Annotated in this window: 99 protein-coding genes and 3 pseudogenes (2 of these 102 cut by a window edge); 34 read left to right on the forward strand and 68 right to left on the reverse strand. The window is 46.9% G+C overall.

What is annotated here, in order from left to right; all coding sequences use genetic code 11:
• The 4 genes from queG to BAZ21_RS21610 all read right to left on the reverse strand — a co-directional run.
• Positions 1–1,122: the 5' portion of a tRNA epoxyqueuosine(34) reductase QueG gene (gene queG / locus BAZ21_RS21595; RefSeq protein ID WP_068504988.1), read on the reverse strand. 576 nt of this gene lie to the left of the window's left edge; only the first 1,122 of its 1,698 coding nucleotides appear in the window; the start codon lies at positions 1,120–1,122; the stop codon falls past the left edge of the window.
• Between the two features lie 98 nt (positions 1,123–1,220).
• Positions 1,221–1,658 (reverse strand): ribonuclease HI, encoded by a 438-nt coding sequence (gene rnhA, locus BAZ21_RS21600; RefSeq protein ID WP_007428768.1) that lies wholly within the window; start codon positions 1,656–1,658, stop codon positions 1,221–1,223.
• Between the two features lie 94 nt (positions 1,659–1,752).
• Positions 1,753–2,337, reverse strand: coding sequence for a signal peptidase I (lepB, locus tag BAZ21_RS21605; RefSeq protein ID WP_068504989.1), 585 nt, complete (start codon positions 2,335–2,337; stop codon positions 1,753–1,755).
• Between the two features lie 271 nt (positions 2,338–2,608).
• Complete coding sequence (locus BAZ21_RS21610; protein ID WP_068504990.1) at positions 2,609–3,034, reverse strand: GNAT family N-acetyltransferase; 426 nt, start codon at positions 3,032–3,034, stop codon at positions 2,609–2,611.
• Positions 3,035–3,555: 521 nt separating this feature from the next.
• On the opposite strand from BAZ21_RS21610, the gene BAZ21_RS21615 reads away from it, so the two are divergent.
• Together BAZ21_RS21615 and BAZ21_RS21620 are read left to right on the forward strand one after the other, a co-directional pair.
• Positions 3,556–4,170, forward strand: a complete 615-nt coding sequence (locus tag BAZ21_RS21615; protein WP_068504991.1) for a superoxide dismutase — start codon at positions 3,556–3,558, stop codon at positions 4,168–4,170.
• A gap of 198 nt (positions 4,171–4,368) precedes the next feature.
• Positions 4,369–4,866 carry a DinB family protein gene (locus BAZ21_RS21620; RefSeq protein ID WP_068504992.1) on the forward strand — a complete coding sequence of 166 codons (498 nt, stop codon included), beginning with the start codon at positions 4,369–4,371 and terminating at the stop codon, positions 4,864–4,866.
• 97 nt (positions 4,867–4,963) lie between these two features.
• On the opposite strand, the gene BAZ21_RS21625 is transcribed toward BAZ21_RS21620, so the two are convergent.
• Positions 4,964–5,842 carry a helix-turn-helix transcriptional regulator gene (locus tag BAZ21_RS21625; protein ID WP_068504993.1) on the reverse strand — a complete coding sequence of 293 codons (879 nt, stop codon included), beginning with the start codon at positions 5,840–5,842 and terminating at the stop codon, positions 4,964–4,966.
• A gap of 164 nt (positions 5,843–6,006) precedes the next feature.
• Between BAZ21_RS21625 and yiaY the strand changes: the two genes are divergently transcribed.
• Positions 6,007–7,161 (forward strand): L-threonine dehydrogenase, encoded by a 1,155-nt coding sequence (gene yiaY / locus BAZ21_RS21630; protein ID WP_068504994.1) that lies wholly within the window; start codon positions 6,007–6,009, stop codon positions 7,159–7,161.
• A gap of 165 nt (positions 7,162–7,326) precedes the next feature.
• On the opposite strand, the gene mutY is transcribed toward yiaY, so the two are convergent.
• Positions 7,327–8,565, reverse strand: a complete 1,239-nt coding sequence (gene mutY / locus BAZ21_RS21635) for an A/G-specific adenine glycosylase (protein ID WP_068504995.1) — start codon at positions 8,563–8,565, stop codon at positions 7,327–7,329.
• A 4-nt stretch (positions 8,566–8,569) separates the two neighbouring features.
• Positions 8,570–8,974: a holo-ACP synthase gene (gene acpS / locus BAZ21_RS21640; RefSeq protein ID WP_068504996.1), complete on the reverse strand. Its 405-nt coding sequence runs from the start codon at positions 8,972–8,974 to the stop codon at positions 8,570–8,572.
• A gap of 179 nt (positions 8,975–9,153) precedes the next feature.
• On the opposite strand from acpS, the gene BAZ21_RS21645 reads away from it, so the two are divergent.
• A complete protein-coding gene (locus BAZ21_RS21645) occupies positions 9,154–9,981 on the forward strand; it encodes an alpha/beta hydrolase family protein (RefSeq protein ID WP_068504997.1) in 828 nt (275 codons plus the stop codon).
• 91 nt (positions 9,982–10,072) lie between these two features.
• Here BAZ21_RS21645 and nadE read toward each other — a convergent pair whose 3' ends face one another.
• From nadE to BAZ21_RS21660, 3 genes are all read right to left on the reverse strand, one after another.
• Complete coding sequence (nadE, locus tag BAZ21_RS21650; RefSeq protein WP_068504998.1) at positions 10,073–10,882, reverse strand: ammonia-dependent NAD(+) synthetase; 810 nt, start codon at positions 10,880–10,882, stop codon at positions 10,073–10,075.
• A 128-nt stretch (positions 10,883–11,010) separates the two neighbouring features.
• Positions 11,011–11,445 (reverse strand): BrxA/BrxB family bacilliredoxin, encoded by a 435-nt coding sequence (locus BAZ21_RS21655; RefSeq protein ID WP_068504999.1) that lies wholly within the window; start codon positions 11,443–11,445, stop codon positions 11,011–11,013.
• Positions 11,446–11,587: 142 nt separating this feature from the next.
• The gene (locus BAZ21_RS21660; protein WP_068505000.1) at positions 11,588–13,327 is read right to left on the reverse strand and encodes a two-component system sensor histidine kinase NtrB; all 1,740 of its coding nucleotides are present in this window, start codon (positions 13,325–13,327) and stop codon (positions 11,588–11,590) included.
• A gap of 291 nt (positions 13,328–13,618) precedes the next feature.
• Between BAZ21_RS21660 and BAZ21_RS21665 the strand changes: the two genes are divergently transcribed.
• Positions 13,619–14,884, forward strand: a complete 1,266-nt coding sequence (locus tag BAZ21_RS21665) for an NAD(P)/FAD-dependent oxidoreductase (protein ID WP_068505001.1) — start codon at positions 13,619–13,621, stop codon at positions 14,882–14,884.
• Between the two features lie 361 nt (positions 14,885–15,245).
• Here the strand turns inward: BAZ21_RS21665 and BAZ21_RS21670 are convergent, their stop codons facing one another.
• Together BAZ21_RS21670 and BAZ21_RS21675 are read right to left on the reverse strand one after the other, a co-directional pair.
• Positions 15,246–16,916, reverse strand: a complete 1,671-nt coding sequence (locus BAZ21_RS21670) for a ribonuclease J (protein WP_068505002.1) — start codon at positions 16,914–16,916, stop codon at positions 15,246–15,248.
• Positions 16,917–17,155: 239 nt separating this feature from the next.
• Positions 17,156–17,590 (reverse strand): hypothetical protein, encoded by a 435-nt coding sequence (locus tag BAZ21_RS21675; RefSeq protein WP_068505003.1) that lies wholly within the window; start codon positions 17,588–17,590, stop codon positions 17,156–17,158.
• A 286-nt stretch (positions 17,591–17,876) separates the two neighbouring features.
• Here BAZ21_RS21675 and BAZ21_RS21680 point away from each other — a divergent pair, with 286 nt between their 5' ends.
• The gene (locus BAZ21_RS21680; protein WP_010348429.1) at positions 17,877–18,341 is read left to right on the forward strand and encodes a MarR family winged helix-turn-helix transcriptional regulator; all 465 of its coding nucleotides are present in this window, start codon (positions 17,877–17,879) and stop codon (positions 18,339–18,341) included.
• A 180-nt stretch (positions 18,342–18,521) separates the two neighbouring features.
• On the opposite strand, the gene BAZ21_RS21685 is transcribed toward BAZ21_RS21680, so the two are convergent.
• From BAZ21_RS21685 to BAZ21_RS21725, 9 genes are all read right to left on the reverse strand, one after another.
• Positions 18,522–20,372: an ABC transporter ATP-binding protein gene (locus BAZ21_RS21685; RefSeq protein ID WP_068505004.1), complete on the reverse strand. Its 1,851-nt coding sequence runs from the start codon at positions 20,370–20,372 to the stop codon at positions 18,522–18,524.
• On the reverse strand, positions 20,365–22,128 hold the full coding sequence (locus BAZ21_RS21690; protein WP_068505005.1) for an ABC transporter ATP-binding protein: 1,764 nt from the start codon (positions 22,126–22,128) through the stop codon (positions 20,365–20,367). Before BAZ21_RS21690 ends, BAZ21_RS21685 begins: the two co-directional genes overlap by 8 nt.
• An 81-nt stretch (positions 22,129–22,209) precedes the next feature.
• A complete protein-coding gene (locus tag BAZ21_RS21695; protein WP_068505006.1) occupies positions 22,210–22,617 on the reverse strand; it encodes a MarR family winged helix-turn-helix transcriptional regulator in 408 nt (135 codons plus the stop codon).
• Positions 22,618–22,789: 172 nt separating this feature from the next.
• A complete protein-coding gene (locus tag BAZ21_RS21700; RefSeq protein WP_068505007.1) occupies positions 22,790–22,981 on the reverse strand; it encodes a hypothetical protein in 192 nt (63 codons plus the stop codon).
• Positions 22,974–24,488: an MDR family MFS transporter gene (locus BAZ21_RS21705; protein ID WP_068505084.1), complete on the reverse strand. Its 1,515-nt coding sequence runs from the start codon at positions 24,486–24,488 to the stop codon at positions 22,974–22,976. The genes BAZ21_RS21700 and BAZ21_RS21705 overlap by 8 nt, the downstream gene beginning before the upstream one ends.
• A gap of 168 nt (positions 24,489–24,656) precedes the next feature.
• Entirely contained in the window at positions 24,657–26,207 is a 1,551-nt protein-coding gene (locus BAZ21_RS30135; RefSeq protein ID WP_068505008.1) for an ABC transporter ATP-binding protein, read from the reverse strand.
• The gene (locus BAZ21_RS21715) at positions 26,200–26,787 is read right to left on the reverse strand and encodes an ECF transporter S component (protein ID WP_068505085.1); all 588 of its coding nucleotides are present in this window, start codon (positions 26,785–26,787) and stop codon (positions 26,200–26,202) included. Before BAZ21_RS21715 ends, BAZ21_RS30135 begins: the two co-directional genes overlap by 8 nt.
• A gap of 158 nt (positions 26,788–26,945) precedes the next feature.
• Positions 26,946–27,704, reverse strand: coding sequence for an energy-coupling factor transporter transmembrane component T family protein (locus tag BAZ21_RS21720; RefSeq protein WP_068505009.1), 759 nt, complete (start codon positions 27,702–27,704; stop codon positions 26,946–26,948).
• A complete protein-coding gene (locus BAZ21_RS21725; RefSeq protein ID WP_068505010.1) occupies positions 27,688–28,284 on the reverse strand; it encodes a GNAT family N-acetyltransferase in 597 nt (198 codons plus the stop codon). The genes BAZ21_RS21720 and BAZ21_RS21725 overlap by 17 nt, the downstream gene beginning before the upstream one ends.
• 319 nt (positions 28,285–28,603) lie before the next feature.
• Here BAZ21_RS21725 and BAZ21_RS21730 point away from each other — a divergent pair, with 319 nt between their 5' ends.
• Both BAZ21_RS21730 and BAZ21_RS21735 read left to right on the forward strand, forming a co-directional pair.
• Positions 28,604–29,083 (forward strand): GAF domain-containing protein, encoded by a 480-nt coding sequence (locus BAZ21_RS21730; RefSeq protein ID WP_007428736.1) that lies wholly within the window; start codon positions 28,604–28,606, stop codon positions 29,081–29,083.
• Between the two features lie 90 nt (positions 29,084–29,173).
• Positions 29,174–29,647, forward strand: coding sequence for a hypothetical protein (locus BAZ21_RS21735; RefSeq protein ID WP_068505011.1), 474 nt, complete (start codon positions 29,174–29,176; stop codon positions 29,645–29,647).
• Between the two features lie 158 nt (positions 29,648–29,805).
• Here the strand turns inward: BAZ21_RS21735 and BAZ21_RS21740 are convergent, their stop codons facing one another.
• Positions 29,806–30,708, reverse strand: coding sequence for a transcriptional regulator (locus BAZ21_RS21740; RefSeq protein ID WP_068505012.1), 903 nt, complete (start codon positions 30,706–30,708; stop codon positions 29,806–29,808).
• Positions 30,709–30,870: 162 nt separating this feature from the next.
• Between BAZ21_RS21740 and BAZ21_RS21745 the strand changes: the two genes are divergently transcribed.
• Positions 30,871–31,335 carry an AbrB/MazE/SpoVT family DNA-binding domain-containing protein gene (locus BAZ21_RS21745; protein ID WP_068505013.1) on the forward strand — a complete coding sequence of 155 codons (465 nt, stop codon included), beginning with the start codon at positions 30,871–30,873 and terminating at the stop codon, positions 31,333–31,335.
• A gap of 254 nt (positions 31,336–31,589) precedes the next feature.
• Positions 31,590–32,460 (forward strand): annotated as a pseudogene (locus BAZ21_RS28150) (aldehyde dehydrogenase family protein).
• A 78-nt stretch (positions 32,461–32,538) separates the two neighbouring features.
• Here the strand turns inward: BAZ21_RS28150 and BAZ21_RS21760 are convergent.
• The 6 genes and pseudogenes from BAZ21_RS21760 to BAZ21_RS21780 all read right to left on the reverse strand — a co-directional run bounded on the left by BAZ21_RS21760 (position 32,539) and on the right by BAZ21_RS21780 (position 37,198).
• Positions 32,539–33,104 (reverse strand): annotated as a pseudogene (locus BAZ21_RS21760) (NAD(P)H-dependent oxidoreductase).
• Positions 33,105–33,509: 405 nt separating this feature from the next.
• On the reverse strand, positions 33,510–34,739 hold the full coding sequence (locus tag BAZ21_RS21765) for an MFS transporter (protein WP_068505016.1): 1,230 nt from the start codon (positions 34,737–34,739) through the stop codon (positions 33,510–33,512).
• Between the two features lie 40 nt (positions 34,740–34,779).
• The gene (locus BAZ21_RS21770; RefSeq protein WP_068505017.1) at positions 34,780–35,235 is read right to left on the reverse strand and encodes a MerR family transcriptional regulator; all 456 of its coding nucleotides are present in this window, start codon (positions 35,233–35,235) and stop codon (positions 34,780–34,782) included.
• A 357-nt stretch (positions 35,236–35,592) separates the two neighbouring features.
• Entirely contained in the window at positions 35,593–35,694 is a 102-nt protein-coding gene (locus BAZ21_RS29410) for a YjcZ family sporulation protein (protein WP_218061433.1), read from the reverse strand.
• Between the two features lie 112 nt (positions 35,695–35,806).
• Positions 35,807–36,391, reverse strand: a complete 585-nt coding sequence (locus BAZ21_RS21775; protein WP_068505018.1) for a TetR/AcrR family transcriptional regulator — start codon at positions 36,389–36,391, stop codon at positions 35,807–35,809.
• Between the two features lie 195 nt (positions 36,392–36,586).
• Positions 36,587–37,198, reverse strand: a complete 612-nt coding sequence (locus BAZ21_RS21780; protein ID WP_068505019.1) for a pyridoxamine 5'-phosphate oxidase family protein — start codon at positions 37,196–37,198, stop codon at positions 36,587–36,589.
• Positions 37,199–37,312: 114 nt separating this feature from the next.
• On the opposite strand from BAZ21_RS21780, the gene pdxR reads away from it, so the two are divergent.
• On the forward strand, positions 37,313–38,851 hold the full coding sequence (pdxR, locus tag BAZ21_RS21785) for a MocR-like pyridoxine biosynthesis transcription factor PdxR (RefSeq protein ID WP_068505020.1): 1,539 nt from the start codon (positions 37,313–37,315) through the stop codon (positions 38,849–38,851).
• 209 nt (positions 38,852–39,060) lie between these two features.
• The gene (locus BAZ21_RS21790; RefSeq protein WP_068505021.1) at positions 39,061–39,552 is read left to right on the forward strand and encodes a hypothetical protein; all 492 of its coding nucleotides are present in this window, start codon (positions 39,061–39,063) and stop codon (positions 39,550–39,552) included.
• 114 nt (positions 39,553–39,666) lie between these two features.
• On the opposite strand, the gene BAZ21_RS21795 is transcribed toward BAZ21_RS21790, so the two are convergent.
• A complete protein-coding gene (locus tag BAZ21_RS21795) occupies positions 39,667–40,305 on the reverse strand; it encodes a pentapeptide repeat-containing protein (protein ID WP_068505022.1) in 639 nt (212 codons plus the stop codon).
• A 373-nt stretch (positions 40,306–40,678) separates the two neighbouring features.
• Here BAZ21_RS21795 and BAZ21_RS21800 point away from each other — a divergent pair, with 373 nt between their 5' ends.
• Complete coding sequence (locus BAZ21_RS21800; RefSeq protein WP_068505023.1) at positions 40,679–43,978, forward strand: DUF5695 domain-containing protein; 3,300 nt, start codon at positions 40,679–40,681, stop codon at positions 43,976–43,978.
• 18 nt (positions 43,979–43,996) lie between these two features.
• On the opposite strand, the gene BAZ21_RS29415 is transcribed toward BAZ21_RS21800, so the two are convergent.
• On the reverse strand, positions 43,997–44,254 hold the full coding sequence (locus tag BAZ21_RS29415) for a hypothetical protein (protein WP_218061434.1): 258 nt from the start codon (positions 44,252–44,254) through the stop codon (positions 43,997–43,999).
• Between the two features lie 99 nt (positions 44,255–44,353).
• On the opposite strand from BAZ21_RS29415, the gene BAZ21_RS21805 reads away from it, so the two are divergent.
• Positions 44,354–45,907 carry an Ig domain-containing protein gene (locus BAZ21_RS21805; RefSeq protein ID WP_068505024.1) on the forward strand — a complete coding sequence of 518 codons (1,554 nt, stop codon included), beginning with the start codon at positions 44,354–44,356 and terminating at the stop codon, positions 45,905–45,907.
• Between the two features lie 28 nt (positions 45,908–45,935).
• Here BAZ21_RS21805 and BAZ21_RS21810 read toward each other — a convergent pair whose 3' ends face one another.
• From BAZ21_RS21810 to BAZ21_RS21845, 8 genes are all read right to left on the reverse strand, one after another.
• A complete protein-coding gene (locus tag BAZ21_RS21810) occupies positions 45,936–46,982 on the reverse strand; it encodes a hypothetical protein (RefSeq protein WP_068505025.1) in 1,047 nt (348 codons plus the stop codon).
• Between the two features lie 650 nt (positions 46,983–47,632).
• Complete coding sequence (locus tag BAZ21_RS21815; RefSeq protein WP_068505026.1) at positions 47,633–48,460, reverse strand: carbohydrate ABC transporter permease; 828 nt, start codon at positions 48,458–48,460, stop codon at positions 47,633–47,635.
• Positions 48,457–49,341: a carbohydrate ABC transporter permease gene (locus tag BAZ21_RS21820; protein ID WP_068505027.1), complete on the reverse strand. Its 885-nt coding sequence runs from the start codon at positions 49,339–49,341 to the stop codon at positions 48,457–48,459. The genes BAZ21_RS21815 and BAZ21_RS21820 overlap by 4 nt, the downstream gene beginning before the upstream one ends.
• A gap of 39 nt (positions 49,342–49,380) precedes the next feature.
• The gene (locus BAZ21_RS21825) at positions 49,381–50,661 is read right to left on the reverse strand and encodes an ABC transporter substrate-binding protein (RefSeq protein WP_068505028.1); all 1,281 of its coding nucleotides are present in this window, start codon (positions 50,659–50,661) and stop codon (positions 49,381–49,383) included.
• A 219-nt stretch (positions 50,662–50,880) separates the two neighbouring features.
• A complete protein-coding gene (locus BAZ21_RS21830; RefSeq protein ID WP_068505029.1) occupies positions 50,881–51,948 on the reverse strand; it encodes a response regulator transcription factor in 1,068 nt (355 codons plus the stop codon).
• Positions 51,945–53,744: a sensor histidine kinase gene (locus BAZ21_RS21835; RefSeq protein WP_068505030.1), complete on the reverse strand. Its 1,800-nt coding sequence runs from the start codon at positions 53,742–53,744 to the stop codon at positions 51,945–51,947. Before BAZ21_RS21835 ends, BAZ21_RS21830 begins: the two co-directional genes overlap by 4 nt.
• A 135-nt stretch (positions 53,745–53,879) precedes the next feature.
• A complete protein-coding gene (locus BAZ21_RS21840; protein WP_068505031.1) occupies positions 53,880–55,886 on the reverse strand; it encodes a beta-galactosidase in 2,007 nt (668 codons plus the stop codon).
• Between the two features lie 205 nt (positions 55,887–56,091).
• Complete coding sequence (locus BAZ21_RS21845; protein ID WP_068505032.1) at positions 56,092–57,486, reverse strand: MFS transporter; 1,395 nt, start codon at positions 57,484–57,486, stop codon at positions 56,092–56,094.
• Positions 57,487–57,661: 175 nt separating this feature from the next.
• On the opposite strand from BAZ21_RS21845, the gene BAZ21_RS21850 reads away from it, so the two are divergent.
• Positions 57,662–58,570: an AraC family transcriptional regulator gene (locus BAZ21_RS21850; RefSeq protein WP_068505033.1), complete on the forward strand. Its 909-nt coding sequence runs from the start codon at positions 57,662–57,664 to the stop codon at positions 58,568–58,570.
• Positions 58,571–58,640: 70 nt separating this feature from the next.
• On the opposite strand, the gene BAZ21_RS21855 is transcribed toward BAZ21_RS21850, so the two are convergent.
• A complete protein-coding gene (locus tag BAZ21_RS21855) occupies positions 58,641–59,732 on the reverse strand; it encodes a site-2 protease family protein (protein ID WP_068505034.1) in 1,092 nt (363 codons plus the stop codon).
• 193 nt (positions 59,733–59,925) lie between these two features.
• On the opposite strand from BAZ21_RS21855, the gene BAZ21_RS21860 reads away from it, so the two are divergent.
• Positions 59,926–63,258: a DEAD/DEAH box helicase gene (locus BAZ21_RS21860; RefSeq protein ID WP_068505035.1), complete on the forward strand. Its 3,333-nt coding sequence runs from the start codon at positions 59,926–59,928 to the stop codon at positions 63,256–63,258.
• 110 nt (positions 63,259–63,368) lie between these two features.
• Here BAZ21_RS21860 and BAZ21_RS21865 read toward each other — a convergent pair whose 3' ends face one another.
• The 3 genes from BAZ21_RS21865 to BAZ21_RS21875 form a co-directional block, all read right to left on the reverse strand.
• The gene (locus BAZ21_RS21865; RefSeq protein WP_068505036.1) at positions 63,369–64,319 is read right to left on the reverse strand and encodes a VOC family protein; all 951 of its coding nucleotides are present in this window, start codon (positions 64,317–64,319) and stop codon (positions 63,369–63,371) included.
• A gap of 37 nt (positions 64,320–64,356) precedes the next feature.
• On the reverse strand, positions 64,357–64,983 hold the full coding sequence (locus BAZ21_RS21870; RefSeq protein ID WP_068505037.1) for a nitroreductase family protein: 627 nt from the start codon (positions 64,981–64,983) through the stop codon (positions 64,357–64,359).
• Positions 64,984–65,145: 162 nt separating this feature from the next.
• On the reverse strand, positions 65,146–65,517 hold the full coding sequence (locus tag BAZ21_RS21875) for an MmcQ/YjbR family DNA-binding protein (protein WP_068505038.1): 372 nt from the start codon (positions 65,515–65,517) through the stop codon (positions 65,146–65,148).
• Between the two features lie 355 nt (positions 65,518–65,872).
• On the opposite strand from BAZ21_RS21875, the pseudogene BAZ21_RS29880 reads away from it, so the two are divergent.
• A pseudogene (locus BAZ21_RS29880) lies at positions 65,873–65,980 on the forward strand (3-methyl-2-oxobutanoate hydroxymethyltransferase); the annotation flags it as partial.
• Positions 65,981–66,123: 143 nt separating this feature from the next.
• Positions 66,124–67,047, forward strand: coding sequence for a ketopantoate reductase family protein (locus tag BAZ21_RS21885; RefSeq protein WP_068505040.1), 924 nt, complete (start codon positions 66,124–66,126; stop codon positions 67,045–67,047).
• 130 nt (positions 67,048–67,177) lie between these two features.
• Here the strand turns inward: BAZ21_RS21885 and BAZ21_RS21890 are convergent, their stop codons facing one another.
• The 5 genes from BAZ21_RS21890 to BAZ21_RS21910 form a co-directional block, all read right to left on the reverse strand.
• Positions 67,178–67,738, reverse strand: coding sequence for an NADPH-dependent FMN reductase (locus BAZ21_RS21890; RefSeq protein WP_068505086.1), 561 nt, complete (start codon positions 67,736–67,738; stop codon positions 67,178–67,180).
• Positions 67,739–68,350: 612 nt separating this feature from the next.
• Positions 68,351–69,193 (reverse strand): enoyl-CoA hydratase/isomerase family protein, encoded by an 843-nt coding sequence (locus tag BAZ21_RS21895; protein ID WP_068505041.1) that lies wholly within the window; start codon positions 69,191–69,193, stop codon positions 68,351–68,353.
• Positions 69,194–69,293: 100 nt separating this feature from the next.
• Entirely contained in the window at positions 69,294–70,004 is a 711-nt protein-coding gene (locus tag BAZ21_RS21900; protein ID WP_068505042.1) for an ABC transporter permease, read from the reverse strand.
• A 1-nt stretch (position 70,005) separates the two neighbouring features.
• Positions 70,006–70,932, reverse strand: coding sequence for an ABC transporter ATP-binding protein (locus BAZ21_RS21905; protein ID WP_068505043.1), 927 nt, complete (start codon positions 70,930–70,932; stop codon positions 70,006–70,008).
• A 75-nt stretch (positions 70,933–71,007) separates the two neighbouring features.
• Positions 71,008–71,637: a TetR/AcrR family transcriptional regulator gene (locus BAZ21_RS21910; RefSeq protein WP_068505044.1), complete on the reverse strand. Its 630-nt coding sequence runs from the start codon at positions 71,635–71,637 to the stop codon at positions 71,008–71,010.
• A gap of 207 nt (positions 71,638–71,844) precedes the next feature.
• On the opposite strand from BAZ21_RS21910, the gene BAZ21_RS29125 reads away from it, so the two are divergent.
• Positions 71,845–71,982, forward strand: a complete 138-nt coding sequence (locus BAZ21_RS29125; RefSeq protein ID WP_176718194.1) for a hypothetical protein — start codon at positions 71,845–71,847, stop codon at positions 71,980–71,982.
• Between the two features lie 57 nt (positions 71,983–72,039).
• Here the strand turns inward: BAZ21_RS29125 and BAZ21_RS21915 are convergent, their stop codons facing one another.
• From BAZ21_RS21915 to BAZ21_RS21940, 6 genes are all read right to left on the reverse strand, one after another.
• Entirely contained in the window at positions 72,040–73,047 is a 1,008-nt protein-coding gene (locus BAZ21_RS21915; RefSeq protein WP_068505045.1) for an AI-2E family transporter, read from the reverse strand.
• Positions 73,048–73,102: 55 nt separating this feature from the next.
• Positions 73,103–73,519 (reverse strand): phosphate-starvation-inducible protein PsiE, encoded by a 417-nt coding sequence (gene psiE, locus BAZ21_RS21920; protein ID WP_084011817.1) that lies wholly within the window; start codon positions 73,517–73,519, stop codon positions 73,103–73,105.
• A gap of 87 nt (positions 73,520–73,606) precedes the next feature.
• Positions 73,607–74,101: a DedA family protein gene (locus BAZ21_RS21925; RefSeq protein WP_007428692.1), complete on the reverse strand. Its 495-nt coding sequence runs from the start codon at positions 74,099–74,101 to the stop codon at positions 73,607–73,609.
• Positions 74,102–74,108: 7 nt separating this feature from the next.
• Positions 74,109–74,633 carry a CDP-diacylglycerol--serine O-phosphatidyltransferase gene (gene pssA / locus BAZ21_RS21930; protein ID WP_068505046.1) on the reverse strand — a complete coding sequence of 175 codons (525 nt, stop codon included), beginning with the start codon at positions 74,631–74,633 and terminating at the stop codon, positions 74,109–74,111.
• Positions 74,634–74,657: 24 nt separating this feature from the next.
• Positions 74,658–76,427: a sensor histidine kinase gene (locus tag BAZ21_RS21935; RefSeq protein ID WP_068505047.1), complete on the reverse strand. Its 1,770-nt coding sequence runs from the start codon at positions 76,425–76,427 to the stop codon at positions 74,658–74,660.
• Complete coding sequence (locus BAZ21_RS21940) at positions 76,424–77,104, reverse strand: response regulator transcription factor (protein ID WP_068505048.1); 681 nt, start codon at positions 77,102–77,104, stop codon at positions 76,424–76,426. The genes BAZ21_RS21935 and BAZ21_RS21940 overlap by 4 nt, the downstream gene beginning before the upstream one ends.
• 207 nt (positions 77,105–77,311) lie before the next feature.
• Here BAZ21_RS21940 and BAZ21_RS21945 point away from each other — a divergent pair, with 207 nt between their 5' ends.
• On the forward strand, positions 77,312–78,655 hold the full coding sequence (locus tag BAZ21_RS21945) for a glycoside hydrolase family 30 protein (RefSeq protein ID WP_068505049.1): 1,344 nt from the start codon (positions 77,312–77,314) through the stop codon (positions 78,653–78,655).
• Between the two features lie 150 nt (positions 78,656–78,805).
• Positions 78,806–79,195 (forward strand): winged helix-turn-helix transcriptional regulator, encoded by a 390-nt coding sequence (locus BAZ21_RS21950; RefSeq protein WP_068505050.1) that lies wholly within the window; start codon positions 78,806–78,808, stop codon positions 79,193–79,195.
• A 509-nt stretch (positions 79,196–79,704) separates the two neighbouring features.
• Here the strand turns inward: BAZ21_RS21950 and BAZ21_RS29130 are convergent.
• Together BAZ21_RS29130 and BAZ21_RS21960 are read right to left on the reverse strand one after the other, a co-directional pair.
• Positions 79,705–81,123, reverse strand: a complete 1,419-nt coding sequence (locus BAZ21_RS29130) for a helix-turn-helix domain-containing protein (RefSeq protein WP_068505051.1) — start codon at positions 81,121–81,123, stop codon at positions 79,705–79,707.
• Between the two features lie 243 nt (positions 81,124–81,366).
• The gene (locus BAZ21_RS21960) at positions 81,367–81,858 is read right to left on the reverse strand and encodes a phenolic acid decarboxylase (protein ID WP_068505052.1); all 492 of its coding nucleotides are present in this window, start codon (positions 81,856–81,858) and stop codon (positions 81,367–81,369) included.
• Positions 81,859–82,017: 159 nt separating this feature from the next.
• On the opposite strand from BAZ21_RS21960, the gene BAZ21_RS21965 reads away from it, so the two are divergent.
• Positions 82,018–82,566, forward strand: coding sequence for a PadR family transcriptional regulator (locus BAZ21_RS21965; RefSeq protein WP_084011819.1), 549 nt, complete (start codon positions 82,018–82,020; stop codon positions 82,564–82,566).
• An 89-nt stretch (positions 82,567–82,655) separates the two neighbouring features.
• Here the strand turns inward: BAZ21_RS21965 and BAZ21_RS21970 are convergent, their stop codons facing one another.
• Genes BAZ21_RS21970 through BAZ21_RS21980 form a run of 3 tightly spaced genes read right to left on the reverse strand, consistent with a single transcriptional unit; the run spans position 82,656 to position 86,667 of the window.
• Positions 82,656–83,855: a Ger(x)C family spore germination protein gene (locus BAZ21_RS21970; protein WP_068505053.1), complete on the reverse strand. Its 1,200-nt coding sequence runs from the start codon at positions 83,853–83,855 to the stop codon at positions 82,656–82,658.
• Complete coding sequence (locus BAZ21_RS21975; RefSeq protein WP_084011821.1) at positions 83,852–84,943, reverse strand: GerAB/ArcD/ProY family transporter; 1,092 nt, start codon at positions 84,941–84,943, stop codon at positions 83,852–83,854. Before BAZ21_RS21975 ends, BAZ21_RS21970 begins: the two co-directional genes overlap by 4 nt.
• A 29-nt stretch (positions 84,944–84,972) precedes the next feature.
• On the reverse strand, positions 84,973–86,667 hold the full coding sequence (locus tag BAZ21_RS21980) for a spore germination protein (RefSeq protein WP_068505054.1): 1,695 nt from the start codon (positions 86,665–86,667) through the stop codon (positions 84,973–84,975).
• Between the two features lie 311 nt (positions 86,668–86,978).
• Between BAZ21_RS21980 and BAZ21_RS21985 the strand changes: the two genes are divergently transcribed.
• Both BAZ21_RS21985 and BAZ21_RS21990 read left to right on the forward strand, forming a co-directional pair.
• Positions 86,979–87,320 carry a phage tail protein gene (locus BAZ21_RS21985; RefSeq protein ID WP_068505055.1) on the forward strand — a complete coding sequence of 114 codons (342 nt, stop codon included), beginning with the start codon at positions 86,979–86,981 and terminating at the stop codon, positions 87,318–87,320.
• A 45-nt stretch (positions 87,321–87,365) separates the two neighbouring features.
• A complete protein-coding gene (locus BAZ21_RS21990; RefSeq protein ID WP_068505056.1) occupies positions 87,366–91,253 on the forward strand; it encodes an immunoglobulin-like domain-containing protein in 3,888 nt (1,295 codons plus the stop codon).
• A 94-nt stretch (positions 91,254–91,347) separates the two neighbouring features.
• On the opposite strand, the gene nirD is transcribed toward BAZ21_RS21990, so the two are convergent.
• Positions 91,348–91,668: a nitrite reductase small subunit NirD gene (gene nirD, locus BAZ21_RS21995; RefSeq protein ID WP_068505057.1), complete on the reverse strand. Its 321-nt coding sequence runs from the start codon at positions 91,666–91,668 to the stop codon at positions 91,348–91,350.
• A 49-nt stretch (positions 91,669–91,717) separates the two neighbouring features.
• Entirely contained in the window at positions 91,718–94,138 is a 2,421-nt protein-coding gene (gene nirB / locus BAZ21_RS22000; RefSeq protein WP_068505058.1) for a nitrite reductase large subunit NirB, read from the reverse strand.
• Positions 94,139–94,459: 321 nt separating this feature from the next.
• Between nirB and BAZ21_RS22005 the strand changes: the two genes are divergently transcribed.
• Positions 94,460–95,470 carry a Gfo/Idh/MocA family oxidoreductase gene (locus BAZ21_RS22005; protein WP_068505059.1) on the forward strand — a complete coding sequence of 337 codons (1,011 nt, stop codon included), beginning with the start codon at positions 94,460–94,462 and terminating at the stop codon, positions 95,468–95,470.
• A 20-nt stretch (positions 95,471–95,490) separates the two neighbouring features.
• The gene (locus BAZ21_RS22010; RefSeq protein WP_068505060.1) at positions 95,491–96,474 is read left to right on the forward strand and encodes a Gfo/Idh/MocA family protein; all 984 of its coding nucleotides are present in this window, start codon (positions 95,491–95,493) and stop codon (positions 96,472–96,474) included.
• 8 nt (positions 96,475–96,482) lie between these two features.
• Here BAZ21_RS22010 and BAZ21_RS22015 read toward each other — a convergent pair whose 3' ends face one another.
• The 7 genes from BAZ21_RS22015 to BAZ21_RS22045 all read right to left on the reverse strand — a co-directional run bounded on the left by BAZ21_RS22015 (position 96,483) and on the right by BAZ21_RS22045 (position 103,644).
• Positions 96,483–97,268, reverse strand: coding sequence for a MurR/RpiR family transcriptional regulator (locus tag BAZ21_RS22015; protein WP_068505089.1), 786 nt, complete (start codon positions 97,266–97,268; stop codon positions 96,483–96,485).
• 165 nt (positions 97,269–97,433) lie between these two features.
• Complete coding sequence (locus BAZ21_RS22020) at positions 97,434–98,105, reverse strand: DUF4867 family protein (RefSeq protein ID WP_068505061.1); 672 nt, start codon at positions 98,103–98,105, stop codon at positions 97,434–97,436.
• On the reverse strand, positions 98,102–99,961 hold the full coding sequence (locus tag BAZ21_RS22025; protein WP_068505062.1) for a beta-glucoside-specific PTS transporter subunit IIABC: 1,860 nt from the start codon (positions 99,959–99,961) through the stop codon (positions 98,102–98,104). The genes BAZ21_RS22020 and BAZ21_RS22025 overlap by 4 nt, the downstream gene beginning before the upstream one ends.
• A gap of 140 nt (positions 99,962–100,101) precedes the next feature.
• The gene (locus tag BAZ21_RS22030) at positions 100,102–101,061 is read right to left on the reverse strand and encodes a DUF7916 family protein (RefSeq protein ID WP_084011823.1); all 960 of its coding nucleotides are present in this window, start codon (positions 101,059–101,061) and stop codon (positions 100,102–100,104) included.
• A 45-nt stretch (positions 101,062–101,106) separates the two neighbouring features.
• Entirely contained in the window at positions 101,107–101,556 is a 450-nt protein-coding gene (gene rpiB / locus BAZ21_RS22035) for a ribose 5-phosphate isomerase B (RefSeq protein WP_068505064.1), read from the reverse strand.
• Positions 101,557–101,560: 4 nt separating this feature from the next.
• The gene (gene rpe / locus BAZ21_RS22040; protein ID WP_068505065.1) at positions 101,561–102,232 is read right to left on the reverse strand and encodes a ribulose-phosphate 3-epimerase; all 672 of its coding nucleotides are present in this window, start codon (positions 102,230–102,232) and stop codon (positions 101,561–101,563) included.
• Positions 102,233–102,648: 416 nt separating this feature from the next.
• Positions 102,649–103,644 carry a LacI family DNA-binding transcriptional regulator gene (locus BAZ21_RS22045; protein WP_256022318.1) on the reverse strand — a complete coding sequence of 332 codons (996 nt, stop codon included), beginning with the start codon at positions 103,642–103,644 and terminating at the stop codon, positions 102,649–102,651.
• Positions 103,645–103,893: 249 nt separating this feature from the next.
• Here BAZ21_RS22045 and BAZ21_RS22050 point away from each other — a divergent pair, with 249 nt between their 5' ends.
• The 8 genes from BAZ21_RS22050 (at position 103,894) to BAZ21_RS22085 (ending at position 113,759) form a co-directional block, all read left to right on the forward strand.
• The gene (locus tag BAZ21_RS22050; RefSeq protein WP_068505067.1) at positions 103,894–105,573 is read left to right on the forward strand and encodes a spore germination protein; all 1,680 of its coding nucleotides are present in this window, start codon (positions 103,894–103,896) and stop codon (positions 105,571–105,573) included.
• Between the two features lie 24 nt (positions 105,574–105,597).
• Positions 105,598–106,701, forward strand: coding sequence for a GerAB/ArcD/ProY family transporter (locus BAZ21_RS22055; RefSeq protein WP_068505090.1), 1,104 nt, complete (start codon positions 105,598–105,600; stop codon positions 106,699–106,701).
• Positions 106,694–107,890 (forward strand): Ger(x)C family spore germination protein, encoded by a 1,197-nt coding sequence (locus tag BAZ21_RS22060; RefSeq protein WP_068505068.1) that lies wholly within the window; start codon positions 106,694–106,696, stop codon positions 107,888–107,890. Before BAZ21_RS22055 ends, BAZ21_RS22060 begins: the two co-directional genes overlap by 8 nt.
• Positions 107,891–107,982: 92 nt before the next feature.
• Positions 107,983–109,908, forward strand: coding sequence for a BglG family transcription antiterminator (locus tag BAZ21_RS22065; protein ID WP_068505069.1), 1,926 nt, complete (start codon positions 107,983–107,985; stop codon positions 109,906–109,908).
• A gap of 207 nt (positions 109,909–110,115) precedes the next feature.
• Complete coding sequence (locus tag BAZ21_RS22070) at positions 110,116–110,484, forward strand: PTS lactose/cellobiose transporter subunit IIA (RefSeq protein ID WP_068505070.1); 369 nt, start codon at positions 110,116–110,118, stop codon at positions 110,482–110,484.
• A gap of 13 nt (positions 110,485–110,497) precedes the next feature.
• Complete coding sequence (locus BAZ21_RS22075) at positions 110,498–111,793, forward strand: PTS sugar transporter subunit IIC (RefSeq protein ID WP_068505071.1); 1,296 nt, start codon at positions 110,498–110,500, stop codon at positions 111,791–111,793.
• 31 nt (positions 111,794–111,824) lie between these two features.
• Positions 111,825–113,261 (forward strand): glycoside hydrolase family 1 protein, encoded by a 1,437-nt coding sequence (locus tag BAZ21_RS22080; RefSeq protein WP_068505072.1) that lies wholly within the window; start codon positions 111,825–111,827, stop codon positions 113,259–113,261.
• A 177-nt stretch (positions 113,262–113,438) separates the two neighbouring features.
• Positions 113,439–113,759: a PTS sugar transporter subunit IIB gene (locus BAZ21_RS22085; protein WP_068505091.1), complete on the forward strand. Its 321-nt coding sequence runs from the start codon at positions 113,439–113,441 to the stop codon at positions 113,757–113,759.
• A gap of 82 nt (positions 113,760–113,841) precedes the next feature.
• Here BAZ21_RS22085 and BAZ21_RS22090 read toward each other — a convergent pair whose 3' ends face one another.
• A protein-coding gene (locus BAZ21_RS22090; RefSeq protein WP_068505073.1) for a serine hydrolase domain-containing protein crosses the window boundary here: on the reverse strand, positions 113,842–115,343 show its 3' portion. It continues 538 nt past the right edge of the window; 1,502 of the gene's 2,040 nt are visible here — the last part of the coding sequence; its start codon lies beyond the right edge, outside the window; it ends in the stop codon at positions 113,842–113,844.

A 115,343-nucleotide genomic window follows, 5' to 3' on the forward strand; every position in this document is an offset into this window, starting at 1 on the left:
ATGTTGTTCATTCTCAGATGCTTGCTTGATCGCTGTCATAGCGTCTTCTCCTCCTATTCGGCTCAAAGCCCAAGCCGCCGTACCCCGAAGCTCGGGACGTGGATCATCCAGCAGAACCTCCGTCAGCTTGGGTACGGCACTGATATCCTTGAAATTGCCCAGCCCGATAATCGCATTACGCTGAATCGGCTTTTTCCCCCGCCAGGCTGCCGCGCTTTGGCCAAACCGTTCCTTGAATTCACGATTGCTCAAATCCAGCAACGGCAGCAGCAGCGGCTTCACAATTTCGGGATCAGGTGTAAGCTCAGGATGATGATCCCAGTTGAGGCCCCGATTTTTGGGACATACCATTTGGCAGGTATCACATCCATACAGCCGATTCCCTATTTTTAGCATAAATTCTTCATCCAGAAAGCCTTTCGTTTGTGTCAAAAAGGACACACACCGCTGGGCATTCAGCTGCCCCGGTCCCACAAGCGCGCCCGTAGGACACGCATCCAGACATTTGGTGCATTCCCCGCAGCCATCCGTGACGGGTTCATCTGGTTGAAAAGGAATGTTCGTCAGCAATTCACCCAGATAAATCCACGATCCCAGTGTCGGTGAGATCATCATTGTGTTTTTACCGCTAAAGCCAATACCTGCGCGTTCCGCTACAGCTCGGTCTGACAGTTCCCCGGTGTCCACCATGTTTTTCAACACCGCATCAGGCACCCGCTCACTTATAAAAGCCTCAAGCTTTTCCATCGCCTCGCGCAGCACCAGATGATAATCCTTCCCCCAGGCTGATCGCGCCAAAATACCACGGTACTTGCCCTTGTCCGACTTCGGCGGATTCTTCATTTTGGAAGGATACGCCACCGCAATGGCAATCAGGGATGCAGGCTGTGAGCCATACAGCTCCGGATAAATCCGCTTGTCAATATCCGGCTCCTCAAAGCCGGATTCATAGCCTTTGGCCCGATGCTCTTCCAATATAGCTTTCAGAGACAGAAAGGGGTCGGCGGATGCGAACCCGATGGAGTCGATACCCAGCCCCGGAGCCGCCTCAATGATTTCCTGCTTGAGTGATGCCCAGGTCGAAGCGGTTCCGTCAGCCGCCCGAGTCAGTCCGCGTTGCATCCGATACTCACCTCTCTTTCATTCCTTCATAATCGCTCGTATGAGGAGTTTGCAATAATCCTCATATCTCAAATTTCAACAGAAAATAGCAGCAGATGCTACCGTAAATTTTTAACAGCGCTGGTCGCCAGGAAATCACAGTGATTGTTCAACTCGTTGTCACTGTGCCCCTTCACCTTTACATATTCAACCTCATGCTTGCCCATCAGTGCCCACAGTTCTTCCCACAGCTCTTTATTTTCAACAGGCTGATTTTTACTGTTGCGCCAGCCGTTACGGAGCCAATTCTTAATCCAGCCCTGCTTGAAGCAATTGACGACATAGGCAGAGTCACTGTGTACTTTGACATGGCAAGGCTCCTTGAGCATTTTCAGCGCTTCGATCACAGACCTGATCTCCATGCGGTTATTTGTTGTCATTTTCTCGGCTCCCGACAGTTCCTTGCGATGCTCTCCATACAGTAAAACGACACCCCAACCCCCAGGGCCCGGATTTCCCGAACAAGCGCCGTCAGTATATACCATCACTTCTTTCACATTCCTCTTCCTTTCCTGATTCGTAACCGTCTGCTCCATCATGATCCTGATCGATTCACACGCGCTTACGCATTGATTTCAAACTATCGTTCCTCTATAGCCACTTCCACTCGGATATCGGCCAAAATATAAACTCTGCGCGCCCTAGCAAATCCTGAGCTTTAATGCTGCCAAAATACCGGCTGTCCTTGCTTGCAGCAGTGTGACGATTATCTCCCATGACAAAAAAGTGACCCGGCTCCACCGTAAAAGGGCCGTAATCACCATCCTCCACCCTGGAGCTGGTGTAAGGCTCATTTAGCAGCTCACCGTTCACATACAAAAGATTATGTTCAACCCGGATCACATCCCCGGGAGTGCCTATCACTCTTTTCACTAAAAACCTCGGGCTGGTCGGCTTGGAGTCGGGATCTTTTAAAATCACGATGTCTCCTCTGCCCGGATCATGAAAATTGTAAACCAGCTTGTTAACGAGCAGATGCTGGCTTTCCATGAGCGTCGGCTGCATCGAGTGTCCCCTGACCGTGGACAGATTAAACACAAACAGGTTCAGAAGCAGCAAGACAATCATCGCAATCAGAAGAGTGACCAACCAATCGCGTATGTAACCAGAGCGACCTGCTTGTTTGGATGTTCCCGGTGAAGGAACTGGACCTGACGAAGGAGCCAAAGCGTCCATAATAATCCTCCTTAACCCTGTTATATATGCTGAATCGAAAAAAATGTTAACGAAGCAGACGGAATGGTGCTGGACAAGCGTAAGTGTTCGTCTTTGCCCAGCGATGGGAAGCACCATCCGTCTGCGTAGTGGCGCAACATGTACTTTTCAGCCCAGCATATATATAAATAGAAAAGCATATCCCGTACCCGATTGCAACGGTTACTCAGATATGCTCTAAATGGAAGTATTAACCTCAAAGATATTCAATTCTCTTTATATCGATTGCCTATTAATGCGGAGCCAAAATACTGAGTTTCTGAAAAGTTTGTAAAATCTGGCTCGCTCCGTAGCCCATCGCTTCATACAAAGGCATGGCCGCGCTGTTATGCTTGTCCCCGGCTACCAAAATACGGCTAACCTTACGCTGCTGAAAACGCTGCTCCATGGATCCCACAAGCGACTTGCCAATTCCTATCCGACGATGATCCGGGTGAACAGCAATACGATAATAACAACCATGATTCTGATCAATCGTGCCAATCAGGGCGCCAACGATCTCTCCCTCTTCTTCCGCAACGACGATCAAACCGGAATCCCACGAAAGCTGACGTGCAAAAGCGCCCACCGTCTCCTTGTAGCACTCCTCTGACAAGGCAATTTGCATGAGCTCCGTTACTGGATTCACATCACTTAATTGAAAGGAACGAACGTGCATAAGTTATATCTCCCTTTTCGTAAGCATAATTAAAAAATGAGACAGCACCGTCATTTTTACATAAATCCTTAAAGTTCTTAGCATGGCGTTAATCACGAGGCATTATGATAAAAATGCATACGATCTGCTATATAAGAAATGAAGAACAGGAAAAGAGTATGTACCCTCAAATCATCAGGTCCAAAGACATGACAAGATATAGCAGACGACAAAAAAGCCGAAATTTCTGCTTCCTTGAACATTAAACCATACTTTTAATAGGAATACATCCCTTTTTCTCATGTAAGCGCTGTATATGAAACGTTTACATTTTTTCGTCTCATAATTTTCCTCTTCTTGCCTATATTTTGTGTATTCCAGACCGTTTTTTGGATATGCTAGCTACCAGGTCGTACTACCCAGTTTGCTATTTTACAAACAAAAATGTTGATAAAATAGCCTGAATGCGGTTTAATATAACTGTAGAGGGTATTATTACATAGGAATACCTTACCCAACCATATAACCAGGAGGGATTTACTATGGCATTTCAATTACCAGAACTTCCTTACGCGAAAGACGCACTGGAGCCGCACATTGATGCGCTGACAGTAGAAATTCACCATGATCGTCACCATAACACATATGTAACAAACCTGAACGCAGCTTTGGAAAGCGCTCCTGAACTGCAAAGCAAAAGCCTGGAGGACCTGATCTCCAATCTGGACAGCGTTCCTGAAAGCATCCGCACTGCGGTTCGCAATAACGGTGGCGGACACCACAACCACAGCCTGTTCTGGGAAGTTATCGGTCCTAATGGCGGCGGACAACCAACGGGTGCCATTGCTGATGCAATCAACAACGAGCTGGGCGGCTATGACAAATTCAAAGAAGACTTCACTAAAGCAGCTACAACACGCTTTGGCAGCGGCTGGGCTTGGCTGGTTGTCGGCAAAGACGGCAAACTGGCGATCACTAGCACTCCTAACCAAGACAGCCCACTGTCCGAAGGTCTGACTCCGGTACTTGGACTGGACGTTTGGGAGCATGCTTACTACCTGAAATATCAAAACAAACGCCCAGATTACATTGCAGCATTTTACAATGTTATCAACTGGGATGAAGTGAACAAACGTTACGCGGCTGCAAAGAAATAAGCCAGTAACAAACATCACTACCCTATAATCATGGCTGTCTCCAAAGTAGAGTTTCTACGAGCGAGACAGCCTTTTCGATTTAAATGGACCCGTCCATTAGAGCCTGAACATGAATCCCCAGAATGAAGCTGAAAAAGATTGGGCATTCCACGGTAAACTGGTGGAGGCAATTCTTAAATACAATGCTGGAGGTTATGGATGCAGACTTTTTTTCGTTACAACTGGATGGTGCGAGAACAATGGTACCGCTGGTGTGAAGAGGTGCCGCAGGAGGAACTGCTGAAAAAACGGGTTGGCGGTGTCGGCGGTATTTTGAAGACGCTCTTTCATATCGTCGATGTGGAGTGGAGCTGGATTCAAACGATTCAGGGCAAGCCTGATTTTCAGGAGGACTTCTCTCGCTATGCTACGCTGGATAAAGTCCGTGAGCTGGATGCGAGGTTTCGACTTGATGTCGAGCCGTTCGTGCTCGCCTGGCATGAAGGGCTGGAAAGAAAAGCGTATGAAGATCACCTCCCTGATGGCAGGATTGTGATCGATGCCTGGGGTGAGGTGATGCGCCACACCATCGCCCACCAAATTCATCATATCGGGCAGTTGTCCGTATCGTCCCGTGAGCTTGGGAAGCCTCCGGTTTCGGCCAATGTGATCGGCAAAGGGCTGATCGGGATCGAGGATCGTGCCAATTCACTTTAAAGATCGAAAGTGGAGAAAATGTATATCTATATGAAGGCAGGACCGTCCCGCAGTCGCTTTTAACGCTGAAGGACGGCCCTGCCTTTATATTTTCACATTATGAAAGGACTGCTTGCCGTTGTAGACTCATCTGGTATTGTTTGGGTGTAATTCCGTATTTCTTCTTAAAAAGACCAATAAAGTAGGAAACGCTCTCATAATTCAAATCAAAGGCGACCTCCGTTACGTTTCTGTGCTGGAGCCATTGCTTGGCAAGCTGCATTTTTTGATTCGTAATATAGTCAAGTGGAGTCAAGCCTGTTATTTTCTTAAACTGATTTGTAAAATTTGCATGTGACATGTTGTAGTTATCCGCCAAATCCTTCACATGCCTGATACCGGGCAATTGCTCCTGAATGTCGCGAATCGCACGGAACACCGGATGCCGGTCGTTCGTGAGCAAATTCTGTTCAAGCACCTGCATCTGTAGCAAATGATAGGCCATTTCCTGAGCGCTCAGATCAATCAGGAATTTTTTTCTCTCGGCAGGTTGTTCCATATACTGCTTGATCCGTTCCATGGAGGCTGTAAGTAAATTCGTCTTTTCGTTCAACTCACAGCGAACCACCGAATGGGCAGGAGCACTTTCCGAAACCTGAAATTCCTCCTCTACCACATCCCTCAACCGTTCCATTAACTGATCGCTTAATTCAAACACCAGTGCCTTGGTATGTTCTTTGATTTTCATTTCAACGCTGGACTGTGGAGGAAGCAGAATGATTTCATGAGCATCGTATTCAAAATGCTCCGTTTCATTAATTTTGACCTCTTTTCTTCCCTCCAGAATGGTACACAGCTTCGGGTATTCATAAGAAGCATACTTTTCGTAATAGTTTTCCGGAAGATCATAATATAATATCCGGATCAGATCGGTTTCATATCCATACTGCAACTCGCTATAACGATTAAAATCACCTAAAGTCTTGGCATGCTCCATCCATCTCACCCTTTTGAAAATCACGATATTTTATAATAAAATGCGTTAGTTCCCCCCTAATATGAGGCTGTAATATAAGGATATAAGGGTGGTAATAAGATCCTTTCAACTCCATCATTATACCTCGATTTAACTCAAAATAATAATAAAGGTGGATGCATCCGATGACAGGAACTTCGAAATTCATGATGCCGGGTATGAGTCTTATGGGCTCAGGCGCACTGGCGGACGCAGGTACAGAAATTGGGAAGCTGGGCTATACAAATGCATTGATCGTAACTGATAAGCCTTTAGTTGATATCGGTATTGTGAAAAAAGTAACAAGCGTGTTGGAAAGTATAAATGTAAAATCCGTCGTATACAGTGGTACACAGCCGAATCCTACCGTTGCCAATGTGAACGAGGGCTTGGAGCTGCTGAACCAATCCAAATGCGATTTCATTATTTCGCTCGGAGGCGGGTCACCGCATGACTGTGCCAAGGGCATCGCACTTTTGGCTTCCAATGGCGGTCAAATTGGCGACTACGAAGGCGTGGATAAATCCGCGAAGCCTTCCTTCCCTCTGATTGCCATTAACACAACGGCAGGAACAGCTAGCGAAATGACCATGTTTTGTATTATTACGGACGAAGAGCGCCATATCAAAATGGCGATTGTCGACAAGCACACAACACCGCTCATTGCTGTCAACGATCCTGATCTGATGATGGCTATGCCCAAATCATTAACTGCTGCAACAGGAATGGATGCGCTCACCCACTCTATTGAGGCTTATGTTTCCACCAATGCTACACCCATTACAGATGCGTGTGCGATCAAAGCAATTGAGCTGATTCGAGACAATTTGGCCAGAGCCGTCGATGACGGTAACGACGTAGAGGCTCGCAGCCAAATGGCCTACGCCGAATTTCTGGCAGGCATGGCGTTCAATAACGCCGGTTTGGGCTTTGTTCACGCGATGGCACATCAGCTTGGCGGCTTCTATAATCTGCCACACGGCGTGTGCAACGCCATTTTGCTGCCGCATGTAGAGCGCTACAATGCCAAAGTATCCGCCGAACGGCTCACCGATATCGCCCGTGCTCTTGGCGAGAATACAGACGGTGTTACGCCGGAACAAGGTGCCAACCTCGCTCTGCAGGCTATCGAGAAGCTGGCTAAACGGGTCAACATCCCGTCCGGGCTGGAAGAACTCGGTGTCAAACGCGAAGATTTCACCGTACTTGCAGCGAACGCGCTTAAAGATGCCTGTGGCGTAACCAATCCGGTTCAGCCTACGCAGCAAGAAGTCATGGACATTTTTGAACAAGCCATGTAGTTAAGAGCATGTAATCAAGGATATGTAATCATGAATGTACGAAAACCTCAATTACGAACGATGAATAGCGATGGTCTATACGTATCGTTATTTTTATGAGATGTCAAGTGTAACGAAAAAAGAACAAAAAAAGCTGCCGAGACCTCTCACGGCAGCTTTGGGGACCTATACCAAGGTCCCTTTTTGCTTTGCATAATATTCGTTGATCAGATCGAGGAACACCTTGGGAAACGCCATGGTGTCCATATCCGCCTCGCTGATCCAGCGATACCCGGCAGGCAGCCCAGGGCGGAGCTGCTCCTCCAGCTCTGCCAGCGCAATCAACGCATCCGGCTTCGCTCCGGTGCTGTAGTCTGCCCGCTGCTCGGCAGCCAGCGGTTGTCCGCCCGCCTCCCCGGCAGGGCTGGCGACCTCTTCACACTGGAACACACGCAGGTTCCAGTGGATATGGCTGAACGTGTGCTCCGCCTCACGTACAAACCGCACCGGGCGCGCCAGCACGCCCTCTGCCAGCAAATGAGCCGCCAGATGGTCCATGGCCGGCTCATCCGGCACCGGGCCGTTGTAGCCCTCCGGCCCGGCTAGCTCGTGCGGCAGCTCCCACATGCGGGCCAGCAGGCCCTTGGCCGGACGCTGCCGGACGAGCAGGCGGCCTGCGTTCGCGCCGCTGCCCTCGACGAGGGCGACGGAACGCGGCTCCAGCCGCGGCGGCTTCGCCTTCGTCTTCACCGGCAGCGTTTCCTCGCGACCTGCCAGTCGCCCTGAGCAATGCTCCATAACCGGGCAGGTCAGGCACTGGGGCGACTTAGGCGTGCACACCAGCGCCCCCAGCTCCATCAGCGCCTGATTGAAATCGGAGGCCCTCCCTTCGGGGATCAGCTCCCGCACCAGACTTTCCATATGCGCCCGCGTGCTGCCCTTCATAATATCCTCTTCAATGAGGAAATAGCGCGACAGCACCCGCATCACATTGCCATCCACAGCAGGCTCCGGCCGATTGAAGGCGATACTCATAATCGCACCTGTCGTATACGGACCTACTCCTTTCAGCGCAGCGACCGCCTGTGTATCATCCGGCACCTGTCCGCCGTGAAGCTCGACCACTTGCTTGGCCGCAGCTTGCAAATTCCGGGCCCGTGAATAATAACCCAGCCCTTCCCACAGCTTGAGCACATCCTCCTCGGGTGCTTCCGCCAGCGCTTCAATCGTCGGAAAACGTGCAATAAAGCGATTAAAATAAGGGATCACCGTATCGACACGCGTCTGCTGCAGCATAATTTCCGAAATCCAGATGTAAAAAGGATTCCGATGGCGGCGCCACGGCAAATCCCGCTTGTTTCGTGTATACCAGTTCAACAGCTCAAAGCTGAAATAACGTTTTTGTTCCAGTGTATTGGCAGTCATCACATCACGTCTCCTTATATTCAACAATTACAAAAGCAGAGGCAATGTTGGGCTGGTGTGTAATACTCAGATGAATACTGTAATCCGAGTCCCCTGTACCCGGAAATCCCAGTCTATCCCACGCAGACGAAGACAAATACACTACGGGCTTCCCACCCGGCTCCGGTAAAATGTCCATATCACCGAACCCGATGATTTGCCCGATTCCGCAACCGAAGGCTTTCGTGATCGCTTCCTTTGCGGCAAAACGCCCTGCGACGAACTCCGTTAGCCTGCCCTTGCGTTCCACAGCAAGCTCGCGTTCAGCCGGGGTCAACACCCGATTCAAAAACACATCTGCATATTTACCTGCCAAAATGTCAGCCATACGGCTTATTTCCAGCACATCATGTCCAATTCCGTAGATCATTTGGGTATTCCCCGTCCTTTTTATCTTTACTGCACCTATTGTAACAGCGCGTCCACACCATGGCGAGTCACAAAGGCGTAAAAGCAGCACCAAAATATGTTAAAATAAGAGAGGCTATCGATGAATGCTTGAATTAGCTTATACGTCGATTCAAAATTCCCGCAGAAAGGAAGGATAGGATGTCAGAAACCATTGTGGTTGATGCAAGTACCCATGCAGGAACAGATGCGGTGATCCGGGCCTCCTGGTTCCCCGCCAAAAACACAGCCAAAAGCCTGCTCATCATCGCTCATGGCTACAAGGGATTTAAAGATTGGGGCATGTTCCCCTTCATAGCAGAAGCATTAAGTGCGGATAATCATGTCATAACCTTCAACTTTTCACATAATGGCGTAGGTGAGGATTTAGAGAATTTTACCGAGCTGGAAAAGTTCGCACGCAACACCTATAGCCGCGAACAAGAGGATCTGGATATACTGCTGGCCAATCTGAGAGCACGCCACGAATTCAGAGAATTGCCGTTGTTTTTGTTAGGACACAGCCGGGGCGCGGGAAGCTGCTTCGTATACGCGCTCGATCACCCCGGGGAGATATCCGGCGTCATTTCATGGAATGGCGTGACAGATTTGGATTTGTTCACTTTGCCGCAAAAAGAAGAAATGCGCACCAAGGGGCGCAGCTATGTTCAAAACGCCAGAACCGGGCAGCAGCTTCCGCTGGATGCTATCATTCTGGACGATCTGGAGCAAAATCGCTCGCGTTTTGCGATCGTGGACAGGCTTGCAGACAGCCAGCTGCCAGCCGTACTTATTCAGGGAACCGAAGACTCCAAACGCCTGCGCGAAGGCTCTGCCCTGCTCGCCTCTGTTCGTCCTGATATTGAATGGGTACAAATTCAAGGTGGCAATCATACCTTCAATACTGTTCATCCATTCCAGGGAAGCAGTCTTCAACTGGATCAGGCGATTACCGAAACCCGCCGCTTCATTGAATGGATCACCAAGTAAGCTATAGCCCCTTCAATACAAACGGCGATCCGCCGGACGGATCGCCGCATATATTGATTTGAGCATTTCACATCATCACAAGATTACGCACTTAAACTCCCGGAATGCTTGTCCGCTTATGCGCTGTACGCAGGAAGAAGCTTTCCAGCTTTTCGCGTGCCGCCGGGTCAATTTCCTTGCCTTCCAGGTAATCGCTGTTAGCTTCATAGGAGATACCCAGTTCTTTTTCATCCGTCTGGCCTTCCCACAATCCTGCTGTAGGCGCTTTGTCCAAAATGGCCTGCGGAACTCCAAGATAGCTGGCTAGCAAACGCACCTGACGCTTGTTCAACGTGCTAAGCGGTGTAATATCGACTGCGCCATCGCCCCATTTCGTATAAAAGCCTGTAATGGCTTCTGAGGCATGATCTGTACCGACGACGAGCAGATTCAGCTCATTTGCGAGTGCGTACTGAACCACCATACGCGTTCTTGCCTTTACATTCCCTCTCACTTGAGGAGTAATGGAACGTTCAAGACCGATGTCCTTCAGCGTATGCTCCACTTCCACGGCAACCTTGTCCACCGCTTCCTTGATGTTCGTTTCTCCGGCATATTTCAGGTCGAACGCTTTGGCAACCGCGTAGCTGTGCTCGATATCTTCCTGCTTGCCATACGGCTGGAACACCCCCAGCGTTTTGTACTCTTCCCCTTGCTCCTTCGTCAGCTCATCAGTAGCCTGCTTGCACAAGGCAGTCGCTACAGCACTGTCAATTCCGCCACTGATGGCGATCAGCAGTCCTTTGCTTCCGGTTTTCGTTACATACGATTTGAGGAAATCTACACGCTTGCGGACCTCCGCCTCTACGTTAATCGTAGGCTGTACTCCCAATTCAGCAATAATCTGTTCCTGCAAACTCATCAGATAAGCACCTCTTTTTAGGAATTTACTCTACAAGCTAATATGACAAGCTAACATGACATGCCAACATGCAAAAGCCCCGGCAAGTTTCGCAGGCGAAAAATGCGGGGGCATTAACTTGAGCAGTCTTAACGGCAAAAACGGTCAAATGCACTGGTCAGATCAGCGGCGATTTGATCAGCCGAACGATCCTCCACCTGATTACGCTCGATGAAATGAACCAGCTCGCCGTCTTTCAACAGTGCAATGGAAGGAGAGGATGGCGGATACGGCGCGAAAAATTCGCGAGCCTTCGCCGTTGCTTCCTTGTCCTGTCCGGCAAAAACCGTATACAGGTGATCCGGTGTAATATCATGCTTCAGCGCTTCGCCTACACCCGGACGGCATTGACCTGCAGCACACCCGCATACCGAGTTCACAACAATCAGCGTTGTTCCCTTGGCATTAGGCAGCTTGGCCTCCACTTCTTCCGAAGTACGCAGCTCCTGAAATCCAAGATTGGTCAGCTCATCACGCATGGGCTGAACAGAATCTCTCATATATTGGTCAAAAGACATAGACATATTCTTTCACTCCTTTTCCAAAAATCATGTATACTACGTTGCTCATTTTATCCTCTGACGTGTTAAGGGTACGGATACCTAATCTTCATTATACAATCTTTTTCACGTATTTTGCAAAAAAAACAGCTATATATGTGTACAATTATTTTTGTATGGAATTCATGACAGACGCCTCCGAATGATCCCTGTAATCCGGAATGGTTCTGCGCAATCGAACTCTAAACTGCGTGCCCATCCCCTCCACGGAATCTACAGCGATCGTACCGTGGTGTCGCTCTACGATACTTTGACATAAGGCCAGACCCAAACCCGTACCTTTCGTTTTGGTTGTGTAAAAAGGCTGGAACAGCTTTTCAAGCTGATTTTGCGGAATTCCGGGACCTGTATCCTTCACTTCCATCTCCACAAAATCCCCTTCCTCATGAGTGGAGATGGTCAGTACACCCTTTTCACCCATAGCCTCCATCGCATTACGCGATAAGTTAAGCAGCAATTGCTTCATTTCCTTAGGGTTCAAATGCAGCATTGTCACATGATCCTCCAGATTTAGCTCAATCGTCTGCCCCCTCAGGTTTGCATCTGCCCACAATAAAGGCGTGAGCTCGCGAATAATATCATGGAGATGGCATTGCTCCTTCTCAACAATCCGGTTCTGGGCAAGTGAAAGAAAATCGTTAATAATTCCGTTCGCCCGATCCAGTTCCTCCATCACAATACGGTAGTAATGGCCGAGGGAATCCGGGCTTTTCTCACGCATAAGCTGTAAAAATCCACGCACAACCGCCATGGGATTGCGTATTTCATGAGTGATGCCTGCTGCCATCTGTCCGACCAGACTGAGCCTCTCGAAATTGCCCAGCTCACTGCGCAGCGTCTCCAGCTCTGTAATATCCTGCAAGGCAATAACGGCACCTGTCGTTTTGTTAGCCTGTTTATCCCGCATGGGAAGAAAGCTGCAGAAGAATACTTTGGGAGGTGCATTAATAAAATCAGCACTCGCCTCTCCTTGCAACGCTTTTGCAACCCGTTCGCTGATCACCGACGAAGTGTTAAAATCGTATAACGAGGTCCATGGACGACCCACTACCTCAGGCAGCGTAATGAAGGGATCGAAGTCCCGATAGAGTTCCAGCATCGTTTTGTTCATATGTATAACTCGTTCTTCGCTGTCCAGAGTAACAAGGGATAATGGCATCAAATCCATCACCTGACGCAGCTTATCCGCTTCAATTAAGTATTTGCTCGTAAATTCGCTTACATCACGTCGCAACGCCAGTTTTTCGAAGGCATTGTGCATCAGACTCACAACCGTAAAACTTGCCAGCACACCTGCAGCAATATTCCATAGCGTTGTAAGCAAATCGGGAATGTATACCCATACATCCTGTTTGCCCCAAAGCAGTGGAAAAAGCGCCTTGAACAGCATATCAACCACAACATATGCGGAAATCAGAAGCTTTTTGTCCGACAATGCTCCTCTTTGAAAGAACTTGACATGCAGCAGCATAAAAGGAAAAAGGATAAAACCCGTGCCAACATACATCGCCGACATTTGTGTCAATTGGGCTATGATCAGAACCCCCATGAGTGCGGAAGCGGCGAGCGCAAAGGCGGTACGACGTCTGCCATACATAACACCCACAGCGAGGGGAATAATGCCGAGATTGGAAGGCAGACCATATGGAGACTGATATTGAAAGAGAGAACATAGCAATATGGCCGGCAAGCAACACAAATAAAGTATCCCTTGATTAGGACCGGGAAGCAGTTTGCCGCCCCAAGCCTTTTTCTTATCCCCATAATCCGTTAATATAGAGAAAAAACCCGCCGATATAACGGCAAGGAGAACCTGGAGCACACTTTCCTTCAACTCAATTAACAAGGACTTCTCCTCCTCCTCATCTTTCCTTGACGCCGTTAGTTGAATTAAAGCACAGGCTACAATATATTACAATATATGTGTTAAAATTCCGGTGTAGAACGACAAAATCCGCAAACTACCAGATAAACAGAAGAAAAACGTCTTTACGTGTTTTGCAATTCGGCAAAATGAAAGATTCACGTGCTTATCAGGATAAAGATAAATTAAAGCGACGCTATTACGATATAATGAAAGAACGGTTACACCATTCTGAATTTTTTTGAAAATTGTCGACGAAAAGGAAGATATTTCATGGTATACGACGTTATTGTGATCGGAGGCGGCTCGGCCGGATTAATGGCCGCTGCGGCAGCCAGCGCTGGGGACGCCAAAGTGCTTTTACTGGAAAAAGGGAATAAACTCGGGCGCAAGCTTGGTATTTCCGGTGGAGGACGCTGCAATGTCACCAATGCAAAAGAGCTGGACGAGCTAATCCGGCACATCCCCGGAAATGGCCGTTTTCTGCACAGTGCACTGGCGGCTTTCGGGAATCGGGATATCATCGCCTTTTTTGAGGAGATGGGTATTGCCTTAAAGGAAGAAGACAACGGGCGTATGTTCCCAGTGACGGACAAAGCGAAAACGGTTGTCGATGCTTTGGTCAACAAGGTACGTTCTCAAGGGGTCGACATTCGTACAAGCTGTCCCGTACAAGAGGTTATTTACAAAGAAGGCCATACGGCTGGCGTACGGCTGCGTTCCGGGGAAACCCTGCGCAGCCGTAGCGTCATTGTAGCCGTAGGAGGCAAGTCTGTCCCGCATACAGGCTCGGAAGGTGATGGCTATGCTTGGGCCGAGCAAGCCGGGCATACGATTACGGAGCTCTATCCAACGGAGGTTCCGTTGACGTCAGGCGAGACGTTCATCCAGACGAAGGAGCTTCAGGGACTATCCTTGCGCGATATCAGCCTGACCGTATGGAATGCGAAGCAAAAGAAGGTTGTCGTCCACGAAGGAGATATGATTTTCACCCATTTTGGTCTGTCCGGCCCAACCGCTTTGCGGTGTAGTCAATTTGTCGTAAAGGGAATGAAAAAGGATAAGACCAGCACGGTGCTGCTGACGCTTGATTTGCAGCCTCACAAGCATGCTGATGAAGTCTACCGTGAAACGCTGGAGCTGGCAGCAGCCGATGCTAAAAAGGCGATCAAAAATGTGCTTAAGCCTTATGTACCGGAACGCTTGATTCCATTATTGCTCCAGCAAGCCGGGCTGCGTGAGGATTTAACATATGATCATATTCCCAAGCAACAATGGCAGGATCTCGCTCATCGTATCAAGGCGTTTCCCATCCGAGTGAACGGTACACTCTCTTTGAAGGAAGCATTTGTTACCGGGGGCGGTGTGAATTTGAAGGAAATCAATCCGAAAACAATGGAGTCCAAGCTGATGCCCGGATTGTTTTTCTGCGGTGAGATTTTGGACATTCATGGATATACTGGTGGCTATAATATTACAGCGGCGTTTACAACGGGGCATACAGCAGGAACGCAAGCGGCTTTAAACGAGATTCTGTAGGAGTGTGGAGACACTACGCGTAGGCTTTGATCTTACGATCGCTGTTGCCACGGGATTCTCTTGATTATATAAAACATTTAAGGGTAAGAATTCCGTGAGCCTATGCTTCCGAAGCCAGCTTTCCTTTGGAAAGCTTTCAGGCGAACGCTTCGCTTCTCCAGATTCAAATCCTCCGCTACGCTACAAACCGCCATTACAACCGCTTTTTTAGGAAAAGCAAGAAGAAAAAAAGACTTAAATCAGTCACATTGCTGATTTAAGTCTTTTTTGATTATAGCGTGATGAACAGAATCCCATGCTGTTTTGACGTTTGCCGACACCATGATTGGGTCGGCTTAAACTTGAAGACGCCTGTCCTTTCCTAAACCTCAATAATGATAGGTAAAATCATGGGTCTTCTCTTGGTCTGACTGTAAATAAACCCACCTACATCATCCTTTAGCATTTGCTTAATCAGACCCCACTGACTCATTTCGGTTTCTGTTAATTCGTTCACTGTCGACATGATCGTTTCATGGATTTGTTTCATGAGATCTTCGGAATCCCTAACATATACAAATCCCCTTGAAATGACCTCTGGCGTTGCGAGGATTTGCTTCTCGTTTTTGCTCAAGGTCATCACAATAATCAGCATTCCGTCTGAAGAAAGCTTTTTGCGATCCCGCAGTACAATATTGCCTACGTCACCTGTCACCAGCCCATCGACCAGACTATTTCCGGCTGGTACTTTGGGACCCAGAGATGCCCTTCCTTCTTCGACTTGAATGGTCTCACCATTACGAACGATGAATACATTCTCCATGGGAATGCCCACAGACTCTGCTAGCTGACGATGCCGATACAGCATTCTAAATTCACCATGTATAGGGATCAAATACTGTGGTTTCATCAAAGTCATCATTAATTTCAGCTCTTCCTGGCTACCATGACCGGATACATGCATCCCAGTGGAGCTGCCTGATCCATAAATAACCTGGGCACCCAGCACATACAGGTTGTCAATCACCTGGGAAAGATTTCGCTCATTCCCGGGTATGGCTCCCGCGGCAATGATGACAGTATCACCAGGCAAAACTTCGATTTTGGGATGCAAGGAATTGGCTAAACGGGACAATGCGGCCATAGGCTCGCCCTGGCTTCCTGTACATAAAACTGCGATTTCTTCTGCGGGGAACCGCTCTGTTTCTCCCGGCTCGATCAACAAGTCCTCCGGCATTTTCAAGAAGCCCAGCTCCTTCGCCACCGACACCACATTTATCATGCTGCGTCCGAGCAAAACCAGTTTGCGGCCTGTTTCCACAGCCGCATCAATGACTTGTTGGACACGATTCACATTGGAAGCGAACGTAGAGATAAATACCTGCTGCTTGGCTCTGGCGAATGCATCCAGAATATGCCCGCCAACCAAACGTTCTGAAGGGGTAAATCCCGGCCTTTCTGCATTTGTGCTTTCGGAGAGAAGCACTTTAACCCCCTTTTTTCCAATTTCGGCCATTCGATGAAGATCCGGAAAGGGTCCGCTTACGGGAGACATATCGAATTTGAAGTCGCCAGTATGGACCACATTTCCTTCCGGTGTCTGAAAAAAGACGCCCAGGCAATCCGGGATGCTGTGGACGGTGGTGAAAAAGGATGCCTGGATCGTGCCTATATCGATGGTTGAATTCGCATCTATAAGATGAAGCTCAGCATCACGTAAAAGACCGTGCTCTTTTAACTTAATCTTTAACAATTCTATGGTGAGCTTTGTTCCAAATACGGGAATATTGATTTGCTTCAGCAAATAAGGAATACCTCCAATGTGATCCTCATGCCCATGAGTCACGATGAGCGCTCTGACTTTGTCCTTATTTTCCAGAAAATAGGTGACATCCGGCACAATGAGGTCAATACCAGGCAAATTTTCGTCAGGAAACTTGGAGCCACAATCGATTACGACAATATCCTGATCGTATTGGATGAAGTACATGTTTTTCCCGATTTCATTCACACCGCCTAGAGCAGCAATGAGTAATCTGTTATCAGCAAGCATCAGTTTATTTCCTCCTTAGGAAAATGCTATCCATATTATTCATTTTCCACGTAAACTTATGCACTATACATGGGAAAGAAGTGAGCACCCCTCCAAGATAAAAGGACAGTTCTGGCCCATACACACAAAAAGAAACCCCTGTCTTTAAAAGACAAAGGCTCTCACTTGATTTATGAAATACCCACCGCAGCCAAAATAGCAGCAACCAGCCACAGGATCGGGAATAGTTTGATCAAAAGCTAAATATGGATGCTGCCTGAAAAACCATCCACTTCGTCCTCCGGTTGTTGATCTGAGCTGACGTTGTGCTCCTGTGCTGTGTTGGTGTACGTTTGAGAAGAACCGTTTTTATACGCTTCGCTCCAATCTTCATTGATAATGTGCGCCGGGATAATCCAATCCTCCGGGCTATAGCCCGGGTTTTGTACACCTGCATTTCCTTGCAAACTGGGGGATGCATCCGGTCTAGAGAAAAGAGTCCCTACCTCAATCATGCTTCCTTCATAGGCTTGGCAAATCTCCAGTGCAGACAGCACATCCTGGTTCTCAACATGAACACTGAGACCCGTGTCACCATTTGTGCTGGCAGCGTATCCGATTTCCTTTAATGTTTCACAGGCTTGTACGGCCTGCTGCGGATCACGAAATTGAAAACGGAAAGAACCCGTATCCATGTACCTCATCTCCTCTGAATAACTTATTTTGTTATTTGAGATTTATATCGTTAGGTTATTTTTTAATATAACCAACCGGAACGGGTTTCTTACATTCAAAACCTTTATTTTTCAAAAATTTACTTTAAAGCTTTGAAATTAAATAGTTAAAAACACAGCTACTGTGACAAATCGCATGTTTTCCCTACGTAAATCCCTTTATGCTAGTAACAAGGGTATGGTTGCCCGGTCATCCGAACCGAGCGGTCAAAGGATGCCCAAATCCATACATAAAGGCGGAATGAAGATGATAGATTACCGAACATTGGTGACACAGCAATCCATGCATTTGTATAGCGTGTTTGCCAAGTCATTCAAAAGTGTAAACGAGCATGCGGTTGCTGGCATCAAAACGGTGGGCTTCAACCCAACGGCCTTCGCCGTGATGGAAGTTTTATATCACAAGGGAGCGCAGCCAATCCAGCAGATCGGAGCCAAGCTGCTACTGCAAAGTGGAAATGTCACTTATGTTATCGACAAGCTGGAAAACCGCGGCTATTTGCACCGTCACCCGTGCGACCAGGATCGTCGGATTATATATGCAGAATTGACGGATGAGGGACAACGCGTCATGGACGAAATTTATCCTGACTATACACGTCAGATTGAACGTGCCTTTAGCGGTATCAGCGAAACTGAAAGAGATCAGCTTATCGGTTTGCTTAAAAAATTGGGGCGCAGCGCCGATAACCTGTCACCCTATCACAAGTAGTTTTGCCAGATCGACTCATTAACTAACAGTAAGTGGCATTTTTCACAAAGGTCCGCCCCACATGTAAAGTGGGGCGGACCTTTTTATCTTTGGCGATGAGCAGTAGCCTCGGACACCAAAGTGATATAGATCTTCCAGAGTGGCTACTATCCTATTTTTTTCAAATAGGGACTGTTATTTTTAGGATGCATGTTCAAACTGACTGTTGTATAGATCGGCATAGAAGCCGCCTTTAGCCAGCAATTCCTCATGGTTGCCCGTTTCGATAATGTTGCCGTCCTTCATGACCAGAATCAGATCGGCGTTCTTGATCGTCGAGAGGCGGTGGGCAATCACAAAGGAGGTTTTCCCTACAGTAAGCCGGTCCATCGCTTGTTGAATCAGCAATTCCGTACGTGTATCGACCGAGCTTGTGGCCTCGTCCAGAATGAGCATGGGTGCATCTTCAATCATGGCTCTTGCAATGGTAATCAATTGCTTTTGACCGGCAGAGAGATTGGCTTTGTCGTCCAGGACCGTATCATAGCCCTGCGGCAGGGTTTTAATGAAGCTGTGCAGCCCCACCGCTCTACATGCGGCTTCTACTTGTTCATCGGTAACATGCTCTTTGGAAAAGATGATATTCTCACGGATCGTTCCTTCAAACAGCCAGGTATCCTGCAGCACCATACAGAATAATTCATGAATATTCTCACGTGTTAATTGACTGATCGGGGTTCCGTCAATATAGATTTCCCCGCCGTTCAGCTCATAGAACCGCATGAGCAAATTCACGAGCGTCGTTTTACCGGAGCCTGTCGGACCCACAATGGCAATTTTCTGACCGGCTCCAGCTTTCATGGAGAAGTCTTTGATAATCATACGGTCTTCGTTATAACCGAAACGGACATGTTTGAATTCGACATCCCCTTTGGCGTTGTCCAGCTTCTTGGTCTTGTCGCTCTCATCCGCCAATTCTTCTTCACCCAGAAATTCGAATACACGTTCACTGGCGGCAGCTGCCGATTGCAGATTGGTTGCTGCCTGTGCCAACTGTGCCAAGGGCTGTGTAAACAGACGAATATACACCATAAAGGCCACAATAGTTCCGATCGTTATAGCATGTTGGTTCACCAGCAAAGCGCCCACGACACAGACCGCGACATAACCGAAATTCCCGATGAACATCATAACCGGCATCATCAGGCCAGACATAAACTGGGACTTCCATGCATTTGTATATAAGCGGCCGTTAATGCCATGGAATACTTCCTTGGCTGCTTTTTCTCCGTTATATACCTTGACTACGTTATGACCAGCATAGGTTTCTTCGATATGACCGTTGATCTGGCCAAGCTCCGCTTGCTGTGCTACAAAATATTTCTGTGAATGCTTCATAATTACGGTCATCAGTGAAAAACCGATCAGCGTAGCTACAATCCCGGTAATGGTCATGATCCAGTTCGTATACAGCATCATAATCAATGCGCCCACGAAGGTTGCCAGCGCGCTGACAAGCGTGCCGAGACTGTTGTTTAACGTTTGTCCGATAGTATCGACATCGTTGGTCACACGGCTGAGCACATTACCATAGCTCGTAGCATCAAAATACTTCAAAGGCATATAATTGATTTTTCGGGACAGCTCTGTCCGCATTTTCTTTGTAAGACGCTGTGACACGGTTGCCGTAATGAAACCTTGGAAATAACTAAAGATAAGACCCAGACCATACAAAAGCACCAATACAAGAACAATCTTCTGGACAGCACTCACATCAACCCCTGTTACGATTCCTTCCTGGATGAGGTTGGCAATATCGCTGAGCTTACCCGGACCAATCACGTTGAAGGCGGAACCGGCCAGGGCCAGCACCATAGAGAGTATAATCATGGGCACATAGGCTTTGCTGTAGGAAAAAAGCTGGCTGATCGTCTTTTTAAAATCATTCGCTTTTTCACCAGCACCCATGCCCCCCGCAGGACCTCCACCCATGGGACCTTGCTGTTTCATTTTCATATCCTTGCTGCCGACGGTGTGTTCATTCTTATCCATGTACGAGTTCCTCCTTCGAAAGCTGCGAATAAGCGATTTCCTGATAGGTGCTGCAGTTCGCCATCAGCTCTTCATGTGTGCCGTTCCCTACAACCTCACCCTGGTCCAGTACGATAATCCGGTCAGCGTCCTTAATCGTGCCTATGCGCTGAGCAACAATGAGTGTCGTCGCATGGCCGGTTTCTTTTTTGAGAGCAGAGCGCAGAATCCGGTCTGTTCTGTAGTCCAGTGCCGAGAAGGAATCATCGAAGATATAAATCTCCGGCTGACGGTAGATGGCACGCGCAATGGACAGACGCTGCTTTTGACCGCCGGACACGTTCGCTCCACCTTGTGAAATCCGTCCCTGGTACTGACCGTCCATTTTTTCGACAAACTCCGTGCTTTGGGCAATCCCTACGGCTGCTTTGACGAGTTTCTCCGAAGCTCCTGCTCTTCCGTTATCGCCATACGAAACGTTGGATGCCACCGTACCGCTGAAAAGCACGGCTCTCTGAGGGACATACCCGATTTTGTTATGGAGTGCCTGCTGCTTATAGTTTCTGACATTCACACCATCCACGAGCACCTCTCCCTCGGTCACATCGTAGAAACGGGAAATCAGATTGATCACGCTGGTTTTGCCACTGCCTGTTGCGCCAATAAAGGCAACCGTCTCGCCCCGTTTTGCCGTAAAGCTAATGTTGCGAAGCACGGGCTCCTCCGCATCCGGATATTTGAAGCTGACATTACGGAATTCAACTTGACCCATAACGCCCTTTTCTCCAGCCGTCTCATGCCCGTTAACGATGCTGGATTCGGTATTCAATACCTCCATGATCCGTTTCGCAGAAATCGAAGCTCGAGGCATCAGGAAGAAGATCATACTTACCATCATAAAGGCCATGACCACCTGCACCGCATAAGAGGAGAATACGACCATATTAGAGAACAACGTAATGCGGTCCGGCACGGCTGCTCCATTAATCAGGTAAGCGCCAATCCAATAGATAGAGACACTCAGACCCGACATAATAAAGGTCATACCCGGGCCAACCATTGCCATTAACCGGTTCGCAAACAGGTTGGTATTCGTCAATTCGACGTTGGCCTGCTCGAACTTCTCCTCCTGATACTGATCTGCATTATAAGCGCGCACCACCCGAAGTCCGGTCAGATGTTCACGTGTTACCCTGTTCAGATTATCGGTGAGACGCTGGATTCTCTGGAAACTGGGGAGAGCGAAAATAATAATGACACTCAGCATCAGGATCAGGACAGCCACAGCCCCCCCTGTAGAGGCGGTCCACTGCCAGTTTTTATCCGCAATCTTCACAATGGCCCACACGGCCAGAATCGGTGCCTTGATGATCACCTGCAGCCCCATCGCAACCACCGTCTGAATTTGAGTAACATCGTTCGTGGAGCGGGTGATGAGGCTTGCTGTCGAAAAGCTGTTCATCTCCTCCATCGAAAAAGATAAGGTCTTATCAAAGACCATCGCACGCAGACGCATGGCCAGCCCTGCCGCGACCTTTGCCGCGAAATAGCCAACAATAATAGATGCAATCATACTGCCGACGGCACACAACAGCATGTAACTGCCGGGAATCAGCAGTTCCGAAATAGGCGTTCCTGCTGTTTGCAGCTTGGTCGTAATTTCCGCCATATAATCAGGCAACTTCAGATCAAGCCCTACCTGTATAACAATGAAAGCCAGGCTGCAAAACACGAGCATCCATTCATTTTTCTTGAGATATTTGAAAATCTTCAGCATTCTGTTGTTCTCCTTTTACCTGAAAGTCATAGGTGTTTGGCGCAATTTAATGTATCCTGCATGCGACCTTTGCATAGGAATTCAGCTTTTAGAGACGATAAGCTTAATGAGCCGGATAAATTCTTTGGCATCCTGTTCGTCCAGCTTTCGAAGAATTTTCTCGCTCCATGCGATTCCTTCGTTATACCTGTCAATCATAAATTGCTTGCCTGAATCCGTAATAAATACAATCACCTTGCGTTTGTCGTTGACATCCGTACTTCGTACAACCAACCCTTTCTTTTCCAAACTTTTCAGCGCCGTTGCTACCCGTCCCGTACTGACGGACAAGTATTCGCTCAAATGGCCCGAAGTAACCCCGTCTTGATGACTCAAAGCGATGAGAATCCCCATTTCACCACGGGAGAAGTGTACTCGTTCCTCTAATACCGGTTTGCGCGATTTGACGATACACTCGAATAGTTCTGTTGCTGATGCTTTATAATCCATTGGCCACAACACCTTCTGGTTTTATCTTATACTGTAAGATAATAATGACATCCAGGTATAAAGTCAATTCGGGAAAATGTGGAATGGTGCATTGATAGACCAGAATTCATTAACTAACCTAGACGTTACTCAATATACATTGACGACTCATCAGGTAAGTGAGGGTTATTTTTCAAAAATAGGAAGTCATTTTCGAGGAAAACTTGGCACTGATATCAGGACTGAGTCCATGTGCGAGTTGAAAATCCCATGTGCTGGTCAGAATGAAGAAAGACGTTTCCGGGAAACCGGAAGCGTCTTTTTTAGCTTTGCTGGAGTTGGACAACAACATCATATTGTTCGTAGAGGATTCTCTCTTACGCATGTTCTCTCTGTGGTGACATTATGCGCCCATCCGCTCCTTCTTCTGTACCCGGTGGGCGGTTTCGCAGCCCAAGCACGACAAACCAGCTAATCACCGCAATGAAGACCATGATGATGAACAGGGAATGCAGACTGTTTTCCAGTACAGAACGGAGTATCCCCGCTGCCTGGTCACTCAGACTTTGTGAAGCATGAGGTGCAAGCAGACCATTAATATCCTCCTGTGTAATGCCTTGCTGTGTAAGCTGTCCATCCGCTGTCTGGGCAGCAATGCGATAATTCAGCCATGAACCGAAGGCTGCGACTCCTATCGTTTGCCCCAGCGTGCGCAGGAACGTATTCAAAGCGGTGGATGCACCGCGCAACTGGAACCCGACCGAAGACTGGGCAATAATCGTAAATACGGTCATTGAGAAGCCAAAGCCCAATCCGTACAATAATGTAGACAAAAAGAGCAGCCAGATTGGTGATGTTTGTCCCATCAAGGTCATGACGAAGGCTCCCAATACAATCAGGGTCAGTCCGATCAATGAGGTTCGACGCGAGCCCAGTGTCAGTAAAATGCGCCCTCCGATCATGGAGCCAAACAGCCAGCCGACCGACATCGGAGCAAGGGCCAGACCGGATGAAGCGGCATCCCCGCCGTGCACGCCTTGAATCCAGAGCGGAAGATAGCTGGTGAGTCCGATAAGCAGGGTGCTGACCAGCAGTGCTGCCGCACAGGAAAAGGCAATATCCCGTATACGGAATAGCTTCAGGGGCACCATCGGCTCCTGAGCGCGTTTTTCAATAACCAGGAACAGAATCAGGAACAAAATGGCTACGGCCGCCAAGGACAGCAATTCAGGCGAAGCCCAGCTGATATACTGCCCGCCCAGCGCCAATACGAGCAAAAGGGCCGTCATCCCGATGGTAAAGGTAATTGCTCCCGGCACGTCAACGCGTGCAACGCGCTTGCTCACCTGTTCCTGCAGGTAACGGGCGATAAAGAACATTGCCACCAGCCCAAAGGGAATATTAAAGCCGAAAATCCATTCCCAGCCAAAATAAGTAACCACATAACCGCCGAGGAGAGGCCCTATCAGGGAAGAAATCCCCCATACCGAGCTGATCATGCCCTGGACCTTGCCACGTTCCTCCATTTTGTATATATCTCCGATGATGGTAAAGGTAACGGGAATAACACCGCCCGCTCCAATTCCTTGAATAGCCCGGTACAAAATAAGCTGCTCCATACTGCCAGCCAGCATACACAGCAAAGATCCAAGCACAAACAACGAACAGCCGACCAGAAAAATCGGTTTGCGGCCAAATAAATCGCTAAGCTTCCCGAAAATAGGCGTGGTTACAGCCATTGTCAGCAAATAGGCCGTAAAAATCCAGCTAAGCAGATTCACACTGCCCAGTTCACTAACTATCGTCGGCCCCGCGGGGCCAATAACTGTTCCTTCAATCGCGGCCAGAAAGGTGGCTAGCAGAATACCTGTCAGCACAAGTCCACGCTTCATGGGTTTATCTTGTCCCAAGCAAATCACAAATCCTTTCCTTGTATGAACTGTGGTACCTGTGCGATTCGCCTGCACAGATCAATATTACCCACACTGCATAATGGTAAACAGGCGGCCTGTATAGGCCGCCTGTTGTATGCGATGTACATAATATTGTCTAACATACACTCAATTTTTGTCAACTGTAATCGTATGATAAATTTCATTATTTTCCATTTTAAGATGCCCCTCTTCCATGCGCAGAACATGGCTGGAAAAGCTTTGGGCTACCTGCATATCGTGGGTGATGATCAGAAAGGCTGCACCTTCGGCAGACTGTTCTGCACACATACGGAGCAAAATGTTCGCCCCTTCGTAATCTGTTCCGGCGGTGGGCTCATCCAAAATGTACAGTTTTTTCGGCAGGATAAACTGCGCCGCTACGCTCAAAAGCCTTTTTTCGCCTCCACTCAGCAGGTACGGGGAAGCATCCAGTCTGTGATCCAGCCTGGCGGCAGTCAGCAAGCGCTGGGCCCGTTCCTCATACGCGGCGGGAATCGGCTCTCCGGTCCGTAAACCGAGCTTGACGCGAACACTGTACAAGCATTCCTCCCACACCGTTGCTGCTGCAAACTGATGCTCCGGCTGCTGGAACACATAGCCGATCCCGGTAGCAAGCTGGTGAATGGGCAGCTTCGCCATATCCTGACCCTCCCACCACATGCACCCCATGGGGGCGGGCAGCAGACCCATGAGCAGCTTGCCAAGCGTGGTTTTGCCGGAGCCGTTCTCGCCCAGCAGAACGGCTCGTTCGCCGGGCGCAAGGGCAAGGCTCACGCCTGCCAGCGCTGCCCGCTGGCTGCCGGGATAGGTGAAGGTCAGCCCCTTCACCTCCAGCAACGGCTGCCCGGTGCGGCCAGCCGCCGAGCCGGGCTTCGCCCCCGGCTCACGGGGCACGTCTCCCCTCCCTGCGGGAGAGGGGAGCAGCCCCAAGGCGGCCAGCTGCGCACTATGTTCGCGCAGCAGCGTGTCCGGCGGACCTTGCAGCAGCACGGTCCCGCCCTTCAGGACGATGACGCGCTGCGCTGCCCGCGCGGCATCGTCCATACGGCCGGACGCGGTGACCACCGTCCGGCCTGCGGCATGGAGCCGCCGGCATAGCCCGACGAAGTCGCGTACAGCCGGCGGGTCCAGCTGCGCCGCTGCGTCGTCGAACACGACCAGCGGCGCTTCCAGCGCCAGCACCGCAGCAATGGCGGTGCGTTGGCGCTGGCCTCCCGAGAGGCGGCGCACGAAGGAGCCGCGCTCGGGAGCGAGGCCGACGGCCTCCAGCGCAGCAGTGAGACGCTGCGCAATTTCTGCCGGAGGCACGCGCAGGTTCTCCGGCCCGAAAGCAATCTCGTCTTCGACGATTCCCTGCACCAGTTGGGCATCCGGGTCCTGAAGCACGACGCCAACGGTGGAGGCGACAGCAGCCAGGTCGGCCGTGTCGGGGTCCATCCCGTACACGGTCAGCTCCCCAGTCCGTTCACCCTCGCCCGAACGGGACAATCCGCCATGAAGCAGCTGGCACAGCGTAGATTTTCCACTTCCGCTGGCTCCGACAATCGCTACATGCTCACCCACCATAATATCCAGCGTCAAGCCATGTAGCGCTGGCTCCGCCTGATCATCATAACGGTAGCCAAAATCCTTCAAGGACACGGCTATTTTATTTCCAGAATCATAATCGCTATGCACGCGAAGCGCGTCCCAGCTCAAACCGTTTTAACAGCCCCGTACGATTCAAGGCATCGCCCAACATTTTCGTGAGCAGACCACACAGGAGGATACCGCTGAGGATGCGCACGACCAGTGTGATCGTCAGCACCTTCCAGCCCCAATGCATATAGCCAAACATATTGGCTGCCACGATAAACCACAGTGGAACCATTGCTCCACCCGCCAGCATCAGCGAAGCCATATTCCAGCGTCGATAGCGCAACAAGGCAAATACCAGCTCAGCAACGATCATATAGCACACAGCCGCCGCGATTATAGAAGCGAATCCATAGGCAGAGCCTATGAAGGACTGTACCACTGCTCCAAATGAATAAGCAATAACCGCCGTACCCGGCTTGCGAATAATATAATAAGCCAGCAAACCGTATATCATGTACAGTCCGACAATAGTGGAAGTCGCGATAGGCCCCCCCAGACTGTTTAACGTTTTGTTAACCATTGACAAATAAACAGTCATGACGCCGTTCAACGTCGCCAGCATCGCCATCAGTACGATATCCAGCGTCGTAAACTTTGCGAAAATACGAGATTCCTTCATATGTATTTTCATAACTCCTCTCCATAATCCACATATTTAAGGTAACAGCCCCGGTTCCTGAACAAGCTGCTACTGTATAAATGTATTCACCCGCATTCATATTGTCAACCAAAATTTATTTCAAAAGTTGACAATATGGGCGAAAAAGAGGTTGTTGTTTATAAGCTCCACCATAAAACAGCCGTAGCTATTACAGCAATCACAGCACATATGTAGCCGAAGCGGTCATTGTTCAGTTCGCGAAGATAGGTGCGGTCCGCATAAGCCCCAAAACCTTTTCCCTCCATTGCCAGCGCAGTCTGCTGAACCCGTCTCACTGCATTCACCAACACTGCAGCCGCATATCCGCTCCAATAGGCTAATCGATTCCTCAGCCCTCGTGGTGGTTCCTGTCCACGTACCCGTCGTGCAGCCATAATGGTATGTCCTTCCTCTTCCAGCAAAGGCAAAAACGTCAGCGCCACCGAAATGCCGAACGCAAACCGATAAGGAACACGCAAACGCAGGTTCAAGGCCTGTACAAAATCTCTGGGGTCCGTTGTCGAGAGATAGATATAAGAAGTTAAAAACAGTACAAAAATCCGCAGCGTTAACGCCCCTGCGATATCCAGTCCTTCTGTTGTAATCACAATCGGTCCCCAGGATATCACTGTATGTCCTTCTCGAATCGCCAGAATCGACAGTATAAAATACGGAATACCCAAACCAATCAGGAACGACATAGCCCGAAGCTGGCGTACCAAGGTCAACCGTGCGCCTAGCCAGGCCACAGCGATCAGTACAGCCAATAGCGCCGCTTCATGCAAAGTCGAATCCCCTGCCATCGACAGCAGACTAAAGCACCCCACCCATATCAGCTTACTTAATGGCCCCAGCCTGTGCAACAGTGACGCCCCGCCGTTATACTGAAACAGCATTTCGTTTCGCCTCCAGTCTGAGCCACTCTTCATGCAGTAAAGAATACATGAGCATGTCCTTAAAGCCTGTAGATGTATGCTGCACCTGCCGCAACAGCCCTTCCTGTGTCCAGCCCATGGAGGACAGCAAGGCTTGCGAGCCTGTATTGCGCGGGTCCACCAATGCTTCCATCCGATTCAACCGTATCGTACCATACCCGAATGACAGCACCAACCACAGCGCCTCGGTCATGTAGCCCTGCCCCCAATAGGGCTTGGCCAGCTCATAGCCAATTTCAGCTTTATAAGCTCCCTCCGTCTGCCAATAATTAAAGCCGCAGCTTCCAATCAGCTTCCCGTTCTCCTTCAGTTCGATCCCCCAGCGCATTGCATCCTCCGTCTTCGCCAGTTCATTCAACAGCTCAATCATATCCTCTGCATCCTCACGTCCAGACATGCCGGAAAGGTTCAAATAACGGCGAACCTCCGGATCAGACCAGCACATGAACATCATAGCAGCATCCGTGGTTTCCATTCTTCGCAGGCGAAGACGCTGGCTTTCCAGCGGTGGTATATGCCCCTTACATGCATATGCGCACATGTTTAATCATCCTTCCAGCATCAAAATAACAACAAATATACGCTACATTTAAGCATACACCTCCAACAAATACAACCTTCTTGTTGAGAGGCTTTGTAGACAATTAGCCCTTCTGCTCCTAAAATCAATTCTTCACAATATCCTTGCACAATACGCACGGCGTCGACTGAATTTCCCGGATTCCCTCTTGACTGAATGGATACAATCGTTATATCTTAAATTAATTAACCAATGGTAAAAGTCGCTTGAATAATTACCTATTTTTAGTGGTATATACAACAGATCCTGTAAAAATCAATGTTAGGAGCGTGGACTCTACATGTTTCAAGCTATCCCTTACGAAGGCACTCGTCAGGAACAATTCGAATCCGTTCTCGGGCAACTCCGGGCACTTGTTCACGATGAATCCAATACCATTGCCAATCTAGCGAACGCTTCTGCGCTACTAGGTCATTTTCTGCCGGATGTTAACTGGAGCGGCTTCTATCTTTATGATGGCACCGAGCTTGTACTTGGTCCTTTCCAGGGCTTGCCTGCATGTATACGGATTCCACTGGGGCGCGGCGTATGCGGTACAGCCGCAGCAGAACGGAGAACGCTTGTCATTGACGATGTGCATGCATTTCCAGGACATATCGCCTGTGACGCTGCTTCCAATAGCGAAATCGTTATCCCTCTGATCAAGAACGAGAAACTGATTGGAGTGCTGGACGTTGACAGCCCGCTAAAAGGCCGCTTTGACCACGAAGATCGTGTATTCCTAGAGGAATTTACGTCTATTCTGGTGTCGAGCTTGTAGCCAAAATTGTGCATATATATTGTCTTCCTTCGCCACAATATATGAGGGTTCTAAAACCTAAAACTACCTGGCGAAGGAGATTAATGATCAATGTACAACACCATGGGTCCACAACAACAGCTTCATCAATGTGAACAAATTATGCAGCAATTGGTACAACAAACACAGCAAGGAACTGCCATGTATCAGCAGTTGCTGCAACAGGAGCAACAAAATGCGTCGAGTCTGGAAGACCTGGTGCAACGTGAACGTAATGCAGCTCAAATGATCCAAACCGCAATCCAGCACCACCAACAAGCTGTGCAGCAATGCCAGCAAGTTATTCAATTGTGTAATCAGTTGGAAAACACCATCCGTTCCAGCAGCCAAATGACTCAGCCCGGATTCGGCAATAACTACGCCTCCCGCAGTATGCAGCCATCCTCGTATGGTGCAGGCGGCCAAATGGGTCAAAGCTTTCCGCAACACATGGGTATGACTGGGCAGCATTATGCAGGCAGCGGTAATATGCAACAATACGGAAATAACAACCAGCAAGGCATGAGAGCGACACACAGCATGTAAAGCTGCTCTACGCACTAAAGGGATGAACAGCAGCCCATCGGATTGGCTTGCTGTACATCCCTTTTATACTTTTTCCCACAGCCCTTTCCAGTAGCTGCCGAATCCTCCTCATTCTTTTACTCTCTCTTAATGTCATCTTTAGCTATAAGTATATGTTTTCACTCCTGCCCACGCAATTTTTCAATAGAACTCCTAACATTCTCCTCCGGGTGATTCACTTCCCAATGATCAAGCAGCCGATTGACTTCTTCATCGTGAGGATTCAGCCAGTAATAAAATATTGCTGCCCGCAATTGGTGATGCTCTTCGACGGGCTCACCGTTGGGCCAGTGGTACTCTTGTTTGCCGTTCTTATCAATAGTCCCTATCGCTCCATCCAGTAGCGGAGAACGGCCATCCAGCCCATCGCCACGGGCAATTGCTTTAAGAAAATCGGAATGCTTCATGGCGGCATCCGGCGAACAGCGGTACAAATTCTCGAAGATGACAAAGGCATCAATCGGATCGTATTCCAGATTCTCAAGAAAATGTCTTTCCAGCAGCGAGGCAACCTTCTTATTCCCCGTCAATCCGGAGAGAAAATAGAATGTCGGCATCTGTGCCTCATAACGGAAATCGTCAACATGACTGATAATATCGTCCACGATCTGGTTGGTATCAAGCCCTTCACGGGCTAATCGGGTTAGTATCCGCACCGCCTTGTACTGCGTCCAATCATACACACCAAACGCCACCTCATACAACATGGGAATCGCTTTTTCCTTGTAATAGTAGATGATCTCAAAAATCGTATCCTGCTGAATATGCAGCCAGTCGCCTAAGCCTTCGTACATCCCCTTCAAGCTCTCCGGTTTTTGCAGCTCACTCCCGAAAAAATACCTTGGGAATAGAGGCAGCGCCCCCTCTCCCAGCACAGCAGCCGACTTTTCCGCCTCGGCGGTGAATTGCTCCGGCTGATTTATGAATCCGGCGACCCTTATAATGGCTGCGGGAACAGCCATATCCAAATCGATTGCGACGGCAGCATTTTTGTTTTTCTGCCAAAATTTAAATATTCTCATATGTAGTTAGCCCCTTATCCTTTATGAATTTATATCGGCAAAGTGCTATAATCCTTCAATAACTATAAATTTACTTAATATATGCGATTGCTCCTCTAAGCCTATTCTTTTTTATCCTCTCCATTTAGTATTATAAGGATATAAAAAAAAGGAGGTTATCATTTGAAAAGTACAGGTATGACACGTCCCCTAGATGCGTTAGGCCGTATCGTCATCCCCAAAGAAATGCGAATATCCATGGATTACAATGTGGGTGATCCTGTTGAGATTTTTGCAGATGAGGAAACCGGTATTCTCGCACTTCGAAAATATACCGGGGTGACGTGCAAAATGTGTGGTTCAACAGAGCAGCTGACTTATTTTAGGGACAGCTTTATTTGCGGGGAATGTATTGAAAGCTTAAAGAGCGGTACGAATTTGGGTCCTATGATAAGGCCAGCCAAATCAGGTTTTCCCACCAGAGATCGCTCTAACAGGGAGCCCAAGCGTCTGCGCCGATCGACACAACAGATGCTCGAAAGCCTGAAGGAATTAATGCACAAGCACCCCAATGCAGCACAGCACGAATATGCCAAAATACTTGAGGTTTCCCAAGCCCGTATATCCCAGCTCAAAAAAATGCTATAACTACAGCTTGCTACCCTACATAGTCTACATCAGAGATTCATCATGTACAGCTACTTTTGAACCGTGATACGCATCACCATAGCTAACCGACAAAACCATGGACGTCCATGGCGAGCATTTCACACTGGGCATAAAGAACCACCGGAGCTTTTTCAGGCGAGATCCTGTATCCGGTGGTTCTTTGTATCCTGAGGTAACCTTCCGTTGGAGCGGGCTTGTCTATAATAAAAGAAGGATCGGAGGATATTTAATTTATGGAGCATGTTACACCAGAGCAGGTCAGTCACATCTTACAGCAGCATCGTCAATTTTTTCACAGTGGTCATACCCGCAATGTTAAGTTTCGGTTGGAGCAGCTGCGCAAGCTGGCAGATGCCATCCGGCGTTATGAACGATTAATTATGAACGCCTTGCATCAGGATTTGCGCAAAAATGAATTTGAGGCCTATACAACACATGACAAAGCATCTCAAGCGGTGGATGAAGCCCAAAAAGGTGAAGCCCCCCCTTTACCATCCCTTCGCCAAAAGCTATACGTACAAGGAGCCTTATGGAACGGTTCTGATTGTCGGCCCCTTTAACTATCCCTTTCAATTGTTAATCGAGCCGCTCATTGGAGCCAAGCGTATTATTTGGGGAAAGCTGATGAATACAGGACAAACTTGTATTGCCCCTGACTATGTTCTTGTTCATACAGAGGTCGAGCCTACCCTCATGGAAACGCAATCGTGGTCTGACGCTGCCATGCAGGATGAAATATTCGGGCCGATCCTGCCGATTCTGGAATTTGGAGCATTAGATGAGGCCATTCAAACGGTGATTGATCGTCCAAAGCCGCTCGCGCTGTATTTATTTACAGAAAATAAACAGGTTGAGCATGAAGTGCTTACCCGCTTGTCCTTTGGTGGTGGCTGTGTGAACGATACGGTTTCTCATATTGCCAATCCTCATATGCCTTTTGGAGGCGTTGGGTCGGCTGGTATTGGCGGTTACCACGGGGAGTATAGCTTTGATCTCTTTTCCCACACCAAAAGCATTATGAAAAAAAGCACTAAACTGAACAATACATTGCTGTTTCCACCTTACGGCGATAAGCTCAAATGGGTTCGGAAAGTACTGCGTTAACCCCTGACTCTATACAAAAAAGATTAGCAGTATAAACCACTCTTGGAGTCTGGTCTACACTGCTAATCTATATTTTTATTACGCTTTGCTGGCCATGTCTGCAATTTGGCGAAGCCACGCCTTGCGTGTATCCTCATCCGATTGGGGTACTGATTCGAAGAATATTGATACATGACATCAAGTCCACAATATTCAAATATTCCTTTGTCTGAGGTCAAGCGAAGTGCTTGATCCATCCCAATACTGGCATATTCCGCATGTGATTTCCCTTGCGTGTTGAGAATAATCGCCTTTTTCCCCTTGAGCAGCCCCATTTGCACCCCGTTTATATATTTGTATGCAAATCCGTAAGAGAATACGCGGTCAATGTAGCCCTTCATGATGGCTGGCATCCCCGTCCACCAAATCGGATAAATAAAGGTGATGACCTCTGCCCATTGCAAATATTCCTGCTCCCGTACAATGTCTTCACCGATTTCCCCAATGATCTCACTGCTGCTGACCACAGCTTGAAAGTCAATCGCATAGAGATCACGAACGACCACATCATGTCCTTTTTGCTTTAGTCCCTCAACCGCTGTGGTCAAAATCGCATGATTAAGGCTTCCTTGGGATGGATGTGCATAAATAATAAGATGTTTCATGGTTTTCCCCTCCATTTTGGCAATAGCATACTAATTAGTGATTGATCAATTACATTATAATAAAAAAAATGGATTGCACTACGTTGTAGATTTATCGTTCTTTGAATATTCAGATAGATCCTGTTAGTGATTGATCAATCACTAATTGATTGGCCTCAGTATATTCTATTCTTTTTCACACTTTGCAAGTGCTTTGTTCAACTTTATATCAAAGCGATACAACCATATAGATTCCCATCAAAATGAAAAGCCTGTCTGGCTCCAGGATATGACGTCCCTCCTCCTCAATCCGCTCATCCACGTCTATCCCAACCGGGGGCTCATTCATGGATAAAGCCGGATTGACGTGTAATACGGTCAGATGCGATTCCCCCTGAAGCTGTTTGGATAACGTTTTGTTCAGTCTTAATGCGCATCGACCTGAATATTCTGCATATGTCGACGGCGTACGATCAGCACTGCTACGCCAATCAGTACCATCAATGCACCAAAATAAAACGGAGTTTCTGCTGTGTACCACTCTGACAGCTTCCCGGCAAGCCACGGCGAGATCGCACCGCCCAAAAAGCGCATAAAGCTGTATGCCGCAGATGCTGTCGAGCGCTCTACCGGAGCGGCCTGCATAACAGCGGTTGTAATCAATGTATTGTTGATCCCCAGAAAAATACCCGCCGCAATCACCGCGACAATGACCGTTGCTGGGGAACCTGCCACCGTCCCGACCGCCATAATGCCTAAATCAATGGCAAACAGCGTCAGCATGACACTAATGGAAGATACCACACTAAAGCGCGCTTGAATCTTTGGTGCTACAAACACCGAGGTGAAGGCCAGCATAATCCCCCAGCCAAAAAACACATAACCCAAACCATGCTCATCCAGATGCATGACATATGGAGAATAAGCCATCAACGTAAAAAATCCGAAATTATATAACAACGCCACAATACCAAGCGTGAACAAGGCCGGATAACTAAGCGCTTTGAACGGATCGGCAAGCGACCCGCGCTTTTTAGGCTTCGGAATCGAAGGCAGCATAAACGTAATGAACAAAAATCCCACAACCATCAGTGCAGCAACACCAAAAAACGGACCGCGCCAGGAAATGGAGCCTAACTCACCGCCGAGCAACGGGCCAACAGAAATCCCAAGCCCCAGTGCGGCCTCATATAAAATAATGGCTTTGGCTGTTCCCGAGGTGGACAGACCCACAATCGCAGACAGTGCTGTTGCAATAAACAGGGCGTTCCCCAGCCCCCAGCCTGCCCGGTAGCCCACAATTCCGCCAACCGTATTGGCGGTTCCGCCCAATCCGGCGAATACAATAATAAACAATATCCCGGTCAGCAGCGTCCATTTGACACCCAGTCGACTGGACACGACGCCCGTAATCAGCATCGCAACACCGGTCACGAGATTATAGCTGGTGAACAGCAGCGACACCTGGCTTTTAGTGGCATGAAGCTGATCGGCAATGGCCGGAAGAATCGGATCAACCAAGCCCAAACCCATAAAAGAAATAACACAGGCAAAAGCGACCGCCCAGACGGCTTTGGGCTGAGACAGCAAGCCTGACTGTTTTTTTAACTCATCAGGGACTTTTAACTCATCAGGTAAACGATGTTGAAAACTCATAAATGATGTGACCTCCAAATCTGATTGTACATATTCCTCGTTATGACGGGTCGCTGCCAAGCTCCTCATCAAGCAGAGCCTTCCGTTCACGAACCCTGACCCGCAGCTCCTCCAGCTCAGTCTGGAGCATGCGGATGCTGTTGATTTTCCCCTCCATCATCTCCAATTGTTCGTTCAGGGTGACCTCCATATCCACCAGCATGTCCCGGCGCTCAGCAGGCTGCAAATGGTCCGTACGCTCGCGATATTCCTCCCGTTGACCCTTGAGCATCTCCGCTGCGGACATGTAGCGCTGCAGCTCTAGCAAAGAGAACCCGAGCACTTCCTTGGCGCTCACTATTTTTTTAAGTAAATCCACATCCTCCTGCGTATACATTCTCATATTACCTTCGCTGCGCTGCGGGGAGGGCAACAAACCGATTTCCTCATAATAACGAATGGTTCGCTTCGTCAGACCACTTTGCTTGGCGACTTCATCAATTTTATACGTAACCATGACACCCACCTTATGAAAAAGTTTATATATAAATATTACGCCCATCTAACGTTAACGTCAACGTCAACATTTGAAAACAAAAAAACCGCCTCTGCTCAAGGCGGTTCTGTTCCGGCTTATATGGCTTTACATGGTCATAGACCCGAGGCATCGGCGCTCAAGCCCATGAATGTTGCACTAGATGAAGAAAGTACGAGTGATGATTACCAGCAAAATGAAGAGAACCAGAATAACACCAGTGGAAGTCCACATGCCGTAGCCGCCACCGCCATAACCTCTTTCTGCTTCACCCATCTCAAATTCCTCCTCCCTGTTGATTACAGCAAATCGCCCGAAATTAGCTTCTTGAGCTACGAATCAGATGACAAATGCTTTGGTGATAATAACAAGCAGAATAAAAAGTACCAGAATCGCTCCTGTAGATGTAAAATGTCCATAACCAGCGCCCATTCCAGACATGGTGATTCCTCCCTTCATGGTTTACAAGGCATCTTATGCGTGTGCCGTCATCCATGATAGGGACAAATGCCGCACCTATTGCCTAAATATAGATACTTATACTGTAGCCCCGCTATCCTTCGGATGCCAGCATACCGTGATACAGCAGGTCTCGTGCCTGTTTGGCAAGTACAGATGGACTCTCGCGTCCAGGCAGCAATTGGGTTAACGTCAACCGTTCAACCAAGCCGATGACGCATTCCGCTGTCAATTCAGGGTCCAGCTCCTCACGGCAAGAACCCCAGCGCTGTGCCGCCTGCAGATGCTTTTTGATATGCTCAGCCATCTCCGCTTTAATTCGCACCGAGTCAGCCGCCTGAAAAAAAACAACCCGGGTCATCGCAGGATTATTGGACAGCATACGAAAAATAGCTTCCAGAAATACCTGTCCCCGTTTCAAAATTTCAGCTTTACTCTGGTCCGGCTCCACCTTCATGCTTTGCGTCGTTTCGTTCACCAAAGCACGGAAGCTCTCGACAAGCTCCTCATAAATCTGTTCCTTGCTTTCAAAATGAATATAAAAATCCGGCTGCGTTAATCCTGCACGTGCCGCAATTGAACTTACCTTTGTCTGATAAAAACCCGTCTGAGCGAACTCTTCAGCCCCCGCTTCCAGTAACAACCGTCGACTTTCCCGACTTCTGACCCCCGCTCTCATCACGGTCTTACCCCCTTACTCCATAAATCTATCGTATTATAAGGTTCCTTTGCAGTAAGAACAACGGGCTTGAGAATGATATATACCTGTCCTTCAAAAGTCCTAACACAGAAGGACTGAAAGCTTTGGAATCAAGGACATCTCCCTTTAAGGTATAATTAACCCATTAGACGATGAGCGAGAGCGGGAATGTAGTTAGTGATAAGGACAATATTTGCGCATCATTTCAATCGTTGCCAGATCATCATCCAGCCCCCGTTTTTGCAAGCCATCCACAATCTGCTGACGCTGCTGACCTTTGACATTCTGGCCGAATTTGAACTTGGCGGTCCATTCATCCGGTACGATTTTGATCAGAGCGACCCCTTTCAGACGTGAAGCATACCGAGGATCACTGGCATCAATCGTGTCATAGCCGCCTTCCGGTTGCAGCTTACTCATAAAAATGGAAAATGCCGCTGCCTTTTCTTCCAGATCAACTACAAGTTCAGCATGACCACGCACGGTAACGCTTTTAAAAAAGGAAGTCGCCGGGCATGCCATATGCTCGTCTGTAAAATAAGACGGAATCAGCGCATACTCCTTGGCGGCGGAAAATGTGACCCGGTTGTCCTCCTTCATCCGTTCCATCTTTTCTCCGACACGGCTGCCATGAATATAAAAAACACCATTCCCGTAAGCAAAATTCAAGGGAACCACACGCGGAAAACCATCCTCGCTGTTCAGACCTAAAAATCCGAAGCTGACCTCACTCAGAAATTGCTCTATTTCCTCTTCTTCTGCCACTGTAAATTCTTTTCTTCTCATGGTTACTCTCCTTCCTTCTATTGACCAACAATATATTTTAGATTATGTTGAAAATGGATTAATCAAAAGAGCCAATTTGAACGAAAATAAGTAGTCCAATTAAAGGAGCTGGGTATGGATATTACAATTGCTTACCAGCGTGCTATTCAAAAATATCATCATAAATATTTGGCATTGTATCATGCTCTCCGGGACGGGATTCTTAACGGCTCCCTTGCTAGCGGTACGCGCCTGCCCTCCAGTCGTGATCTGGCTGTGATGTATGGAATTTCGCGTGGCAGTGTTGCCGAAGCATACGATATGCTGTTGGCAGAAGGGTATGTAGAATCGGCGGTAGGCAGAGGAACCTTTGTTATCGAGCAGGCAGCGATGCTGCCGGACCCATTTCCAATCGGCCAGCAGAACCAGAATCCACCTGTTGCAAAGCAAAAAGCCCCCGCTCTGTCAGCCTGGGGACAACGAATCATGCAGCTGGAAAGGGAACGGGAGTTATTGTCATCCCCTGCTTTTGCTGCAGACCGAGACGATACGCAGCAGTCCTTGATTTCTTTTCAGGCAGGAGAAGTTGTATTGGAGGGCAGCTCACAGCTCGCATGGAAAAGTGTCATGGCTGCCGCTGGCAAAGACCTGCAAAAGCCTTCGTCTGACTCGGCGACTGCGCCGGTGAATGGCGATGAATGGCTGCGTGAAGCGATTTGCCATCATGTTGGCAGAACACGCGGGATAACGGCCCACCCGGACCAAGTCGTTTTATGCAGTGGCTCCATGGAAGTGATTACCCTGTTATGCCAGCTGCTTATGGATGAACAGGATCGCATTATATTGGAAAATCCCTGTTATTCCGGTATCCATCGTGCTGTTACAGCCTCGGGCGGGCAGATTCAGGTAGCCGAGCTGGATCAGCAAGGAATAATCCCACAGGATTGGGATTCCAAGCTATTGTTTGTTACGCCGGGACGACAGTTCCCGACCGGTGCTGTTTTGCCACTGGCACGGCGTCAACAGATTTTACAATGGGCGATATCCCGATGTGCTTGGATCATCGAAGACGATTATGACAGTGAATTCCGCTGGGCCGGACGCCCCATTGAACCATTAAAAGCATTGGATCGCGCAGATTGCGTAATTTATGTCGGTTCCTTTTCCAAAAGCATGTTCAGCAGTCTTCGACTCGGGTTTGCGATCCTGCCTGTTGCACTGGCTCAAGCGCTGACAGCTGCCAAGCGGCTATATGATCCCCTGCCGCCTGCCCGCTTGGAGCAACGTGCGCTGGCACGTTTTATGATGCGCGGCGACTATGCCCGCCATTTGCGGCGGATGACCCGAATATACAGATCACGCTACGACGTGTTCCAGCGCGAAATGCAGCAGCTGAATGAACTGTTTCACTGGCAGCAGAGCGATTGCGGGCTGCATGCCTATGCCATCTGGAAGCATGAGCGTGCTCCATACCATCATTTGATGCGGACAGCGTATGGTTATGGAGTCACATGGCGGGATGCCGCCGATTACCAGCTGACCCCAGGTCCCCCAGCTGCCTGCTTTATCTTTGCCCATTTAACGGAGCAGCAGATTATTGAAGGCGCTAAGCGTCTGCGCCAGGCTTGGGACAGTATTAAGCATCAATATCATGCAGTACAGCAGAGGCTTTAAAAGGGGCTTAATCGACCTTCGCGCCATAAGGCGCTCGCCAATCTCCTATCAATGCCCCTGCTGGGATATACGATGAAACGAAGGCGTCAATCCGATGATGCCTTCGTTTTTTTACATAATGTGAAAAATAGTGTAAATTATTATAGAAGCACTGCAATTTTTTTTAACGTCGTATTCGTTAGATAAAGAGAAAGGATGTGTTAATATCCATGAATAAGCCTGCTAAAATAATATCTATTCTTATACTTTCTGCGAGTGTTATGGCTGGTTGTGGAAATCAGGGAACAACAGATTCATCTCCCAAAGAAAAAGTACCAGCAACTCCAGAAGCAGTAGAAGCCAGTCAAGTAAGCGTCCTGCACAGCCTGGACGAGATCAAGTGGAATGAAGTGAAAGACCCTCTGATTGAAGATGGCATGATAACAAAACTCAAAGCGGCCATAGCCGCCTTCGTGTCAAAGGATTTGGATCAATTCCATGCTGCGCTCGCTTCAGACATTGGAACAGGTCACGATTATCTCCTGGATCAGCCTGTGAAATTCACTGGTATTGAAAAAGCCGTAAAAGAAAATGGTCGGATATTAATACCTGTTGTTGGCGAACGGCTTACTAAAGAAGAAGGATATTCACCCGATATACGGTATACCTTCTATTTTGATAAAGATAAAGATGGAGCGTGGCAAATTGTTTCAATTGACTGAGTCAATTTGCATTACATACCTAAAAGAGACGTTCTGCTTCAATCAGAACGTCTTCTTTTCTTTCTCTACGTTTGACAAACTGGTGGGATTCCTTATATACTTCCACTCGTTCCTCTATTTAATGACCAGTCCCAGCAGCCCCACAAAAGACGAAGCTTGATGCGGCGAGATCATGCAGCCGTTCAGGTCTTCTATATCCACCTGTAGTCCATCGAATTCACAATCGCTCAAATCAATCCCTTTGAGCTTGGACCCCGACAGTATCGCCTGATCCAGATTGCAGCGGGTAAAAAAGGTTTTCTGCAGCGTCAGATGATAAAGGTCGGCGCTTATCAGTGAACAGTCCTCAAAACCAACCTGCTTGAAATTGGAAAACCGATACATCGAATAATCGCCTAAGCAATCCAGAAAACGAACGTTTTGGAGCCTGCTTCTGGAGAAGTCAGTGCCAAGCAATTTGCAATTTCTAAACTCCACCCTGTGAATAAAGGAACCGGACAAATCAACATTAGACAGATCGCATTTATCAAAGATGACATCTGTCCATTCACTTTCCAGCAATGACGATTCCATGATGGTTACATTTTTAAAGATCATCTTATCAAATGAAACCTTAACCGCGTCCATATGATCCAACATTATATCCTCCACGGCTCCCGTGCTAAGTTCGTCTTTGGAGCGTATGGAGTACATTGCTTCGTTTAATACGGGTAAATCGGCAGGAATTTTCGGCAACTCCAATTTAATGTTCATAACATAATCCCCCATCTCTTGAGCACCAATGCCAGCATACGCCAAACCGAACTTCAAAACCGTTTCTTGTATGTATAGGCATGATTACTCATAGCGTATATTTCCGATAAAAACCTCTTTGGTAGTTACATAATATCTTCCGCCGACTAACTGGAACTGTTCGCAAGCTTTTGAATATTCATCTTTTACCTCCGGGACGCCTGTCCTTCTCATTTTACCAGAAGCCTTTTATATGTATAAGTAGAGGTGCAGCATATATGAATCTATTTTCTATCAATCTCCACACATAAGGTTACAAAAGCATTTCTCCTACATATATTAAGGTTGTGAGTATGAGTATACTCTCACAAACCCAATTAAGGAGGTTGATAGCATGGCAGTACAGCTATCTAATCAAGTATTCTCCATCTCGGTCGGAGATTACGGGGATATCTCTTCTTTACGTCTGGTAGGAGACTCATTCAATACGAATTATGTTATGAACGGCTCCAACGCACCTAATCAAAATACGTCGGACCACCAGTGGCTCGGTGAACTTATGTTCACTTACCGTCTTGGTAACGGAGCATGGACGCGGGCATGGACAAGCAATTCTGCTGATGCACGCAAGATCACCTCTTCCGGCAACAGTGTTCAGGTGTCCTATCAAAATTCATCAAATGCTCAGGGAATACGCAATTTTACTTTACTCGAAACGTATTCGTTGGTTAATGACTATTTGCATTGGCAAATGAAAGTAACCAATACCTCTAATCAAACGCTGGAAATCGGAGATTGGGGACTGCCGCTCCCTTTCAACGAATTTTGGTCCGGCGGCAATAACGAACAAATCTATGAAACAAGGGTGCTCTCCCACTCCTTTGTAGGCCATAACAGCTCCTTTATTACCGCTGGACGGCCTAGCGGCATCGGGCCGTATTTACTGCTTATCCCGGATGCCTCTACAGGCGGGGGTCTCGAATATCAGGACCACTGGAGAGTCGAGGAGCATCCCGGCAGCACATGGGCGATGGACCAAGGCGGCTGGGCCGAGGGACTGAATGTATTTTATATTCACTCCAATGTCATTAAGAGCACCAACCGCGGTTATCTCGGGAGCACCAGTCTGTCGCTGGCTCCGGGCGAAAGCAAAACATATGCCTTTAAATTTTTTAAGGTCGCGGACGAGCAGGCCGTAAAAGACAGGCTGTACAGTGAAGGCCATGTGGACGTGGCTGTCGTTCCAGGCATGATTGTCCCAACCAATCTCAAAGCAAAATTTGATCTGCATACCAGCAAATCCATCACCTCTGTTACCGCACAATACCCTTCCGAAACCACCATCAGCTATCTGGAAACAGCCCCTACAAACCATAAAATATATGAACTTACGCTCGGTCGACTGGGACACAACAATATAACTGTGAGCTACGGCAACGGCGAAAAAACAGTCCTTCAGTTCTATGCCACTGAGCCTGTCGATGCTGCACTCCAACGTCACTCCACTTTCATGGTCAACAGCACACAATGGAATGTGCCGGGCGACCTGCGGGACAAGGTGTTTGACGATTGGATGATGCAGTATAAGGCCAAGCGCAACAGCTTTGCAGGCTACTGGGGCTGGGGTGATGATTGGGGTTTGACACACGGTCAGTTTCTGGCGGAGAAAAATGTGCAGAAGCCCGTGGCATCTGAGATCAAGGCGGTCGATGATTATCTGGAGGTGGCCATCTGGACGAATCTGATGGAAGGCCATCACACCGATTATCTGGTTCCTGATTTCCTGATGCCGCAGCCTAATACGACACCGACATACCGCGGCTACGCCTATCCGCACATTTACAACACGTTTTTCAGTATGTATAAGCTGGCCAAGCTATATCCCAACCTGATCAGCTACCGCAACAGCAAGAACACGTATTTACTGCGTGCTTATCGCATTTTCAAGGCATTGTATGAAGGTCCTGTCGCCTATAACTGGAATACCGGACTCATGGGTGAGCTGACCACGCCGGATATCATTAAAGCGCTTCAGGAAGAAGGCTTGACCACTGAGGCCAACGACCTGATTGCCAAAATGGCTACCAAATACAACAATTTCAAAAATACCACCTATCCCTACGGCTCCGAGTACAATTACGACAATACAGGCGAAGAAGCGGTATATACACTCGCCAAAATGAACAGCAACACGACGATGATGAGCAAAATCAATGCCAAAACACGCGCCGCCCGCGGTCATATGCCTGTCTGGTACTATTACGCCGATCCGGTCACCATCACCGGGGAAAACTGGTGGAACTTCCAGTACACCACCTCGCTGGCGGGCTATGCGATGGACGATTGGACACGCCGTTATTCGTCCAAGCCCGAAGTGGACCAGCGTCTGTCCTATGCCGCCAAGCTGGCGAACATCGGGGCAATTAACTCGGGACAGATCAGCTCTGATCCTGCCAATATCGGGGCGGTATCGTGGACGTACCAGGCGAGCAAGGGCAATTACGGCGCTCTTGGTCTGGACGGCGGCCCCCTCTTTAACGGATGGCGCGGCATGTCCGGGGAAGCGGATCTGGGGCTGTTTGGAGCCATTAAAGTGCTAAGCTCGGATGTTGCTGTCGATCCGATATTCGGCTTGTTCGGCTATGGCTGCGACGTTACAGAAAGCAATAACAGCTATACGGTTACTCCAAAGGACGGCGTATTTCAACGTCTGCATCTGATCACCCAAAAGCTGAGTCTGGAGCTGAACCGGGACCAATATAGTCTGGCTATCGTGTCCAAGTCCAAAAACAACGTCCGCTTGACGTTGAAAAATACGACACCAGGCACAGCACATACTACTGTTGTGACGATGAGCGGACTCGCAGCAGGTACGTATGACGTGCTCGTAGACGGCACGAAAACCGGCTCTGTCACGGCTGTTAACGGCTTGGCAGCCACCGTCAGACTGAATATCGGAACGGCAGCCGCCTACGATATTCGTATTCAGTTGGACACCGGCAATCCGGCTCCCACCGGAGACATTGTAGCCCGTTATGAATTTAACGAAACGGCCGGATCTACCGCAGCCGATTCATCGGGTTATGGACAGCAGGCCAGTGTAAATGGCGGGACATGGGGAGCGGGACGGAAAGGCAACGCTCTGCAGTTCAACGGTACAGACGCCTATGCCAGCCTGCCCGGCGGTATCGTTAGCAGCCTAAACGACTTTACGATTGCAGCATGGGTACGAGTGAACACGCATAACGGCTGGGCCCGCCTGTTTGATTTTGGAGCAGGAACGGATCGGTATATGTTTTTGACCCCGAAGGCCGAAGGGACAGGTATGCGCTTTGCCATCACCGTCTCGGGGAACGGGGAAGAGCAGCAGTTGAACGCACCAGAATTGGCGACAGGCGTCTGGAAGCATGTGGCCGTGACCCTGTCAGGCAATACGGGGATATTGTATGTGGACGGTGTGGAGGCGACGCGCAACGCCAATATGACGTTGAAGCCGTCCAGCCTTGGACTGACAGACCGGAACTATATTGGCAAATCCCAATTCGATGATCCCTATCTGAACGGTGCAGTAGACGAACTGGTCATTTACAACAGAACGTTGACGGCTCAGGAAATCCGGAGCTTGGCCTCGGCAAACAGCACCGTTAATGCTCATTCTTTGGGAGCCAATTCATATGCCGAAGGAGCCGATTAGAACGAACATTTCATGACCTTAACTTTTTAGCTTGTGAATGGTTTGTACTGTGAATGATTCGTGTCGTGAATGATTGGTATCGTGAACCGCTCTGGCTATATAAAATGTTACCATGGTGCCACTGCGCAGTCGGATGGTGCTTCCCATCGCCACCGCCCCCGGATTTCTTAAATAAAGTCTATGTTTAAGGTAAAAATCCGGGGACAAAAGCGACCGCTTCGCTTGTACAGCACCATTCCGCCTACTCCGTTTTCCATGTACATTTTTGTAATTCATATATGGCCCCAATCTTTAAATAAAAAGGCGGACGGCTTACGTGGGGGCCTTGTTGCTGCCCGGTTTAGAGGCCGTCCGGCTTATTAGGAGGATTTCGACATGTGTAAAGAACATGCAAGACCACCCCTGTCGTCAAGTATTGAATCTGATTCATGCGGCTCTGCTTCTATGAAGGAGTCTCTTGTCAAAAACGTAGCCGCACAAGTCTTGACCTCCGGCATGTCCCCGCAAGCGATTGGCAGCGATGCCGAGGTAATTGACCGCTTCGGACGTATCATTAACGGGTACGGCGTTGATCTGGTGGATTGGCAGGGCTATATCGCCAACCCCTTCATTAATCTGACCGTGAAGCCTCCTGCCAGTGCGGCGTATCCGATCAGCATCACACTCAGGGCACAGGGCACGTCCCGGCTCATGATGAATCTGCCCAGCACGTTATCTGCCACTGGCGCTACGAAGGTGTTAAATTTTAATAATGCATCCGAGAGGAAGGATTTCAAACTGGAGGTTGCACCAGATCGTAACGGCGGCCCGGACGAGATTGAGCACTATACGCTCTCCCTCACAATTGCTGACAGTGCGGGAGCTTCACGAACTCATACCATTCCGATCCGGGTATGGGACCAGGACGATAATCAAGAAACCCAATTCCCGCTGGTATTCGATTACCGCTATGATACAGTCAATCACTATTTCGATGATCCGGGTATTCGCAAGGCCGCCGAGCAGGCGATTAAGGACTGGTTCTACTTTTTCGATATGGAGCCATTCGATACCGTTCCTGCCGGAGCCGAACGTAACTATATTCCGAACAATGACTGGAACGGGCATACGATTGGAACGAATAACGCGCCCTATAATGGGGAATGGATTTTCCTGCGGGGGATCGACGGCCCATATTCGACGGGATGGCCCGGCAACAGCGGCTTTTACCATACAAAGAACGGCGTCCGGGTGCCAGGTCCCATCCACCGTTCACTAGGAACTGCGCTCGATTTTTATCCCGATGCTCAGGTGTTCACCTCGCTGAATGATGACGACTGGTATAAAACCGATCTCACTCAGGTGACGGACGTATATGGCCTCATTATGCATGAGTTCGGCCACGCCGTTGCTTTCAGTGATTCGTGGGCAGGCATGCAAGCCTATCACAGCAGCGGCGGTGCTGACGCGGTCGTCGAAGCGTACCAAGGTGTACGTGTTCCGCTGGATAGCAGCTACCATATCCCGGCAGACCGGCAATACTGGGACCGTCTCAGCGGTCAAAGCGCAGGCTGGTCGGCAGAATTTCCGGTACGCCGCTGGATGCTGAGCAAGCTGACCTTGCTCATTGCCGAGAAAGCTGGCTGGAAGCTGAACCGCAAACTAACCCCTTTTCTCGAACCGGAAATCGTTACAACTTCCTTGCCTAATGCCGTAAAAGGGCAAGCATACAGCCAAAAACTAATAGCCAAGGGCGGTGTTCCCTTCTACGACTGGACACTGAAAAGCGGCAGTCTGCCTGCCGGGCTGACGCTCGACCGCTTCACTGGGACGATCAGCGGCACCGTATCCGCCAGCCAATCGCCAAACAGCTACACATTTACGATTGAGCTTCGGGATTATGATGAGCTGGCGAAGCCGTTCACACGCAGCTTTACGATTCGTTTATAGGAAGCAGCTTTTTCTATCTGAGGGACATTTAGCTCTTTCTAATGCGCGTCGTTCTTGGTCTTAAGCGAGCCAGCTCCTCACTGGTGAGCTGCCTTGTATAGGAATTTGGGGAAGAGCCTGTATCTACCGTGAGTACCCTGCCTGCCCCGTTGGGGCGGGCTACGCGTGTGTTGAACACCTGCATGAACCACTGCACCGGGAAGGCAATGGATAGACGACCATCTGCCGTACCTGCATAGTTAACCGCAGCTGCATAATTATCCGACTGTCTGAGCCAGACAGAGCCGGAATCCCCAGGCAGTGATACAGGATTCGTACCTCTTATGACAGTCTGATCCTCGAAGGTCAGCAGCCCCAGGCTTCCGCCATAATTGATTTGCAGGTCCGTATAGACAGACTCTACCGTACCATTGACCCGCCCGGTTGTACGCCCTACCTTTTTTAACCTTTCTCCTATGCGATAAGCGGTCACATGGCCCGGAATCGCTCCTACTGTGGCGTAACGCGGACTAAGCAAGCTGTTGCGGGTCGGCAGGGAAAGCGCTGTATCAATCAAGTTCGTTCCGCTTGGATTCAAGCGTACGTAACGATACAGCCGTCCAATACGATCCTGGGGAACCGTTCCCCCATCAGCTCCGCCCGGTTGAACCGTAGCCTCCCGATTGTCTGTATTGGAGGGATTAAGGACATGGTTATTGCTGAAAAGATACCGTGTAGCCGGCGCTCCAGTTGGCGCAACGATCAATCCGGTTGTCCCGGAGCCTTCAACCGTTCCGACACTGTAGCCGGCGATGACCGGGCGTATGCGCGCCCTGTAGTCCGTGGCATGGGCTCTGATTTTTCCGGTTTTTACAATCCGGACAGGGACATTCGTTTTTTTGCTCAATGCTGTGGCAGACAGGAGTCCGGTGGAGGCCGAGGCCAGCCGGTCTGCATACACAATAACAGCGGCTCCCTTTTTGGGATGAGCAGGGTCTTTATACCCTACGCCAATACCGTGGACACCGGATAATTTTAATACGCGTTTGGCCATCCGCTTTTTTACTCTAAGGGCGGCCGAGAAAGTAGCCATCATCATCATCCCCTTTTACATTCAGATGAAATATTGTATGGCTAAGATCGCTTCGCGTTCCATTTGATCTTACGATCGCTGTTGCAGCGGGATTCTTAGGATTAGGTAAGCTGAACTTAAAAGCTTCCTATCGTGCCACTGCGCAGTCGGATGGTGCTTCATTTTCGAGTTCAACTTATATAGATAAGACAATTTAAAGGTTAGAGTCCCGCTGCAAAGGTGAATGCTGCACTTCTCCAGATTCATCTACAAGGAGTCTAATTACTAATTAATATTTAAAACATTAGACATAAAAAAGAGCCGTGTCATATGTACACGGCTCTTTCGGTATACTACGATAAGCACAAAGCAGGCCAAATGCTGATGTACCAATTTCTTACGTTTCTGAAAATTTTTGCAGGAAAATCCATCTACCTCCCCAGCAATGCAGTATAAGGCTCAAGTCTATATATTGAACTCCAAAAGATTCACATGAAAACGGAGTAGTCGGAATGGTGCTGTACAAGCGGAGCGGTCGCTTTTGTCCCCGGATTTCTACCCTTATTAGGGGCTTAATTCAAGAAATCCGGGGGCGGTGGCGATGGGAAGCACCATCCGACTGCGCAGTGGCGCCTCATGTACATTTCCAGTTCAACTTATATGGCTCATTTGTCTTATCCCTTAACCGCTCCCTCCGCGATGCCCTCCATGATGAATTTCTGAAAGAACGCATAGATCAGGATGACTGGAATAGAGGTCAATACAAGTGCAGCCAGAATGAGCGACCAATCCTTGTTGTATTCACCAAACAGCATATTCGTCGATAGAATCAGGGTGTAGTGATTCACATCCGTCAGCATCAACAGCGGAAGTAAAAAGTCGTTCCAAATCCACAGGAAATCCAAAATGGCAATCGTGACGGTGATCGGCAGCAGCAAAGGAAATATAATGCGAAAGAAGGTTTGGAACTCATTGCAGCCGTCCATTTGTGCCGATTCTTCCAACTCGCGTGGAATGGATTTGACGAACCCGTGATACAAAAAGATGGCCATATTGACACCCAAACCGATATAGATCAATGCCAGGCCGTACGTACTGCCTTGGACGGACAAATCCTTCGCCATTCGTGTAAGCGGTATCATAATGGAGTGAAACGGAACCAGCATCGAGGCGACAAACAGGAAGAAGATGGCCCCGCTCAGTTTCCCCCGTGTACGAGACAGCTTGTAGCCTGCCAGTGCAGAGCAGATCACGATGCCGCCAATGCCGACAAACGAAATGATCGTGGAATTCAAAGCACTGTTCAGCAAGTGGGTCTGGATAAAAGCCTGACTGTAATTTTCAAAGTGAAGCTTCGTCGGCAGCGCCGTAAAGGATGCAAACATTTCACCCTGCGTTTTAAAGGAATTAATCACCGCCATATAGATAGGGAAGAAGGATACTATGGCACCCACGCACAGCAGCAACGTAATCAGCAGGGAATTGGCTTTTTTCAGCCTCATGCCTCCACCTCCTTCTTCTTCATGACACGCAGCTGAATCAGCGTGAAGATCAGGACGATGGCGAATAAAATAACGGATTTGGCGCTCGCATAGCCGTAACGGAAGTTGTTGGAGAACGCCTCCTCATAAATGTTCATCGTAATTACCTGCGTACTGCGTCCCGGCCCCCCGCCGGTCAGTCCATAGACGACCTCATAGACCTTGAAGGCACCGTTCAGCGTCAGGAAGAAACAGATTGTAATGGCATGGGTAATCATCGGCAGCGTCACGCTGCGCAATGTCTGAAATGCGTTGGCCCCGTCAATAATAGCGGCCTCCTTCAAGCTTTGCGGCACCCCCTGAAGTGCAGCCAGATAAATGATCATCATATATCCGACACCGTTCCAAAGCGAGACAATAATGATGGAGAAGAAGGATACCTTCGGATCGCCCAGCCACGATTGGCCCAAAAAGGCGATAGCTGTCTTTTCGGCAATCTGCGGCAGCACGGAGGAAAAAACGAACGTCCACATAAATGCACTAATAATGGTACTAATCATATTGGGCATAAAAAATATCGTTCGGAAAAATCCTTTGGAACGCGTACGCGACTCGATGAGCACGGCTAGCGCCAACGCCAGTACATTTTGCAGCACAATCATGACCAATACATATTTGAGCGTAAACCAAAGCGAATTGAGAAAATCCGGGTCTTCCTTCAACGCCTCTACAAAGTTCCCCAAGCCGAGAAAGCTGTAATTCGGATTCAATCCGTTCCAGTCTGTGAAGCTGTAGTACATGCCGCTGATCGTCGGAATGAGCAGGAAAATGGCGTAAAAGATCAGCGCCGGAGCGGTAAATGCCAGCAGCATCACATATTTTTTATAGATTTTAAAAGGCATGGAGTCTCCCCCCTCCTGATGTATTTCTGTAGGCTGCCGTTACTTGTTCACTTTGTTATACGATTTCCATGCCTTATCCAGCGCCTTGATCACGTCATCCTGCGAGAGCTGGCCTGCGTAGTAGGATTGAAGCGATTTGCCTGCCTCATCCTTGACCGATTGCGGGATAGATGGGTCTTGATATGATTTGCCTGCTTTCACGTATGCGGTAGCGTCATTGACCCAAGGATAGCTTTTGAACGTATGCACCTTGGAGATCGGGTTAAATTTCAATGCCTCATAGAACGCACTGGAATCCTTGTCGTCCAGCACATAGTTGACAAAATCGAGCGCAACCTCCTTATTTTTGCTTGTGGAGGATACAGCCAGCGAAGTAGAAGTCGACAGATTGATTAAGGTTGCATTCGGATCATCGTTGATCGGCAACGCTGCAACCCCAAATTCCATATTCGGATCAGATTTCAAAATCGTTTCGGCAAACCACGGGCCTTGAATCCACATTGCTGCTTTGCCCGAAGCGAAGGCCGCCGAGCCGTCATCCCCGCCAATTTCCAGCGCCTTGTCTGTGCCGTTGCTGTTCACCAGATCGATAATGTCGAACATGCTTTTCATTTCAGCAAAAGAACCTTTGTCCTGATTCATCCGTTCGATAAAATCCTTGTTCTGTGTGTTGATCATCGCACCTGCTGTCAGCGGCACGAACAGCTGTGGAATCCATGATTCCTTGTAGGACAACAGGAACGGCTTCACATTGTTCGCTTTCAGCTTTTCGACCACAGCCTTCATTTCGGTCAACGTTCCCGGTGGCTTCAGCCCCAAATCCTTAAATATCTTTTTATTGTACAGATAGCCCCATGAAATCGTTTCCAAAGGAACCGCTACGACTTTACCGTCTTTGGTCGTCACCGAAGGCTTCACACTATCCATTAATTTGCTGACAAACGGCTGACCGGACAAGTCCTCCAAATAACCCGCTTTATAAAACGGAGGAATTTCATTCACCGCATGCAGCGCGAACACATCTGGCGCATCGTTGGATGCAAGTCTCGTCTTCAAAATTTGTGCGGCATTGTCGGCAGGCGGCATCTCCAGTTGCACCGTAACGTCGATATTTTTATCTTTCTTTTCCTTCGCTACGAACGCGTTAATGTACTTATCGTAGTGCTCCTTCAAGCGGGGCTGGGCGATAAACATTTTGAGGTTCACGGTCTTGCCGTCTCCACCGGAACTGCCGCTGTCACTGCCTGAAGAATTCGCTCCACACCCGGCCAACAACGTGCCAACCAGCATCGTGCTCAATACGCCTTTCCATAATTTCATGTAAAATGACCTCCCCTAAGTTGAAAATAACGGCTATCTACTGGCTAATCACTTGTTATTCCAAGCAGCTATGCTGTCAGGCTTCAACCTCCATTCATGCTCTAGGTGAGCTTCATAGAGGCCAAATCCTTTGTGCTGCTCGTTTTGTATACGCTTTCATTATAGGATGGGAGGTCACTTCTGCCATTGGACACCATTAGCCTGTTAAGTTGGATTTTTTTAAACTTCCTTCCTCATCTCTCCGGGCGCCATGCCAAAATGCTTTTTAAACACCCGATAAAAATAGGACACATCCTCATACCCCGCCATCTCCGCCACCGCTTTAATTGAAATTTGTTTATCTGCCAGCCATTCCCGCGCCTTTTCCATTCTCCGCTCTACAATATAGTCCGTTACATTTTGACCATACTCCTGCTTGAATACCTTGCTCATATACTCTTTGCTCACAAAAAAGTTTTTTGCCAGCTGCTCCAGTGTAATCGGTTCGGCAAAGTGACGATCCATATAGCGCCGTACCTCCTCCAGATTCAGCTTGTTTTTGTATTTTCGCTGTCGAATAAGCTGATTCAGCTCCTGACTATAGCACGCCGATACGAATTCCAGCGCATGTTCTATAGAGGATAGCATATCCTGTGACAACGGAAATCCAGCTTTCGCTGTCGGGGTATCCAGTCCGTTGTCTGCTGCCAGCTCTTTTAGCAGGGAAAGCAGCTCTTGCACCAGCCGGCCCAGCATAGGTGGACTTGGCACTCCGAGGCGCTCCAACTCCTGCATGACCTGCCTGCATGTCATGTTCACGCCGTCCTGATTCAGCTCATTAAAATAAAGGCGTAGCAGTTGCTTATACCGGGTCAGCTTGTGAAAAAACTCATAATCCAGCTCTACCGCTGTCTGCTGCCGCTCTGCCGCCCTGGTCTCCAGATCGTTTTTGCATTTGAGCAGCACCGCATTCAGCTCGGTGGGGTTAATAGGCTTGAGCAAATAATCGACAGCCTTATAGCGGATGGCATGTTTGGCATACGCAAAGTCATCATAGCCGCTCACGACAATAATTTTTACATCAGGAAAATGATGATGTAAGGCTTGCAGCAGCTCTACTCCATCCGCACCCGGCATACGCATGTCAGTGATCACAATATGCGGGGTTAAGTCTCTGACCAGCCTGAACGCTGCGTCTCCGTCCTCAGCCTCACCTACCACCGAAATGCCGAGCTTTTCCCATGCGCCAAATGTCTTCACAATCTCGCGGTTCCATGGCTCATCATCGACAATTAATACCCTGATCATATGTCCCCCTCCTCTGCTGAGGTGAATGGAATCCGGATCGTGACACGTGTACCGACGCCCTGCTCACTGTCTATGGTCACCCCGTAATTCACTCCAAAATTCATTCGTAAGCGTGAAGCTACATTGCTTAAGCCGATATGACTGCCCTGCGCCCAGATCGGTTCCTCCGAAGCATTTTCCAGCTTGGCCCGTACTTTTTCCAGCTTATCCGGGGCCATGCCGTTACCATTATCGCAAACCGTGATCCACACGTCTTCTTTCATAATCTCCACGCGGATTTTCATTCGCCATGTCCCCGCTTTGCGATCCAGACCGTGCTGAAACGCGTTTTCCAGCAATGGCTGCAGCGACAGCTTGGGCAGACGAATATCCATCGCCCGTTCATCCGTCTCCACCTGAAACACCAATCTCTGCGGAAACCGCCGCTGCTGGATGCGCATATAGTGTCCCGCATGGTCGAGCTCCGCGCGTAAAGAGGCCATATCCTGGGGTTCCCGTACCACATAGCGAAACATCTCGCTCAGCGACCGGATCACTTCATAGGTATCCTCCGCCTTTTGGGAAAATACCATGCTTCCGATCATTTGCAGTGTGTTTTGCAGAAAATGAGGATGAATCTGCGCCTGGAGCGCTTTCAATTCAGCCGTCTTTTTTTGCAAATTCATACTGTATTCCGTCTGGATATGCTCACGGATTCGTCCTGCCATGCCATGCAGACTTCTTTCCAGCAGCCCAATCTCATCCGGGCGTGTACTCGGCTTTCCAGCCGGCCCCTTGATCATGTCCAGCTCCTGTACGGAACGCGCCAAATGAACAATTGGACGTGCGGTCCGCCATGCGATGAAAACAGCTATACAGATGGAAACAAGAATAGAAATGACACCTACGATAATACCATACAGCATCGTTGAAAAGGCGGTGTGGTTAATGGAGGAAGTAGGTATGATTTTGACCAGCCTCAGCCCAACCACATCCAGGTCATTATAGAACACATAATGCTCGGCAGTTTGAATCATACCGGGACCTGGCCTAACGTCGCGAAGAGCCGTCAATACATCCGCAGGAGGAGGCGACTGGCGGGCCTGCGCCGGATACATGATCCTGCCGTCCGTATCTGTAATAAGCACCTGATGCTGATCTCCTCGTCCCAGCAAGCCCAGCGTCTGATCGAATTGCGACCACAGGACATCCAGTGAAATAGCTCCTGTCTGCTTCTGATCCTCAAATCGCCGAATACTGCGTATTAGTGTAAAGCGCTCCGAATCGGTCGGGCTCGTGCGAATCAAATAATCCTTATTCGCCTGCCACATCTCGGCATATTGCGGAGGAATACCGTTCACCGTCGTAATATCATTTTGCATCCCGTTGAAGGTAAACAGGCTTTGCGATTGCTTCAAATAAAGCTGAATACCGATCACATGGCTTCCGGCCGAATAATACACATTCGCTAACGTATTCAGCATTTTACGCTGGGCATTAAATTGGCTTGAAAGATTGCCCGGCTCACGCTCATTCAAATAATCACTCAGATCAGGGCTGATCTGAATGCTGTAAATCAGCTGGTTCAGGCGGTCTAACTGGTCACTGATATAGATTCCCGTCCATTTCATATTGGACATGTTCGTCTCTACCACTTCCGTTTCCATCGACGCTCTGCTTTTTTCCGCAGCCAGCACCGTGACGGCAATAACCGGCAGCACCGATAGAACAATCATCGTTAAAATGAGCTTGAGCTGAATGCTGCGTCGATACGGGGCCGTCAGCGCCCGAAACCAGCGGACTACTCGGGTTGGCATAGCGATGCACTCCTCTTGTTCTGCCATATGCGAAAACGCCCCGCTATTCGCAGGGGCGCTCATTTACCGGGGATTTCCCGGCAGGACACATATATAATTTCATTCATATGTCAAATTCAGCTCATTATACAGCATTTACGCTTCTTCGATAATTATAACACTCCACGGCTCCAATTGAAGCGTTTGTCCTTGAGTAATCGCCTGCTCCCCGATCAGTTCCTTGCCGTCTCCATGCGGGTACACCACCGAGCCCGCTTGTTCGGAATAGTTAAAATAATACCGGATCGTCCGTCCCAAATCATTCGTTCCGGATTTAACAATAATCGGGAATGACGCTTCCTGATCCACTCCCCACACTCCTGCCTGCCCTGCTACAGAGCGGAATAATTCGCGAATGACCGCCGAGCTGACGATACAACCGATGTAAGTCGCCGTCCCCTGACCATAGCGGTTTTGCGTAATCGCCGCATATTTTCCCCAATGCGGGTGATCGTAATACGCCAACACCTCGGCAGTCGTCGGAGTAATCAGCTCCATCCACGTATCTACCTGATTGTCCTCTGCTGCCACTTTAAAAGGATTATCCTTGAGCGTCACGTTCTTTGGCTCCACGAACAAGCTGTAGTGAATGCCGCAGGCTTCACTGATCACGCCCGGCTGCCGGGAAGTTCTCACCTGCACATGCTCATCGGTAAATCCGCTGCGGGACGTGTAGACCACATGACCGCCATTTTCCACATACCGATTCAGCTTCTCCAGCAGCGCATTCGGCGCGGAGTATAGTGCCGGTACGATCAAGAGATCATAATCGTCAAACGATTCCGTCCCCGGATGAACGATATCCGTCCCGATATTCAGCTTGTACAGCTCATCATACAAGCGGCGTACAATGTCATTGTAATTCAGTGGACTGTTCATATTAAACTTGAACCAGTTAATCGATGTCAACGCTTCGTTGCTGACCAGGATGGCTGTTTTGTTTGTCTTTTTCAGGTTGACCAGATGCGGAGACAATCTCGCAAAATCCTTCCCAATGGTCTGTGCTTCCTCATACACAGGATTCGGCTCAAAATCATGGCTCAGCAGACCCTTCCAGTACGTTTCAAAGGAATTATGGATGGAATGCCAGTGCCAGTAAGCCACCATATTGGCCCCGGAAGCCAGATGGCTGAACGCCTGCAGTCTCAATTGCCCCGGATAGGGAACCCAGTGAGTAAAAGCCTGCGCTTCCGTTTCCAGCACGAGATAGTTGTTATTTTTCGTCGAACGCGCCACATCGCCACCAAAGGAAATTTCAATGCCGGTCAGATCATCCTGTGATGGATGGTAAATGTCTACGCCAGTCACATCCAATGCCTGGGATGCCGCAAAATGGTCCACATCCGGCTGAATGCCAAAGGAATGACCTCTCCACTCAAAATCAAAGTTTTGCGTAACAAATTGGTCTTCTCGCTTATATTCATTCACAAGCTCGACCTGCCACGCCAGAAAGTCCGTCACCAGCTTGCGCTGGAATTGGGAGAAGGCTGCTCCCAAGCTTCCATTAATCGTTCCAACGACGGAAGGGAAATCCTCCCAGCTATTGATACGATTGCTCCAGTAATCGAGACCAAATTTGTGGTTCAGCTCCTCCAGTGATTCAAATCGCTCCCGCAAATATTTTACAAATTGCAATTGCACATTCGGCCCACATGTGTTGTAATGCTTCGTCTCGTTATCCGTCTGAAAGCCGATGACCGCCGGATGCTGACTCACCCGTCCAATCAGCTTGCGAATGATGCGCTCGGCGTGGAACAGGTAAACCGGGTTTGTAATGTCCATAATCTGGCGAGCTCCGTATTTACCCGGACCTTGAGGGGTTGTCGCCAAAACATCGGGATGCTCCTTGACCAGCCATGTCGGTACGGCATAGGTAGGGGTGCCTACAATGACCTCAATGCCCGCCTTATGCATGGCGTCCAGCACTCGATCCACAGAGGTGAAATCAAATACTCCGTTTTGCGGTTCATGCGTGCTCCAGGTGGATTCGGCAATCCGCACCACGTTGATGCCCGCATCCTTCATCATTTGAATATCCTGGTCCAACCGGTCATAAGGCATGTACTCATCATAATAGGCAACACCGTACAGCAGCTTTTTCATGTAGTCGTCCTCCTATTGATTCATGGTAAAGTGTCATACTATATAAGCCGAACTGGAAATGTACATGATGCGCCACTGCGCAGTCGGATGGTGCTTCCCATCGCTGTTGCCCCCAGATTTCCTGAATGAATACATCATGGTAGCACCATTCCGCCTACTCCGTTTTCCATGGGACTTTTTCGTGTTCAACTTATAATCATTTGTTTCAAATGCCATGGCTGTTATGCCGCTTCTTCAGGGACGGGACAGCCAGTTTCTTATCGGTAACGCCCTGCTCCGCAGAATCCGCTTGCTGCTGATTTTTTTTCGCAATCGCCAGCCAGCCCTCTACGTCTTTTTCTCTAATCTTGTACAGCCACGCGAACAGTCCTGCCGTAATTAAGGCCCCTACACCAGGTACCACCGCATAGAGCGCGAATATCCATGTGAGAACCTGTCCGGTCTGCGGTACATTCGGGATATAGCCTGCAAAGGCAAGTGCATAAGCGACGATTCCACTGGCTGCCGCTCCTCCCAGCTTTCCTGCAAACGTTTGGGTGGCAAAAGCAGTTCCGCTGGCACGTACACCTTTTTGGAACGCCCCATATTCGACGCAATCGGCAGTAAACATCGGCACCATGAGCTGCGGTGCGGAACTGAACAGGCCGAACAGAACCGCGAATACACATACGACGATGGGATTGCTGTACCCGATGGCAAACAAGGACAAACCCGTGGCAAACAATCCAATCAAGCTGAATACATTTACCTTCCATTTACCGAATCTTTTAATAATCGGTGGCAAAATTAACGCTGTTAGCAGCTGTACACCCAAGGAAATGAACATCAGTATTGAAATATAAATAGGATTTTTCAAGTTGTATAAGGCAAAGTAGCTGACGACAATCCCTTGCAGATTGGTCATGGACAATGTCATAAACGACATCAGGTAGAATAAAAGCTGCTTGTTTTGCATGGGATACGTCATAATTTGCTTGAGCGTAACCTTCTCTCCCTTGTTGGAATAACGCTCTTTGACATTAAAGCGGGTAAAATTCATGAGTACCAAGCCCGCCGTGGCAACGATAACCGCCAAAATCGGCCAGGATATCTGATTGGCCACAGCTACCGCAGACGAGGAAATGATCATAAAAGCCAAGAACACCATTGTCCGGCCTCTGGACATCAGCAGATCGCGTTCGTGCGTGTTTTTCGTCATCAGTGTAGCCAGACCAAAGCCGGGCGCATCACTGATGGTGTAGCACATTTCCCATACCAGGTATGTGGCGGCGATATAAATGACCTTGACGGTCAGCGAAGCATCGCTGGGAACGAGAAACACCAATACCGTAAGTATGGGCAAAATGATAGAGGCCAGATTCGTCCACGGCTTGAACAAACCGCCTTTGAGCTGGGCCCGGTCAATGATCACGCCGAAGATTGGAGCACTAAGCGCATCCCATATGCGGGCCAGTACGAACAAAGTACCGATAATCGAAACAGAAATGCCAACATAATCCGTATAAAATAGCATCGCAAAAGAGGCGACCAGACAGAGAATTGCGTTGCTTCCCAAAAAATAAACGTAATAGGACACACGTTCTTTCGTTGTTGTTTCCATAGCTCCTCCTGAATACAGTATGGCATCGCTTTCAATTCTTCTGCATATAAGCGCTTTCTTTTTATGTAAAAGCCTATAGCAGAGCGTTTGTAAACGCTCTTTTATTATAGTCAAATGTTAGGTACAATGAGATTGTCTAAGCGGTGTAAAATTTGCCCTAATCGAAGGTGATCTTATGATAATAAATGCTGAATTTGATCCAGCCCTATTTAATGATTGCCAATGGTTGCCCATTATTGACTGGAATGTGAAGTTTTTCGGCGCTCATATTCACCGGGTCAAAGCGGATTGGCGCATGCCGGAGGAGTCTCATATCGGTTTTGAAATTGCACTCATTTTAGAAGGTCGTCAGGAAACGATTATGGAGAATAACGTATATTCGGTTGGGGAGGGTGATATTTTAATTATTCCGCCGGGATTCAAACATGTGAGTCAGTGTGTTTCCCCTGATGGAATGTATTATTTTAGCACTCATTTTAATGTGGATGATCCCTTGTTCCGTCAAGAGATGGTCAAGAGCAATCAGCTCTTTTTTCCGGCGGGTACTGAAACCAATACCAAGCTGCAAAAGGTTGTCCATAGCTGGATTGGCATGGTGCGGGAGAGTGGAGAATATACGACAGCAGACCGTTTTCGCATGCAGATTGCTTTGTTCGAGTTGTTCGGGATATTCTCGCAAATGATTTCTACAGGATTGGAGCCTAGAATTGCGCCTTCATCCGTTCAGTATGCCAAAGCCATTATGGAAGCTATCCAATCCAGATTTAAACCCTACCGGGATGATAAATCTGGCGAGCAGGCATTCCGGATTGAAGACGTGGCAGCCTCCCTCGGGATCAGTCCCGGCTATGCACAGGAGGTATTCCGCAAGGTATACGGCTATTCGCCGCGGCACTACCTGTCAGAGACCAAGCTGCATGAGGCCAAAGTGCTGATCCAGCAGCCCAATCTGCCGCTGAACAAGGTAGCTTCGCTGCTCGGATACTCCAGTCTGGCTCATTTCAGCAGACAGTTCAAGCGCTGGACGGGCACCAGTCCGCTTAAATACCGCCAATCGTTAAAGCCCATTACTGCTGAGCATTAGGGTCCCTTCTCCAAAAAACAAAAAAAGGCGCGGTCTGAAAATATCAGATTCCGCGTCTTTTTACATCTCATTATCTCAGCCTAATATCCCCTATATGCTGGTGCACCACATACATCATCCCCATCAGGAATAAGGCCAAGCCCAAATAACCGATGCCGAATTTCCAGCGTGAGGATGCAGGTACTTCGTAATATTTGTCATTTTCATAGGGAATGTAGCTGATCTCGCACAGCAATCTGAGCTGGTACGCATCTGGCGTTGATATATGCTCTACACCATTCAGCATTGCTTGTTGGACAAGGCACTGCTGTGGCAGCATGAACGTCTGCTCCACGTCCAGACTTTCCATATACACCGTCACATATTGCTGTCCTTCCAGATCCGAAAAGGTATTAAAGGATAATCTGCGCGTATGCTCCGGTCCCGGCAGCGGATATCCCTGCTCGTACAGATGCTGTACATCAATCAACGGCTTTTGCGTAAATAATAGAACCTTGGCTTCTCCTTTATTGCGTTTAACATATTTTTTGTATAAATCATAGGCGAAGAGCGCCCATATAAAGAAAAATAAAAAGGATTTCAAATAGATAATTACGACGATGCCACCCAGTAGGCCCACCAGCCATAACCAGCGTGTCACTGCTGTGGAAATCCGTCCTCCGTCGAGCGGGTGGATCGGCAATAGATTAATCAGATTCAGGAAAAATCCGACATACGAGAGCGCATATAGCAGCGGACTGTCCGTTGCATAGGCTCCTGCGTATACCGCCATAGCTCCAACCGTACCCAGTAACGGGCCGCCCATGGCCACATAAGCCTCTGTCTGGGCATCCAAAGGATGGCGTTTCATCGTGATCAGCGCACCGAGAAAGGGGATAAATAACGGTGTCGACACCGGAAGTCCCTTGCGCTTGGCAGCCCATACATGCCCCAGCTCATGCACAAACAATAGCAGCACGAGCCCGACCGCGAATCCCCACGGGTAAATGACCGCATATGCACCAATCGTCACTGCCATAGAGAACAGCGCACCGCCAAATTTACTGAATTTCAAAAGCGCAAGTAACGACTTGCCCTTCAAAAGAAGCAACGCTGCCGCACTGCCAAGATACCATTTGGATGAGCCGGACTTGGAATCCGTTTTTTGGTCTTCTTTTGGCAAAAGTATCCGTCTCCTTTCTCTAACACTTCCATTGTATCCTGCTATGTGCAGCTTGTAAAAGCCTCCTTAATCCGCAGATATATGAATTAGGATTTGTCCTGAAGACTCATAAGGCGACGTCCTATATGTCCAACCTCCCGTCTGTTCTGTTATCATGTAAGAAAACGGAACAACCAGGAAAGGATCACGAACCATGAGCTTTGAACTTACCCGGCGGGTCATCAGACAGCTATGCAGTCAAGCCGCCTATGACGACGGGGACGACTATTACCGGGCCAAAAGAGTGGCCTTTACACAAATAGACCATGATGCAGGTGTGTACGAAGCTACAGTCAAAGGAAGCGGATTTTATGCCGTTGCCGTGATGATCCGTCCCAATGGCAGTATCCGTGCGGAATGCACCTGCAGAATATTTCAGACGACTGGAAGGTATTGTAAACACATCGCTGCTGTTCTCATTAACGCACATGATATGCTGCGAGGCAAAAGTCTGTCTGTACGCTCCTTTGCTTCCAGACTTCATCCCGGTACTTCCCCGGATACAGCGGGAGGAATGGATGATGATCACACGGCCAAAACCGTACGCTCCTCTGGCATCACACCAGGGGATCTCCAGCTGACCGACAGTATGTTAAAGCTGTTCAGCAGCAAGAAGCCGATTCGCAGTACGCCGACCCTGCTGGATACTCGTGAGGTGTTGGATTTTCAGTTTATTATCCGGCCTTTCGCCTATGGCTACCAGAAATATATGTTTGGCGTGGAGATAAAATCAGGGCCCAAACGATTATATATCGTTCAGAAAATCCGCCCGTTTCTTGATAGTATTGACCATGGAGATAGCTACAGGTTCACGAAAAACTTCTCTTACGAGCCTCAGCTGCACCGCTTCCGGCTTGAGCATGACGCCATTCTCCAGCAGTTGGTGCAGGTTTGCCGCAATGAGCGCATGATTCGGGAAACTTCAGGTACGTATGCGTCCCCAAGCAGTCATATGAGTGGCGAACGAATGCTGCTGATCCCCCCTGCGGCTTGGGAGAAGCTATTCCCCTTGCTGACAGCAGCACAGGGCGTCCATTTTGAAATTCACGGAAATATGAGCGAGGGCATCCCCCAGTCGGACCTCATGCTTCCGCTGCAATTTGAATTCGATGAAGCCGAGGGCGAAACCGAGGGCTACCAGCTAAGTATTCAGGGACTCGATGATTTGACCATCATGGAGGACTATGGTGTCGTCATTGCCGAGGGCAAGCTTGTACCCCAGAAGGCGGACCCGCTGCGGCATTTATCCGAGCTAAAACGGATGGTAGAGGTCCACCACAGGCGGAAGATCCAGATTGCGCTGACACAGATGGAGTCTTTTATGGACAAGGTTGTGCCTGGGCTGATGAAGCTCGGACGGGTCCATATGAGCCGGTCTGTCTCTGAACGGGTCACACAACAGCCACTAAAGGCGAAGCTATATCTGGATCGGGTAAGGGACAAGCTGCTGGCTGCACTGGAATTCCAATATGGGGATATCGTGATCAACCCGCTGGAAACAGATAAGCAGGTGCCTGGCAACAGCCGTATTCTGATTCGGGACGGGGAACAGGAGCAGCGGATTTTGGAACTGATGGACCATAGCTCCTTCGCCAAAACAGACAGCGGATATGTTATGGAAGATGAAGATGCGGAATTTGATTTTCTGTACCATACCGTACCACAACTGGAGAAACTGCTTGCAATCTATGCCACAGGTGCGGTCAAAGCGAAGATCAACAATACGCTGCCCGTCCCGAGGACACGGGTGGAGTGGGATGAACACACGGATTTGCTGGAATTTAAATTTGATATTGACGGTATACCCGAATCTGAAATTCGCAAGCTGCTCAAATCGTTAAATGAGAAGAAAAGATACCACCGTTTGCCGAACGGTGCCCTGCTGCCGCTGGAAACAGAGGAATACAAGGAGCTCATCCGATTCATGAACGAAACGGGTATCCGCAAAAGCGATTTGGATGCGGCGCAAATTCGCATTCCCGTCACGCAAGGGCTGTACTTAATTGATCCCCACGATCAGGGGAAAAATCTGACTTTGGGCAAAGCCTTTCGTCAGCTGCTGGAAAATATACGGAATCCTGACCATCTCGACTTTCCAGTACCAGACACGCTCGCTCCCATCCTGAGAGATTATCAGGTTTATGGCTTTCAATGGCTCAAGACATTGGCGCATTATCGTTTTGGGGGCATATTGGCAGATGATATGGGGCTGGGCAAAACGCTGCAAAGCATCGCCTTCCTTGTCTCTGTCCTGCCGGAAATCCGCAGCCAGCAGCTACCAGCCATGATCGTATCCCCTGCATCACTGGTGTACAATTGGCGAAATGAGCTGGAGAAATTTGCTCCGCATATCCGCGTCACGATCGCAGATGGTACCCCGGAAGAGCGCGGCCGGATGATACGGGATGCCGCCAGCTATGACGTTATCATTACCTCGTATCCTCTGCTGCGCCGGGATGCGGAGATGTACAGCAAGCCATCGTTTCACACGCTCATTCTGGATGAAGCGCAGGCGTTCAAGAACCATGCCACCCAGACAGCGCAGGCCGTTAAAGATGTAAAGGCCCGTTACCGTTTTGCCCTGACAGGAACGCCAATAGAAAATACACTGGAAGAGCTGTGGTCTATCTTCGATGTTGTATTTCCTGAGCTATTTCCCGGCGGAAAAAGAGCGTTTCATAACCTGACTCGCAATGCGATTGCCAAGCGGGTGCGTCCGTTTCTGCTGCGCCGTCTCAAGAGCGATGTCCTCCAGGAGCTGCCCGAAAAAATTGAATCCGTTCAGGTATCACGGCTCCTGCCGGAGCAGAAAAAGCTGTACATGGCTTATCTGGCCGAGCTACAGCATGAAACGTTGAAGCATCTGAACGAGGAAGGCTTTCAGAAAAACCGGATCAAAATCCTTGCAGGTCTGACCCGACTTCGCCAGCTCTGCTGTCATCCGGGCCTGTTCGTCGACGGGTACACTGGAAGCTCAGCCAAATACGAACAGCTGCTGGAAATCATCGCAGAATGCCTCAGCTCCGGGAAACGGATGCTCATTTTTTCACAGTTCACAACGATGCTGCAAATGATCAGACGTGAGCTTGCCCGGGAAGGGGTCCCTTACTTCTATCTGGATGGACAGACACCAGCTTCGGAGCGTGTGGAGCTGTGCAGTCGCTTTAATGAAGGGGAACGCGACCTGTTCCTGATTTCCCTAAAGGCAGGAGGAACTGGCCTGAATCTCACCGGAGCAGATACGGTCATTTTGTATGACCTGTGGTGGAATCCCGCGGTGGAGGAGCAGGCTGCCAACCGCGCACACCGAATGGGCCAGAAAAAAGTCGTACAGGTGATTCGCCTCGTTGCCCAGGGCACGGTGGAGGACAAAATGTATGAGCTGCAGCAGAAAAAGAAACACCTGATCGACCAGATCATCCAGCCGGGACAAGAAAGCCTTTCGGCACTGACCGAATTGGAAATTCGCGAGCTGCTTATGATCTAAGAAGTGTCATATAGGAGTACCATTTCACATGCAAACAGGTCCAATGAACGGTAGAAGTTACCCGCCATTGGACCTGTTTGCTCATGTCGTGATGATCCTGTCCCAAAGATTTAATCCTGTTTGATCACTCTAGGTTCAATGGGAACCAGATTAGACTCAATCAGGGAACGCTGAGGCTCATACCACTCAGGCAGCATCAGCTTGTGACCCAATTCATTCAATTCCTCATCGACGGTAAAGCCGGGCGGATCGGTCGCGATCTCGAACAGAATACCGCCTTGTTCACGAAAATATACTGCGTTAAAATATTGGCGATCAATAATGCCGCTCGTCCCAAGGTCATGCTGGCGAACCCAATCGTTCCACACCTGATGCTCCGTATCGTCTTGTGCACGCCAGGCAATATGGTGAACCGTACCTGCACCGCCGCTTCCGGGCGGTACATTTTTGATCGGAAGGTCGATCAGGTTGCCCAAATCCCCTGTCGTCTGATAGCGGATGCAGCCTGCGTCTGTGTCTTCTCCGACGGGAACCATGCCCAGAACGTTCTCCAGCACACCTTGCGTATGCTTGGAATCCGTACTGAACAGCACGGCACCGCCAAAGCCTTTGATCGCTTTATCCGCAGGCACGCCGCCTGCTGTCCACGTGTTCGCCGGACCTTCTTCCCGCTCCACCAGCTCCAGATGCAAGCCCTCATTGTCTCGGAACTGGATGAATGACTCACCAAAACGAGTGGCCTTCGTGAAAGACACCTTCAAGCTGTGCAAACGATTTTCCCAGTATTCCAAAGCACCGGGCGGCACAACATACGTCGTAATCCCGACCTGTCCGCCCCCGATCTGGCCCCTGCGTGTATCCGGAGCTGGAAAAAAGGTAACAATCGTTCCGGGGCTGCCTTGTTCATTCCCAAAATATAGATGATACACTTCTGGAGCATCAAAGTTGATCGTCTTTTTAATCAATCGCAAACCCAGCACACCTGCGTAAAAATCAACATTGCCCTGCGGGTCTCCTGCAAAGGACGTGATATGGTGAATTCCGGCAGTCTTTAATGACATCTTCATCCCTCCTCAATGGGCTCATAATTCATCTATTTCAAAAACCGTTGTAGCTCACAAATTGTCCAATTGGCTTGCGGTATCCACGTGGCCGTTGACCGGATTCATCCTCTTTACCCATAGTAATCATCATTACCGGCACAAAATTTTCTGGGATATTCAATATGTCCTGCACCTTCACGGGATCAAAGCCGATCATCGGGCAAGTATCCCAGCCTTTGTCCTTGGCAATCAGCATGAACTGCATGGCCGACAGGCTGGCATTGCGTATCGCTTCTTCTCTTTGGAAGACAGGTCCCCGCTCACGATAAAACTGGGTCACCGATTCCACCGTGCTGTCATATTCCTGCTTGCTCAACACGCCCAGATTCAGAAAACCTTCATTATATTCAGCTACTTTTGTATAAGCCTCTGTATCCCCCAGCACCACGATAGTGGCCGAAGACGTTAATATTTTATACTGTTTACTTGCCTCGTCATGCAGTCTTTGCTTCATATCCGCATCCTGTACCACGATATAGTGTGTATGCTGTAAATTAAAAGCCGATGGAGCAAACTTCACCAGCTGAAATATCTCTTCCAGTTCTTTTTGATCTATTGTAACATCAGGAATAAATTTAGAAGCTGATCTTCTCTCTTGAATAGTCTTCACCAGTTCGCTCATGTTCAGTTCCACTCCTTGATATTATTTTCAAATGAATTATCTTTAAATCAAGAATATATCTTTAGTTGTTTTCTGTCAAGCAAAACTATAAAAATTTTAGTAAGTATATGTACTTAACCCTGTAGCGGTGACCGTGGTGGTAATCATCGTCAAGCGCACCTGTCACGATTCAGTTGCCCGTATTCTCATCGTAATGGCTTCACGCTGCGCTTTGGTCAAACTTTTGAACACCAGCTCATACGAATGGTCGATCATGCTATACAAATCCTCCAATGGGAAAGTAGGATCGACCGTTATTGTGTTCCAATGCTTTTTATTCAGATGATATCCCGGTTTAATCGCTTTGTTTTGCTCACGCAGGTTTTCTGCAATGACCGGATCACATTTTAGAGAAACCTGAGTAGTACCTTTCGTTTGAGACAGAAGGGCAAACATCTTGCCCCCTACCTTCAGCACCAGCGCCTCGGGACCAAAAGGGTAATCCTTGACAGCCTCTTTTTTGCTCAGACCATACGTTACAATTTGTTCATACATTAGCCTTCTCTCCTCTGCTCCAGTTATCGCTCTATGAACCTATTTGTGCCCTATTATATCACCTTCATGCGCTCCTGATGCGCTGGACTCGAATTATGTAGAAACCTTATTTTCTGTTATACTTCCGTGAGAGGCTGTATCGATATATTCGAATGGTACTCTGGTAAGTGTAATTCATTTGTATAAGTGTGAACCTATGGAGGTGAACTCGTTGGATTTTGCTCTGATCCGAAAGGACCGAGACAAAAGAACGGTCGCAAATTGACTCTTTCTTTGCCTTTCGGACCTTTTCAGCAACATGCTGGAAGGTTTTTTATTTTCCTAAATCAAGGTAAGGAAGGATTGGAATGTAACCATGATAACCCCCAAAGCACTTAATATTTTGCAACTGAAGAAAATGAAACAAAAAGGTATACCGATAAGCATGATTACGGCATATGACTATCCTTCTGCTCGTGTAGCCAATCTGATCTGCGGCGCCATCGGGCGATATGCCAAGGAAGTGAAAGAACGTTTCTCTCCCGGCCAAGAGCATGTGTTCAAGGCAAATAAGAACGTAGTAGATCGTCTATACGACAACACACAGCTAAAGGTGGGAACCATATCATGCGATTTCTAGTGGTAGGTGCAGGAGCCGTCGGAGGCTACTTTGGAGGACGCCTGATTCAAAAAGGAGAAGACGTAACCTTTCTCGTACGTCCTTCCAATAAGCTCAGTCTGGTACAGTGCGGCCTGACGATAAAAAGTGCTCACGGAGATTTTCAGACGCCAGTCCAGACCATTACCTACGGTGAAGCTTCTCAGCCGTTTGACTGTATTATTCTCGCAGTTAAAGCGTACCATTTGCCTCAATTGGAGTCTGACCTTGCGCCTTATGTCAGTGAAGATACCATGATTCTTCCGTTACTTAACGGTTATCAACATTTCGAATCTTTGCGCAAGCATTTTGGAGCCGAAAAAGTGCTGGGTGGACTTTGTTATATCGAAACGACATTAGACCATGAAGGTTCTATTGTTCAGACAAGTCCGTTCCACCGCATTGTTTTTGGTGAATGGGATGGAGCAATTTCAGGGCGTACGCAAATGCTATGCAGCCATCTTGATCATGCAGGCTTCACAGTTACACAAAGTCATGATATTCAGCGTGAAATTTGGCAGAAGTATATATTTGTTGCCAGCATGAGCGGAATCACAACTCTGATGGGTACCTCCGTCGGTACTATACTCGCCACGCCAGAGTCGCGCATAATATATGAAAAGCTACTGCATGAGATTGTCACACTTGTACGCGATGCCGAAATGCCTGTTCATTCAGAGATGGAAGATCATACACTGAAAACGATGGAATCCTTACGTCCTGAGATGATGTCATCCATGCAACGTGACATGCAGAAAAATCTACCGATTGAAGCAAGTCACCTGTATGGCTCGCTTCTGGCCTTGGCTTCTGGCGGGAATACCTCATATCCGATACTTGAAACGGTGTATGCCCGATTAAAGGTCTATGAGGGCTTGTTGGACACCGTCTAACATTTGATACACAGACGTCATATACGCAGGTGTACACTCTAAAAGGCAAGATCCTCCATGATGTAATCATGAAGGATCTGCTTTTGTTTTACCCTATACCTGTAGCTAAAAGCTAAGCTCCAGTGATCAGTTATCCTCGACATGCCTGCTCAAGCCCTTGAAGTAATGCTTGTAGCTCTTGCCTGGTCTCAGCGTTTGTGATTACGCCTTCGCGATCCAGCTTCAATGTAATATGCGGAATAATGACCTTTCCGTTTTCCACAATCTCGGCATTGATCATTTGCAGTGTGAGCAGCAGCGAGGCATGCGCCAGACTCCCGCCCATAGGAGACGGTGATGCACTAATAACTGCTGTAGGTTTATTTACAAATTCACCCGAAGATACGAGCCAATCCAATGCATTTTTCAAAGCGCCCGGTACGCCATTCCCATATTCCGGCGTACAAATCAATACTCCATCCACTTGTTTTAATTGTTCCCGTAGCTCTCTTACGGAAGCTGGCCCCTCATCTATATCCAAGTCAGGATTAAAATGGGGTAGATCTCCTAGCCCGTCATAGACGGTGAATATCATATGTTCAGGCGCTAGCCCAATAGTAGCCTTCATTAGAGCTGTATTGGAAGACTTTTGACGGAGACTCCCCGATATAGCCAATACCTTAATTTCCTGATTCACCTTACATCCTCCCATTCTTTTCAAGCTGATCTGATCTTGTATATTCAGTGTACTACAAACAAGGAAATTAAAAAGGCTGACATCTGCTACGATGCCATCGACAAGCAGGCCAAGCTTGAGATTGCATTGGATTTCCAATCGTTTTGCCAAACACCAGGCGGCTTGGGAATCGAAGGTCCGATAACGCAACGCAATTGAATACGTGTTTGAGTTGTCCATCACCGGCTTGCTTTTTTACATTTTTGGATAATAAACGTCCAACAAATCGCGAACTTGCTATGTATAGTCGATACGCGTTCGCTGTTAGCGGACCATGACATGTCGCCAGCCTGCCAAAGACTCCATGAAGACGAAAGCACTGCATGTATACTCACTGTCTTCCAAGACGAGGTTTAGTAGTCTTCATTAGAACCGCTCACGAATTACTGGACAGTCGGCATCATAATGTAAAATCCCATTTACATGTCACTAAACATGTATTACAGTCTACTGCTTACTGGTTCGCAAGAAAGCCAGCCGTTAATGAAGCTGATATGCTTCCCCATACAGTAGACAGGTGAAAAAAAATCTGTTGCTGTAAGGGAAGCATATCCCGAACACCCTCTCATTTAAATTTATTAAACAGATTTATCCCTGAAAGCGCTCCTTAACTTTCATAAGTCTGGAGTGAGGTCCAACCTCATCATTAGCCATGTCGTACATTTGATGAGCGTGGTGAAACCCTAGATCATTGACAAGCGCTTGCTTCCATGGGCGAGACAGGATGGAATGAGTTAAATGTCTTGTGGTACGGGGACGCTCCATCATCATTTCTGCCAGTTCCCAGGCGCGTGGGAGAAGGCGATCCCGAGTTAGCACTTCATTGGCGATTCCCAACTCCACCGCCGTTCTGCCATCAATTTTCTGGCCGGTGTACGCATAATATGCAGCACGCTTGATGCCAATCGTTTTTTGAAGGGTTAGTGCCATTCCATCTCCCGGTGATGTACCTCCCAGAAAATGCGGATCAAAGAAGTCCGTATCCTCCGTGCACAGAGTAATATCGCACAGTGTTCCCATCTCACAATGAGTGCCAGGACCATTTATTGCTGCAATGGTCGGGATATCGATACAGAAGATCAAATTTTCGAGCAGCCTCATGGCTTCATGGTACATCTTTAATTTGTCATCTACTGTCCAATCTCTGAATTTCGTTTTCCAAACGTCAGGATTAGCTGTTTGCCATCTGTCGCCTGTGCCTGTAATAATCAACACTTCATTGCCATAATCTCGTCCAATATCCATCCAGGCTTGAGACCAAACGCTGTGAGCATCCCAACTGTATTGAAATGGTCCTCCATCCGTATGCAGCCTTACTTCAAGAATCCCTTCTCTGCGCTTCATCATCAGGAAATCCTTATATTTCTCAGAATATACTTCGAATTGGGAAGGCTCTGTTCTCTGAAACCAGCTTGATAATTTTTCCGACATAGGTCATCCTCCTCGAATGAATGATTGTTTTTGTCATGTTACGTACAAGTGTCCGGCCACTTTCTTTCCATTCCCTCCTGCATCCCCTCCTTTCCAGGAATTACTTATGATCCGCCCAACGCCACCATGCCCAGGTTGCAGCAAGTCCGACAACTCCTGTCATAACAGGGATGAGGTAACTGACAGATGTGAGCGGAAATACGGCATCACTGCTTCCAGCAAGCTGAAGAGCCGGGATGGCCCAGGGCAAGTAACTACCTAACTCGGTTGGACCAGCAATAAAGGCTACCATCATAGTCGTAAATGCATACGCGATCGGCACCAGATACCCCCGTGATATGCTGGCCAAGAAAACAACAGGCCCGCATAGCAGCAGATTTATCGCAACAGTAATCATGAACTGAATGCAATAATGTAATGCTAATGTTTCAGAGAAGCCAGGAATTCCAACAATAAAACCGACGAGCAGCGAAAAAACGAAGGTAATTCCAGCCAGGATAAGGCACCATGCCAAACAGGCTGCTGTTTTCGCGGCAACGACTGTGCCTCGCGACACAGGTAGCGCAAGCAGATCCTTAAACGTACGGTCTGTATACTCGCGGCCGAATGACCAACTTGTCAGAACAGCAAATCCGACAAGGCCAAGCACGGTAGCGAACATATACACAACATTCCCAAGATAAGTGTTCCAATCCGCTCCTCCGGCACGAATAGCACACACAAAGAGGCAAAGGGCCAGCGTGCCCCATATCACATATGAACGGGTCAGCTTTTTACTTTCAACCGCGATGACTGAGAATAGTGTTTTCATCTTACTTCAACTCCTTTGACGGATTCGAGCCGACCATGTTAAGAAAATAAGACTCCAACTCCTCTTCCTCAACTCTTAGCAAATAGAGCGGTATATCGGCATCAGCCAGCAGCCTGGAAACGCGCTCCGGATACTGAACAGCTTCATGATCTGACAATTCGAGTATTCCATCCCCGCTTAAACTGACTTCGTAGCCTTCATTCGTCAATCGCTCCCTGGCGAGTTCTGCAGCGCCGCGGACACCGACATACAATCTTTTTCGGCGCAGATTTTCAAACTCAAGTGCTGAAATTTCCTGAAGCAGGACGCCTCTATGAATAATACCGATCCGTGAGGCCAGCTTAGACATTTCCTCCAGGATGTGACTGGATATAAATATGGTGACCCCCTCAGAAGACAGAGATTTTAGCAACTCTCGGATTCCAACAATCCCCGCAGGGTCTAAAGCATTTGTGGGCTCATCCAATATCAAAATTTCCGGGTTATGGATAAGCGCTTTGGCCAATCCCAGCTTTTGCGCATTGCCTAATGACAAATTTTTCGCTTTGGTCTCGGCATAAGTACCCAGATTGACTTTCTCTATGACTGAATCAACCGCATAACGGTCCTTAATGCCACGCATCTTTGCGTACAGCTTTAAATTTTCTCTCACTGTAAAACCTGAATATGCATAGGGCACTTCTACCATATAGCCTACGTGGTTCCACAGGTTCCCCCCCTTCGTTAATTTTTTTCCAAGCAAGTACACCTCTCCTGACGTTGGTTTGATCATGCCAAGCAGTGTACGGATTGTCGTAGTTTTGCCTGCGCCGTTCAATCCAAGAAAGCCATAAATTTCTCCCCTGTTGACCGATAAGGACACATGATCCAAAATGGTTCTTCCGTCATATACCTTCGTTAATCCTTCAGTACGAATCATTTCCCCCATGTTCACAACTCCTAACATAATTTAATTAACCTAACGTTCGTTGAATTAAAAACTCAAAAAAAAGCCGACTTTGTATTAGGTTGACCAAAGACGGACATAAAAATCGGTTATATCATTGATTGTTTCCACTTCCAACGTTCGACCGTCCAGCATTTGCCGAACGATCAGGACCACGGTATGAGACAAAAATTGAGATGCGGCGATCTCGAAATCCAAACTGCGAATCTCCCCTCGCTCATGCTGCCCCGCCAAGAAAGCCGCCATGGCTTCAAAAGGCAAACGAGTTAAAGTATCCAGCGTCTCTTTGTCCTCCTGTTCAAGCAAATTTCGATCCCGTATTAAAATCTGGAAGTACTCTTTATCAAGGATGATTCTTTCCGAAAAACCTTGCATTAAATGGGTCAGAATCGTCTTCAAGGATTCATTTTGGCTAAAGGAAGCTTTGAAAAAGGCAACGAAGTTGGAAATTCTTTCTTCTTGTGCATTTTGCAGAACAGCCCTTAATATTTCCAGCTTGCCCCCGGGAAAATAATGATAGGTCAATGCTTCCGTCATGCCGATTGCTTTATTTAACTCTCTCATTGATGTGGCATGATAACCTTTATCTGCAAACAATTGCTTGGCGATTTTTAAAATCTGCTTTTTCCGCTCCGCAGCCTGAAGATCACGGCTAGTCATTTTTTTTGTTTTCTGTTTTTGATCCATCCTAGCCTCCCTCTTACATTTAACTTAACAATCGTTAAGTCAATACTAATAATATGGTTCCCCTATGTCAAGGATAAATTTATTTCCGGGCAATAGCTGCAGATTATTCTGTGCAATTCAAGAACCTACATCTCACATAGGATAGATAATGCTATCCGTAATTTGAATCAAAAATGATGTTACCAGGCCATAGAGGCACGGAAGCAGTTGGTATATGGAAGATCGCCCTGGGGAACGATTATCGAGTTGATCAGCTACCCTGACGGTATTCGTTATCCGCAAGAAAGCGAAGCGTTCCGTCCGACACTCCTGAATGACGCCAGGCGTCGATATCTCCGTAAATAAGATAATAAAAAATGCCTACGGCTTCGCAGGCATTCGTAATGAATCTGTAGTGTTGGATCAGGTATCCTTCTCTTGTTTGCGTTGTACGCCAATCAGATCGAGGAAGAAAACAAACAGTGGAATACCCACAATCAGGCCCCAAATCCCGATCAAATGTTCAGAGAAAATCAATACGACGAAGGTAAAAAAGATCGGCAAATTGGTTTTGGATGACATCAGCTTCGGATTCAGGAAATAGGCTTCAATCGCATGAATAACTACGATGAGAATAACCAGATAAATCACATAATTGATTCCCCCGACGCTAAAAGCAATCAGACCGAGCGGTATCAGGGAGATGAATACACCCGCCACCGGGACTAATCCCAACAAGAATATAATGAGCGCGAGGCCGAGCAGATTAGGAAAACCCATAATCCAAAGAGCGGTCGTGGTCAATATACAGTTGATGAGCGAAATCAGTAGTTGGGCTTCCAGTACCTTTCCGAATGTGTCCAGAAACATGCGGCCAAAATGACCCACTTCCTTGAAAAACCAGCCCAGCTTACTGTCCACAAACGTAGCTGTAAAGCGTGTAATATAGGATTTTTCCATCAGGAAAAACAAGCTCAAAATAATCGACACCAACAGTTGTGTTCCCAATTGACTGATTTTCATGACTGCATTCCAGCCAGGCTCAAATAGCCGCTGAACATTCAGGGTATCCATAAATTCAATAATCGTCTCGTTCCATTGATTACGGTCAGGATACATATACGCCTGATGAATCATGAAATACACCTGCTTGACCTGTACGCTGATTAGCGGTACCATGCGGTATACTCCCCACACGATAATCAGGATCAGCAGCCCGTAAACCAGCAGCAGCACAATCATTGGCGGTACATTGGCGAACCGCTTGATCAGCTTGTTCACTCCGTTATATATGCTGCCAATCAGGATCGTAAGCAGCAACGTTAACAAAATAATGTTCATCATGCTTCTCAACATGAACAATAGCAAAATGATTATCGCAAGCACAGCTGCCCGCCTGACGCCCGTATGATTCATCCAGTTTCTTACCATTCGTCTTTATTCCCTCTCTCCTGCTTGACTGTCAATCTTGTCATTTGCTCCAGCATCAGCTTTCTCTTTTTAACAATTTACTGTTAGCGATCAATAGAGAACCTACCATGACCAGAATTGCAATGGACCACCAAAATGTATTTTTAGCATCATCATGATCTACTATAATGAGCCTGATGACAGCCGTAATCCCGATATAGATAAAATACCGTAGGGGAAAATGAAAATTGGTTTTAAAGTACTTAACAATTAGTGCAATGAACTCAAAATACAAGAAGAACACAAGCAATTCTTCCGTGAATTCATAGTAATTTTTGTCGGCCTCCGTGTACAAGAAAACATAAGAGAAAATGGACCAGGTTTCTTTCAGGAGTAAGAAGCTTAAAATCAGCCCGACCAGAAACAACGAGATGTTCAGGATCATTTGCAGAAAACCAGGCAACTTCTCAATATACTTCATTACAACATTCAATATAGATCCCCTCACTGGCTGTACAAGTTCTTTAATTATATTATCGTTGGAATACGTGAAAAATGCTACATTACTTTAGGTATAACCTTACTGAAAGTTTATATTCGCCCCGGCAATATAACCAATCGAGATAAAGATAAGCGTCCATACCAGAGAACCTGCGCTTGCCACCAGTATATATTTTCGAGCAGGCATGGCACTAATCCCCGACAAGTAGCTTGTCACATGCCTGACTCCCGGAATAAAATAACCGAACAGAATCGTCCATAGCCCAAAGCGTGCAAACCACCCCTTCACCTTTGCAAACCGCTTCGGTGTCAGCCCGACCCACTTGCCGTGCTTATCGACCAACGGCTGCCCCAACTTTTTGCCAAGCGTGTAGCTGATCATCATCCCTGTCATCGCACCGATAAAGCTGACCAGTACTGACATTGAATAGTTCAGTACCATGATGGAAGATAAATAGCCTACAAATACCATAATAATTTCATCCGGAACCGGCAGGCCGATAATCCCAAGAGCAAGAAGCGCAAAAATAGCGATATATCCGTATTGATTAATGATACTCATGGCCCATTCCATAGGGACGTTACCTCCTGCTCAGTAATTTCTTGAAGGACGGGAACGGAATACGGCTGACCATCAGGAGCGATAGCACTACCATTAGCGTGAGCAGCAGCCCCGACTTCAAATGCTCACTCCACAGAAACATAAAGGACACAATCACACCCGCAGCTGTAATCGGCATGCCTACAAAACCTGTGCTAAAAGCCATCAGATTGAATCTTGCCAATCTTACCGCACCACATATCACAAACAAAACAGCCACGGCCGGCCCTACCCAATGGGTATCTCCCAGTTTGTACAGCAAGAGCAAGAAGGCAGGTGCAACACCAAATGAGACCACATCCGCCAGCGAGTCGAGCTGCTTGCCAAAATCACTGGAGCAGTGCAGCAGCCTTGCCAGCAAACCATCCAGTACATCCCATAAAGCAGCCACCACCACGAGGGTAAAGGCGGTCATATATTGCTCATGAATTGTGAAGTACAGGGATAAGACCCCTGCCCCCAGGTTTGCAAGCGTGCAAAGTGAGGGCAACCAATTCCATTTCATATTACTTAACTCCTTTGCTATAGCCTAGCCTCCGAATATAACGACAAAACGAACGCCATTCTTGGTATTCTCCGCCTGATAGCGGAATTCGTGCAAATCCAGAATTCGTTTGACAATGGACAACCCGAGTCCTGTCCCACCCGTTTGGCGGCTGCGTGACAGTTCGGCCCGGTAAAACCGATCCCATATCTGATCCAGCTGATCTTCAGGAATCGTCTCTCCTTTATTTTCAATGGAAAAAGTATTGATTTCTCCAGTGCCTTCGATACGGATTGTAATCGAACTTCCTTCCTCAGCGTGCCGGATGGCATTGACGATGAAATTGATCATCACCTGTTCCATCCATCCTGCATCGGCATGAATCGGCAGCTCATTGGCAGGAATAATGACTGCTTCCAGTCTCTTTTCCTTCAACAGATGGAATAGCTTGTCCACGACTTCCTCTACCAGCTCACTTAATATAAAGGTCGTCTTGCGAAGCTTGAGGGTGCCGGATTCCAGCTTGGCCAGATCCAGCATATCCTTGACCAGCCGTTCCATTTTGTCCGCTTCCTCTACAATAACCTTAATGTAATGGTCCTGCTTTCCGGCGCTAACCCCATCCTGCAGTCCCTCGGCGAAGCCTTTAATAATGCTCAGCGGGGTCTTCAGCTCATGAGAAGCGTTGGCAAAAAAATCCTGCTGTACTGCCTCCATCCTTTGCTTCTGCTCCATGTCTTCGACCAATTGCTGATTGGCCTCCTGAAGCTCGCGCAAAGCGGAATCCAGATTCTGGGAGAGGGTATACATGCTGTAGGAAAGACTGCCCAACTCATCATTTTGCCGGATCGGTGTATGGGCTGTAAAATCGAGTTTGGCCATCCGCTTGGCGGTATTGTTCAAGGCAATCAGCGGACGTGTCACCATTCGGGAATAGAACAGGGACAACATCAAAATCAGCGCAAATCCCCCGATACCCAGATATAAATAAAACCAACGCAGGGCTTCATTCGTCTCACTGATTTCCTGTAACGATGTCACTGTGAACAGCAGATCGATTTCTCCCGTACGCTGACGTACAGGGTGGACGATGACCGCACTACGTACGCCCGTCCAAGGCTCTGTCCATTCTTCCTCCAGCACTTCGAATTTCTTGAGCTTCTCCAGATGTGCCTGCGATAAAGGAAACCATTCCTCCAACGCACCAAACAGCAATCCTTGTCGACCGCTTAATGTTTTCAAATCAGGCATTACAATTTCCGTCACTGTGCCAGTCCATTTGACGCTGCTTTCTGTGCCTGTCTCGTTCAAAGCAGCTCCTATATTTTTGAAGCCAGGCTTCTGAATAGAGACAGGAAATATCACATTGGCAGAGGAAACCCCATCACTTTCCAGGATTTCACCTTCAACGGTTATTGTATCACCTGGCTGAATCCGGGAAGCTCTCAGTTCATCTCCGTACTGGCCTATAAACAGAGACAGCGATATCTTAACGATCTTACCATCTGCTTTTCTGAGACTGATATGAAACGGATCATCCAGCTTGACTTTGCCGTCCAGCGTTACAATCGCCAGCTGATTCTTGTTTTGAAGCATAAAACGAGCCGCCTCGCGCGAAACTCTGCCTGATCCCCACGCCTCCTTGACATAGCTCTGACCGAAGCTTTGCAAACGACTTTCCACCCGGCCAATCTTCTGCTGCTGATAAAAATTTTCAAAAAACAGCAATTGGCACAAAATCACCATCCCGTAAAAACACAGGAAAAATGCAACGGTCATAATGAACAACTTAAAGGTTACTCCCCGCTTGTTCATTCTTCCTCCTCAAACCTGTAGCCTGTACCAAAAACCGTACGGATATGGCGTGATTCACGGCCCAGCTTGCTTCTCAGCTTTTTGATATGTGTATCAACGACCCGTGTGTCTCCTTCAAAGTCAATGCCCCACACTCGGTTCAGTATCGCATCCCGTGAAATGACCATGCCTTTATTATGTATAAGCAGCCGCAGCAACTCATACTCCTTGGGTGTCAGCTCGACTTCTGCCTGATCCACCTCAAGCCGATGAGCCATCGTGTTGAGAATGGCACTGCCGAATCGCAATATATGCGACTCTGGCTGCACATGTCCCTCTACCCGTTTCATCAGTGCATTCGCACGGGCAATCAGTACTTTAGGGCTGAAAGGCTTGGTAACATAGTCATCCGCTCCCAGCTCAAAGCCTAATATTTTATCATCATCGCCGGATTTGGCTGTCAGCAAAATAATCGGCACTCCTGAACGGCTGCGTACCTGACGGCACACCTCCCAACCATCCAATTCCGGCATCATAATATCGAGTACGATCAGATCCGGCTGCACCGAATCAAACCAGACTAGCGCATCCTTTCCATTGCCTGCTTCATAGACTTCCCATTTATTCTGTTTAAAATAATCCGCAATCACTTCACGAATACGTATTTCATCCTCGACGAGAAGAACTCTTTTATTCAATCGACTTCCCTCTTTCGGTCATTCTATGACAACAGCATACCGAAGACATGTGTTCTTTATGTGTCCTTGGCGCTTCTTATCAACAAAAATCTTCTCAGATTCCACCTTGGATTAGGGCAAATTTGTCTTGGCTCAGACCATCTCTTCTCCTTTGATCCTACCCTATAATAAAAAGAGATACAAAAAGCTTGAACAGGAGGGCAATACATGAGCAATCAAACCATTCAGTGGTTCTCCACTTCCAAGACCCAGGCTTGGCAATCCCAAGCTCATAACCTCACCCAAACACAAGAGCAGGCAAACCTGACCATTACAGAAGAAATGCATCAGCTTGTCGAAGGCTTTGGCGGCTGTTTTAATGAACTGGGGTATGTGGCCCTGAACCACTTGGAAAGTGCCGAACGTGAGCAGGTGCTGCATTCCCTCTTTCACCCGGAGGGCGAGCACAAATTCACGATTTGCCGGCTGCCCATTGGCGCCAGTGACTACGCGCTGGAGTGGTACAGTCACAATGAAACAGACGGCGACGTGGAGATGAAGCACTTTTCCATTGAACGCGATCAGCAATATCTCATTCCTTACATTAGAGAAGCGCTGAAACTCAATCCGGACTTGAAGCTGTTCGCTTCCCCCTGGAGCCCGCCGACATGGATGAAATCACCCAAGGCCTACAATTTTGGTACGCTACGCTGGGAAAAGGATGTTTTGAAAGCGTATGCATTATATTTTGTCAAATTTGTTCAGGCATACCGTGAAGAAGGAATTACTATCCATCAGATTCATGTTCAAAATGAGGTCATTGCCGATCAAAAGTTCCCTTCCTGTGTGTGGACGGGAGAGCAGCTGCGTGAATTTATTCGCGACTATTTGGGCCCTGCTTTTGAAGAACACGGACTGGGTACGGAAATATGGCTCGGTACCATTAATGCTCCCGATCCGTGGGAGGAATTAACGAAAAAGATTTCTACCGGATTCGACGAGTATGCCCATACCGTGCTGAGTGACCCGGAAGCCTACAAATATATTAAAGGCGTGGGCTATCAATGGGCAGGCAAAAATGCCATTCAACGCACCGTTGCCAGTTATCCCGAGCTTCGTTACATGCAGACCGAAAATGAATGCGGAAACGGGGAAAATTCATGGGACTACGCTAAATATGTATACAACTTGTACCAGCATTACTTCACGAACGGTGTGAATGCTTATATTTACTGGAATATGGTTTTGGAGCCGAAGGGCAAGAGCACATGGGGCTGGGAGCAAAATTCGATGATTACCGTCGATCCAGCGGATCGAAAACCTGCCCAGAACCCGGAATATTACGTCATGAAGCATTTTTCTCATTTTGTATTACCGGGGGCCAGACGCATTGGACTGCGCGGATCATGGACTGGAAATGCCGTTGCTTTCCAAAATACGGACGGACAAAAGGTGCTGGTCATCGCCAATCCGTTCCACGAATCGCGCGCGCTGAATCTGTCTGTGGGAGAAACAACGCACCATTTGGAGCTGGAGCCGGAGTCATTTAATACCATCGTTATTCCTTCTTAACCGTCACAGCTCCTGGAGGTAAAATCATCACGCTTCACTGTCCGGTCGATTCGTATCCAAACGTATGCTTAGTTTCCAAAATGGATGTATCTCCTTTTGCGTAGAGTAGCTATAAATAGTATACTTGGAATCACTACGGATAGGAGGGTGATGAACATCACTACTGTAAAAGACCGGATTGATTTGAAGCTGATTAATTGTGATAAGGAATTGACCCTCGCGGTCATCGGCGGAAAATGGAAGCTGATTATTTTGTGGCATCTCGGAATGGAAGGCACCAAGAGGTTCGGTGAATTGAAGAAGCTGATCCCTCATATTACACAAAAAATGCTGACCAATCAGTTGCGCGAGCTGGAGGAAGATAAGCTGATCCTTCGCAAAGTTTATCCTGTTGTCCCTCCGCATGTGGAATACTCATTGACCGAGCATGGCGAGAGCCTGATTCCGGTACTGAAAGCCATGTACGACTGGGGACAGAATTATCGCGAGAACGTGATTTGGAAAGAAGAAGGGGCTGTTCAGGACGTTACACCCGTGTAATTAGCTTTATCTTCTTTCAACCTCTAGTGGATACAAAAAGAACCTCTGCGCCACTTTATTTGTGGAAACGGAGGTTCTTTAGCATAGAATTTGGGATTCCTATATAAACTGCACCTAAAGTTACTTCTGGTGCCACTCCGCAGACGGATGGTGCTTCCCATCGCCACCGCCCCCGGATTTCTTGAATTAAGCCTATGAACAGGGGAGAAATCCGGGGACAAAAGCGACCGCTTCGCTTGTACAGCACCATTCCGCCTACTCCGTTTTTGTGTTTCATTCTCCAGTTCTACTTAATATTTATACGAACTTAAGAGTTCCAATAACGCTAGTACGCTCCGTACTCGTTCGATTCCTTTTATTAGCAGTAGAAAAAATCCCGCTAATCTTAAATGGTTGGTCGGGATTTCTCTTGTTCCTTTCGGTTTTAAGAGCCACCAATTTGTACTTGAGGTTGAATGCCCTGATCATGATTATTAGACTGCACAGGTACAGTTATAATAAACAAAAAGCTAGTCGCGGCGATTAGCAGTACCATTTTTTTTAACATTGTTTAACCACACCTTTTCAATAAGTTTCGAAAACTCTAACTTTGTTTCATCCACAGCGTAGGCTTTAAAATGTTCAAATAACCCCATACAGTTTATAAAATAAGTTTCGTTATTTAATACAATCGTCTTTAGTGTCGCAGACTTCAAATGTTTAAAGCCAGTACTATGCATCCCTTTATATAAATAGTAATAGGCCAACTCATAACCAAAATATGCAAGATAATTCGGTAAGACCTGTTGAGTGTACATATCGGTAGGTGCTGGTAATTGAGCAAAGGAATTAATGTCTTCTTCAAATTGTAAGAGTACATCATCGACATCTATTGTATATCGGTTAGCGGCTATCATAACGTTCAACAGCTTTGAGAGCTTTTCGTTTTCGTCAGTGATTGATGTAGCTGTAATATATTCAACATAATTTGGGAGCACACTTGTATCTCCAGAATGAAGTTTATTTACATAGGTATTACCTTCTGCCCAATGTTGATACAAGCTAACCCAATATTGAGTATCCTCGTCCGTCTCTATGACCCAATCTAAATCGGCGTAGGCGTATGTAAACTGTAATGCCTGCTCATAATCGCCTTGGGCTTCACAGACACTGGCACACAATAGATCAGCATAGGTGATGTACACAAACATGGGACGACTCAGCTTCTTAGCAGGCTCCTCACGATTCCTCTTCTTCTGCTGATGTTTTATAGAATATTGAATTTCCGCCTTAGCTCTCATTTTTCGAGCCGTTTCATAAAGCATGTCCCATTCTTGCAAAGAACGATATACGTTCGCCAAATCTTTTAACGCATCTAGCTGTTCTATCTCATCCAGACGTTCGACAAAAGGTTCAAATCGGTTGGCTGCCTTGAGATTCCGGTTTTGATCGTCCCCAACCTGAATCGTGAACATTCGATACTGACAGATGGCCAAACGTTCAGAGTGCTGGTACTTTTCTGCTTCCGCAACCCCCTCATAGAGCAACAACGCGGCAGCATGTCGACCTTGTGCGAATAATGTTTCTGCCATATCAAACAGCTTCGGGGAATAGAGCAGGTTATCCATAATATTCCCAACTATACGCTGAATCGCTTCCAGCTTGTCCAATTCCACACAGCGAAACAATACCGGTTCAATCCGCCGCCAATCCGAGGAACGTTCGATGATGTAATGTTCTATGTATCGGTCGTAATAATAGCCCTCTGGTAATTCCATTGCAAATGTAATTCGATCCAACTGGTGTATAGCAACTGGACGATGCTTAAGAATCCAATTATTGAGTGTTCTTTGGTGAACACCAGAATTCTCTGCAAATTGGGCCAGCGTTAAGCCATTTTGCTGCAAATAATCCTCCAGCTCCGCTAAAATCGTAGGTGTATGTTTCAAGGCATAACCACCCTTCGCACAAAAAAACCAAACTTTATAATTCCACCTCAATTTTCCTCCAAATATTAACATGCGTCAATAGTCTTTTTCTCAATATTCACATAATCAACATATAGAACCAGAGCATTGGAAAAATCGGTGGTTGCTCACTCAATTTATATGAACTTCAACCGTTAGCACAAAAAAGCCTGAGACTGTTCATGACAGGCTCAGGCTTTACACTTCAATCACTCCATGGCTTGGTCAGGCTTGCAGCTTACCTGCACGAATATCATCCGTCATGCCCGCGTAAGGCGCTTGGGAAATCAATTGCTCGTTGTTCACACCCGCATTTTCAATGAAGGTAATGTCTGCAAATTCAGGGACTACATACTTCGGATAGGTTTCGTACTTTTCACGCGATTCTTCCATCAGTGGAATAAAATCGTTTTGATAGCGTACAGTGATCTCTGGATGCTCATGAACCCATTTAGGGAAGAAAATAATACCGTGCATGCGTTTCTCCTCAGGCATAAAGTTTAGAGAAACGTCCGTGCCGGTCGGTTCGGTCCACGATACTTTGTACACATTCTCCACTAATTTCACCAAATCCACCTTCTGGTCACGTACCCAGCGCCCGCCTACCATACCACTATGAATGCGGTAATCAATCGTATCCTCATTTTTAATATATATTTCGTATTCCCAGCCGTTCTCATAGGTGTAGATCATGTGACTACCAATAAACTTGTCCATCGTACATCCTTCTTTCCTTATTATGATTTTATGAATTGAATGGGACATGAAAATAAAAAGTAATTCAAAACATGTAAATATAAACATGTTTTATTTTACATTCAAATTGTAGCACTGTGATATACTAGTGTCAAATACCCCACGGCGAGGAGAGCTACGTTGAAACGTATATTGAAATATGCCATTTTGGGCCTGGTCGATAAACAGGAAATGAGCGGCTACGATATTACAAGCCAATTCAAGCAGGAAATCGGACAATTTTGGAGCGCCAAGCACAGTCAGATTTATCCTGAGCTCAAAAGGCTAACCGAAGAAGAGTTAATTGAATATCGTACCTCCATTACAGGAGCCAAGCTGGAAAAAAAGCTGTACTGCATCACACCCAAGGGAACCCAAGAGCTGATTAAGTGGCTGTTGAGTCCCAAAGAGTTGCCGGAAACGGAAAAGGATGAGTTTATGCTCATGCTGTATTTCTCAGCCGCCATCCCCAAGGAAGAGAACAAGCGGCTGTTCGAGGATCAGATCGCCAAACGTAAAGAGAAGCTGGGCTATTTATACGAAAGCAAAAAATCCCTCCAACTGCTGGACGAAAACCTTCAATCTCCCGGCTCTCAGCAATTTGGGCATTATCTGGTGCTGAGTCGTGCCATCAATCGAGAAGAAAGCTATATTAGGTGGCTGGAAGAAACGCTGTCCCTGTTTGAGTAGCCTTTGAAACGCAAAAAAGCCATTTCAGCCAAACAGGTTTGTACCCTGTCAATGAAATGGCTGCTTTCAATATATGTAAATCTGATATGTCAATCTGCCGTCGTATTGGAAGCTCCGTAATCCTCAATGTGAAGATCCGTACTGAATTGTACCGGAATCGCGCTAAAGGTCTTATCCCAATCATCTTTGACCTTTTTCCATACTTTAGGATGCTGAATCCGCAGGGCGTCTCCGAAACCTCCGACATCTGCACGCAGCGTATGCATTTTCGCTACGGTTTGTTCCGCTAATGAGTTGACTTTCTCCTGAAAGATACTCTCTTCTCGTCCGAGCAGCCGGTTGTTGCCCAAATCTTCATTCGGACTAAAGTTTTCCGAAATACGCCCCTCTGAAGTCATTCTCACGCGGAAAGATATGTCATTTCCCTGAACGATGGCTTTGATGCTGCTTTTTACCGATTTGATCTCATATGCCATATTTTTACTCGTTTTGGGATCAATAGTTTTCACAAGACCTCCTTTCAGTTCACCTTTGATCCACATGAGCCCTTCCACCTCAGACTCATTCAGAAAACCGCCGTATGTTTGCGTCTTTCCCTTGATAATTCCCGCACCCGCCTGCTTGATTTCCCTCTCCGCCGTAATGACATTAGGCAGTAAAAAACTCCTATCCGCTTTCATGGGTCCGATCACGTTAACCAATGCCATAGGCTTTAACAGCCGTGAATTCCGTTTACGGTTTACGAATATATCCTTCAATACAAAGGCCGGGGTCTGACCGGGGATTTTCTCCTGAAGTGCATCACCTGCCTTGCCCGTACTAATCAGCAAATGAACGCTGGGACGGATGTCATTATCCCCCAAAAAAAAGTCCAGCAACTCATACAACGGAACCTTACGAAGCAGACTGGAGCTGATAACGACCGTCTTCAAATGAAATCCGATCGGAGGACGATTGGACCGTAACGAAATTTCCCTCAGCATCTCAAAGACGGAATCACCGGTTTCCGTAACGTTGTAAAATTTTTTAGTTTGCGAAGGAGGGCCTCCGGAACTTTTGCTTTCCTCTGGCACGATAAATTGAAAGGTTCCTTTAATTAAGTCTTTCTTCGGATAATTCCCTCCTTTCTCATTGATTTGCTCCTCTTGCGGAGATTGCTCCGCCACATCCAGAGCAATTCCTGCCTCCAGATTTAAATCCTCGACCGGAGAGCTGCTCCAGCAGCCCGAAAGTGTAATGCATATCAAGAAAGCCGCCATACCGAGCAATCCTGAGCGGACTCTCTTCATGACCGTACCCTCCTCCAGTGAGAAATAAGCAACAGCGGCAGCGGCAGCAATGCGAATAAAATTAAGGCTGCATTCCCGATGACCGTTCCAAAGGAAAATAACTCATTCAGGTTTTTGGGAATTTGGGAGAGGAGGTAAACGGCCGGAAGCAAAATAAACAGGATTTTGGCATTAGAGGCATTCAACATTTGAGTAATTCCGAGCGAAGCACAGTAAAGAGCGATACTGAATGTGGCAAAAATTTGCATGATCCAGATCGACAGCAACAGGGATTCGAACCGTTCCAGCACCAGATAGTCTACTTCAAAGCTGCGGGCCAAATCGATAAAAGGCCAGGTTCTGGTCAAAACGCCCTCCACGGAAAAAGCACCAATACACAGGACTACCGCAGCCGTATAAAATAGAACCACGATTCCAATGCCCACGCCGAGTGCCCTCGTTGCTTTCTCCGGTTTTTCCATACGACAAAGCATGATAAGCATACACTCACTTCCCGTAAAAGTAAGTGCTGTAGATTTTAAGGCTTTAAACACAGGCATCACGCCTTCCGAAAAAACGGGACGTAAATAGTTCAATTCAAAAACATTCAATCCCAGCAAACAGATCAATACAAAAATAAACGTAGTAATCGGGATAATGATTTGGCATACTCTACCTATTACGTTGACTCCTCCCAAGCATAGGTACAGAGATATCCACATAAAAGGGGCTGAAATAGCCCACACCGGTGTTCCTTCAAGCAGGAAAAACGACGTTATTTCCTCCACAGACCGGATTTCAAATCCGGCTAAGGCAACAAAATAGATGACTAACAGCATACCAAGCATTTTGCCGACAGCTTTGCCCGTTATGCGCTGAACATACTCATAAAAGGTACTATCTGGAAATCGTTGACTTAGTTTCACCATAATCCATCCGAACAAGAACGTTATGCCGCCCGCTAGAATGACAGATATCCATACATCTGGCGCTTTTGCTGCCTCGGCCGCTACTCTCGGAAGGGTGAGCAACCCGGCGGCCACCATAAAGCAAATCACAATTCCCGTCATTTGCAGCGTTGTAATTTTATCTACTTTTTCTTTTCCCACGAGTCATTCCGCTCCCTCCTGTGTTGAACTCATCCTTGTCGCTTGGGGTCTTTATGCTTCAATAGAATAGGTCTGTTTTTCATAAACTGTAACGGTGCCCGCATGAAGTAATCCTTCCAGTCCTTCAACGAACGGGGAGCCGTCAGACCAAGGAAAGGAACGCCAAAGCTTTTCAGTTTGGCCATATGAATACTCAGCATCAGGAAAAACATGAGCACTCCATACAAACCGAAGATCGCAGCGGTAAACATGACCGCAAAACGAAGAACACGCATGGAAATTCCGGCACTGTATACAGCTGAGGAAAAAGAAGAGATAGCTGTAACGGCTACCACAATGACGAGCACGGGACTTACAATCCCGGCATTGACAGCCGCCTGTCCAATAATAAGACCGCCGACAATGCCCATGGCCGGACCAATGGGTTTAGGCAACCGCAATCCTGCTTCACGCAAAATTTCGATGGAAATTTCCATAATCAGGGCTTCAATGAGCGTGGAAAAGGGGACACCCTGTCTTGCACTGATAATGGAAATGACCAGCTTGGTCGGTATCAATCCGGGATGAAATGATATGAAGGAAATATAAAGAGCCGGCGCGAACAAAGATATCCAGGCTGCTATAAAGCGAAGAAATCGAATAAGCGACCCCGGTATCCATCGTTCATAGTAATCCTCAGGAGACTGGAGCATCATCCCGTATGTTACAGGTACAAGGAGCGCAAAAGGAGTACCGTCCAGGAGAATCGCTACCCGTCCCTCCAGCAAAGCGGCCATGACCCGATCCGGTCTCTCCGTATTTTGAATTTGCAGAAATGGGCTAAGAAAGTTATCCTCGATAAGTTGCTCCACATAGCCCGACTCCAGCACCTCATCCATATCAATGGTTTTTATCCGACGCTTTACCTCATCTACAAGCTCAGGATCAGCGATATCTCTGAAATACACCACCATCAACTGCTTCTCCACTCTTTTACCGACTTTGAAGGACGACATAGCCAGCTCCGTACTTTCCCCATGTCTGCGAAGCATTGCCGTATTGTCGCTGAGTGTCTCCGTAAAACCGACTCGCGGTCCTCGCAGCACCGACTCTGATATGGGATCTTCTACCCCTCGTTTATTCCCCTTGGGTGTGCCCAGCACAAACACGCCCGGTATGCCCTGAATCATGAGGATCACTGAACCGAACAATACCTTTTGCAAAGCATATTGCACATCCAACGTACATTCTGTCTCCGACACAAGTATGACCTGACGAATAATCATATCCCGAAGCGATTCTCCTTTCGGAGGCTCGTCGCCCTCTTGTCCGGATCTGCCCCAATCCATCAGTGGCTTTAAAACGTTCTGGTCCATACCCACCTTGTCCGTTAATCCATCCACAAAAAAAAGAGTACTTGCAGCGTTCAGGTTTTCCAGAAAAATGGAGCGTTCGTTCACGTCTGCCATATCCGTGGCTGCTTGTCTGATTTTTTCCACATTGGCTTGATAATCTTCGGTAAAGGTTTCCCCTTCCTTCTCACTTGCGGACGCATTACGATCTGTATGCTTCGAGCGGTCTTGTTCTTCCATGAGCTTCAAACGCTCCATACGTCTGCTCTCTCGGCCATCCAGTGCTTTAATTTGTCGCACCGTCAAAAAAATAATCAAAGGTACAATGAACAAAAATAAGGCTTCCATCCACACGGTCCAATTGGGGATGTGATTTGCTACTGCCCGCCACATGTTCATTCCTCCTTCACTTCCATCCGATTTGTATATATATTTACCTGGATTAGAAAAAAGATGCATCACTGACAGGTGGCTTAATCTGGCTCACGCGTACATAAAGGATTTAACAAGTGATACTTCCGTCTATACATGCCCATTTCATGGGATATTTTTTTGATGAGTAAAAGAAAAAAAAGGAAAATTTGATGGGTAGATTGCAGTGTCAAAAGCGGAAAACCATGATAATATCTATTCATTCTATGACTAATGTCGCAAATTACTTGTGTTTATTTGTCCATTATTCGAATTTAAAAGGAGTTGTAGGTATGAAGAATCATTTTTTAAAAAAAGCTGCTGTGTTGAGCTTGTTAGCGGTGATTTTGTTAGGAGGAACGGCGATTAGTCCCAAACAGGCACACGCAAGTTATGAGCCTTATATTGGGGAAATTACGATGTATCCCTATATGTTCGCTCCTAGGGGCTGGGTAAAATGCGAAGGCCAGATCCTGCCTATTGCACAAAATACAGCGTTATTTTCGCTGCTGGGTACTAATTTCGGCGGGAATGGAACAACTACATTTGCATTGCCTGATTTGCGCGGAGCCTCTCCGATGCCGAATGTAGACTACTATATTGCAACCGAAGGTGTGTTTCCATCCCGGTCATAATGATGTGTTGAACAGTGTGCTATTTAATGAAGAAGAGGTGATGGCGTGCTCGAAGGCAATAACTTCACACGCAACAAATTGAAACCCTATCGCTTGCTGATTCCATTACTGCCCTTTCTCGGCGGAGCGGCTTTGCTTATAGGGACGAATGAAGCCAATGCGGCAGGTTCGGAAAATGTGGTGCTTAACAAGCCAGCCATATCAAGCGGCTACAGTCAGCCCTATGACCCGGCCAAGGCAGTCGACGGTTCTTATGAACCGACAAGCCGCTGGTATCAAGCCAGTAACGGTGAAAAATGGATTCAGGTAGATCTGAGAGACTGGTATATCGTAGATCGTTATGGTGTAGCAGGCATGGGGATCATCAGTGGATGGCAGGATCAACGTGACCCTTATGGCTTTCGATTGCAAACAAGCAGTGACGGAAGCAATTGGGTTACTGTCGATACCGTTCAGAATAATACGAATCCTAATTTTGAAAAGAGCATCACTCCTGTAACCGCACGATTCTTGCGATTATATATTGATCAAGGAAATGCGAGAAACAATCTGTGGACTTCTATCATGGAATTCGCAGCTTATGGGGAGCGATTACCCGTTCCGCAGGCTCCAGGTCATTTTACAGGAACCAAAAATGGAAATACAGTGGAGTTAAGCTGGGACGCTGTTCCTTACGCCACGTCATACAAGGTCATCAGAAATGGCATCACATTGTATGCAGGACCATTAACCCGATTCACAGATTCCACGGCATTACCGCCAGGTACGGCTGTTTACAGCCTGCAGGCTGTGAATGCTCGGGGAGAAAGTACTCCCTCAGAGGTCACAGTGAACATCCCTACGGATGCCGATGATGTTGCACAGGCCAAAGACGCACTTGCTCCAGGCTTTGCTTCGGGTGACTCAGCCACAGCAGTATCACAGCCGCTGGTATTGCCACTGTCCGGGCTGAACGGTACGACGGTGAGTTGGAACTCAGATGCACCGGATGTCATTACTAATACAGGGACAGTAACGCGTCCGAGCTACGATGCGGGAGATAAGACGGTAAAGCTGACAGCGACGATTACAAAGGGAACCGCTTCAGATACCCGAACCTTCGAGGTTACGGTACTTAAGGTTTCTGCTCAAGATACACTGGATCAGGCAGCAGACACCCTCTCGCTTGGCGATTTGTCCGCGGTAAAAGAAAATATATCTCTCCCTTTATCTGGAGATGGTGGTGTGCTAATTCAATGGTCATCAGCTAACGCGCTTGTTATTTCAGCATATGGAACACTCACCAGACCCTCCTATAGTCATGGAGATACAGATGTTACCCTGACAGCTACCCTACAGCTCGCTGGCTTAACGAAAATAAAGAATTTTACTGCACACGTACTCCGTCTGCCGATAAGCGACACCGAAGCCGTGGACTCAGCATACAGAGCACTTGAACTGCCGATGACTCCAGTAACCGGAGACGTATATTTGCCAAAAGATGCTCTGAATGGCGTTCAGGTGTCGTGGACTTCAAATCAGCCTGAATTCCTGGATCATACTGGACATGTAACATTCCCGAGCTATGTACAGGGTGATCAGACCATTACACTGGAAGCGCTTCTGGCAAGAGGCGGGGTTGAGCTTCGAAAAACATTCAGCCTGCTCGTGCCTGCACTGCCCGTAAGCGCTGATGAAGCAGTGAATTTGGCGGCAAATACACTGAAACTGGATTACCCGCAAGGGATTAAAGATTCCATCGCTTTGCCTCGTACAGGAGCATTCGATACCCAGATCGACTGGTCCTCGGATCAACCGGATGTCCTCAGCAGCAGCGGTCAGGTAAATCGGCCCAAATATATAGACGGTGATGTGAGTGTACAGTTAAAGGCAATCATTTCTAAAGGTACAGCTTCTGCACAAAGAACATTCGCCATCACGGTGCTGAAGGCACTGCCGAATACACCTTATGTACGATTGAACGGCAACAATCCGATTATCCTGGAAACTGGCGACAGCTTCACCGATCCGGGAGCCAGCGTACTGGACAGCGTATACGGCAATGTCCTGATCCCTGAGCTGTCAGGCAGCGGTGATGTCAATACAAATGTACCCGGCATATATGTATTGAACTATGCTTATAGCGACAATGGAGGCTGGACGGCAGAGCCGGCCGAACGCCGTGTAAACGTACTGCCCCGCGCGGTTGCAGCCGCAGCAGGCACAGGGAGTATCGCCTCGGTGATCGTTACAGGTGCCTTGCCGTGGGCTCATCTGGAGCTGTACAATGCCCAGCAGGAACTTATAGCGGAAGGGATCGCTTCCGGAGAAGGGAAGTATATATTTACACCCATCCCTGAGGGAGCCAGCTACTATGTGCTACAGAGTGTAGATGGCATGAAGAGCGCTCCCTCAGGGCTAGTATATGCCCAAGGATTAACCGCCCAACGTGTCGCGGATTCCATCACAAGCATACCAGCCCCTACAACAAGTGATACATTGCTCAGGTTGCCTGTTGTACCTGACGGTTTCCGTCTGACCATCAGCAGCAGTAGCCAGCCTGACATCGTGCGGACCGATGGAACGATTGTGCAGGCAGCAACTCCATCCGTTGTAGCTGTAATATTGGATGTCACAAAGGTAAGTGATGGTTCTCATGCTTTGACACAAGCAATAGAAGTCATGATCCCTGCCAAGATTAGTGTGGACACGGGTAAGTCTAACAAAGATAAAGAGGAAGATCAGGCTCTACAGGCAGGATTGTCCGGACAGGGGAAAGAGGTCTCCCTCTTTGTTCCAACAGCGGCATATGTGAATGAGCAGATACAACAAGCACTTCGAGAAGGCAAGGAGTACGCAGACATTCATTTGGAGCAGGAAAAACAGATTAGTCGTGTTATCCTTTCTCATGCTTTACTGAATAAATGGGATAAGGTTGGAGCTGCCGTGATATCCCGATATGGAACACTGATGATATCCAGCGACGCCTTAACCCGTATGGCTTCAGGCCAGGAAGACGTTAATTTGTCCTTCCAGCATGCAGATGCACAACGTGTACAGCAGATGCGCGATTGGGCGGAGCAACAATCCAGCCTGAAGCTGATAGGTCCGGTTGTAGACATCAAAGCCAACGTGACAGGAACCTCGTCCGTCATTCTACCGCTGGATAACGAATCCTTAAGTAAAGTGCAGAATGCGGAGCCCCAATTCTCCATTCTTGTTATTCATGAAAATGGCGAGCGTGAGATTTTAAAAGGCACTACTATGATGGATTCAAAAGGAATGTTGTCAGGTGTGAGTTTGAATGCGACAGGGTCAAATACCTTTGCCGTTGCTGTCACCACCGACGCAAAGCCTCAAACCGATCAGACAAACGTGCAAAATGGCCCCATAAATTCATCGGATTCGCAAGAGCTCGCTCAGGTATGGCCGGATGTACAAGGACATTGGGCAGCGAAGTCTCTGCAATCTCTTGCAGCCAAAGGCTGGATACAAGGTTATAAAGACGGCAATATGCGCCCTGAGCGCGCGGTAAGCCGTGCAGAATTTGTGTCCGTACTGATCAGAGCTTTGGGGACTACTGAAGACGAGAGTATATCTACCAACTTTACAGATATGGAAGGACACTGGGCTGTAGCAGCCGTGGATGCCGCTCATCGTCAGGGATGGATTCAAGGGCTGACCGTTCAGACGTTCGGTCCTGATGAGAGCCTTACCCGTGAACAGGCGATGGTGATCCTGTCACATGCAGTAGCGGATAAAGTATCTGCTCCAAGCGAGGCTGCACCGCAGTCCTATAAGGATGAACAGCAGATTGCCCCCTGGGCTTCCACTGCATTCGAAAATGCTATAGGCTCCGGTTGGATCAGCGGATATCCTGATGGGACGCTCAGACCGAAGGCAGCCATCAGCAGAGGTGAGCTGGCTGAAATACTGATACGTATTTTCAAATAAGACTGTTGAAGACCCTTAAATTAGATGGAGTACAAACAAATACAGCGCGGCCCCTAACATTTTCGGGGGCCGCGCTTTTTTGTGATTATCTGTATTAAAGGGATATTTTCACTTCTTCTCCGTCTTCCCGAATCGCAAATGTCTTGACTTGTCCGGTATCTGGGTCTTGAACAATGCCCGTTTCCAAATCGATCTTCCAATCACGCAGCGGGTCATAAATGTAATGACCTGATACGATGGCTTCGGTAAGCGGCCCTCCCTTAGGATGCGGGCAGGAATTTTCAACAGCGTAAAGCTTGTTCTCCGAAGTACGAAAAATTGCGATTTCCTTACCTTCCAACCGGATAGTCCGTCCAATTCTGGCCGGAAAATCCTTACTATGACCGACGATAAGCCACTCAGCATGTTTGATCATTCGCTTGATTGCTCCCTTCTCCAAGCATTCTCTAAATAAATTCACATAATTACAGTGTAACGACCTCAAATAAGTTCTTACGCGAATCCTCACTATGGATGATCTTTTTCCATGGGTCTTCAACCTGTTGCAATGCAAACTCAATTCGTTCTATTAAAGCTTTGCGATTATCTATATCGTGAACGACAGCCTTCCGAATCTCTTCAAGGCCAGTACGTTCCACCCATTCCGAGGTACGTTCCAGATATTGACCTGTTTCACGATAGAACTGCATCACGCCTGCTACAATATCAATCAGTTCATCGTCAGTCTTCACTTTGCAAAGCGAGTCAGCCAGCCGAGCTTTTATACCGCCGTTGCCACCGATAAAAATCTCCCAGCCTCCATCATTACCCACAATTCCGATATCCTTCGTACATGATTCCGCGCAGTTGCGTGGACATCCATTAACCGCTAATTTGAATTTTGCCGGAAAATCCAGTCTCTCGAATTTCCGTTCCAGCACTTCTCCCATTCCCATCGAGTCCTGTGTGCCAAAACGGCAAAATTGCGATCCAACACAGGTTTTAACTGTACGAAGAGATTTCGCGTAGGCATATCCTGACGGCATGTCGAGTTCTTCCCACACCTTAGGCAAATCCTCTTTACGGACACCAATCAAGTCCAGCCGCTGTCCCCCTGTTACTTTAACAACCTTAACATTGTATTTAAGGGAAACATCAGCTATTTTTTTCAGATCCTCTGGAGTCGTAACACCGCCATACATTCTTGGCACAACTGTAAATGTCCCATCCTTTTGAATGTTGGCATGCAGCCGTTCGTTCACAAAACGGGAATCTTCTTCATTTTCATGCGTTTCCGGGTTAATCATTCCCAAATAATAATTCAGCGCCGGGCGGCATTTGGAGCAGCCTTCATCATTCTGCCAACCTAGTACATTCATCACTTCACGTGTCGTTGTAAGTCCTTTGGTTTTGATTGCTGCAACAATTTCATCCCGGCTCAAGGTTGTGCAGCCACATATTCCTTGCTTGGCAGCCGTCTTGAAGCTATCTCCAAGAACATACTGGAGAATTTGTTCAACGACCGGCTTGCACCCTCCACAGGACCGTGTTGCCCCGGTACATGCCTTAATTTCGTCGACTGTGGTCAGTCCATTTTCATTGATCGCATCAACAATCGCTTTTTTAGTCACACCGTTACAGCCGCAGACAATTTCATCATCAGCCATTGTTTCAGCGGATTGGGCTTTAGCTCCGTCTTTACTACATCCGGTTCCCATGAGCTGTCCATATATCTCATCCGTCATCAACGTTTGCTGCCGCACATATTTCTGCAGGCTGACAGATTCAGTCACATCTCCGAACAGTACAGCTCCTACAATCTGGTTGTCACGAAGCAGCACCTTTTTGTATGTGCGCTTCCACTCATCCTTGGCTACAATCACCGTATGTTCAGGCTGGGTCATGAAATCGCCAGCCGAGAAAACATCCACCCCTGAAATTTTGAGCTTGGTGGAAACCACTGATCCCATATAGCCTTCGGTGTCTGCACCTGCAAAATGCTTGGCAATGACACTTCCCTGTTCAAACAGCGGAGCAACCAGGCCGTAACAAATCCCACGGTGTTCAGCACACTCCCCTACAGCATATACATCCGGCATGGAGGTTCTCATCAAGTCATCGACTACAATTCCACGTTTCGTTTCTATACCACTTTGCACAGCCACCTGAGTATTGGGCTTGATCCCAACGGCCATAACGACCAAATCCGCTTCCAGTTCGCTTCCATCCGAGAAACGCAGGCCCTGTACCCGATCCTGACCGTACACCTCTGCAGTCTGCATTTGCATGGCAAATTTGATTCCCTGGCGTTCTAGCTCTGCTTTCAGCATCGCGGAGGCTTCCCGGTCCAGCTGACGCTCCATCAAATCCTCCATCAAATGAACGACCGTTACGTCCATACCGAGATTGACCAGGCCTTTAGCTGCTTCCAGTCCCAACAGCCCTCCACCAATGACGGCTGCCTTTTTATAGGTTTTCGCCGCCTCAAGCATTGCCGTGCAATCGGCGATATCTCGAAAACCGATGACGCCCGGTAATTCTTTTCCCGGAATAGGCAAAATAAACGATTGGGAGCCCGTGGCTATCAAAGCTAGATCGTAATCAATTTCCAGTCCGTCCTCAGTATGAATCTTCTTTCTTTCTCCGTCGATGCTCCGTACCATTTTCCCAGTATATAAAGTAATACCTTGATCCTCGTACCATTGCAAATCGTTCAGTATGATATCTTCAATGGTCTTGCTACCCTCCAAAACATAAGAGAGCATAATCCTGTTATAGTTCGGATGTGGCTCACTTCCAAGGACCGTAATTTCATATTTATCCGTTAATTTTAAAATCTGTTCGACCGTATTGATACCAGCCATCCCATTACCTATAACAACAAGCTTCTGTTTACTGTTTATCATATACCGGTTCCTCCATTCATTCGACGACATTTCCTACCGACGACTTCTCCTACGTTCCTAATAAATATTGTCTATATCTCTATTTTAAAGCAACAGGTCGGACTATATGTGATTTCAGTCACAAAGTAGCCTGAATTATAAACATCAAGGGATTCCCCTACTCCGATTCAAGGGATAATGGTAAGAGTCTGAAATTGAATTTCATAAATATTAAATGCATAGCCTATTTACGCAAACATTTGCCAATATCCGTCTACACCGTTCTCCACGCTGGTTCTCAGTGCTAAGATAGCTCTAAAACAAGAACAGGAGTGACTCTTTATGATGGCTGCCGCAATGATTGGATTTGGAAACAGTGTAGTTAATTATCACTTGCCCTATCTGGAGAGACAACGGCATATCAAGGTCAAAACAATTTATCGCAGGGAAGAAGACCGGATAGGGGATACGGAGAGAGAAGGCTATTATCCTGCCATAGACTTTACAACAAATCTTCAAGAAATTTGGGAGGATGATGAAATTGAACTAGTCGTTATTTGCACCCATGTAGACAGCCATTATGATTATGCCAAGCTTGCGCTTGAACATAACAAGCATGTGCTTGTCGAGAAGCCTTTCGCTTCAAGTCTTGAGGAGGCGCAAGAAATATTCAATCTGGCAAAAGCTAAAAATCTTATCGCTATGGCTAATCAGAACAGAAGATACGACGGTGATTTCCTTACATTAAAAAAGGTGATTGAGAGTGGAAAGCTGGGGAATATTATTGAAATTCAGTCCCACTATGATTATTTTCACCCGCAAGCCATACAAAAAGGATTTGGGTTATTGCACGGTTTAGCCGTTCATACCATTGACCAGCTTATCTCCTTGTACGGCAAAGCAGATCAAGTCCACTATGATGTCAGAAGCATTTATTATCCTGGGGAATCCGATGATTATATTGATATTGACTTCCACTACGGGATACTTAAAGCCACGGTGAAGTGCAGCTTTAGCGTTAAAATCAACCACCCCAAATTTATAGTTCATGGCGATCAAGGCAGCTTTGTTAAGTACAGCAGCGGACACCAAAAGAAAAATGAGCAAGGCCCTACCCATGTATCCTTTGAACCGGAGACCGAAGACAATTGGGGTGTACTTTCTTACGTGGACGAAGAGGGTGTAGAACATACGGAACGCGTGCCTTCAGAAGTGACTGATTACGGCATTTTATATGAAGAGTTGTATCAAGCGATTAAATGTAACAAAGAAAAACCTATTCAAGATGAAGAAGTGCTGTATGTTCTTAATGTTCTGAACCTTGGCGTAGCAGCTGCAAAAAATACAAAATAAAAACAAAGAGGTGTATTCATATGAAGATTGCAACGATAGGCACAGGCTCAATTGTCGATGCCTTCTTGTCGGCAGTAGATCAGATTGAGGACGTTACCTGTGTTGCCATGTATTCCCGTAAAGAAGAAACGGCCAAGCCTTTGGCCGAAAAATACAATATTGCTTCCATTTATACAGACCTTGAAGCTTTATTCGCTGATCCAAAAGTTGATTTTGTGTATGTCGCCTCCCCCAATAGCTTACATTTCGATCATGCTTATCGCGCACTTCAGCACGGCAAGCATGTGATCTGTGAGAAACCTTTTACTTCAACACTGCAAGAGGCCGAATCTCTGATTGCACTTGCACAGCAAAATCAATTGATGTTATTTGAAGCCATTACGACGATCCATCTGCCCAATTATCAATTGGTTAAAGATCAATTGTCCAGGCTGGGAACCATCAAATTCATCCAATGCAATTACAGCCAATATTCCAGAAAGTACAACCAGTTGCTGAGCGGTGAGACGCCCAATGTGTTCAATCCTCAATTTTCAGGTGGCGCACTGACAGACATTAATATTTATAACCTGCATTTTGTGATGAATATATTCGGCTCGCCTCAATCCGTAAGCTATACAGCCAACAAGCATGCTAACGGAATCGATACTTCAGGAATTCTGGTACTAAAATATCCCGGATTTATTGCCGAATGCGTAGGGTGCAAAGACACAAACAGCATGAATTTTGTACTGATTCAAGGAGAGAAAGGCTACCTGCACGTAGTCAATGGAGCTAACGGTTGCCGCCAGATTCTACTGCACACCGGGGAGACAGAGCAAGAGTTGAACCTCCAGACTAACCGCAACACTCTCTATTATGAGCTTGAGGCTTTCAATACCCTGTATAAAAATAATGATTTTAAGCGTTGCTACGAACTGCTTGATTATAGCCGTTCCGTGATCCAAACCGTGGTAGAGGCGCGTAAGGACGCCAACATTGTATTTGGGGCAGATCTTTCGTAGCCTATCGCCTACCCCTCTTCAGGAATCGTGCTCATATACAACACATCAAAAATGTATAGCACCGATACCATCGTGGCTAGCTTGGATAGGCGCATTCGCTCATCGTAACCGTAGGTGAGAATCGTTTCATCACAGAGCTTCGTTAGCGCAGAATTGTTGTTGCTGGTAACAGCCACCATTCTCATTTGCTTGTTCCTCAATGCTTTGGCTACTTCTACCATGGCACGGTTGTGTCCTGTATGAGAGATGACAAAGGACAGAGGCGACATATTGAGATTGATACTGTTCAAGTAATGAAAATTGGCACTGTTATGCGCGACGGCGTTGATACCCAGTTCGTTCCATTTGGCACTGGCCTGCTGAGCGAGATAATAATTATTATCACTTCCGTAAATATCAATTCTTTCTGAGCTTTTTAACCACCGCACGATCTTGATCAGGCTATCTTCTTTCAACATTTGGCGTGTTTTGCTCAGTGATTGTTCATACAGATATGGTAAAGCTTCAATTGCGGCTGGCAGATTACCTTGTTCAATCGCCAATTCTCCCTCCGGCTCGTCTTTCTGAGGATTCGGCTTGTATTCAAGTGCCCATTGCAATTGAAAGTCTGGATAACCTTTGGTGCCGAGCTTTTTGCATAAACGAACAATGGTAGAAGAGCTGGTAAAGGTCATTCTGGCCAGCTCATGAGCCGTCGCTTTGAATACAATTTCGGGATGATCCAGAATGTACTCAATAATATGTCTTTCTTGCGTAGTCAGGTTTTGCGCATATTTTAATTTCTGAATGAGCATAATCATCTGATTCCTTTCTGCAAAACAACCTAGTTGCTACGGTCTTCCCCATTATAAATTTTATAGATTATTTCCCAAAAAAGAAACCGTCCTCTGGAAGAATGGAAATACCATTCAACATACTCCAGAAGCGGTTTCTTTGTTTTATGAATTATCGCGTTAGACTCAAACGGGTAAAATATTCAGCAGCTTGCCGTGTAGTCCGGGGTGGACCCCGGCTGCAATTTTTTCCGTCTGCGTACTATGAACCATAAGAAATTTATTTTTCTTTGTAAGCAATGGGTTTCCCCGGCTACCTTCTCCCGTTTCAAGCGGCCTATTCGTCCCTGCTGGAAGGATCACGATCGTCAAATATCCTTCACTGTCAACTTTACATGGAGCATAATGAAGTGTCGTTGAATATAGCTCAACCACCGTGTTTTTAGGCTGAAAAAACACCTGAACATTTGCACTGTCATAGGAATTGTCCTCAATGTCCTGTACTCTGCCGACAAAATGAACACAGTCCGTAGCAGCAATCACCACCTCACTGCCCTGATGATATTCCAGCCCCGTCAGACCCATATTCTGACCTGCGCAAAAGCCAGCCTGAATTGGAAGTTGGCCATACACCTCATCTTGAATCTGGTGAATTATACCGAAGGCTTCGATTTTTGCCACCGAAGGCACGTAACGATTTCCCTGGTCGGGTATGCTAATCGTTTCCCTTGCACACTTGGTGAGCTCTGCGGTATTAAAATGAGTCAGTAGCCTCCCATACGAACGAAACGCTTCGCTCATTACCTCATGAATGACCAGAGGTGCATTGACTTGATTTAGTCTTTCAATAGTCTTCATAGCTTGACCTCCAGCAATGAATCTCCCGTGTGTACCCGATTGTTCCCCAGCACCTTAACATCAGAGTATTCGGCTGTATTCGTTACAATAACCGGAGTAGTCATGTCATAGCCCAGCGCTTTAATTTCCTCAATATTGAACTCGACCAGCAGTTGACCTTTGGTAACCCGGTCACCTTCTGCGATATGCGTTTTAAAATGCTGGCCCTTTAATTTAACAGTGTCCATGCCGATGTGAACAAGGATCTCCGTCCCCCCATCCGATACAATACCAATCGCATGTCCTGTGCGGAAGGCATTAGCTATAGTTCCATTGAACGGTGAGAGCAATTTGCCATCCTCAGGTACGATAGCAATGCCTTTACCCATAGCTCCAGTAGAGAACACTTCATCAGATATCTCGGATAACGGTTTGACAACACCCGTCAACGGACTGGAAATGTTTTCGTTCGTCAGCGCAGGAGCTAGGGTTTCAACTTCTTTCTTCTCTTCATGGACGGCAATCATTTCTTTTTCCATGGAATCATGAAATCCAAAGAAATACGTGGTAATGGCTGTGAATATATAGGCTACCGTAATGGCAATGACGAACCCCGCAAAACCCGTGCCGAAGAAAATCGGCAGAGATGCCAAGCCCGGTATACCTGGAGCAATGGCCACGGAACCTGAAGCACCCGTAATTGCCCCGGCGATAGCCCCCCCGATAATAGCCCATACAAACGGTTTTTTATAACGGATACTAATCCCGTAGATAATCGGCTCTGTGATACCAAACAAACCAGTTATCGCCGCAGGACCTGCAATCGCTTTGACTTTTGGATTTTTAGTTTTAAGGAATACACCCAATGCCGCACCTGCTTGTGCAAAGTTGGAGGGTGCCATTAATGGTTTCATGGTATCATAACCGTATACCGCAATGTTATTGTACATAATAGGAATAAACGCCCAGTGCAGCCCCATAACTACCAGCAGCTGCCACCCAGCACCCAAAATGACTCCTGCTACAATCGGACTCAAATTATATAAGAAAGTGTAACCCTTAGCCATTCCCAAGCTCGCATATATTCCAATCGGTCCAACCGCAATCAGAGTCAAGGGAACAATGACCATAAGACAAATAAGTGGTGTTATAAAATTTCTCACGCTTTCATGAATTACTCTGTTCAGAAATTTCTCCAAAATTGATAGCAACCAAACCGCGATAATCACCGGAATAACCGAGGAAGTATAACTCATAAGAACAACAGGAATATTGAAGAACGTAATATCCGCTTTATCGTTATATAAAGTAATGATATTCGGATATACCAGAGCCCCTGCGACTGCAAGCGAGACAAAAGTATTAGCACCAAATTTTCTCGAAGAGGTTACAGCGATGGCCAAAGGCAGGAAATAAAAGATACTGTCGGCGGCAGCGTACCAGATCGAATAGACGCCACTTGTTTTGGTGAGCCATCCCAGCGAGACGAGCATTAATAAAAGCCCTTTCAAAATCCCGGAAGCCGCCAGTGCCCCCAAAAATGGTGTGAAGATGCCTGAAATAATGTCCACCGCTTTATTAAACCAATTGCCTTCAGGAGCAGGAGATGAAGCTTGCTTGACGCTATCATCAATGCTGCTAATCTTGGTAATATCTTTATACACATCGCCTACGGTATTGCCGATTACCACTTGATATTGTCCACCGCTTTCGACCACCGTAATGACTCCGGCAATGTTTTGTGTTTTGCTTTTATCGGCCAGCGCTCTGTTTTTTAATTTAAATCGCAACCGGGTAGCGCAATGCGCCAAGCTGGAGACGTTCTCTTCTCCCCCGACGGATGCCAATATCTCTTTTGCCAGCTGTTCGTTTGACATGCTGCTCGCTCCTTTAATCTCTTTTGGCATATTTCTACGAAAGTAAACGTTTACATGAAGATAAAAATTTAAAGACTCTACATTCACTCGATGGTGAGTACAGAAAGAATATAGAGTCTTTAAATTAAACCTGTAAATCGTTACCGGCTTCTGCCTACCATTCTTTTAATCGTATGTCTGCGTCCTTTAATGGATAGTGCAAGCTGGTAAACGTTCTCAGGAAGAGGTGTTCCGGCATAACCACCGTCTCCAATGGCATGAATATCCGCACCCGTCTGCTTCATCATAAGTGCGATTAAGGCAATCGTTTGAACATCTGCCCCTTCAACCGAGCTGTTCAGGAAAGAAAGAGCCAGAGTTCCGGGTTTGTACGAATGGACAAACTCTACACACTGTCTGACATGCTCTACTGTAATTCCGTGTCTGGAGCCAGGCGCAGGCAGGGTAATAACGTCTGCACCGGAATCAATCAAATCCTTGATAATATCATTGGAAGGTCGTTCGCTCAGTGGATCACCCAGCACTTTTTCAATGGTGCCGTCTTCCCATTTTCCGGCGCAGATCAGAATTTGATCTCCCAGCGTTTCCTTGGCCAGCTTGGTAGCCTCAATAATTCGCTCAAAGGTTGTTCCCGCGGAAGGATTTCCTCCCAATACGATAAAATCGGCACCGATCTCCAAAGCACGCAGGAAGTTCTCTCTGGAAGCTACTCTTCCTTCTTTGGCCTCCACGTATTGTTCTCCCGCAACCTGAGCATCAGGGCTTGGACATTCAAAATAAATGCCGAGCGGAACTCCAGCCCATTCTTTGACTTGCTTGAGACTATACGGCTTCTCGGCCAGCTTGCCGTGCTTCATTTCACGCAATCCGATATTGGATTCTTCCTTGATCATATCAAAGCCATTCAGCATAACCATATCTGCGCCGTAGGCAGCCTGGATTTCCGCATTGGTGACACCATCCACCAAACCGGTGTTTATCATTACAAGATGTTGTCCCATAATAACGCGACCTTCAGAAGCCAGGATAGACTCTTTTAGATCTGCTGCGCTAAATTTCAAAATATCTGTTTTCGTGCTCGCGATTAATCTTTTTACCAACGTAATCTCCTCCATATCATGTATGTTTGTATAAGTGGTTGTTTATCAGCATAAATGCTGTTCCTCGATGTCAGATATCATCTTGATGCGGTCACCATGGCGGCCTCCTTCAAACTCGGCCTCAAGCCATGCTTTCACAATCATTTTCGCCAATTCACTTCCGACGACACGTGCACCGAATGCAAGAACATTCGTATTGTTGTGCTGCTTGGACAACTGTGCCGAATAAGGCTCGCTGCATACCACAGCCCGAATTCCCTTGACTTTGTTGGCCGAGATCGATATTCCTACGCCTGTGCCACAAATCAGAATTCCTGCGTCAGCCTGTTTTCCGACTACAGCCTCGGCAACAAGTTTTCCATACGTCGGATAGTCAGTTCTTTCCGAACTTTGCGGCCCGTAGTCAATAACCTCGTGACCCAGTTCTTTAACATAAGCCGAGATTATCGCTTTAAGCTCTATAGCCACATGATCGCTCCCGATGGCAATTTTCATGGCTCTATTCCTCCCCCATTCGAATATTTTTTAATCGATTAATGATGGCCTTGTAAGGTTCATCCTTACCGAACAAAGTGGATGTTCCCAAAACAAATCCTTCAACACCGCAGTTTGCCAATTCATTGATTTTCTCTTCGGAGATTGCACCGTCTACTACAATTGTATAATTTAAGCCTTTTTCAAGTTTGTAAGCGTGCAGCGCCTTAATCTTGTCGTTCACGAAGGGTAAATATTTTTGGCCCGCAAAACCGGGATTTACGGTCATGACCAACACATAATCAATCAGGCCAAGCAATGGTTCAACCGCAGTCACCGCTGTTCCCGGATTAAGAGCAATCCCAGCCTTTACCCCTTTGTCGATAATTCGGTCAATTGTGCGTGTCGGGTGCATATCAGCCTCTGGATGAAAATAGATGATGTCTGCCCCCTTGTCGGCAAACAAATCAATATAGGCGGAAGGGTTGTCGATCATCAGATGTACGTCCACTGTTTTCTGAGTTTGTTTGCGGATGTATTCCAAATCCTGCAGCCCCATTCCGAAATTAGGAACAAATCGGCCATCCATAATATCAATATGGAAAATATCCACATTCGCTTCTTCCAGTGCGTTTACTTCATGTTCTAATGATTTGAAATTAGCGCACATCATGGAAGGACATAATAGCATACTCATTAATTATCACCCTTCTTAAGAAATGGAGTAAACGATTACTCAAACGGCATAATAAGTTGTACATTTTTCTAAAATTTATCAGATTGTTTCTTATGCCTTTTGATTATGAATAAAATCAGATGGGATAACGTTTACTCATTAAAGACAAGAATAACACTTCATAGCTTAACTCCATACTTGTTACTTCCTTACCCATCATATTGATTTTGGTGTTCGTTTGAGTAAACGATTACATTTAACATAATTAAAGTTATCATTTTCTGATATTGTTGTCAATCCATTTTTTTGTTGGATGTTGCACGGGAAAGTATACAGCCTGATTAGATTACACCGTCTCACTCTATGAGAGGTAGTACAATACCTATGCTTACCTCTCCCGTAGCTAATCCAAGAAGATCTCATAAACCAACATGAAACTAGGTGGTACTACGTTGTATCAACCGTACTGGGACAGAATAATGCTGCTCTTGTTCGATCTTGTCTCCGCTCAGCATACGAAGCAGCATATTGCAAGCTTTATCTGCAAGTGTTTCTTTATCTTGTTCAATTGTAGTCAACGGTGGATTGCAGTATTGGGAAATTGTATCATTATCAAAACCTACGATTTTGACTTCACCGGGAACCTGTACTCCGTATTTCTGTAACGCCAGCAATCCGCCCAAAGCTAACCAGTCATTCGTAGCAAAAATGCCGTCAAACCGGAGTTTTTTTTCCAAGACGCGTTCAATAGCGGCCTGTGCAGTTTCCAGATTAGACCCATCATTACGAACTGCAACCAAGCGGTCCTCGGATGGATACAGTCCATGCTTTTGCATAGCATCTTTATACCCGTACAGACGTTCATTAACAGAGGATAGATTGTTTTGCTTGGTCAACAGTAAAATTTCCTTGCAGCCTTTGTTAATTAACTCCTCTGTCGCCAGAAATCCACCCTCGTAATGATTGGACTCAATAAAAGCTACATTCGTATTAATCTTCGGCCGACGGTCAATACATACAATCGGAATGGGCCGTTTAAGCAATTCAGCAGAAAGCTCCTCCTGCCCCGAAATACAGATCAGACCATCTACCATTTTTCCATCCAGAGTTTTCAAATATTCTCTTTCCTTCTCCGCATCTTTAGCGGTATTACAAATAATGGTGGAGTATCCTTGTTTAAAAAAGAAACTTTCCACTTTTTGTACAATAACTGAAAAAAATTCATTATTAATATCCGGCACCAAAACGCCAATCGTCTGCGATTTACTCATCCGCAGGCTTTTGGCGATGCTATTGGTCTCATATTGATATTTTTGGATGACTTCATTAACCTTCTGTCGTGTTTCCTCAGAGAAGCGACCATTCTCGTTAATCACACGGGAAACTGTTGCTACAGATACCCCACTCAATCTGGCAATATCCTTTATTGACACGTGATTTTTTTTCATATTATTTCCCTCAAATAATCATATTGAGTAATCGTTTTCTTGTTTGGAGATTAACATAGTCTTAATATTGATGTCAACTTACGTTTAAGCTTAGAACGAGGTTTCCGCAAAAATATGAGGAGATGACAAGTCATCGGTCCGTTTGATGAGTAAATAATTCCTTTACAAGGAATACTTTATGGACAACCTGTTACTCTACGGGGAAATGAATTGAATCGTTTGGGGGGCATCATCATGTGGTCCAAAATAGTACCTTATATTCCAAGCTGGACTACATTATTTCAGGCCGGCCTCGCATTGATTTTTCCATTAGGGATTTATTATATAAACACTTCAATTTATTCACTTGTGGGCAGTAAGGGCGCGATTTCCAAGCATCCTCCTGACCGTTCATCTGCCAATAAAGATCACAAAGCTCACGCTGATCAACAGCAGGAACCAAGCTCCAAAATTACAGGGGATTATGATGCCGACTTGAAATCGATCCAAGCAGCTATAGGCGAGAATAGTGATGTGCATTTTCGTGAGTTTATGGTGAAAAAATTCCATGCACGGTCCGTGCTAATCTTCATAGACGGTATGCAGGATGAGGAACTTATGAACAAGCAGGTATTGCAGGTCTTGATGTTTGAGAGCCAACAAGGCCAACAGGAACAGCAGGAACGTATAAGTAAATCTTTTATAAAAGAAAGCTTGATGCCACTTACGCAAATTAGTGAAGTTGCAGATATGGAGAATCTGCACGAGTTAATCCTCTTAGGTCATACCGTGTTAATCATTGAAGGAATGAAAGAAGCACTCCTGGTCGGGTCCCCTAATGGCTCTGTTCGATCCGTGAATGAACCGACCTCTGAAGCATTACTTCGTGGTCCTAGAATTGGCTTTACGGAAGTATTAAGTGAAAACACTTCGATGCTTCGACGTCAAGGCTTAAATAAAAGTTTGGAAATAAAGAAATTCCAGGTCGGAAGCAGAATCAAAAAAGATCTGGTTATCGCGTACATCAAGGATATTGTGAATCCGGATCTTCTTGAAGAAGTGAACCACAGAATTTCAAAAATAGACATGGATTTTTTGGCTGAATCCGGTTATGTGGAACAGCTTATTGAAGACAATTATTTAAGTCCTTTTCAGCAGGTTCACAACACAGAGCGACCCGACCGTGTCATTAATGCATTGCTGGAAGGAAGAATAGCCATTCTGCTGGACGGGACTCCCTTTGCACTTATTGTCCCGGTGACCTTCAGTATGCTGCTTCAATCTCCCGAAGACTATTATGAGCGCTGGATTCCGGGGTCACTTTTACGTTTGCTGCGATTTTTCGGAGCTTTCATAGCACTGCTGGGTCCTGCTTTGTATATCTCTTTTATATCGTTTCATCCCGGTTTGATTCCGACCAAGCTGGTCATTAGTATCATTCAGACCCGTCAAGGCGTCCCTTTTCCATCCGTCATAGAAGTCATGATTCTGGAAGTCTCAATCGAAATCCTGCGGGAAGCTGGCATACGATTACCCAAACCTATTGGTCCTGCGATGGGCATTGTCGGAGGCTTGGTCATTGGCGACGCCGCTGTAAATGCGGGCATTGTCAGCCCATTCCTGGTCATTGTGGTTTCAGTTACTGCTATTTCTTCGTTTTCGATCCCGTCATACAGTGCGGGCATCAGCTTGCGCCTTTTGCGTTTCGTCGGAATGCTGTTTGCAGCAATGCTGGGCATGTTCGGTACCATTTTGTTCTTCCTGTTAATTTGTATCCATATGACGAAATTGAAAAGCTTTGGCGTACCGTATGTGACTCCCTTCTCCCCCATACGTGCAAGCGATTGGAAGGATGTGTACATCCGGGCTCCTCTATCTAAGATGAAACGAAGACCTATTATGATGAAAACTCAGCAAAGCAAGCGCAAATCATAGTACCCAGAGGATGGAGGAATTATGGTGTTTACACGCTCTGATGATAAGATCACATCCAAGCAGGCGGCAGTATTCCTGACCAATACGGTGCTCGGGGCAGGGATTTTAACCTTGCCCAGAGGTGTAACCGAAACGCTAAAGACTCCTGATGCATGGCTTTCTGTCCTGATCGGCGGATGTATTGTTATATTAGTGGTCTTGGTGATGGTCAAATTAAGTCAACAGTTTCCTGAAAACACCGTGTATCAATACTCCAGGAGAATCGTAGGGACTATTCCAGGAGGATTTTTAAGTATGTTATTAATTATATACTTTCTCATCATCGCTGGCTTTGAGATTCGTGTATTAGCGGAAGTGACGTTGTTTTATCTGCTCGAAGGGACACCAATCTGGGCGATTGTCATTCCATTCATCTGGGTGGGATGTTATCTGGTTTTTGGAGGCATTAATCCCATCGCGCGGCTATACCAGATTGTACTTCCGATCAGTCTTTTCTTTCTGCTTCTCTGTTTTGTCCTTAGCCTGAGAATCTTTCAAATTGACCATCTTCGCCCCGTATTGAGCAACGGGATTCTTCCTGTAATCAAGGGGCTAAAATCGACTGTCCTTATTTTCACTGGATGTGAAGTAATCATGACACTGGTCGCTTTCTTACAGCATCCCGAAAAAGCTGTCAAAGCCATGATAGTAGGGATCAGTATCCCTTGGATACTGTACTTCTTGACCGTAGTTATAGTGGTCGGCGGGTTATCTGTGGACTCTACTGTGACAAGCACTTGGCCCACCATTAATTTAATACGCAGCTTTGAACTTCCTGGCTTTCTTTTTGAACGTATGGAGTTTCCGCTGCTGGTGATCTGGACGATGCAAATGTTTTGTAACTTCTGCAGTTTTTTCTTCAATGCCTCCTTAGGTATCTCACAGGTGTTTGGTCTTAAATACCGTTATGCTGTATTTTGCTTAATCCCGGTCATCTTTATCTCTACGATGACTCCTATACGTATGACTGAGGTGTTTAGTCTGGGCGATGCGATCGGATACATGGGAATCATTTTATTTTTCCTGGTTCCGGTACTTCTTTCCATCGTTTTTATCATCAGAAAGAAGGGATTGAAGCACAATGTGTAGACGACATATTTTATCTTTGCTGCTTGCCTTCATTCTTTTGGTGACTCAAACCGGGTGCTGGAGCAGCAAAGAAGTGGAGGATTTAAGCATATATACAGGAGTGGCTCTGGATAAGGGTGAGCTCACTCCATTGGAACAAGCCCTGGAGAAGGAAGGCAGCCGATATTTCAAGAAAAATAAAATGACTGCCAGTGTGCAAATTGTTCCCAAAAAATCTTTCGGTAGCGCAGCTAAACAAGGCGGTGGTGGACAAGGGCCAAACTATATAAATATTGCCGCCACCGGCGATTCTTTGCTTGAAATATTCCGGCAATTTTCCCTTCGTTTGGACCGTCCGATCATTGGTCACCACCTAAAGGTCATGGTGGTTTCCACCGAACTGGCGAAACAGCAGACGATGCAGCAATTGATGGATTTTGTGCTGCGCGATAATGATATTCGCCCAAGCTGTGTGGTTTTCTTAAGTAAGGGTCGAGCAGCCGACACATTAGTTACAAAATACAAGGGTGAGGTCCCGTCCATTCATATTCTGTACATGCTTCGCAACCATTTTAGAACCGGCAAGGTGATGAGAGGCGTCAATTTGTCCGAATTGGATGGGTTGATGCATTCCAAGAAAAGCTATATCCTGCAAAACATTATTGATGCTGATGGAGAATTCGAATTTTCAGGCGCAGGCATTATTAAGGGAGATACCGGTCACTGGATCGGTAATTTAGATCAACAAGATGTGGATAGTATTGCATGGATTAAAGGTGATGTTGAGGGGGGAGCCATCAAAACGTATGATGAGCGGAATCAACCTATAACTTATGAGATCAAATCGGTAAAAAGCGATATAACGCCTAAGGTGGCCAATGGAAACGATATCTCGTTTCATGTCAAGATTGAATCCAAAGGACGTTTCATCGAAAACTGGGATGAGAAATTGGACCCAACTAAAACACAGAACATGAAAGAGGCTGAGAAAGTATTTAAAAAAGAATTGACTAAAAGGATTAAGTCTCTTATGTACAAGCTACAATCGGAATATAAAGTCGATGTTGCCGGTTTTGGCGAACGCTTATATATTGAAAAACCTCAAGCGTGGAAAAAAGTAAAGGATGATTGGGATTATAAATTCAGTCAAATCCCAGTAACCTTCGATATTAAGTTATCTATAACGGATTTAGGTTCATCTTCTGAATGAATATCATTTTCCAGTCATTGATTGGATGCTTAGCATAGTACTTTAGAATAATGTATACTTCTAATCATCACCGATACGAAAGGAGTCGCAGCTTGCGTATTTTCGATATTCTTCATATATTGGCTGCTCAGCAGATTATTAAGGGAGAACATCTGGCAAATGAGTTGAACGTATCGACACGAACCATCCGTACAGATCTAAAGGAATTAGATACATTTTTATCCGAGCATGGAGCAACCATCAAGTCGCTCAAAGGGACAGGTTACAAGCTGGAAATTTGGGATGAGCAGAGATTTTATAATCTGCTGAAGAAATTAAAAGAACAAGAGATCGTGCCCGAGCAGGCGGCAAGTTCTTCTGAAGCAAGAATTCATTATATCATCCGAAAGCTGCTGCTTACTAAAGCATATATTAAGCTCGATGATTTAGCTGAAACATTATATGTCAGCCGTTATACGTTACAAAGTGACCTCAAGGATATGCGCAAAATTCTTGCGGCTTATGGATTATCACTAGAGAATCGTCCGCATAACGGCATTAAAATTAAAGGTAGTGAAGCAAAACTTCGTTATTGCATATCCGATTGTTTATTCGGCAGACGAGATGAAATAAGCGATCGCAAGCTTTCTACGCTCCCTATTATTTCTGATGAAGACATGGATTTAATTAGAGAAGTCATTCTGGAACGCATTGAGCTCAATCAAATTCAACTATCGGACATTGCGCTGAACAATCTTATGATTCATATTGCAATTGCATGTAAGCGTATACGGGATGAAAGATACGTTTCGTATTACCCTTCAGAGATCCAAAAAATTGAAGCACAGAATGAATTTAATGTCGCATCTGAAATCGTACTCGATCTGGAGCAAAAAATGGGGCACTCTTTTCCGTCTGCTGAAATTGTCTATATTGCCATACATCTGCTAGGTGTAAGAACCATTGTCACTGCCCATATGGATGAAGAAGAGATTAAAGCCATCATTGATCAAGATATATACGAATTAACTATTGAAATACTCAATCAAATCGAAGAGCAGATAAAACTGGACATTCGTAGCGATAAAGAGTTGCTGGTTGGTTTGTGCCTTCATCTCAAGCCACTCATTAACCGTCATAAATACGGAATGAATTCACGGAATCCTATGCTGGATAAAATCAAAAGCAATTACCCGCTTGCCTTTGAAGCGGGCATCATTGCAGCCGAAATAGTCAAGCTGCGGCTCGGGATACAAATGGAGGAGAACGAAATTGGTCATTTGGCTATCCATATCGGGGGTGCTATGGAAAGAAAAAAAATAAAAGGCAAACCCAAAAGAACGATGATCGTATGTGCTTCTGGACTCGGCAGCGCAAAACTGCTGTATTATAAGCTTCAATCGACATTCGGTTCCAAGCTGGAAATTGTAGGAATAACCGAGCTGTATAAACTCAAACAGATGTCGCTGGATACACTGGATTTTGTCATCAGCACCATCCCGCTTTCGGAACCGCTTTCTGTCCCTCTGATTCATGTAAATACATTTTTGGACGGTTCCGATATCCATAAGCTTGAAAGCGCCCTCTCCGAGGCAAAACCTCCGGCTGTGCAATATGTTCGCAAAAAGATGGTTTTTCTTCAGCAAAAGTTTGACAACAAACTCAAAGTGCTTGAATTTTTATCTCAAAAAATACAAGCAGCCGATCTTGTGAATGGACCACTGCTACAGTCTGTTATAGAGAGGGAAGCGGTATCTCCGACTGCATTTGGAAATCTGGTCGCGATCCCGCATCCAATGGAACCATTGGCCCATTCAACCTTTTGGGCTATCTGTACATTACAAAAGGCAATTGATTGGGACGGTAAGCCCGTTCAGTTTGTTTGCATGCTCTGTATACAACGTCGTAAAACAGAAGATCTACAAAGCATGTACAATATTATGCTAGGTTTTCTCAATAATGAAAATCTCGTTCAACGGCTTATCCGCTGCAAAACATACACGGAATTTGTGCAGACGCTATACCATCATAATGAATAGAGGACTTTGCAAAAATCCTGAATATAAAAGCAAACAAGGACCTGAGCCTAATAGCGAAGGTCCTTTCTCTTTTGCTGCCAAAGGTGAAGTCCAAGGAGCATGGATAATTTCCGTTAAGAAGAGGAAAAAACATACGCCTTATTGAAAGCGGTTCCAGTTTATAATAAACCTACATCAGCACAACTAAATAAAAGGGGATTGAATAACGTGAATAGCGATGAGACTAAAAATTCGGATGTAAGCACGGAAAGCATAGACGACACGGAGTTTGTATTTCAAATCATTCTATATGCAGGAAATGCACGTAGTTCAGCAATGGAAGCGATCGAGCTGGCAAAGGCAGGAAAGTTTGAGGAAGCAAGAGAGGAATTAACTGTATCCAGTAACGAGTTGGTGGCCGCACACAAAATTCAAACCCAATTCATCCGTAAAGAAGCATCGGGCGAAAAAACAGAAATGTCAGTCATGATCGTACATGCACAGGATCATTTAATGAATGCTATTTCCATTCGAGATATGGCTTCAGAATTTGTGGACCTGTATGAACGTATTGCACATCTAGGCTCAAAATCATAAAGGGGGCTATCCCATGGCTATCAAAGAAAAATTGGTCAACGGCCTCACAGCTGTAGCCAATGCGATCAACAATTTTAAATATATCGTTGCCATCAAAACCGCCTTTATTACATTAATGCCTGTCATTATTGTAGGTGCCTTTGCTGTATTGATTTCCAATATGGTCATGGACCCGGTTAACGGACTCGCGCATTTTAAGCCCTTCTCGTTCCTCGCAGAGTACAAACCTATTTTTTCAGGTATAAACTATGCCAGCTTAAATATCCTTACGATACTAGCCATTTTCATGATTGGTTTGGAGCTAGGAAAAATCAATGGAGAGAAAAATCTCTTTCCAGGGTTACTCGCTGTCATTTGTTTTGTATCTGTGACACCAACAACGATTGAAATGATGGTTAACGGGGAGATGCAAAAAGTAACTGACGTTCTTGCCCGTCAGTTCACAGATACCAAAAGTTTGTTTTTAGGGATTTTTGTATCCATTCTATCCATTGAGCTGTATAGCAAGCTGGGCAAGTCCGACCGACTTAAAATCAAAATGCCTGAAAGCGTTCCCAGTAATGTGGCTGTCTCCTTCTCGGCACTTATTCCAACCATTATTACTGTAACGGTCTTCTCAACGTTTGGAATCTTGTTTCATAAATTCACAGGCCTCTATTTGTATGACGCTGTCTATAATGTCGTGCAAAAACCACTGGAGACCGTAGTACAAGGATTGCCTGGTATATTGGTGTTGATGCTGGTTGCACAAATTTTCTGGGTCATCGGCATTCACGGTAACCAGATGGTTAAACCTATTCGTGAACCGCTGCTGCTTGGAGCCATCACAGTCAACATGACTGCTTATGAGCAAGGGCTTCCGATTCCCAACATTATTACCATGCCTTTCTGGGATGTATACATGAGCATAGGTGGTTCAGGAATTACACTAGCCCTGCTGATTGCCATTTTGATCGCCTCGAAGCGTGAGGATATGAAGGAAATTACCAAGCTTTCATTTGGCCCAGGACTGTTTAATATTAATGAACCTGTCATTTTCGGACTTCCGATTATGTTGAATCCTCTAATGGCTATTCCGTTCATTGTTACCCCGCTGATCACAGGAACAATTGGTTACTTTTCGACACTACTGGGATTTGCAGGTAAAGCGGTTATCATGGTGCCATGGACGACTCCACCTATTATTAATGCCTACCTGTCTACAGGTGGAAGCATTGGAGCTGTCGTTACTCAGATCGTATGTATTGTGGTGGCGATTATTATTTATCTGCCGTTCGTCAAAATTGCCAACAAGCGTACTGCTGGATAATAAATATGTCAACAAAAAGGAGGAGCAATTCATGGCTAGTCATAAGGTTCACATTCCAACAAATTTCATTATGGGAGCTGCTGCTTCCGCCTGGCAAACAGAGGGCTGGAGCGGTAAGAAGGAAGGTCAAGACTCCTATCTGGACGTATGGTACAAAAATGATCGCTACGTCTGGCATAATGGATACGGGCCTGCCGGGGCCACCGATTTCTATAATCGCTATGCCGAAGATATTTCACTCATGAAGGAGATTGGCCTGACACACTATCGCACCTCCATTAATTGGTCCCGATTTTTGACAGATTACGAGAATGTTGTAGTGGATGAAACCTATGCCGATTATATCGGCCGTGTCATTGACGAGTTGATCTCCAGCGGCGTCGAGCCGATGATTTGCTTGGAGCACTACGAGTTGCCTGCTTATCTGCTGGATAAATACGATGGCTGGTCGTCCAAGCATGTCGTGGAGCTGTTTATAAAATACGCAGAAAAGGTATTTGAGCGGTACGGCGACCGGGTAAAGCACTGGTTTACGTTCAACGAGCCGATTGTCGTCCAGACTCGTGTGTATCTGGATGCCATACGCTATCCCTATGAACAGAATACCCGGAAATGGATGCAGTGGAATTATAACAAAGCACTGGCTACAGCCAAATGTGTGCAGCTCTTCACAGCAAAAGGCTATCATCAAAACGGGGCCAAAATAGGCGTTATTCTCAACCCTGAAGTCACCTATGCCCGGTCGAGTGCACCTCGCGATCAGTATGCCGCGCATGTGTATGATTTATTTTACAATCGAGTGTTTATGGACCCTCTTCTCAAAGGGGAGTATCCGCAAGAACTGTTCGACTTGATGGGTAAGCATGACATTACATTCGAATCGACTCCGGAAGAGCTGAATATCATAAAAGAAAATACTGTTGACTATGTGGGTATCAATCTCTATTATCCGCATCGGGTAAAAGCACCAAGTAGGGCATGGAATGAAAGCACCCCCTTTCACCCGGCATACTACTATGAACATTTTGATCTTCCAGGTAAGAAGATGAACAAGTCCCGCGGTTGGGAAATTAATCCTAAAATTATTTATGATATGGGGATGCGCATCAAGGACGAATATAACAATATCGAGTGGTTTGTTGCCGAAAATGGAATGGGTATCGAAAATGAAGCTGCCTTCAAGAATGAGGAACAAATCATCCAGGATGATTACCGCATTGATTTTATTTCTGAACATCTATACAATGCGTTAAAAGCTGTGGAGGCAGGTTCCAACTGCTTGGGTTATATGCTGTGGGCCTTTACCGATAATGTTTCTCCAATGAATGCATTTAAAAACCGCTATGGATTAGTAGAAATTAACCTGGAGGACGATAGAAGCAGGCATCTGAAAAAATCCGGCTACTGGTACCAGTCGACGATCAAGGAACGTTCATTTGTTGTGAATCTGGACGAAGAGTATAAGTGATCAATTGCGAGCCAATTTCAATGACTGAGGATTTTGCAAAAATCCAATAAGCGACTTCCAATCAACAATATATAGATCAAAATGGTCTAGTTTGTCTATATATTGCACTTTGGAGCGACTGGAATCGAATTTTGCAAAATCCTGGACTAAAAAATAGATTTATGGAGGCGTTGAATGATGAAAAAAATTATTCTTGCTTGTGCCGCTGGCATGTCCACATCCATTCTGGTATCCAAGATGAAAAAAGAAGCAGAAGCGAGATCCTTGGAGATTAACATCGAAGCCATCCCCGAAAGTACCATTAGGGAAGAATTAGCGAGCATCAATGATTCTGTGATTGCTATTTTACTAGGTCCTCAAGTGCGGATGCGGAAAAATGCAGTTACTGAAATTGCAGCTCCCTATGGTATTCCAGTAGATGTCATTGACACGATGGCTTACGGAAGAGGCAATGGTCCGGCCGTACTTGATCAAGCCTTGAAGATGGCTGGCGAATAATAACGATTATAAAATATCCGCTGTAAGAAGACCTTATTATCATAATAGCCGCTCCTGATTTTTTTCAGAAGCGGCTGTACGCTTAATTTAAATGGATTTTAAATACATCCCCTGCATTGCCACCCAAAACGATCAAGCCCTCTTGGGGCAGAACAACCGAATTGTTGTGGCTGGCAGTTGAAAAATCTACAAGTGCTCCTTTTTCATCATAGACAGCAAACCCTCCGCTTGTTGAAGCATCAATGGTCATCGTTTTATGGGCTGATTTTTTATCTATTGTAAACCATTTAGCTTGGCCATTCGATGGTATGGTGTACACTGATTTCCCGCCCGGGATGGGTTTAACAGCATCTTCACTGATATAGGACTGTCCATCTATGGTTAAATACTCTGAACCATCCTTGGTATTAAAATTCAGATCAAATGCATCTCTTCCACTCATAACAGGAATTTCAACGGCATTTACTGCTTTATTTTCATTCACAATTTTAGTACCACTTGCGTATCCATCATGATCAACGGATATTTTTTTCGTTATAAATGACGGGGCCAGATAAAAAATAGAAGATATCTTTTCATCCAGGGCATAATAATTTTTCCCGTTTCTATGTTCCCATGCCTTTTTAACTGTAGTATTTAGCGGATTGGCATCAAGCTTTTGATATTCATAAGTTACCATAACCATGTGGCCTAATCCCGGAAAGTTTAAATATATGTTAGCCTTAATATACGTTTTCCCGTTTTTTTGTTTGTCAAAGCTTACGGCTACACTGCCATCACTGCTTTTGAATTGTCCATCGCCTGTATACACATATTTTTGCGCCGGGACGAATCCCTCCAGAGCAGGTAAATCAAACTCACCGTTTTTAATCTCTACATTGATGGTTGTACCCACAGAACCGTATATTCCCGAATAAGAAAGTAAATCAGATGGCATTTCCACTTTTACAGGAGGCTCAAATGTTTTATCAGGTATGATGTCTTTTATGATGCCCTTATCTTTTAAAAGCTCCAATAAAACGTTAGAAGCAAAAATACTATCCAGGATGGAAGACCCTCCAGATGAAAGCACAGCCATAGAAATTTGATGCTCAGGTATGGTGATCAAAGCAGAGTGATACAAAACAGTATCCCCACCCTTGGATAACGCAGTTATTCCGTAATCACTAAACGGTGCCAACTGAACCGCATCCCAACCAAGTCCATAATTAAAGCTGTTGGTCTCTTCAGGTACCCATATTCCTTTTCGATATTCATGACTTTGCATGGACTTCGCCGATTGTGCAGATAAAATATCGGGTCTGTTCCCCGTTAATACTTCTGAAAACATAGCCACCTCTTCTGCGGTGGAGTATAAGCCTCCTGTTCCAAGCACATTGGCATTTTCAACGGGTAAGGCCCCCTCAATCGCAGGAAAATAAGTTTTGGACAGCTTTTGTCTATCAAACTGATCGAGTGGTGTTTTCGTAGAGTTCAAACCCAAAGGGACACTAATATGCTTTGCCAGAAATTCGGTATAGCTTAGACCACTCACCCGTTCAACCAATATTTCAAGCAATTGAAAACCATCATTACTATATACAG

The sequence above is a fragment of the Paenibacillus kribbensis genome, assembly GCF_001705305.1.
GTDB lineage: Bacteria > Bacillota > Bacilli > Paenibacillales > Paenibacillaceae > Paenibacillus > Paenibacillus kribbensis_B.

What these genes read in the sequence shown, in the direction of transcription:
- lepB (WP_068504989.1), bottom strand. Translation starts at nt 2,337, where the DNA reads ATGGACGCTTTGGCTCCTTCGTCAGGTCCAGTTCCTTCACCGGGAACA.
- BAZ21_RS21610 (WP_068504990.1), bottom strand. Translation starts at nt 3,034, where the DNA reads ATGCACGTTCGTTCCTTTCAATTAAGTGATGTGAATCCAGTAACGGAG.
- BAZ21_RS21615 (WP_068504991.1), top strand. Translation starts at nt 3,556, where the DNA reads ATGGCATTTCAATTACCAGAACTTCCTTACGCGAAAGACGCACTGGAG.
- BAZ21_RS21620 (WP_068504992.1), top strand. Translation starts at nt 4,369, where the DNA reads ATGCAGACTTTTTTTCGTTACAACTGGATGGTGCGAGAACAATGGTAC.
- BAZ21_RS21625 (WP_068504993.1), bottom strand. Translation starts at nt 5,842, where the DNA reads ATGGAGCATGCCAAGACTTTAGGTGATTTTAATCGTTATAGCGAGTTG.
- yiaY (WP_068504994.1), top strand. Translation starts at nt 6,007, where the DNA reads ATGACAGGAACTTCGAAATTCATGATGCCGGGTATGAGTCTTATGGGC.
- mutY (WP_068504995.1), bottom strand. Translation starts at nt 8,565, where the DNA reads ATGACTGCCAATACACTGGAACAAAAACGTTATTTCAGCTTTGAGCTG.
- acpS (WP_068504996.1), bottom strand. Translation starts at nt 8,974, where the DNA reads ATGATCTACGGAATTGGACATGATGTGCTGGAAATAAGCCGTATGGCT.
- BAZ21_RS21645 (WP_068504997.1), top strand. Translation starts at nt 9,154, where the DNA reads ATGTCAGAAACCATTGTGGTTGATGCAAGTACCCATGCAGGAACAGAT.
- nadE (WP_068504998.1), bottom strand. Translation starts at nt 10,882, where the DNA reads ATGAGTTTGCAGGAACAGATTATTGCTGAATTGGGAGTACAGCCTACG.
- BAZ21_RS21655 (WP_068504999.1), bottom strand. Translation starts at nt 11,445, where the DNA reads ATGTCTATGTCTTTTGACCAATATATGAGAGATTCTGTTCAGCCCATG.
- BAZ21_RS21665 (WP_068505001.1), top strand. Translation starts at nt 13,619, where the DNA reads ATGGTATACGACGTTATTGTGATCGGAGGCGGCTCGGCCGGATTAATG.
- BAZ21_RS21670 (WP_068505002.1), bottom strand. Translation starts at nt 16,916, where the DNA reads ATGCTTGCTGATAACAGATTACTCATTGCTGCTCTAGGCGGTGTGAAT.
- BAZ21_RS21675 (WP_068505003.1), bottom strand. Translation starts at nt 17,590, where the DNA reads ATGGATACGGGTTCTTTCCGTTTTCAATTTCGTGATCCGCAGCAGGCC.
- BAZ21_RS21680 (WP_010348429.1), top strand. Translation starts at nt 17,877, where the DNA reads ATGATAGATTACCGAACATTGGTGACACAGCAATCCATGCATTTGTAT.
- BAZ21_RS21685 (WP_068505004.1), bottom strand. Translation starts at nt 20,372, where the DNA reads ATGGATAAGAATGAACACACCGTCGGCAGCAAGGATATGAAAATGAAA.
- BAZ21_RS21690 (WP_068505005.1), bottom strand. Translation starts at nt 22,128, where the DNA reads ATGCTGAAGATTTTCAAATATCTCAAGAAAAATGAATGGATGCTCGTG.
- BAZ21_RS21695 (WP_068505006.1), bottom strand. Translation starts at nt 22,617, where the DNA reads ATGGATTATAAAGCATCAGCAACAGAACTATTCGAGTGTATCGTCAAA.
- BAZ21_RS21700 (WP_068505007.1), bottom strand. Translation starts at nt 22,981, where the DNA reads ATGCGTAAGAGAGAATCCTCTACGAACAATATGATGTTGTTGTCCAAC.
- BAZ21_RS21705 (WP_068505084.1), bottom strand. Translation starts at nt 24,488, where the DNA reads ATGAAGCGTGGACTTGTGCTGACAGGTATTCTGCTAGCCACCTTTCTG.
- BAZ21_RS21715 (WP_068505085.1), bottom strand. Translation starts at nt 26,787, where the DNA reads ATGAAGGAATCTCGTATTTTCGCAAAGTTTACGACGCTGGATATCGTA.
- BAZ21_RS21720 (WP_068505009.1), bottom strand. Translation starts at nt 27,704, where the DNA reads ATGCTGTTTCAGTATAACGGCGGGGCGTCACTGTTGCACAGGCTGGGG.
- BAZ21_RS21725 (WP_068505010.1), bottom strand. Translation starts at nt 28,284, where the DNA reads ATGTGCGCATATGCATGTAAGGGGCATATACCACCGCTGGAAAGCCAG.
- BAZ21_RS21730 (WP_007428736.1), top strand. Translation starts at nt 28,604, where the DNA reads ATGTTTCAAGCTATCCCTTACGAAGGCACTCGTCAGGAACAATTCGAA.
- BAZ21_RS21735 (WP_068505011.1), top strand. Translation starts at nt 29,174, where the DNA reads ATGTACAACACCATGGGTCCACAACAACAGCTTCATCAATGTGAACAA.
- BAZ21_RS21740 (WP_068505012.1), bottom strand. Translation starts at nt 30,708, where the DNA reads ATGAGAATATTTAAATTTTGGCAGAAAAACAAAAATGCTGCCGTCGCA.
- BAZ21_RS21765 (WP_068505016.1), bottom strand. Translation starts at nt 34,739, where the DNA reads ATGAGTTTTCAACATCGTTTACCTGATGAGTTAAAAGTCCCTGATGAG.
- BAZ21_RS21770 (WP_068505017.1), bottom strand. Translation starts at nt 35,235, where the DNA reads ATGGTTACGTATAAAATTGATGAAGTCGCCAAGCAAAGTGGTCTGACG.
- BAZ21_RS29410 (WP_218061433.1), bottom strand. Translation starts at nt 35,694, where the DNA reads ATGTCTGGAATGGGCGCTGGTTATGGACATTTTACATCTACAGGAGCG.
- BAZ21_RS21775 (WP_068505018.1), bottom strand. Translation starts at nt 36,391, where the DNA reads ATGAGAGCGGGGGTCAGAAGTCGGGAAAGTCGACGGTTGTTACTGGAA.
- BAZ21_RS21780 (WP_068505019.1), bottom strand. Translation starts at nt 37,198, where the DNA reads ATGAGAAGAAAAGAATTTACAGTGGCAGAAGAAGAGGAAATAGAGCAA.
- pdxR (WP_068505020.1), top strand. Translation starts at nt 37,313, where the DNA reads ATGGATATTACAATTGCTTACCAGCGTGCTATTCAAAAATATCATCAT.
- BAZ21_RS21790 (WP_068505021.1), top strand. Translation starts at nt 39,061, where the DNA reads ATGAATAAGCCTGCTAAAATAATATCTATTCTTATACTTTCTGCGAGT.
- BAZ21_RS21795 (WP_068505022.1), bottom strand. Translation starts at nt 40,305, where the DNA reads ATGAACATTAAATTGGAGTTGCCGAAAATTCCTGCCGATTTACCCGTA.
- BAZ21_RS21800 (WP_068505023.1), top strand. Translation starts at nt 40,679, where the DNA reads ATGGCAGTACAGCTATCTAATCAAGTATTCTCCATCTCGGTCGGAGAT.
- BAZ21_RS29415 (WP_218061434.1), bottom strand. Translation starts at nt 44,254, where the DNA reads ATGAATTACAAAAATGTACATGGAAAACGGAGTAGGCGGAATGGTGCT.
- BAZ21_RS21805 (WP_068505024.1), top strand. Translation starts at nt 44,354, where the DNA reads ATGTGTAAAGAACATGCAAGACCACCCCTGTCGTCAAGTATTGAATCT.
- BAZ21_RS21810 (WP_068505025.1), bottom strand. Translation starts at nt 46,982, where the DNA reads ATGATGGCTACTTTCTCGGCCGCCCTTAGAGTAAAAAAGCGGATGGCC.
- BAZ21_RS21815 (WP_068505026.1), bottom strand. Translation starts at nt 48,460, where the DNA reads ATGAGGCTGAAAAAAGCCAATTCCCTGCTGATTACGTTGCTGCTGTGC.
- BAZ21_RS21820 (WP_068505027.1), bottom strand. Translation starts at nt 49,341, where the DNA reads ATGCCTTTTAAAATCTATAAAAAATATGTGATGCTGCTGGCATTTACC.
- BAZ21_RS21825 (WP_068505028.1), bottom strand. Translation starts at nt 50,661, where the DNA reads ATGAAATTATGGAAAGGCGTATTGAGCACGATGCTGGTTGGCACGTTG.
- BAZ21_RS21830 (WP_068505029.1), bottom strand. Translation starts at nt 51,948, where the DNA reads ATGATCAGGGTATTAATTGTCGATGATGAGCCATGGAACCGCGAGATT.
- BAZ21_RS21835 (WP_068505030.1), bottom strand. Translation starts at nt 53,744, where the DNA reads ATGCCAACCCGAGTAGTCCGCTGGTTTCGGGCGCTGACGGCCCCGTAT.
- BAZ21_RS21840 (WP_068505031.1), bottom strand. Translation starts at nt 55,886, where the DNA reads ATGAAAAAGCTGCTGTACGGTGTTGCCTATTATGATGAGTACATGCCT.
- BAZ21_RS21845 (WP_068505032.1), bottom strand. Translation starts at nt 57,486, where the DNA reads ATGGAAACAACAACGAAAGAACGTGTGTCCTATTACGTTTATTTTTTG.
- BAZ21_RS21850 (WP_068505033.1), top strand. Translation starts at nt 57,662, where the DNA reads ATGATAATAAATGCTGAATTTGATCCAGCCCTATTTAATGATTGCCAA.
- BAZ21_RS21860 (WP_068505035.1), top strand. Translation starts at nt 59,926, where the DNA reads ATGAGCTTTGAACTTACCCGGCGGGTCATCAGACAGCTATGCAGTCAA.
- BAZ21_RS21865 (WP_068505036.1), bottom strand. Translation starts at nt 64,319, where the DNA reads ATGTCATTAAAGACTGCCGGAATTCACCATATCACGTCCTTTGCAGGA.
- BAZ21_RS21870 (WP_068505037.1), bottom strand. Translation starts at nt 64,983, where the DNA reads ATGAGCGAACTGGTGAAGACTATTCAAGAGAGAAGATCAGCTTCTAAA.
- BAZ21_RS21875 (WP_068505038.1), bottom strand. Translation starts at nt 65,517, where the DNA reads ATGTATGAACAAATTGTAACGTATGGTCTGAGCAAAAAAGAGGCTGTC.
- BAZ21_RS21885 (WP_068505040.1), top strand. Translation starts at nt 66,124, where the DNA reads ATGCGATTTCTAGTGGTAGGTGCAGGAGCCGTCGGAGGCTACTTTGGA.
- BAZ21_RS21890 (WP_068505086.1), bottom strand. Translation starts at nt 67,738, where the DNA reads ATGGGAGGATGTAAGGTGAATCAGGAAATTAAGGTATTGGCTATATCG.
- BAZ21_RS21895 (WP_068505041.1), bottom strand. Translation starts at nt 69,193, where the DNA reads ATGTCGGAAAAATTATCAAGCTGGTTTCAGAGAACAGAGCCTTCCCAA.
- BAZ21_RS21900 (WP_068505042.1), bottom strand. Translation starts at nt 70,004, where the DNA reads ATGAAAACACTATTCTCAGTCATCGCGGTTGAAAGTAAAAAGCTGACC.
- BAZ21_RS21905 (WP_068505043.1), bottom strand. Translation starts at nt 70,932, where the DNA reads ATGGGGGAAATGATTCGTACTGAAGGATTAACGAAGGTATATGACGGA.
- BAZ21_RS21910 (WP_068505044.1), bottom strand. Translation starts at nt 71,637, where the DNA reads ATGGATCAAAAACAGAAAACAAAAAAAATGACTAGCCGTGATCTTCAG.
- BAZ21_RS21915 (WP_068505045.1), bottom strand. Translation starts at nt 73,047, where the DNA reads ATGGTAAGAAACTGGATGAATCATACGGGCGTCAGGCGGGCAGCTGTG.
- BAZ21_RS21925 (WP_007428692.1), bottom strand. Translation starts at nt 74,101, where the DNA reads ATGGAATGGGCCATGAGTATCATTAATCAATACGGATATATCGCTATT.
- pssA (WP_068505046.1), bottom strand. Translation starts at nt 74,633, where the DNA reads ATGAAATGGAATTGGTTGCCCTCACTTTGCACGCTTGCAAACCTGGGG.
- BAZ21_RS21935 (WP_068505047.1), bottom strand. Translation starts at nt 76,427, where the DNA reads ATGAACAAGCGGGGAGTAACCTTTAAGTTGTTCATTATGACCGTTGCA.
- BAZ21_RS21945 (WP_068505049.1), top strand. Translation starts at nt 77,312, where the DNA reads ATGAGCAATCAAACCATTCAGTGGTTCTCCACTTCCAAGACCCAGGCT.
- BAZ21_RS21950 (WP_068505050.1), top strand. Translation starts at nt 78,806, where the DNA reads ATGAACATCACTACTGTAAAAGACCGGATTGATTTGAAGCTGATTAAT.
- BAZ21_RS21960 (WP_068505052.1), bottom strand. Translation starts at nt 81,858, where the DNA reads ATGGACAAGTTTATTGGTAGTCACATGATCTACACCTATGAGAACGGC.
- BAZ21_RS21970 (WP_068505053.1), bottom strand. Translation starts at nt 83,855, where the DNA reads ATGAAGAGAGTCCGCTCAGGATTGCTCGGTATGGCGGCTTTCTTGATA.
- BAZ21_RS21980 (WP_068505054.1), bottom strand. Translation starts at nt 86,667, where the DNA reads ATGTGGCGGGCAGTAGCAAATCACATCCCCAATTGGACCGTGTGGATG.
- BAZ21_RS21985 (WP_068505055.1), top strand. Translation starts at nt 86,979, where the DNA reads ATGAAGAATCATTTTTTAAAAAAAGCTGCTGTGTTGAGCTTGTTAGCG.
- nirD (WP_068505057.1), bottom strand. Translation starts at nt 91,668, where the DNA reads ATGATCAAACATGCTGAGTGGCTTATCGTCGGTCATAGTAAGGATTTT.
- nirB (WP_068505058.1), bottom strand. Translation starts at nt 94,138, where the DNA reads ATGATAAACAGTAAACAGAAGCTTGTTGTTATAGGTAATGGGATGGCT.
- BAZ21_RS22005 (WP_068505059.1), top strand. Translation starts at nt 94,460, where the DNA reads ATGATGGCTGCCGCAATGATTGGATTTGGAAACAGTGTAGTTAATTAT.
- BAZ21_RS22010 (WP_068505060.1), top strand. Translation starts at nt 95,491, where the DNA reads ATGAAGATTGCAACGATAGGCACAGGCTCAATTGTCGATGCCTTCTTG.
- BAZ21_RS22015 (WP_068505089.1), bottom strand. Translation starts at nt 97,268, where the DNA reads ATGCTCATTCAGAAATTAAAATATGCGCAAAACCTGACTACGCAAGAA.
- BAZ21_RS22020 (WP_068505061.1), bottom strand. Translation starts at nt 98,105, where the DNA reads ATGAAGACTATTGAAAGACTAAATCAAGTCAATGCACCTCTGGTCATT.
- BAZ21_RS22025 (WP_068505062.1), bottom strand. Translation starts at nt 99,961, where the DNA reads ATGTCAAACGAACAGCTGGCAAAAGAGATATTGGCATCCGTCGGGGGA.
- rpiB (WP_068505064.1), bottom strand. Translation starts at nt 101,556, where the DNA reads ATGAAAATTGCCATCGGGAGCGATCATGTGGCTATAGAGCTTAAAGCG.
- rpe (WP_068505065.1), bottom strand. Translation starts at nt 102,232, where the DNA reads ATGAGTATGCTATTATGTCCTTCCATGATGTGCGCTAATTTCAAATCA.
- BAZ21_RS22050 (WP_068505067.1), top strand. Translation starts at nt 103,894, where the DNA reads ATGTGGTCCAAAATAGTACCTTATATTCCAAGCTGGACTACATTATTT.
- BAZ21_RS22060 (WP_068505068.1), top strand. Translation starts at nt 106,694, where the DNA reads ATGTGTAGACGACATATTTTATCTTTGCTGCTTGCCTTCATTCTTTTG.
- BAZ21_RS22075 (WP_068505071.1), top strand. Translation starts at nt 110,498, where the DNA reads ATGGCTATCAAAGAAAAATTGGTCAACGGCCTCACAGCTGTAGCCAAT.
- BAZ21_RS22080 (WP_068505072.1), top strand. Translation starts at nt 111,825, where the DNA reads ATGGCTAGTCATAAGGTTCACATTCCAACAAATTTCATTATGGGAGCT.
- BAZ21_RS22085 (WP_068505091.1), top strand. Translation starts at nt 113,439, where the DNA reads ATGAAAAAAATTATTCTTGCTTGTGCCGCTGGCATGTCCACATCCATT.